The 82,198-nt window shown below is 48.2% G+C and carries 99 protein-coding genes, 3 pseudogenes and 2 riboswitches; of the genes and pseudogenes, 89 read left to right on the top strand and 13 right to left on the bottom strand.

The window, feature by feature from the left end:
* From Pmgp_RS07675 to Pmgp_RS07470, 42 genes are all read left to right on the top strand, one after another.
* On the top strand, window positions 1-126 hold a 126-nt coding region (locus Pmgp_RS07675), incomplete at its 5' end, for an EF-Tu C-terminal domain-related protein (protein ID WP_486644362.1).
* Between the two features lie 205 nt (window positions 127-331).
* A complete protein-coding gene (rpsJ, locus tag Pmgp_RS07670; RefSeq protein ID WP_134213409.1) occupies window positions 332-640 on the top strand; it encodes a 30S ribosomal protein S10 in 309 nt (102 codons plus the stop codon).
* Between the two features lie 193 nt (window positions 641-833).
* Window positions 834-1,469 (top strand): 50S ribosomal protein L3, encoded by a 636-nt coding sequence (gene rplC, locus Pmgp_RS07665; protein WP_134213415.1) that lies wholly within the window; start codon window positions 834-836, stop codon window positions 1,467-1,469.
* 133 nt (window positions 1,470-1,602) lie between these two features.
* Window positions 1,603-2,223: a 50S ribosomal protein L4 gene (gene rplD, locus Pmgp_RS07660; protein WP_134213408.1), complete on the top strand. Its 621-nt coding sequence runs from the start codon at window positions 1,603-1,605 to the stop codon at window positions 2,221-2,223.
* Window positions 2,223-2,510, top strand: coding sequence for a 50S ribosomal protein L23 (gene rplW / locus Pmgp_RS07655; RefSeq protein WP_134213407.1), 288 nt, complete (start codon window positions 2,223-2,225; stop codon window positions 2,508-2,510). Before rplD ends, rplW begins: the two co-directional genes overlap by 1 nt.
* A gap of 27 nt (window positions 2,511-2,537) precedes the next feature.
* Window positions 2,538-3,362, top strand: coding sequence for a 50S ribosomal protein L2 (gene rplB, locus Pmgp_RS07650; protein ID WP_134213406.1), 825 nt, complete (start codon window positions 2,538-2,540; stop codon window positions 3,360-3,362).
* Between the two features lie 121 nt (window positions 3,363-3,483).
* Window positions 3,484-3,768, top strand: coding sequence for a 30S ribosomal protein S19 (rpsS, locus tag Pmgp_RS07645; RefSeq protein ID WP_134213405.1), 285 nt, complete (start codon window positions 3,484-3,486; stop codon window positions 3,766-3,768).
* Between the two features lie 129 nt (window positions 3,769-3,897).
* Window positions 3,898-4,239: a 50S ribosomal protein L22 gene (gene rplV, locus Pmgp_RS07640; RefSeq protein WP_134213404.1), complete on the top strand. Its 342-nt coding sequence runs from the start codon at window positions 3,898-3,900 to the stop codon at window positions 4,237-4,239.
* 6 nt (window positions 4,240-4,245) lie between these two features.
* Window positions 4,246-4,941, top strand: a complete 696-nt coding sequence (gene rpsC, locus Pmgp_RS07635; protein WP_134213403.1) for a 30S ribosomal protein S3 — start codon at window positions 4,246-4,248, stop codon at window positions 4,939-4,941.
* A gap of 5 nt (window positions 4,942-4,946) precedes the next feature.
* The gene (gene rplP / locus Pmgp_RS07630; RefSeq protein ID WP_134213402.1) at window positions 4,947-5,378 is read left to right on the top strand and encodes a 50S ribosomal protein L16; all 432 of its coding nucleotides are present in this window, start codon (window positions 4,947-4,949) and stop codon (window positions 5,376-5,378) included.
* The gene (gene rpmC / locus Pmgp_RS07625; protein ID WP_134213401.1) at window positions 5,368-5,571 is read left to right on the top strand and encodes a 50S ribosomal protein L29; all 204 of its coding nucleotides are present in this window, start codon (window positions 5,368-5,370) and stop codon (window positions 5,569-5,571) included. The genes rplP and rpmC overlap by 11 nt, the downstream gene beginning before the upstream one ends.
* A gap of 29 nt (window positions 5,572-5,600) precedes the next feature.
* Complete coding sequence (gene rpsQ / locus Pmgp_RS07620) at window positions 5,601-5,849, top strand: 30S ribosomal protein S17 (protein WP_134213414.1); 249 nt, start codon at window positions 5,601-5,603, stop codon at window positions 5,847-5,849.
* Window positions 5,850-5,881: 32 nt separating this feature from the next.
* Complete coding sequence (rplN, locus tag Pmgp_RS07615) at window positions 5,882-6,250, top strand: 50S ribosomal protein L14 (protein ID WP_134213400.1); 369 nt, start codon at window positions 5,882-5,884, stop codon at window positions 6,248-6,250.
* A gap of 128 nt (window positions 6,251-6,378) precedes the next feature.
* Window positions 6,379-6,714: a 50S ribosomal protein L24 gene (gene rplX, locus Pmgp_RS07610; RefSeq protein WP_134213399.1), complete on the top strand. Its 336-nt coding sequence runs from the start codon at window positions 6,379-6,381 to the stop codon at window positions 6,712-6,714.
* A 122-nt stretch (window positions 6,715-6,836) separates the two neighbouring features.
* A complete protein-coding gene (gene rplE, locus Pmgp_RS07605) occupies window positions 6,837-7,379 on the top strand; it encodes a 50S ribosomal protein L5 (RefSeq protein ID WP_134213398.1) in 543 nt (180 codons plus the stop codon).
* Window positions 7,380-7,495: 116 nt separating this feature from the next.
* Window positions 7,496-7,681, top strand: coding sequence for a type Z 30S ribosomal protein S14 (locus tag Pmgp_RS07600; protein WP_134213397.1), 186 nt, complete (start codon window positions 7,496-7,498; stop codon window positions 7,679-7,681).
* Window positions 7,682-7,849: 168 nt separating this feature from the next.
* Window positions 7,850-8,248 (top strand): 30S ribosomal protein S8, encoded by a 399-nt coding sequence (gene rpsH, locus Pmgp_RS07595; protein WP_134213396.1) that lies wholly within the window; start codon window positions 7,850-7,852, stop codon window positions 8,246-8,248.
* A 63-nt stretch (window positions 8,249-8,311) separates the two neighbouring features.
* Entirely contained in the window at window positions 8,312-8,860 is a 549-nt protein-coding gene (gene rplF / locus Pmgp_RS07590) for a 50S ribosomal protein L6 (RefSeq protein WP_134213395.1), read from the top strand.
* A gap of 134 nt (window positions 8,861-8,994) precedes the next feature.
* Window positions 8,995-9,363, top strand: a complete 369-nt coding sequence (rplR, locus tag Pmgp_RS07585; protein WP_134213394.1) for a 50S ribosomal protein L18 — start codon at window positions 8,995-8,997, stop codon at window positions 9,361-9,363.
* A 187-nt stretch (window positions 9,364-9,550) separates the two neighbouring features.
* Complete coding sequence (rpsE, locus tag Pmgp_RS07580; RefSeq protein WP_134213393.1) at window positions 9,551-10,051, top strand: 30S ribosomal protein S5; 501 nt, start codon at window positions 9,551-9,553, stop codon at window positions 10,049-10,051.
* Between the two features lie 11 nt (window positions 10,052-10,062).
* Window positions 10,063-10,242, top strand: a complete 180-nt coding sequence (rpmD, locus tag Pmgp_RS07575) for a 50S ribosomal protein L30 (protein WP_134213392.1) — start codon at window positions 10,063-10,065, stop codon at window positions 10,240-10,242.
* 13 nt (window positions 10,243-10,255) lie between these two features.
* A complete protein-coding gene (gene rplO / locus Pmgp_RS07570) occupies window positions 10,256-10,696 on the top strand; it encodes a 50S ribosomal protein L15 (RefSeq protein ID WP_134213391.1) in 441 nt (146 codons plus the stop codon).
* Window positions 10,697-11,956: a preprotein translocase subunit SecY gene (gene secY, locus Pmgp_RS07565; protein WP_134213390.1), complete on the top strand. Its 1,260-nt coding sequence runs from the start codon at window positions 10,697-10,699 to the stop codon at window positions 11,954-11,956. It abuts the gene before it with no gap.
* A gap of 9 nt (window positions 11,957-11,965) precedes the next feature.
* Complete coding sequence (gene map, locus Pmgp_RS07560) at window positions 11,966-12,712, top strand: type I methionyl aminopeptidase (RefSeq protein WP_134213389.1); 747 nt, start codon at window positions 11,966-11,968, stop codon at window positions 12,710-12,712.
* 214 nt (window positions 12,713-12,926) lie between these two features.
* Window positions 12,927-13,214 (top strand): KOW domain-containing RNA-binding protein, encoded by a 288-nt coding sequence (locus tag Pmgp_RS07555; protein ID WP_134213388.1) that lies wholly within the window; start codon window positions 12,927-12,929, stop codon window positions 13,212-13,214.
* Window positions 13,215-13,289: 75 nt separating this feature from the next.
* On the top strand, window positions 13,290-13,508 hold the full coding sequence (infA, locus tag Pmgp_RS07550) for a translation initiation factor IF-1 (protein WP_134213387.1): 219 nt from the start codon (window positions 13,290-13,292) through the stop codon (window positions 13,506-13,508).
* A 122-nt stretch (window positions 13,509-13,630) separates the two neighbouring features.
* The gene (gene rpmJ, locus Pmgp_RS07545; protein ID WP_134213386.1) at window positions 13,631-13,744 is read left to right on the top strand and encodes a 50S ribosomal protein L36; all 114 of its coding nucleotides are present in this window, start codon (window positions 13,631-13,633) and stop codon (window positions 13,742-13,744) included.
* Window positions 13,745-13,766: 22 nt separating this feature from the next.
* Entirely contained in the window at window positions 13,767-14,138 is a 372-nt protein-coding gene (gene rpsM, locus Pmgp_RS07540) for a 30S ribosomal protein S13 (RefSeq protein WP_134213385.1), read from the top strand.
* An 18-nt stretch (window positions 14,139-14,156) separates the two neighbouring features.
* A complete protein-coding gene (gene rpsK / locus Pmgp_RS07535) occupies window positions 14,157-14,546 on the top strand; it encodes a 30S ribosomal protein S11 (protein WP_134213384.1) in 390 nt (129 codons plus the stop codon).
* Window positions 14,547-14,561: 15 nt separating this feature from the next.
* Complete coding sequence (rpsD, locus tag Pmgp_RS07530; RefSeq protein WP_134213383.1) at window positions 14,562-15,188, top strand: 30S ribosomal protein S4; 627 nt, start codon at window positions 14,562-14,564, stop codon at window positions 15,186-15,188.
* 76 nt (window positions 15,189-15,264) lie between these two features.
* The gene (locus tag Pmgp_RS07525; protein WP_134213382.1) at window positions 15,265-16,212 is read left to right on the top strand and encodes a DNA-directed RNA polymerase subunit alpha; all 948 of its coding nucleotides are present in this window, start codon (window positions 15,265-15,267) and stop codon (window positions 16,210-16,212) included.
* Between the two features lie 16 nt (window positions 16,213-16,228).
* Window positions 16,229-16,567: a 50S ribosomal protein L17 gene (gene rplQ, locus Pmgp_RS07520; RefSeq protein ID WP_134213381.1), complete on the top strand. Its 339-nt coding sequence runs from the start codon at window positions 16,229-16,231 to the stop codon at window positions 16,565-16,567.
* 215 nt (window positions 16,568-16,782) lie between these two features.
* Entirely contained in the window at window positions 16,783-17,697 is a 915-nt protein-coding gene (locus tag Pmgp_RS07515) for an energy-coupling factor transporter ATPase (protein ID WP_134213380.1), read from the top strand.
* 5 nt (window positions 17,698-17,702) lie between these two features.
* Complete coding sequence (locus Pmgp_RS07510; protein WP_134213413.1) at window positions 17,703-18,566, top strand: energy-coupling factor transporter ATPase; 864 nt, start codon at window positions 17,703-17,705, stop codon at window positions 18,564-18,566.
* A gap of 91 nt (window positions 18,567-18,657) precedes the next feature.
* On the top strand, window positions 18,658-19,233 hold the full coding sequence (locus Pmgp_RS07505) for a hypothetical protein (protein WP_134213379.1): 576 nt from the start codon (window positions 18,658-18,660) through the stop codon (window positions 19,231-19,233).
* A 22-nt stretch (window positions 19,234-19,255) separates the two neighbouring features.
* Window positions 19,256-20,053 (top strand): energy-coupling factor transporter transmembrane component T family protein, encoded by a 798-nt coding sequence (locus Pmgp_RS07500; RefSeq protein ID WP_134213378.1) that lies wholly within the window; start codon window positions 19,256-19,258, stop codon window positions 20,051-20,053.
* 27 nt (window positions 20,054-20,080) lie between these two features.
* Complete coding sequence (gene truA / locus Pmgp_RS07495; RefSeq protein WP_134213377.1) at window positions 20,081-20,836, top strand: tRNA pseudouridine(38-40) synthase TruA; 756 nt, start codon at window positions 20,081-20,083, stop codon at window positions 20,834-20,836.
* Window positions 20,837-20,935: 99 nt separating this feature from the next.
* Window positions 20,936-21,367 (top strand): 50S ribosomal protein L13, encoded by a 432-nt coding sequence (gene rplM, locus Pmgp_RS07490; protein WP_134213376.1) that lies wholly within the window; start codon window positions 20,936-20,938, stop codon window positions 21,365-21,367.
* Between the two features lie 20 nt (window positions 21,368-21,387).
* On the top strand, window positions 21,388-21,780 hold the full coding sequence (rpsI, locus tag Pmgp_RS07485; RefSeq protein ID WP_134213375.1) for a 30S ribosomal protein S9: 393 nt from the start codon (window positions 21,388-21,390) through the stop codon (window positions 21,778-21,780).
* A gap of 282 nt (window positions 21,781-22,062) precedes the next feature.
* Window positions 22,063-22,935, top strand: coding sequence for a lipid II flippase family protein (locus tag Pmgp_RS07480; RefSeq protein ID WP_192902842.1), 873 nt, complete (start codon window positions 22,063-22,065; stop codon window positions 22,933-22,935).
* 73 nt (window positions 22,936-23,008) lie between these two features.
* The gene (gene cwlD / locus Pmgp_RS07475) at window positions 23,009-23,824 is read left to right on the top strand and encodes an N-acetylmuramoyl-L-alanine amidase CwlD (RefSeq protein WP_134213373.1); all 816 of its coding nucleotides are present in this window, start codon (window positions 23,009-23,011) and stop codon (window positions 23,822-23,824) included.
* Between the two features lie 183 nt (window positions 23,825-24,007).
* Window positions 24,008-25,207: a geranylgeranyl reductase family protein gene (locus Pmgp_RS07470; RefSeq protein ID WP_134213372.1), complete on the top strand. Its 1,200-nt coding sequence runs from the start codon at window positions 24,008-24,010 to the stop codon at window positions 25,205-25,207.
* Window positions 25,208-25,261: 54 nt separating this feature from the next.
* Here Pmgp_RS07470 and Pmgp_RS07465 read toward each other — a convergent pair whose 3' ends face one another.
* Entirely contained in the window at window positions 25,262-25,585 is a 324-nt protein-coding gene (locus tag Pmgp_RS07465; RefSeq protein ID WP_134213371.1) for a hypothetical protein, read from the bottom strand.
* A 300-nt stretch (window positions 25,586-25,885) separates the two neighbouring features.
* Here Pmgp_RS07465 and Pmgp_RS07460 point away from each other — a divergent pair, with 300 nt between their 5' ends.
* The 9 genes from Pmgp_RS07460 (at window position 25,886) to Pmgp_RS07420 (ending at window position 36,840) form a co-directional block, all read left to right on the top strand.
* Window positions 25,886-26,110, top strand: coding sequence for a DUF1659 domain-containing protein (locus Pmgp_RS07460; protein ID WP_134213370.1), 225 nt, complete (start codon window positions 25,886-25,888; stop codon window positions 26,108-26,110).
* 62 nt (window positions 26,111-26,172) lie between these two features.
* Window positions 26,173-26,379 carry a DUF2922 domain-containing protein gene (locus Pmgp_RS07455; protein WP_134213412.1) on the top strand — a complete coding sequence of 69 codons (207 nt, stop codon included), beginning with the start codon at window positions 26,173-26,175 and terminating at the stop codon, window positions 26,377-26,379.
* A gap of 155 nt (window positions 26,380-26,534) precedes the next feature.
* Window positions 26,535-26,669: a YvrJ family protein gene (locus Pmgp_RS07450; protein ID WP_282432888.1), complete on the top strand. Its 135-nt coding sequence runs from the start codon at window positions 26,535-26,537 to the stop codon at window positions 26,667-26,669.
* Window positions 26,670-27,292: 623 nt separating this feature from the next.
* Entirely contained in the window at window positions 27,293-28,219 is a 927-nt protein-coding gene (locus Pmgp_RS07445) for a LysR family transcriptional regulator (protein ID WP_134213368.1), read from the top strand.
* 451 nt (window positions 28,220-28,670) lie between these two features.
* Window positions 28,671-30,128, top strand: a complete 1,458-nt coding sequence (locus Pmgp_RS07440; protein ID WP_134213367.1) for an SLC13 family permease — start codon at window positions 28,671-28,673, stop codon at window positions 30,126-30,128.
* A 61-nt stretch (window positions 30,129-30,189) separates the two neighbouring features.
* On the top strand, window positions 30,190-32,181 hold the full coding sequence (locus Pmgp_RS07435) for an NAD(P)/FAD-dependent oxidoreductase (protein WP_134213366.1): 1,992 nt from the start codon (window positions 30,190-30,192) through the stop codon (window positions 32,179-32,181).
* 31 nt (window positions 32,182-32,212) lie between these two features.
* On the top strand, window positions 32,213-34,201 hold the full coding sequence (locus tag Pmgp_RS07430) for an NAD(P)/FAD-dependent oxidoreductase (RefSeq protein WP_192902840.1): 1,989 nt from the start codon (window positions 32,213-32,215) through the stop codon (window positions 34,199-34,201).
* 669 nt (window positions 34,202-34,870) lie between these two features.
* The gene (locus tag Pmgp_RS07425) at window positions 34,871-36,361 is read left to right on the top strand and encodes an SLC13 family permease (protein WP_134213364.1); all 1,491 of its coding nucleotides are present in this window, start codon (window positions 34,871-34,873) and stop codon (window positions 36,359-36,361) included.
* A 365-nt stretch (window positions 36,362-36,726) separates the two neighbouring features.
* Window positions 36,727-36,840, top strand: coding sequence for a YvrJ family protein (locus tag Pmgp_RS07420; RefSeq protein WP_134213363.1), 114 nt, complete (start codon window positions 36,727-36,729; stop codon window positions 36,838-36,840).
* 68 nt (window positions 36,841-36,908) lie between these two features.
* On the opposite strand, the gene Pmgp_RS07415 is transcribed toward Pmgp_RS07420, so the two are convergent.
* From Pmgp_RS07415 to Pmgp_RS20835, 3 genes are all read right to left on the bottom strand, one after another.
* Window positions 36,909-37,337 (bottom strand): type II toxin-antitoxin system HicB family antitoxin, encoded by a 429-nt coding sequence (locus Pmgp_RS07415; protein ID WP_134213362.1) that lies wholly within the window; start codon window positions 37,335-37,337, stop codon window positions 36,909-36,911.
* A 27-nt stretch (window positions 37,338-37,364) separates the two neighbouring features.
* On the bottom strand, window positions 37,365-37,562 hold the full coding sequence (locus Pmgp_RS07410) for a type II toxin-antitoxin system HicA family toxin (RefSeq protein ID WP_134213361.1): 198 nt from the start codon (window positions 37,560-37,562) through the stop codon (window positions 37,365-37,367).
* A 382-nt stretch (window positions 37,563-37,944) separates the two neighbouring features.
* Window positions 37,945-38,118, bottom strand: coding sequence for a YgaP-like transmembrane domain (locus Pmgp_RS20835; RefSeq protein WP_134213360.1), 174 nt, complete (start codon window positions 38,116-38,118; stop codon window positions 37,945-37,947).
* Between the two features lie 203 nt (window positions 38,119-38,321).
* Here Pmgp_RS20835 and xdhA point away from each other — a divergent pair, with 203 nt between their 5' ends.
* From xdhA to Pmgp_RS07370, 7 genes are all read left to right on the top strand, one after another.
* Entirely contained in the window at window positions 38,322-40,601 is a 2,280-nt protein-coding gene (xdhA, locus tag Pmgp_RS07400) for a xanthine dehydrogenase subunit XdhA (RefSeq protein ID WP_134213359.1), read from the top strand.
* Between the two features lie 13 nt (window positions 40,602-40,614).
* Complete coding sequence (gene xdhB, locus Pmgp_RS07395) at window positions 40,615-41,496, top strand: xanthine dehydrogenase subunit XdhB (RefSeq protein ID WP_134213358.1); 882 nt, start codon at window positions 40,615-40,617, stop codon at window positions 41,494-41,496.
* Window positions 41,493-41,957 carry a xanthine dehydrogenase subunit XdhC gene (xdhC, locus tag Pmgp_RS07390; RefSeq protein ID WP_134213357.1) on the top strand — a complete coding sequence of 155 codons (465 nt, stop codon included), beginning with the start codon at window positions 41,493-41,495 and terminating at the stop codon, window positions 41,955-41,957. Before xdhB ends, xdhC begins: the two co-directional genes overlap by 4 nt.
* 157 nt (window positions 41,958-42,114) lie before the next feature.
* Window positions 42,115-42,309 carry a hypothetical protein gene (locus Pmgp_RS07385; RefSeq protein WP_134213356.1) on the top strand — a complete coding sequence of 65 codons (195 nt, stop codon included), beginning with the start codon at window positions 42,115-42,117 and terminating at the stop codon, window positions 42,307-42,309.
* A gap of 150 nt (window positions 42,310-42,459) precedes the next feature.
* Entirely contained in the window at window positions 42,460-43,458 is a 999-nt protein-coding gene (galE, locus tag Pmgp_RS07380; RefSeq protein ID WP_134213355.1) for a UDP-glucose 4-epimerase GalE, read from the top strand.
* Window positions 43,448-44,233: a coiled-coil domain-containing protein gene (locus tag Pmgp_RS07375; RefSeq protein WP_205077973.1), complete on the top strand. Its 786-nt coding sequence runs from the start codon at window positions 43,448-43,450 to the stop codon at window positions 44,231-44,233. Before galE ends, Pmgp_RS07375 begins: the two co-directional genes overlap by 11 nt.
* Window positions 44,209-44,388 carry a hypothetical protein gene (locus Pmgp_RS07370; RefSeq protein WP_192902839.1) on the top strand — a complete coding sequence of 60 codons (180 nt, stop codon included), beginning with the start codon at window positions 44,209-44,211 and terminating at the stop codon, window positions 44,386-44,388. The genes Pmgp_RS07375 and Pmgp_RS07370 overlap by 25 nt, the downstream gene beginning before the upstream one ends.
* 303 nt (window positions 44,389-44,691) lie before the next feature.
* Here Pmgp_RS07370 and Pmgp_RS07365 read toward each other — a convergent pair whose 3' ends face one another.
* The 3 genes from Pmgp_RS07365 to Pmgp_RS07355 form a co-directional block, all read right to left on the bottom strand.
* Window positions 44,692-45,576 carry a DMT family transporter gene (locus Pmgp_RS07365; RefSeq protein ID WP_134213352.1) on the bottom strand — a complete coding sequence of 295 codons (885 nt, stop codon included), beginning with the start codon at window positions 45,574-45,576 and terminating at the stop codon, window positions 44,692-44,694.
* The gene (gene ytvI / locus Pmgp_RS07360; protein ID WP_134213351.1) at window positions 45,577-46,686 is read right to left on the bottom strand and encodes a sporulation integral membrane protein YtvI; all 1,110 of its coding nucleotides are present in this window, start codon (window positions 46,684-46,686) and stop codon (window positions 45,577-45,579) included. It abuts the gene before it with no gap.
* A 268-nt stretch (window positions 46,687-46,954) separates the two neighbouring features.
* Window positions 46,955-47,905: an NAD(P)H-dependent flavin oxidoreductase gene (locus tag Pmgp_RS07355; protein WP_134213411.1), complete on the bottom strand. Its 951-nt coding sequence runs from the start codon at window positions 47,903-47,905 to the stop codon at window positions 46,955-46,957.
* 607 nt (window positions 47,906-48,512) lie between these two features.
* Window positions 48,513-48,678, top strand: a riboswitch (M-box (ykoK) riboswitch).
* A 128-nt stretch (window positions 48,679-48,806) separates the two neighbouring features.
* Between Pmgp_RS07355 and corA the strand changes: the two genes are divergently transcribed.
* From corA to Pmgp_RS07235, 25 genes and pseudogenes are all read left to right on the top strand, one after another.
* Complete coding sequence (gene corA, locus Pmgp_RS07350; RefSeq protein WP_134213350.1) at window positions 48,807-49,784, top strand: magnesium/cobalt transporter CorA; 978 nt, start codon at window positions 48,807-48,809, stop codon at window positions 49,782-49,784.
* Between the two features lie 95 nt (window positions 49,785-49,879).
* Complete coding sequence (locus Pmgp_RS07345) at window positions 49,880-51,031, top strand: S1C family serine protease (protein WP_134213349.1); 1,152 nt, start codon at window positions 49,880-49,882, stop codon at window positions 51,029-51,031.
* 784 nt (window positions 51,032-51,815) lie between these two features.
* Window positions 51,816-52,271 (top strand): RrF2 family transcriptional regulator, encoded by a 456-nt coding sequence (locus Pmgp_RS07340; RefSeq protein ID WP_134213348.1) that lies wholly within the window; start codon window positions 51,816-51,818, stop codon window positions 52,269-52,271.
* A gap of 21 nt (window positions 52,272-52,292) precedes the next feature.
* On the top strand, window positions 52,293-53,093 hold the full coding sequence (fdhD, locus tag Pmgp_RS07335; RefSeq protein WP_134213347.1) for a formate dehydrogenase accessory sulfurtransferase FdhD: 801 nt from the start codon (window positions 52,293-52,295) through the stop codon (window positions 53,091-53,093).
* Window positions 53,094-53,215: 122 nt separating this feature from the next.
* Complete coding sequence (nifS, locus tag Pmgp_RS07330) at window positions 53,216-54,379, top strand: cysteine desulfurase NifS (RefSeq protein WP_134213346.1); 1,164 nt, start codon at window positions 53,216-53,218, stop codon at window positions 54,377-54,379.
* 6 nt (window positions 54,380-54,385) lie between these two features.
* The gene (gene nadA / locus Pmgp_RS07325; RefSeq protein ID WP_134213345.1) at window positions 54,386-55,306 is read left to right on the top strand and encodes a quinolinate synthase NadA; all 921 of its coding nucleotides are present in this window, start codon (window positions 54,386-54,388) and stop codon (window positions 55,304-55,306) included.
* A gap of 122 nt (window positions 55,307-55,428) precedes the next feature.
* On the top strand, window positions 55,429-56,355 hold the full coding sequence (gene cysK / locus Pmgp_RS07320; protein ID WP_134213344.1) for a cysteine synthase A: 927 nt from the start codon (window positions 55,429-55,431) through the stop codon (window positions 56,353-56,355).
* A gap of 15 nt (window positions 56,356-56,370) precedes the next feature.
* Window positions 56,371-57,111: a serine O-acetyltransferase gene (gene cysE / locus Pmgp_RS07315; RefSeq protein ID WP_134213343.1), complete on the top strand. Its 741-nt coding sequence runs from the start codon at window positions 56,371-56,373 to the stop codon at window positions 57,109-57,111.
* A 190-nt stretch (window positions 57,112-57,301) separates the two neighbouring features.
* Window positions 57,302-57,673, top strand: coding sequence for a hypothetical protein (locus tag Pmgp_RS07310; protein ID WP_134213342.1), 372 nt, complete (start codon window positions 57,302-57,304; stop codon window positions 57,671-57,673).
* Window positions 57,674-58,101: 428 nt separating this feature from the next.
* The gene (locus tag Pmgp_RS07305) at window positions 58,102-58,401 is read left to right on the top strand and encodes a hypothetical protein (RefSeq protein ID WP_134213341.1); all 300 of its coding nucleotides are present in this window, start codon (window positions 58,102-58,104) and stop codon (window positions 58,399-58,401) included.
* Window positions 58,402-58,545: 144 nt separating this feature from the next.
* Window positions 58,546-59,337, top strand: coding sequence for a HesA/MoeB/ThiF family protein (locus Pmgp_RS07300; protein WP_134213340.1), 792 nt, complete (start codon window positions 58,546-58,548; stop codon window positions 59,335-59,337).
* A gap of 182 nt (window positions 59,338-59,519) precedes the next feature.
* Window positions 59,520-59,693, top strand: coding sequence for a hypothetical protein (locus Pmgp_RS19700; protein WP_192902838.1), 174 nt, complete (start codon window positions 59,520-59,522; stop codon window positions 59,691-59,693).
* A gap of 435 nt (window positions 59,694-60,128) precedes the next feature.
* Window positions 60,129-62,429 (top strand): YcdB/YcdC domain-containing protein, encoded by a 2,301-nt coding sequence (locus Pmgp_RS07295; protein WP_134213339.1) that lies wholly within the window; start codon window positions 60,129-60,131, stop codon window positions 62,427-62,429.
* A gap of 181 nt (window positions 62,430-62,610) precedes the next feature.
* A pseudogene (locus Pmgp_RS07290) lies at window positions 62,611-62,813 on the top strand (formate dehydrogenase accessory sulfurtransferase FdhD); the annotation flags it as partial.
* A 131-nt stretch (window positions 62,814-62,944) separates the two neighbouring features.
* Complete coding sequence (gene nifS, locus Pmgp_RS07285) at window positions 62,945-64,105, top strand: cysteine desulfurase NifS (protein WP_134213337.1); 1,161 nt, start codon at window positions 62,945-62,947, stop codon at window positions 64,103-64,105.
* Between the two features lie 6 nt (window positions 64,106-64,111).
* Entirely contained in the window at window positions 64,112-65,032 is a 921-nt protein-coding gene (gene nadA / locus Pmgp_RS07280; RefSeq protein WP_134213336.1) for a quinolinate synthase NadA, read from the top strand.
* Window positions 65,033-65,094: 62 nt separating this feature from the next.
* Entirely contained in the window at window positions 65,095-65,472 is a 378-nt protein-coding gene (gene nifU, locus Pmgp_RS07275; RefSeq protein WP_134213335.1) for a Fe-S cluster assembly scaffold protein NifU, read from the top strand.
* Window positions 65,469-65,573, top strand: a complete 105-nt coding sequence (locus Pmgp_RS07270; RefSeq protein WP_486644361.1) for a hypothetical protein — start codon at window positions 65,469-65,471, stop codon at window positions 65,571-65,573. Before nifU ends, Pmgp_RS07270 begins: the two co-directional genes overlap by 4 nt.
* A 239-nt stretch (window positions 65,574-65,812) precedes the next feature.
* A complete protein-coding gene (gene cysE, locus Pmgp_RS07265) occupies window positions 65,813-66,505 on the top strand; it encodes a serine O-acetyltransferase (RefSeq protein WP_134213410.1) in 693 nt (230 codons plus the stop codon).
* Window positions 66,506-66,682: 177 nt separating this feature from the next.
* Window positions 66,683-66,785: riboswitch (SAM riboswitch) on the top strand.
* Between the two features lie 73 nt (window positions 66,786-66,858).
* Window positions 66,859-68,139 (top strand): homocysteine synthase, encoded by a 1,281-nt coding sequence (locus Pmgp_RS07260; protein ID WP_134213334.1) that lies wholly within the window; start codon window positions 66,859-66,861, stop codon window positions 68,137-68,139.
* 80 nt (window positions 68,140-68,219) lie between these two features.
* Complete coding sequence (gene metX, locus Pmgp_RS07255; protein WP_134213333.1) at window positions 68,220-69,446, top strand: homoserine O-acetyltransferase MetX; 1,227 nt, start codon at window positions 68,220-68,222, stop codon at window positions 69,444-69,446.
* On the top strand, window positions 69,433-70,041 hold the full coding sequence (gene metW / locus Pmgp_RS07250) for a methionine biosynthesis protein MetW (RefSeq protein ID WP_192902837.1): 609 nt from the start codon (window positions 69,433-69,435) through the stop codon (window positions 70,039-70,041). The genes metX and metW overlap by 14 nt, the downstream gene beginning before the upstream one ends.
* Window positions 70,042-70,307: 266 nt before the next feature.
* Window positions 70,308-70,595, top strand: coding sequence for a hypothetical protein (locus Pmgp_RS07245; RefSeq protein ID WP_134213331.1), 288 nt, complete (start codon window positions 70,308-70,310; stop codon window positions 70,593-70,595).
* Window positions 70,596-70,955: 360 nt separating this feature from the next.
* Window positions 70,956-71,765: a HesA/MoeB/ThiF family protein gene (locus tag Pmgp_RS07240; RefSeq protein ID WP_134213330.1), complete on the top strand. Its 810-nt coding sequence runs from the start codon at window positions 70,956-70,958 to the stop codon at window positions 71,763-71,765.
* Window positions 71,766-72,323: 558 nt separating this feature from the next.
* On the top strand, window positions 72,324-72,563 hold the full coding sequence (locus Pmgp_RS07235) for a sulfurtransferase TusA family protein (RefSeq protein ID WP_134213329.1): 240 nt from the start codon (window positions 72,324-72,326) through the stop codon (window positions 72,561-72,563).
* A 700-nt stretch (window positions 72,564-73,263) separates the two neighbouring features.
* Here Pmgp_RS07235 and Pmgp_RS07230 read toward each other — a convergent pair.
* Together Pmgp_RS07230 and Pmgp_RS07225 are read right to left on the bottom strand one after the other, a co-directional pair.
* The gene (locus Pmgp_RS07230; RefSeq protein WP_134213328.1) at window positions 73,264-73,596 is read right to left on the bottom strand and encodes a hypothetical protein; all 333 of its coding nucleotides are present in this window, start codon (window positions 73,594-73,596) and stop codon (window positions 73,264-73,266) included.
* Window positions 73,597-73,866: 270 nt separating this feature from the next.
* Window positions 73,867-74,116: pseudogene (locus Pmgp_RS07225) on the bottom strand (transposase); the annotation flags it as partial.
* 460 nt (window positions 74,117-74,576) lie between these two features.
* Between Pmgp_RS07225 and cysK (Pmgp_RS07220) the strand changes: the two are divergent.
* The 6 genes and pseudogenes from cysK (Pmgp_RS07220) to Pmgp_RS07200 all read left to right on the top strand — a co-directional run bounded on the left by cysK (Pmgp_RS07220) (window position 74,577) and on the right by Pmgp_RS07200 (window position 78,758).
* Window positions 74,577-75,509, top strand: coding sequence for a cysteine synthase A (cysK, locus tag Pmgp_RS07220; protein WP_134213327.1), 933 nt, complete (start codon window positions 74,577-74,579; stop codon window positions 75,507-75,509).
* 41 nt (window positions 75,510-75,550) lie between these two features.
* Window positions 75,551-76,434, top strand: a pseudogene (gene pdxS / locus Pmgp_RS07215) (pyridoxal 5'-phosphate synthase lyase subunit PdxS).
* Window positions 76,435-76,543: 109 nt separating this feature from the next.
* Complete coding sequence (locus Pmgp_RS07210) at window positions 76,544-77,011, top strand: radical SAM protein (protein WP_427910022.1); 468 nt, start codon at window positions 76,544-76,546, stop codon at window positions 77,009-77,011.
* The gene (locus Pmgp_RS20830; protein WP_427910021.1) at window positions 76,989-77,180 is read left to right on the top strand and encodes a hypothetical protein; all 192 of its coding nucleotides are present in this window, start codon (window positions 76,989-76,991) and stop codon (window positions 77,178-77,180) included. The genes Pmgp_RS07210 and Pmgp_RS20830 overlap by 23 nt, the downstream gene beginning before the upstream one ends.
* Window positions 77,181-78,080: 900 nt before the next feature.
* Window positions 78,081-78,356, top strand: coding sequence for a hypothetical protein (locus Pmgp_RS07205; protein WP_134213326.1), 276 nt, complete (start codon window positions 78,081-78,083; stop codon window positions 78,354-78,356).
* Window positions 78,357-78,521: 165 nt separating this feature from the next.
* A complete protein-coding gene (locus Pmgp_RS07200) occupies window positions 78,522-78,758 on the top strand; it encodes a hypothetical protein (protein WP_153189195.1) in 237 nt (78 codons plus the stop codon).
* Window positions 78,759-78,779: 21 nt separating this feature from the next.
* On the opposite strand, the gene Pmgp_RS07195 is transcribed toward Pmgp_RS07200, so the two are convergent.
* The 4 genes from Pmgp_RS07195 to Pmgp_RS07175 all read right to left on the bottom strand — a co-directional run bounded on the left by Pmgp_RS07195 (window position 78,780) and on the right by Pmgp_RS07175 (window position 81,914).
* Complete coding sequence (locus Pmgp_RS07195) at window positions 78,780-79,412, bottom strand: hypothetical protein (protein ID WP_134213324.1); 633 nt, start codon at window positions 79,410-79,412, stop codon at window positions 78,780-78,782.
* A 25-nt stretch (window positions 79,413-79,437) separates the two neighbouring features.
* Window positions 79,438-79,971: a zinc metalloprotease gene (locus tag Pmgp_RS07190; RefSeq protein WP_134213323.1), complete on the bottom strand. Its 534-nt coding sequence runs from the start codon at window positions 79,969-79,971 to the stop codon at window positions 79,438-79,440.
* A gap of 605 nt (window positions 79,972-80,576) precedes the next feature.
* Entirely contained in the window at window positions 80,577-81,074 is a 498-nt protein-coding gene (locus tag Pmgp_RS07180) for a hypothetical protein (RefSeq protein WP_134213321.1), read from the bottom strand.
* Between the two features lie 108 nt (window positions 81,075-81,182).
* The gene (locus Pmgp_RS07175; protein ID WP_134213320.1) at window positions 81,183-81,914 is read right to left on the bottom strand and encodes a hypothetical protein; all 732 of its coding nucleotides are present in this window, start codon (window positions 81,912-81,914) and stop codon (window positions 81,183-81,185) included.
* Window positions 81,915-82,198 lie beyond the last annotated feature (284 nt).

Below are 82,198 nucleotides of genomic sequence, written 5' to 3'. Positions count from 1 at the left end.
GGTGACAACATCCAGATTGACATCGCGCTGATCACCCCGATCGCCATAGAAGAGGGCCTGCGCTTTGCCATTCGCGAAGGCGGCCGCACTGTGGGCGCCGGTGTTGTGACAGGAGTTAAAGAATAAACACTTTTGATTAAATGCGATGAGGTGAAAGGTTGCCAGTTCAGTAGTCAGTAGTCGGTAGTAAGTAGTCAGATTTTAGAAGGAAATCGCCAAAGGCGATTTCCAACAAGCAATCCGACTACCGACTACACACAACCGACTACCAAAATGGGGAATTTTCACCGAGAAAGTCCGGTAATCGGGCGTAAAGGAGGACCTAAAAAGTATGAAAAGCCAGAAGATCAGGATCAGGTTAAAGGCTTTTGACCATCACATGCTTGACCAGTCTGCGCAAAAGATTGTAGATACAGCAAAAAGGACAGGCGCTTCCGTGGCCGGCCCAATACCGCTGCCCACGGAAAAAAACATTTATACTATTCTGCGCAGCCCCCACGTCAACAAGGACTCCCGCGAGCAGTTTGAAATGCGCACACATAAGAGGCTGATTGACATCCTTGAGCCCACGCCCAAGACGGTTGACGCCTTAATGCGCCTCGACCTGCCGGCGGGGGTGGATATCGAGATAAAGCTTTAGAATTCAGAATTCAGAAGAAAAAGGAATCCAGAATCCAGAAGACAGATGAGACAAAAGAAAAAGATTCTATTCTGTATTCTGACTCCTGACTCCTGTATTCTTGAAGAATGACTCTTGACTACTGTATTCTCCTAAGAATAGAGGTAATGTTGAGAAATCAACCTCTTATCACAGAAAATGGAGGTGGCAAGTGTTGCCAAAAGGTATTCTAGGTAAAAAAATTGGCATGACGCAGATCTTTACAGATCAGGGTATAGCTATTCCCGTAACTGTAATTGAAGCGGGCCCGTGCCTGGTTGTCCAGACCAAAACACCTGGTAAAGACGGTTACAGCGCCATTCAGATTGGTTTCGGCGACAAAAGGGAACGCCTTTTTACCAAACCGCTTAAAGGGCAATTTACCAAAGCCGGGGTCCGTCCGCTCCGCTATTTGCGAGAATTGCGCGTTGCAGATCCGGAAGCTTATAAAGTAGGCCAAGAAATCAAAGCCGATATTTTCACCGCTGGTGAAAAGGTAGACGTAGTAGGGACAACCAAAGGAAAAGGATTTGCTGGTGGCATCAAGCGCCACGGCTTTCACCGCGGCCCAATGGCGCATGGTTCAAAGTACCACCGCCGGCCCGGCTCTTTGGGAGCGAAAGGCCCGGCCAGGGTTTTTAAGGGAAGAAAGCTGCCCGGCCACTTGGGAGCCGAGCGTGTCACTGTACAGAACCTTGAAGTAGTAATAGTTGACGCTGACCGCAACATGCTGGCTGTTAAAGGGGCGGTGCCCGGCCCTAAAGGCGGGCTGGTGCTGGTCAAACCATCCACGAAGAGTCGTGAGGATTGAGACGTGAGACCTTGTGTTCCACGAAACATTTGCACATGAGACTGGGGATACAAGACATGGCATCCTACGTCGTGAATATAAAATACCACGACACGTCCCACGTCTCACGTCCCAGTGAAGGAGGATATATCTCATGCCTACAGTAGCGCTGTACAATATCAACGGTGAACAGGTCGGCGAAGTGACGCTGAAAGAAGAAATCTTTGGTGTGGAAGTCCATGAGCCGGTCCTGCATGATGCTGTTATAATGCAGTTGGCCGGCCGGCGCCTGGGGACTCATGATACTAAAACCAGGTCGGAGGTAAGCGGCGGCGGCCGTAAGCCCTGGCGCCAAAAAGGCACCGGCAGGGCTCGCCACGGCACTATCCGTTCACCCATCTGGCGCGGCGGCGGGATTGTTTTTGGCCCGCATCCACGCAAATACGGATACAATCTGCCCAGGAAAGTGAGAAGGCTGGCGCTTAAATCAGCCCTTTCGTCTAAAGTAAATACCGGAGACATCCTTGTTCTGGATGAATTAAAGCTGGAGCAGCCTAAAACCAGCGATATGGCTAAAATATTAAACAACCTCAAGGTTGGTGACGCTCTGCTGGTAACGGCTGATAAGGATGAAACGGTAGAGAAATCAGCCAGGAACATTCCCAATATCAAGCCTTTAACAGCTGAAGGGCTCAATGTTTACGACATACTTTCCTACGATAAGCTGGTTATCACAAAGGACGCCGTGGTCAGGGTTGAGGAGGTGTTTGCATAATGAAGGATCCCCGAGACGTTTTAAAAAGACCGGTGGTTACTGAAAAAAGCACATCCTTACTACAAGATAACAAGTATACCTTTGTGGTGGATCCCAGAGCCAATAAGACTGAAATTAAACAGGCTGTAGAAAAAATTTTCAAAGTTAAAGTAGAAAAAGTCAATACCATGAACGTTAAAGGTAAAATCAAAAGAGTCCGCCGTATTCCAGGCAGGACTCCCGACACCAAAAAAGCCATAGTTACTTTGAAAAAAGGCGATAAAATTGAAATTTTTGAAGGCATGTAATTTTGTGGTTAGGAGGTGTAAACACCTATGGCTGTAAAGAAGTTTAAGCCAACATCACCCGGTCGCCGGTTTGTGACCGTATCTGATTTCAAAGAGATTACCAAGTCGGAGCCTGAAAAGTCACTGGTTAAGCCTTTGAAGAAGAGCGGCGGGCGCAATACTCAGGGGAAACTGACAGTAAGGCACCATGGCGGCGGCCATAAGCGGATGTACCGGATAATTGATTTTAAACGGGATAAAGACGGTATTCCGGCCAAGGTCGTCAGTATTGAGTATGACCCCAACCGTTCGTCACGCATTGCCCTGCTTAATTATGCCGATGGTGAAAAACGTTATATCATTGCCCCGGTTGGCCTTGAAGTCGGGCAAACGCTGGTTTCCGGGCCGGACGCAGACATCAAAGTAGGCAACTGCCTGCCTCTCAGGAATATCCCACTCGGCACCATGGTCCACAATATTGAGCTATATCCCAAAGGCGGCGGCCAACTGGTCCGCTCGGCGGGCGCTTCGGCACAGTTAATGGCCAAGGAGGGCAAATACGCCAACATCAGGATGCCATCCGGCGAAATGCGGCTGCTGCTGCAGGAATGCAGGGCCACTATTGGCCAGGTAGGCAATGTTGAACACGAAAACATTACCATTGGGAAAGCCGGGCGCAAGCGCTGGATGGGCATTCGCCCGACAGTCCGGGGTGTGGTGATGAACCCGGTTGACCACCCCCATGGCGGTGGCGAGGGCCGTTCACCCATAGGACGCAACCCGGTAACTCCCTGGGGCAAGCCTGCTCTGGGCGCGCGCACCAGAAAGAAAAAGCCGAGCGATAAATTGATCGTTAAGAGAAGAACAAAATAGTGGTAGGTGGTTAGTGGTTGGTGGTTAGATTTGAGAAGGAATTTGGCAAAGCCAAATTCCAACATCCAATCCAACGGCCAACGTCCAACCACTCACGACCAAAATGAAGGGAGGTTGCGTTTTGGGTCGTTCATTGAAGAAAGGGCCGTTTTGTGAAGAAAGGCTGTTAAAAAGAATAGAAAAAATGAATGAAACCGGTGATAAAAGGGTTATTAAGACCTGGTCAAGGGCTTCTACAATCTTCCCGCAAATGGTAGGCCATACTATCGCTGTGCATGAAGGCAGAAAGCACGTTCCCGTTTATATCACCGAGGATATGGTAGGCCATAAACTAGGTGAATTCGCACCCACCAGGGTTTTTAGAGGCCACGGACATCACACCGAAAGGTCTACAGCATTGAAATAGAAGTGAGAAATGAGACGTGAGACGTGAGAATACCAGGGATGGTTTTAAGGGTCCAAAAGACCCGGGAGGAATACCTGAATCCCACGTCCAACGGCCCACGACTCACTGCCAAAATGGGAGGTAAGACCGTTGGAAGCTAAGGCCATAACTAAGTACGTTAGGATATCCCCGCGTAAGGTCCGCCAAGTAATCGACCTTATCCGGGGGAAGAAAGTGGATGAGGCCCTGGCGATATTGAAATATACACCCAAACGGGCCTCGGAAGTGGTTACCAAGGTTGTTAAGTCGGCAGCGGCAAACGCTGAAAACAACCTGCAGCTGGACAAAGACGAATTGTTCGTAACAGCGTGCTATGTTGACCAGGGGCCCACCTTGAAACGTTATCAGCCCCGGGCCATGGGCCGCGCAGATGTTCTGCGTAAGCGCACCAGTCACATTACCGTAATGGTGGGCGATAAAAAGGAGGGATAAATTTAAGTGGGGCAAAAAGTCAATCCTATAGGCCTTCGGATCGGTATAATTAAGGATTGGGAAGGCAAGTGGTTTGCTGAAAAAAGGAATTACGCGGGCCTCTTGCACGAGGATATTAAGATACGCAGGTATATTAAGAAAAAACTTTTTGCGGCGGGCATTTCCCGTGTCCAAATAGAACGGGCGGCCAACCGTGTCAAAGTTTCCATCCACACAGCCAAGCCAGGTATAGTTATAGGCAGGGGCGGCGTGGAAGTTGAAAACCTGCGCAGGCAGTTGGAAAACCTTACAGGTAAGCAGGTCAACGTTAATATCGTTGAAATCAAGGTCCCCGAATTGGATGCGCAGCTTGTAGCCGAAAACGTGGCTTCTCAACTTGAAAAGAGGATCGCGTTCAGGCGGGCTATGAAGCAGGTTGTGTCCCGCTCAATGAAAATGGGAGCCAAGGGGATTAAAATTGCGTGCGGCGGCCGTTTGGCGGGTGCTGAAATAGCCCGCTCCGAGTGGTACAGCGAAGGCAAGGTGCCGCTTCACACCCTGCGAGCGGATATAGATTACGGAGTTGCTGAGGCAAATACCACTTACGGCAAAATTGGTATTAAAGTATGGATCTACAAAGGAGAAATTTTACCGGAAGCAAAGGCAGTAAAAAATGCCCCGGCCAGGGGAGGTAAAGCTGCTCCCGGTGAAGGAGGCGAATAGGCGGCATGCTTATACCGAAAAGGGTTAAACACCGCAAACAGCACCGCGGGCGGATGACAGGCAAGGCCAAAGGCGGCAGGGAAATTAATTTTGGTGAATATGGACTTCAGGCATTGGAACCCGCCTGGATCACAAACAGACAAATTGAAGCAGCCCGTATTGCCATGACCCGCCATATTAAACGGGGCGGTAAAGTTTGGATCAGGATCTTCCCGGATAAGCCTGTCACGGCCAAACCGGCGGAAACACGTATGGGTTCAGGTAAAGGCACCCCGGAATACTGGGTGGCAGTTGTCAAGCCAGGCAGAATTATGTTTGAACTGGCAGGCGTATCCGAAGAGGACGCCCGCGAAGCGATGCGTTTGGCGTCTCATAAATTACCGATAAAAACCAAGTTTGTTAAACGCGGGGAAGTAGGTGAGGTCAATGAAGGTTAAAGAGCTCAGGGAATTGACCGATGCCGAGCTGAGCAAAAAGTTGAATGACAATAAAGACGAGCTCTTTAAGTTAAGGTTCCAGATGGCCACCGGGCAGCTGGATAATCCAATGAAATTACAAGAAGTCCGCCGCAAAATCGCGCGGGTTAAGACCATAATTCGTGAGCGCGAGCTGGGTATCCAGAGGGCGTAAAGGGGGATAACGAATTGGAAGAGCGTGGAATGCGCAAGGTGCTTACCGGCAAGGTTGTAAGCGACAAAATGGATAAAACCGTAGTCGTGGCTGTTGAAACCCTGGTCAGGCACCCCCTGTACCAGCGCACCATCCGCCGCACCAAGAAATTCAAGGCGCACGATGAGGAAAATTCCTGCCATACCGGTGACAAGGTAAGAATGATGGAGACTCGGCCCCTCTCTAAAGAAAAGCGGTGGCGGGTAATAGAGATCCTCGAACGGGCGGAACGCATTTAAGACGGGGTTCTAATGTCAAGGAGGTAGTTGCCGTGATTCAAGTCCAGTCTATGCTTACTGTGGCGGACAATACCGGAGCACGCAGACTGATGTGCATACGTGTTTTGGGCGGGGGGCTGCGCCGCTACGCCAGTGTAGGTGATATTATTATTTGTTCCGTCAAGGAGGCCACACCAGGCGGCGTCGTTAAAAAGGGCGATGTTGTTAAGGCTGTTGTTGTACGTACTAAAAAAGAGGTGCGCCGTCCGGACGGTTCATATATCAAGTTTGATGAAAACGCCGCCGTAGTCATCAAGGATGACCAAAGCCCGCGGGGAACCCGTATCTTTGGTCCGGTAGCGCGTGAGTTAAGGGACCGCGATTTTATGAAGATCGTTTCCCTGGCGCCGGAAGTACTTTGAGAATTGGGATTTGGGACGTGAGACGTGAGAATGTAAGCAGGTTTCAAGGGTTAAACCCCTAAAGGAATGCAGGATATACACACTTCCCACGACCCACGACTCACGACTCATATCGGAGGTGATATTACATGGCTGAACAAAAAACCAGGCAGAAGGTCCATGTTCGCAAAGGAGATACAGCACTGGTTATAACCGGCAAAAATGCTGGTAAGAAGGGCAAGGTCCTTTCTGTGATACCTGATAAAAGCCGGGTTGTTATAGAAGGGGTCAACGTGGTCAAACGCCACTCCAGGCCTACCCAAAAGGTGCCGCAGGGGGGCATCATGCAAAAAGAAGCACCCATCCATAGTTCAAATGTTATGCTATACTGTAATAAATGTAACAGCCCCACCAGGGTTGGTAAAAAGATACTGGAAAACGATGAGAAAGTACGCATTTGCAAAAAATGCGGGGAATCAATTTAGTAGTTGGTAGTTAGTGGTTAGTGGTTGGGATAGAAGGAATTCGCTTTAGCGAATTCCGACAAGCAATCCAACGACCAACAGCCCACCACCCACCACCCACCACCAAGGAAGGAGGTTGGCCATTGTCCAGGCTTAAGGATAAGTACAAAAACGATGTTATCCCTGCCCTGATGCAGAAATTTGGCTATAAGAACGTAATGCAGGCGCCCAAACTGGTAAAAGTTGTTGTAAATATGGGCTTGGGTGAAGCCATTCAGAATTCTAAGATCATCGATGCGGCTGTCAATGATATGATGACTATTACCGGTCAAAAACCGGTAACAACCAAAGCTAAAAAATCTATAGCCGCCTTTAAGCTGCGCGCCGGCATGACTGTGGGGGCGAAGGTAACCCTGCGCGGTGAGCGCATGTACGATTTCGTAGATAAGCTGTTTAATATAGCCCTGCCCAGGGTGCGTGACTTCCGCGGCGTTTCACCGAAGTCCTTTGACGGCAGAGGAAATTTCAGCCTGGGTGTCCGGGAACAACTCATGTTCCCTGAAATTGATTACGACAAGATTGATAAGATTCGCGGTATGGATATTATTTTTGTCACTACGGCTAAGACTGACGAAGAAGCCAGGGAACTATTGAGATTAATGGGCATGCCGTTTAAGGCAGCATAATTAGTGGTTAGTGGTTGGTGGTTAGTGGTTAGGATAGAAGGAATTCGCCTTGGCGAATTCCGGCAAAAATCCAACGACCAAAGGCCAACGACCTACCACCAAAAGGAGGGAAGATGTTGGCAAAAAAATCTATGATTCTAAAAGCGATGCGTCCTCCGAAGTTTAAAGTACGGGCATATAATAGGTGCAAGCTTTGTGGAAGGCCTCACGCCTATATGAGAAAATTCGGGATTTGCCGGATCTGTTTCAGAGAACTTTCTTATAAAGGGGAACTCCCCGGCATCCGCAAATCCAGCTGGTAGCTCAGAAGTCAGAAGTAAGAAGTCAGAGGTCTGAATATGGAAGGAAGAAATCAGAAGTTGGAGCCTGAGAAGATTAATTTGAATCCATAAGTAGGTTTCAGAAGAATCAGATCAGACATCCGGCATCGGTTCCTTCAGGCCTCTGAATTAAGGAAGGAGGTTTTTTGCATGGTTATGACCGACCCTATTGCAGATTTTTTAACCCGTATCCGTAATGCCAATACGGTTTATCACGATAAAGTTGAAGCGCCTGCTTCCAGGATGAAGAAGGCTATTGCAGCTATCCTGCGGGATGAGGGCTTTGTCAAGGATTATGAGTTTATTGACGACGGCAAGCAGGGTATTATTAGGGTCTATTTAAAATACGGCACCGGTAAAGAGCGGGTGATTACCGGCTTGAAAAGGATTTCCAAGCCAGGTTTAAGGGTTTACGCCCGCAAAGATGATGTTCCGAAGGTTTTAGGCGGCCTCGGTATTGCTATTATCTCAACGTCAAAAGGAATTATGTCTGATAAAAAGGCTCGCAGGGAAGGCCTGGGCGGCGAGGTAATATGCTACGTTTGGTAGCCACAACAATCAGTCCGAAGTCTGATGTCCTGTGACTGAAGGCTGAATTTGGAGGTGTGTGAGATGTCCAGGATTGGTAAACAGCCTATTCCGGTCCCCCCGGGTGTTGACGTCACGATTGATGGAAGCACTGTCAGGGTTAAGGGGCCGAAAGGTCAGCTGGAAAGAGAATTACACCAGGACATGATTATTAAGTATGAAGAAAACAGGCTGGTTGTAGAACGGCCAACTGACAATAAAACGCACAGGTCGCTGCATGGTCTGACGCGTACACTTATTAACAATATGGTGGTTGGAGTGACAACCGGCTTTCAGAAAAACCTGGAACTGGTCGGCGTAGGTTACCGGGCCTCCAAGCAGGGCGATAAGCTGGTGCTGGCGGTAGGTTATTCGCATCCGGTGGAAATCCAGCCGGAGGCAGGTTTGGAGATTGAAGTGCCTGCCCCTACTAAAATCAGTATCAAGGGTCTTGACAAGGAAAAAGTCGGCGCACTGGCTGCAGCGGTACGCGCAGTACGAGAGCCTGAGCCTTATAAGGGCAAAGGAATTAAGTACGAAGGTGAAAGAATACGGCGTAAAGCCGGTAAAGCCGGAGCTAAAGGGAAGAAGTAACATAAATAAAGAATTCAGAAGACAGAATTCAGAATTCAGAAGAAGAAAGATTTTATTCTGTATTCTGACTCCTGGCTCCTGTATTCTTAAAGAATGGTTCATGCACATGAAGCCTGAAAGGAGTGAATCTCAACGTGCTGAACAAGCCCAGTCGTGAAGCCCTGCGGGGTATTCGGCGGCAGAGGGTCCGCAGAAAAATAAGCGGCACTGCTGAGCGGCCAAGGTTGAACGTGTTCCGCAGCTTACAAAATATTTATGCTCAAATTGTTGATGACGAAAAAGGCAATACGCTTATTGCAGTATCGACCCTGGCCCCTGAGTTAAAGGGGAAATTGCCCAACGGCAGCAATGCCAGCGCGGCGGCGGCTGTGGGTAAGCTGCTGGCTGAAAAGGCGCAGGAAGCCGGTATTAAACAGGTTGTTTTCGACCGCGCCGGTTACGTTTACCATGGAAGGATTAAAGCCCTGGCAGAAGCGGCCCGGGCTGGCGGGCTGGAGTTTTAAATAAGAAGTGAGAAGCGAGAAATGAGAAGTGAGATTAAGAAGGAATTCGCTTTGGCGAATTCCAATGGGGATTGAAATAAGACACCAGGTGTCAGGTGCCGGAATAAAAGGAATTTGCTAAAGGCAAATTCCATCGAGTCTCACCTCTAACCTCTCACATCTCACGTCTCAAAAAGGAGGGAAATAGATGGCAAGAATTGACGCCAGCAAACTGGAAACTTCCGAAAAAGTCGTATTTATAAACCGTGTTGCCAAGGTGGTCAAGGGTGGCCGGAGGTTTAGTTTTTCAGCCCTGATGGTGGTCGGAGACGGCGAAGGACACGTCGGCGCCGGTCTGGGCAAGGCTGGAGAAGTACCGGAGGCTATCCGCAAAGGTATCGAGGACGCGAAAAAGTCCCTGATTAAAGTTCCTCTGTCCGGCACCACCATCCCACACGAGGTTACGGGAGTATTTGGCGCGGGCAAGGTCCTCTTGAAACCTGCCGCCCCCGGTACAGGCGTGATTGCCGGTGGTCCGGTGCGGGCTATCCTGGAGTTGGCCGGAATAAGAGACATTCTCACCAAGTCGCTTGGTTCCAACAACGCCAACAATATGGTTCGCGCAACCATAGAGGCTCTCAGCAGTCTGAAGACCCCTGAAGAAGTGGCCCGCCTGAGAGGAAAAACTGTAGAAGAATTGTTGGGCTAGGAGGGAATAACTTGGCTAAGTTGAAGATTACTCTGGTCAAAAGCCTGATCGGCCGTCCGGAAGACCAGCGAGTCACTGTGCGTACCCTGGGCCTGACCAAAACGAACCGTTCAGTAATCTGTGAAGATACCCCCCAGGTAAGGGGTATGGTCAATAAAGTCGGACATTTGCTTAAGGTTGAGGAAGCCTAAGGGAGGTGGGACAGTGAAACTGCACGAATTAAGACCGGCTCCCGGGGCAAGGACAAAGCCCACCCGCAAGGGTCAGGGAATCGGCTCAGGTTTGGGAAAAACAGCCGGCCGGGGCCATAAGGGACAAAAAGCCCGTTCCGGCGGTGGTGTGCGCCCGGGCTTTGAAGGCGGCCAGATGCCTTTGCAGCGCCGTATGCCCAAGCGCGGGTTCTATAACCCGTTCTCCAAAGAGATTACGGCCATCAATGTCAGCCAGCTGAATTGTTTTGAAGACGGGGACGTTGTGACACCGGAGTCTCTGCTGGCGGCGAGGGTTATCAAAAAGGCGGCCGACGGGGTAAAAATTTTAGGACAAGGAAATCTTGAAAGATCTCTTACTGTTAAAGCCAATGCATTCAGCAAGTCGGCTGAGGAAAAGATTACGGCAGCCGGCGGCAAAGCAGAGGTGATTTAATTGCTGGAAAGTTTTAAGAGCGCCTTTAAGGTTTCAGAATTAAGGACAAAGCTTCTTTATACACTCGCGATGATTTTTATTTTCCGGCTGGGCGCCCACATACCGGTGCCCGGGGTCAACACGGAGAGATTTGCCGAGTTGGTCAACAGCGGCGTGATTTTTGGATTCTTTGACATTATATCTGGCGGCGCCTTAAAGAACTTTTCCGTTTTTGCTATGGGCATCATGCCCTACATAAACGCGTCCATCATTTTGCAGCTGCTCACTGTGGTTATACCTCATCTTGAGCGGCTTCAAAAAGAGGGAGAGGAAGGCCGTAAGAAAATTACCCAGTATACCAGGTATCTTACTGTAGTTCTGGCTTTTATCCAGGGTATCGGTATGGTAATTGGCGTAGGCGGTTCACTGCAGAATCCGGGGCCGCTGACTTATGTCATGACAGCCCTGACCATTACTGCCGGGACAACTTTCCTGATGTGGGTCGGCGAACAAATCACTGAAAAAGGTATCGGCAACGGTATTTCGCTGCTGATATTCGCTGGAATTGTTTCCAGGGTGCCTGCCGGCGCGGCCAGGCTGGGAGAATACCTCAGCGCAGGGACAATAAATGTATTAAGTCTTGCTTTACTGGCTGTAATCGGCGCGGTTGTCATTGCCGGAGTGGTGGCGGTGCAGGAAGGACAGCGGCGCGTACCGGTGCAATATGCCAAGCGCGTGGTAGGCCGCAGGGTATATGGCGGGCAGACCACCCACCTGCCGCTCAGGGTTAACCAGGCGGGAGTTATGCCGATCATCTTCGCTTCATCGCTTTTAATGTTCCCGGAAACTATATTTAAAATGTTTTCGGGCAGTGCTGTATCAATTTTTTACAGCAAGTACCTGGGGTGGGGAACAGTCATGCATACCGTCCTGTACGCCTTGCTGATTATTGGTTTTACATTCTTTTATTCGGCCGTGGTTATGAACCCCACAGACGTTGCCGATAACATCAAGAAGTACGGAGGGTTTATACCGGGGCTCAGACCTGGGCGGCCTACCGCTGAATACATCAGCAGGATTATGAGCAGGGTGACGCTGGCCGGAGCTATTTTCCTGGCTTTAATAGCGATTCTGCCTAACTTTGTTCTATTAACTACAAGAATACCCAACATCTATTTTGGCGGCACTTCTCTCCTGATTGTTGTGGGTGTTGCGCTTGATACCATGAAGCAGGTTGAGTCACACCTTCTTATGCGCAGTTACCAGGGTTTTATAAGGTAGGGGCGGCTTATGATAACCTGCAAGTCCGGGAGAGAGCTTGCCTATATGCGTGATGCGGGGCGGGTAGTAGCCAGGACCCACGCCGAGCTCGCCAGGGCGGTGAAGGTTGGAGTGCCGACTATTGAACTGGACCGGCTGGCTGAGGACTTTATCATTAAAGAAGGCGCAAGACCTGCATTTAAAGGGCTTTACGGTTTTCCGTACACAATCTGTTCTTCGGTAAACGAAGAGGTGGTGCACGGCTTCCCTGGTTTAAGAAAATTGGAAAACGGTGATATTATCAGTATTGATATCGGAGCGGAAATAAATGGATATTTTGGGGATAGTGCTGTTACTTACCCTGTCGGCGATGTCAGCAGAGAGGCCCTTGACCTGTTAAAGGCCACTGAAGAGTCGCTGTACAAGGGGATTGAAAAGGCCAGGGTCGGTAACAGGTTGTCTGACATATCCAACGCTGTTCAAACCTGTGCGGAAGGCTATGGCTATTCTGTGGTGCGTGACTACGTGGGGCATGGTATAGGAAAGCAGCCGCATGAAGAGCCGCAGGTGCCTAATTTCGGGAAACCGGGCAGGGGGCCCAGACTTAAGTCGGGCATGACATTAGCGATTGAACCAATGATTAACTTGGGCACTTATGAGGTGAAGACTCTTTCAAACAACTGGACTGTGGTAACTTTAGACGCAAAGCTTTCAGCCCATTTCGAACATACCATTGCTATCACCGATGACATACCGGAGATACTGACCAGGACGTGAGAAGTGAGAACTGAGACGTGAGAAGTGAGACGTGAGATTAGAAGGATGACCTCAAGAGTCATAAAAGGCTTGAGAGGATACAATGATACTCACGGCCACGACTTTAGTAATCGTAGGTGCGAATTTATTCGCACAAAGGACCTGATAGGAATACTTATTAGTCCCACGTCCCATTTCCCATAACCCACATCTCAATGCGGAGGTTTTAGAGGCCATGTCAGAAAACACGGTGCGGATTGGGCAGCTGGTTTCTTCAATCCAGGGCCGGGACAGCGGCAGGTTTTATCTGATTACAGGAATTGAAAACGAAACCATGGTTTATGTCGCAGATGGAGAAGGACGAAAAGTAGAGAATCCGAAGAGGAAAAACTGTAAGCATCTGATACATTATGATGTGGTAGCCGGATATATACTGGAGAAAGTGCAAATAGGGAAAAAAGTTACTAACACAGACGTCCGGAAGGAGCTAAAGAACCTTGTCAGCCAACTGCCCAACCTGTAGTCTTTTATTCAGAGTCTTACCGGCGGGCAGATAAGGAGTGTCCATTTTAAGAGTAAGGAGGTTTGCTTATTCCTAATGTCAAAACAGGATGTTATCGAGGTTGAAGGAACAGTGATTGAACCGCTGCCGAACGCGATGTTCCGCGTACAGCTGCAAAACGGGCACAAAGTTCTGGCGCACGTTTCGGGGAAGATCAGGATGAATTTCATCCGGATCCTTGCGGGTGACCGGGTGATGGTTGAGCTTTCCCCTTATGACTTGACCCGCGGCCGCATAGTTTACAGGTATAAGTGAGATCTGAGAAATGAGATGTGAGACTAAAGGGATGGGTTCAGGGGTCTAAAAGACCGCACAGGAATACCATTGTTCCCACGTCCCACGGCTAACGGCTCACGACTAAGATTGGAGGGTTGATGGTGAAAGTCAGACCATCTGTAAAGCCAATTTGCGAAAAGTGCAAAATCATCCGCAGAAAAGGCAGGGTTATGATCATCTGTGAAAACCCAAAACATAAACAGGCACAAGGGTAAAACAGGAGGTGTTGAATAGTTTATGGCACGTATTGCAGGCGTTGACTTGCCAAGAGATAAGCGGGTGGAGATAGCTCTTACCTATATATTTGGCATTGGTAAGCCTACGTCCCAAAAAATCTTGACCCAGACCGGTGTTAACCCGGATACCAGGGTGAAGAACCTGACAGAGGAAGAAATAAACAGGCTTAGGGATGTAATTGAGAAGAACCTTAAGGTGGAGGGTGACCTTCGCCGGGAAATCGCCTTAAACATCAAACGGCTGATTGAAATCGGCTGCTACCGGGGCTTGCGGCACCGCCGCGGGATGCCCGTGCGCGGCCAGCGGACCAAAACCAATGCCAGGACACGCAAAGGCCCGCGTAAGACTGTCGGTGTCCGCAGGAAAAAATAGTCTGGAGGAGGTTGTTCAATGGCGCGTCGCGTAGCCAGAACAAAAAAACGTGAACGCAAAAATATAGAGTCAGGCGTTGCGCACATTAAATCTACGTTCAATAATACCGTGGTTACTATAACCGATACTAAAGGCAATACCTTGTCATGGGCCAGCGCGGGCGGCGTAGGCTTTAAGGGTTCGCGCAAAAGCACACCCTTTGCCGCGCAGATGGCCGCCGAAAATGCGGCTAAAGAGGCCATGGAGCACGGCCTGAAAGAAGTGGAAGTTATGGTCAAAGGGCCGGGTGCGGGCCGGGAAGCCGCTATTCGTTCCCTCCAGGCCGCCGGTCTCGAAGTGAACATGATTAAGGATGTTACACCAATCCCACATAACGGGTGCCGGCCGCCAAAGCGCCGGAGAGTTTAAGGAGGTGCGCCTTATTTGGCAAAGTATACAGAATCAGTCTGCCGGCTTTGCCGCCGGGAAGGCTTGAAACTCTACCTAAAAGGAGACAGGTGCTATACTCCCAAATGTGCGGTTGAGCGCAGAGCCTATGCTCCAGGCCAACACGGACAGGGACGTAAAAAGGTTTCCGAGTACGGGCTGCAGCTGAGAGAAAAGCAAAAAGCCCGCAGAATGTACGGTATTTTAGAAGGGCAGTTCAGGCGTTACTTTGAAAAGGCTGAGAGGCAGAAAGGCATTACCGGTGAAAACCTCCTCCGCCTGCTGGAAAGGCGTCTGGACAATGTCATTTACCGCCTTGGCTTCGGGTCTTCCCGCAGCGAATCAAGGCAGCTTGTGCGTCACGGTCATTTCACTGTAAACGGCCGGAAGGTAAACATACCTTCTTACATGATTAGGGTTGGCGATGTAATAGCAGTTCGTGATAAAAGCAAAGATTCACCCAGGATAAAGGAACTGCTTGAGAGAGCAGGCGACCGCACCCCTCCCGCCTGGCTTGAATTAGAGGCTGACCAGGCCAGGGCCCGGGTAGTGGACCTGCCCACACGTGAACAAATTGACGCCCCCGTACAGGAGCACCTGATCGTAGAGCTTTACTCCAGATAGGATTTTGGTTGTGGGCTGTTGGTCGTTGGTCGTCACCAACCACTAGCCACTGACCCCATCTTAGGAGGGAACCTTTATGCTTGAAATAGAGAAACCAAAAATTGAAATTGTTGATATAAGTGACGACAACACTTATGGCAAGTTTGTGGTAGAACCTCTGGAAAGAGGTTACGGCATCACACTGGGCAACTCCTTGCGCCGCATCCTGCTTTCATCACTGCCGGGGGCAGCTGTGACATCAGTTAAGATAGACGGTGTGCTGCATGAGTTTTCCACCATACCGGGTGTTGTCGAAGATGTAACTGATATTATTTTAAACCTCAAGAACCTTTGTTTGAAGCTTTACGGTGAGGATGAAAAGACTCTCAGGATTGAAAAGACAACCGAAGGCGTGGTCACGGCCGGAGACATTATCTATGACGCTGATGTGGAAATACTAAACCCGGATCTCGTAATCGCCACTCTTGCCGACAACGCCAGGCTTGTTATGGAGATTGTAGTTTCTAAGGGACGGGGCTACGTTTCAGCTGAACGCAACAAAAAAGGTGACCATATCATCGGGGTTATTCCCGTGGACTCTGTGTTTACACCGGTGAAAAAGGTGAATTACACTGTGGAAAACACCAGGGTGGGCCAGATTACCGACTTTGACAAGTTGACCTTGGAAGTCTGGACCAACGGCAGTATCAAGCCTGACGAGGCCACCAGCCTGTCCGCGAAAATTTTAAACGACCATCTGCGTCTTTTTATCGGGCTGACTGAAAGTGTAAACGATGTCGAGATTATGGTGGAAAAAGAAGAGGAGCAGAAAGATAAGCTTCTGGAAATGACCATCGAGGAACTCGACTTGTCGGTACGTTCATACAACTGCCTGAAAAGAGCCGGGATTAACACAGTGGAGGAACTGATCCAGCGCAATGAAGAAGATATGATGAAGGTGAGAAACCTGGGTAAAAAATCCCTGGAGGAAGTAATTAACAAGCTGGAAGAACTGGGCCTTTCACTGAGGAAGGACGACGAGTAAGGGAGGACATTCTAAAGTGGGCTACCAGAAATTAGGCCTGAATACGGGCCACCGGAAGGCTGTGCTGCGCAACCTGGTTACATCCCTCTTCCGGGACGAGCGGATCAACACCACAGAAACCAGGGCCAAGGAAGTAAAAAGCATAGCCGAGAGACTGGTCACAACCGCCAAGCAGGGAGACCTGGCAGCCCGGCGCCAGGCGCTGGCTTATATATACGAAGAGGACGTAGTTAAAAAATTGTTTGACACCATCGCGCCAAAATATGCTGACCGTCCCGGCGGCTACACCCGCTTGGTCAAGGTCGGCTATCGCCGCGGTGACGCAGCGGAAATGGTGATCCTGGAACTGGTCTAATGGGATGTGTGAATTGGGACGTGGGCCATGAGAGAATGACGGAATTTTGTTTGCGTAACAGGATCTGCAACTAATACCACAGGATCCATAAGTCACGGCTTGCGACTCATCACTACGAAGTTAAGCAAACTATCGCCATTGTGATGCAACAGCAATAATTGAATTGTAGTACGTCTGAACGGATGTGTGATTGGGGACGTGGGATGTGAGAAGGAATGAGGGAATTTAAGGCAACAGGACCTGTAAGCAATACCCTGGAATCCCATGGCTCACGACTTACTACTCACGACTCAAATGAGATCTTTATACAGGTTAAAGATCTCGTTCACATATACAACCGGGGCAAGCGAGGAGAATTCCGGGCACTGTCGGGAGTGAGCCTTGAAATTAAAAAAGGCGAGTTTCTGGCGGTTGTCGGGCCGAACGGGTCCGGCAAGTCTACTTTGATCATGCACTTTAACGCTCTGCTGACACCAACGGAAGGGGAAGTCATTGTCGGCGGGCTGGACACAAGAGACCCCCGGCATATTTGGGAAATCCGCCGCCAGGTGGGAATAGTGTTTCAGAACCCCGACAACCAGATTGTCAGCTCTCTTCTTGAGGAAGACGTTGCCTTCGGAGTTGAAAACCTGGGTCTCCCGCCGGAAGAGGTGCGGGAGAGGGTGGAAGAGGCCTTGTCATTAACAGGCCTGTCCGGGGTTCGTGACCGTCCGCCGCACCTGCTTTCAGGCGGCCAAAAACAGCGGTTGGCTGTGGCCGGGGTCCTGGCTATGTGTCCTGCCTGCCTGGTTTTGGACGAGCCCAGTTCCATGTTGGACCCGGCCGGCCGGGCTGAATTAATGGAAACTCTGGTCCGGCTGAATCGTTCCGGCAGGGTGACTGTTATTTTGGTTACCCATTTCATGGAAGATGCCGCAAGAGCCGATAAAATCATCGTGATGAATGAAGGCAGGCTGGTTCTTACCGGCCCTCCTGACCGGGTATTTGCCGAACATGCGCTGCTGGACGAAATAAACCTGGCACTGCCGGCTGCCGCTGAGATTTCCAGGGGGTTAAGGAGGCGGGGCTTCCCGGTGCCGGACGGAATCTTGTCTCTTGATGACCTGGTATCTTTCTTGTGCCGGCGGTAGAAGAAGTGAATAATAATCCAATAATAAAAGTGGAAAACCTTACCCATATATATTCTCCGGGCACGCCGTTCCAGGTTGTTTCCCTGGAAGGTATCTCTCTTGAGATTGCCAGGGGCGAATTTTTTGCTGTTATTGGCTCAACCGGCTCAGGTAAGTCTACGCTGGTTCAGCATTTTAACGGTATCCTAGCGCCGGCAAAAGGGAAGATATGGGTCTGCGGGGCTGACATATCCGATAAAAGGCAGCGCCGTGACCTCTGGCGCAGGGTCGGCCTGGTTTTTCAACAGCCGGAGCAGCAGCTTTTTGAGGAAACGGTATTTGATGATGTCGCCTTTGGCCCCAGAAACATGGGGTTTGACCAGGACGAGGTCAAACGGCGGGTGGAAAAGGCGCTTCAGCAAATGGGACTGGACCCGGCCACGGTGAGCGGTGTCCCCCCCTTCAGGCTGAGCGGCGGGATGCGCAGAAAAGTGGCCATAGCCGGGGTGCTGGCGATGACCCCGGAGGTGCTCATACTTGATGAGCCGGCGGCGGGTCTTGACCCGCAAGGCAGAAAGCAGTTAATGGACCTTGTTGAAGACTTCCGGCGTGAAGAGGGGGTTACTATGGTTTTAGTAACCCACAATATGGAAGAAGCGGCTTTGTGGACTGACAGGATGGCTGTACTGGATAAAGGCCGTCTGGTCATGGAAGGTTCAACGCGGGAAGTTTTCAACAAGGCCGGTGAATTGCGCGCGTTAGGCCTGAATGTACCCGCCCCCGCCCAGCTCATGTGCAAATTAAGGGCAGCCGGCAAACAGGTGCGCACCGATGTATTGACCAACGAAGAAGCTGTGGAGGAAATCGCCAGACTGCTGAGCGAGACGTAGCTTGAGAATTGGGTGGGCTGAGATGAGAGTTCTCAAATCACCTTTGACCTGCTATATAGAACACGAACCTGGCCTTTAAGGAGGTAGATGTATGGATAGCGGGAAATTCCAAGAACTCGTACTTAAACAGTTGGAGCTGCTTACTGAAGGACAGCAAAGGCTTAATTTAAAATTTGATCATTTGGAACAAGGACAGCAAAGACTTGATTTAAAATTTGATCATTTGGAACAAGGACAGCAAAGACTTGATTTAAAATTTGATCATTTAGAGCAAGCCCAGCAAAGGCTTGACTTAAAAGTTGACAAACTGGAGCAAACCCAGCAAAGGCTTGACTTAAAAGTTGACAAACTGGAGCAAACCCAGCAAAGGCTTGACTCAAAAGTTGACAAACTGGAGCAAGCACAACAAAGGCTGGAATCAAAAGTTGACAGACTGGAGCAAGGGCAGCAAAAGCTTGACTCCAAAATTGACAAATTAGAATTACGTGTGGAAAATGAAGTGGTTGATAAGATCCGTGCTCTGTTTGACGGCCGTGAATTACAAAATAACAGGATCACATTACAGGATAAAAGGCTGGAGCTTATCCAGGAAAAACTGGACAGGATCTCCGATGATACAGCTTATCTGGTTTCGGAAGTTGCCAGTCTGAAGAGGCTTGTAAAATAATTGAGTCTTTTAGGAGACAGACATGTTTGGCGGAATCACTTTAGGGCAGTATGTACCGGGGGATTCATTGCTGCACCGTCTGGATCCCCGGACCAAAATCATGGTTGTTTTAGCGGCAGCGGCGGCGATTCTGTCTTCCGCCGGCTGGCAAGGCCTGACGCTGGCAACAGGGTTTACCTTGGCGGCACTGGCTTTATCGGGTATGCCCGCCAGGATTTTTTTGAGAGGAATGCGTTCACTCTGGGTGCTCCTGGCAATAGCATTTATCATCCAGCTGCTGTTTACACCCGGGGATGTTATAGCAGCGTTGGGGCCGTTAAAGATATCGCGGCAGGGCCTGGCGGGCGGCAGTATCATATTTCTGCGCCTGGCTTTATTGATTCTGATTGCCTCCCTGCTTACTCTTACCACTCCCCCGGTTAAGCTTACCGCCGGTCTGGAAAGCATGCTTTCACCCTTGCAGAGGCTGGGGGTGCCGGCGCATGAGTTGGCCTTGATGATGACCATTGCCCTGCGCTTTATACCAACCCTGCTGCAGGAGGCTGAGGTGGTGCTCAAAGCGCAGCGGGCCAGAGGCGCCGGTTTTTCCGGCGGGAAACCGGCCCAGTGGGCGAAAGGATTATTGCCACTGTTTATTCCCCTTTTTGCGGGAGCATTGCGCAGGGCGGACGACCTGGCCGTGGCTATGGAGGCCCGGTGCTACCGCGGAGGGGCCAACAGGACCAGGATGAGTTCGCTCAAGTATAGATCCGCTGATTTTATAATTATAGCTGTGACCCTGGCCGTGCTGGCCGGCACTCTCGCTTTCAGATTCATGTAATTAGACAATGCAGAAGAATACACTGGGATGTCTATGGCTAATATTAAGGTAACCATCGCTTACGACGGTACTAATTATCACGGTTTCCAGGAACAGCGCGGCACTGCTTTTCAGACTGTGCAGGGCGTGCTGGAGGAAAGGCTTTCCAGGTTGGCCCAAAGGGAAATCAGGATCATAGGCGCCGGAAGGACCGACGCGGGAGTTCACGCCCGCGGCCAGGTAATCAATTTTGACACCGGCGGCTGGCCTATCCCTACCCCTAAGATTGTTTACGCGCTCAACAGCCTGCTGCCCCGTGACATAGCGGCGCTGGAGGCGGAGGAAGTGCCGGATTCCTTTCACTCGCGTTTTTCGGCCGTCGCCAAGACCTACCGGTATGTTATCAACAATGGGAAAAGGCACTCTCCTTTCCTGCGGCTTTACAGTTACCATATTCCCTGCCTGCTGGACGTGGAGGCGATGCGCGCCGGAGCCCGGCGCCTGCTCGGGACAAATGATTTCAGCGCTTTTCGGGCGCTCGGTACGCCTGTGAAGACTACCGTCCGCACCGTGCGGGAGATTCAGGTCAGCAGGGAGGACGAGTTGATTTACATAGATATACAGGCTGACGGCTTTCTCTACCATATGGCCCGGATGATCAGCGGGACGCTGATCCGGGTGGGACAGGGAAAGCTGAGCCCGGAGGAAGTAGCCGGAATACTGGCCAGCCGGAACAGTTTGAAAGGAGGGCCGACCGCGCCGGCGCGGGGATTGTATTTGGAAAGAATCGAATATCCAGGTTGACGTGGTTATTGTTGACACTGGAAATGCTTTGTATTATAATTTTTGTTGTGGCTTTAAAAAAAGCCTCGTTTGCTATTTCTAAGGAGGGAAAAGCTTTTCATGAAGACCGTTATGGCCAAGCCTGAGGATATAAAAAATCGCAAGTGGTACGTTTTAGACGGTGAAGGCAAGGTTTTGGGGCGTCTGGCTGTGGAAGCCGCCCGGATCCTGCGCGGGAAACACAAGCCTGACTTTACTCCCCATGTCGACACCGGCGACCACGTTATCGTAATCAACGCCGAAAAAATAGTGCTGACAGGGAACAAGCTGAAGAACAAAAAGTACTACAGGCACTCCGGCTATCCCGGCGGCCTCAAAGTTGTCAGCTACGAAACACTTATGAAAACAAAGCCGGAATTAGCGGTGGAAAAAGCAATCACAGGCATGCTGCCCCACAACCGGTTGGGGGCTGACATGGCCAGGAAGCTGAAAGTATATAAAGGTTCGAAACATCCCCACCAGGCGCAAAAACCCGAAGCCTGGCAGTTGTAGCAGGGAAGGAGGAAAAGAAATTGGCACAAGTGATGTTTTACGGCACCGGCCGCAGGAAGAACTCAGTAGCCCGCGTATTCCTGGTACCTGGTGAAGGCAGGGTTATCATCAACAACAAGCCGGTAAGCGAATATTTTGGCAGAAGGACACTGGAAATGGTAGTGCGTCAACCTGTGGAGTTGACGGGAGCATCAGCCAGGTTTGACATTCAGGCTAAAGTTTTGGGAGGCGGCATCAGCGGTCAGGCCGGGGCTATTAAATTAGGTATCGCCCGGGCATTGGTACAGGCCGACCCCAACCTTCGTCCCCTTTTGAAACGGGCTGGCTTTTTAACCAGGGACCCGCGTATGAAAGAGCGCAGAAAGTATGGATTGAAGAAGGCGCGCCGCGCCCCGCAATTCTCCAAAAGATAAATGGCTCCAATTATGCGAGGAAGGTAAACCCTTCCTTTTTTGTTATTATTTTATGTGTTATAATTAGCTTGAAACAAATTGACAGGATTTACAGGATCAAAAGGATTTACAGGATTTTATAATGAAACCCTTTAAGGTCGTCTAAAAACTTTATTAAAATAAAAAATTTTTAAATGAAAATGTGATTTTTTACAATCCTGTTAATCATCTTTTAAAATCTTGTTAATCATGTCAATTTGTTTTATCTTTCACTGAGCTAACAGCATCTGCCTCGGAGGAAACGTGGACCGTTTAGTCTTTGTTTTTTTACTGACTGCCTTTATTAATTTAATCAACACACTGACCCGCTCATCCCGCCTTTCCGGTGTGAGGACCAGGCATCTGGCTACCGCTATCTCCCTTTTTTCGGTGGTCTACCTGGCCGCGAGTTTTGCCAACACGCTGCAGGCGCCCCTGCTGTCGTCCACCGTGGAGCGCATCATCGGCAGCGGCTACGACCAGGCCCTGCTGACTCAGCCGGCCGGCGATGTTACCGGTTCACCGGTTTACCAGGCGGTGCTGGCTGACTTAAACTACAAGCTGCGCTTTGTTATTCTGGGCTCGACGGTAGGAGTGGTGGCGGGCATTCTGGTAATCCCCAGCTTTGTGACATCATTTTCTAACGCCATCAAAGCTTTTGGCCAGACAGGTTCAGTTTTTAGAGTAATACCGCTGATACTGTTTACCGCCCTGAAACCCGGCAGCAGTATCATTAAATTCCGCTTGTCAACAATTGACTCGCTGAAAAAAATCATATTCACCAAGATGGATATACCCAAAGGGTTTCTTTACTGGAACCTGGTCAGCTATAGCTTGTGGACCGCTAACGTGCTGTCCGGCCTGTACGCTGGCGCTCTATATCCGGAATTCCGCTCAACGGCGGTGCTGATGGCTTCAATAGTCGGCAATGCCGCCATAGTCGTAAACGTTATGATGGTGGACCCGCTGCTGGCCGGTGTAACCGATGCGGTGGCCAGGGGTGATAAAGATGAGCTCTTATTAAAGCAGATTATTTTCTACCTGGCCGTTTCGAACCTGCTGGGCACGCTGCTGAGCCAGGTCATTTTTGAACCTGTGGCGCAGGGCCTGCAGCTCCTGACCAGGTGGATTACTTAAAAACTAAACCTGTTATAATTCCCCAACAGGCAGCATACCATTTTAAGGAAGATATTTTAAGGGGGTGTTGTTTTTGTCTCCAATAGTCTTGAGGACTTTTAGAGTTAAAAAGCGGCGCCTTGTATTATTGGTTGCCCTGGTATTTCTGGCTTTTTACCTGTCCAGGTCCAAACACGAACTGGCTGAACAAAAGGCGGTGGAGGTCATGTCCCCGTCGCTGGCCAACAGAATAATTGTGGTCGATCCCGGGCACGGCGGCATTGACCCGGGTGTAGTAGGCCGCAGCGGCACCCTGGAAAAGGATATCGTCCTGGAGGTGGGCAGGCGGCTGGAGGTAAACCTGGAACAGGCGGGCGCCACGGTGCTGATGACCAGAGATACGGACACCGACCTGAGTGACCCCGGTACCATCGGAGCCTCTGCGAAAAAGAGGGAAGACCTGAAAAGGAGGGTGGCCCTGGCCAATGACAATAAGGCTGACCTGTATGTGAGCATACACGTGAACAGCACTTCGGATGCCAGCCGCCGCGGCGCCCAGACCTTTGTCCAGCAGGGGGCGCCTGAAAGCAAGAAGGCCAGCCAGTTCATCCAGTCTGAACTTGCCGGAACACTTAAAAATACTGACCGCCAGCCGTCCGAGATTGACCTCTATATTAGCAGGAGCACCTCCATGCCCACGGTAATAGTGGAAATAGGTTTCATGACCAACGAAGCCGAAGCAAAATTATTGAACGACCCAACCTACCAGGGCAAGGTGGCCTGGGCTATCTACGCGGGAGTGGTCAAATATTTCGCCCAGGGAGGCGTAACTGCCCTGGGGCCGCCTGAAAACGAACAGGTGATTAAGACTTTTAAGGAGCAGTCTCCGGGCAGGATAAGTGAACCATAAAAAGATTTAACTAGGGCCAGATATGCTGGCTCTTTATTTTTTAGCCTTTTCCACAAAGTACTATTAAAAAATATCGGAAAATATACGATAAAAAAAGGGAATCCATAAATTCTTTGTCTAATATTAAAAAGGCCGGTCTTATCTTACCACATACAAATCCTATACAGTGAAAGGGACTGTAGCATGAATTATGATGTTTTAGTAATAGGCGGCGGCCCGGCGGGCTGCAGGACTGCCGGGCTGATTGCAAAGAAAGGCTACAAAGTGCTGGTTGCCGAGGAGCACCGGAATGTAGGAGAGCCGGTGCAGTGCGCGGGGCTGGTCAGCCCAAGGACCTTAAAAACTGCAGAAATATCCTGTGATAACCTGGTGCTCAATAAGATCCATGGCGCATATGTCCACTCGCCGGGCGGCCAGATACTTGCGATCAGGGGTAAGGAAACATACGCGCTGGTTATTGACCGGTCCGCCTTTGACCGCGGCCTTTGTGACGCCGCAAGACAGGCCGGCGCCGAAATCCTGACGGGAGTGAGGGCCGGTGTGAAGGATTATTACCCGGAGGGTGTGCAAATAGTCCTGAAAACTGAGGGCTGGGAAAGAACCGCGGCAGCCTCACTGCTGATTGGGGCTGACGGCCCAAACTCGGGAGTTGCCCGCAGCATTAACGCCGGCAGGTCAAACGACATTGTCAGCATGTACGCGGCTGAAGTGGAGTTAAGGTGTCCGGAAAGAGACATGGTGCATATTTTCCTGGGTGAGGATGTGGCCGCGGGATGGTTCGGCTGGCTTATACCTGTTGATGGAAAACGCGCCAGGGTAGGCACAGGTGTAAGCAAGGGCAGAAACAGCCGCCCCCGGCTCTGCTTTCAGAGAATGGTCCAGGCCTACCCGGATATTTTTAAGGGTATGCAGGTGATCCGGGGCACAGGCGGGATTGTGCCCATAGGTTTTCCAGCCAGAATATATGGCGAGCGGACTATGCTGGTGGGAGACGCGGCCTGTCAAACCAAGCCGCTTTCCGGCGGCGGCCTTTTTCTCGGGCTGACCGGCGCGGGGATCTGCTCCAAAGTAGCTGCAGAGGCCCTTCTGAAAGGAAGATTTAGCGTGGAACAGCTTGCCCGGTACCAGTTTTTGTGGGAAAAAGAAATGGCTGATGAAATCCAAACAGCCTTAAGCCACAGAAAGATCTTTTTAAATATGAAGGACAAGGAAATGGATATGCTGCTCCGGTTTTTCAACCGGCCGCTGTGGAAATATATCATATCCAGGTACGGCGACATTGATTACCCTTCCTGGCTGGCCTGCAAGCTTGCCTTTGCCCGGCCCTGGGCGGAAAAGTTCGTGCTGAGCCGGCTTGAGAAGATGGTCAGGCGCACCTCTTAGATAGCTCGCGGTTTCCAAACAGGCAGCGGCGGCGGGCAAAAAATGCGGCGCCGCTCACAGTTTGTGAAAATGCATGAATGAGTGGATTTTCATTAATAAAGGGCTGATGCCGAGGATCCAGTTGGCGTCAGGTATTACACCCAGAACCCCTGCCGCCAGGTAAAAGAAATCTTGCCTCACTATAGACCATATGGCCAGCAGAAACAGGGCAAAGCCGCTGACGGCGTAGTTTAAAAAAAGGCTGAATTCATAGTGCGGCACGGAGTCAAGGGCAAAATGGGATAGAAACGCCAGCAGTAAAAGGAAGGGTGTTTTTATTTTACCCTTGCCGGCACTGTAGATAGCTGTGGCTGTCACTATGTGGGTTAATCCTGACATAATTTCTCCTTATTTATACCTAATTTTTCTTCTTCTATAAAAGGCGGTTATATCCTTCATTTCAGCTAATTCCTTTATTTAAGCGGGTAAAGATATTGTCGATATTTGTTTGTAATAAATTCCTTAAATGCTATTGACTACTTATTACCAATTTGCTAATATAAGATCAGAACATACGTTTGGGGCGGGCAAATGGAAAACATTTTACCGCCCCAAAATGTTTTTCACCGCCCGCCCCTTATTAGAAAAAAATACTGGAGGTTGTATGTTCTGCCCTTCAGGCTAAAAGGAGGTGAATAAATGGCTGTCAATAAAGTGCCTGCCAGTTCCGTACTCAGGCTTGAGCTCCAGGTTGGCGTGAATGCCGGCGGCAACCCGGTTTACCGGAACAGGAACCTGAACAACGTCAAACCTGCCGCTGCCGACCAGGACCTGTTTGACGTGGCGACCGCGCTGGCCGGTTTGCAGGGCTATACGCTCAACAGTATCTCCCGCGTGGACAACGCTCAGCTGGTCGAGGCTTAATATTAAAAAGAAGATCAAAGAAAGGAGGGATATGATTGGCCGTTACAGCCAGAACGCTGCGCATGGTGTTTCTCAACCAGGCGGGCAAAAACGTCACCATCACCCTGGACAACCCCAGGAGCGATGTGACTACCGCCCAGGTTCAGACAGCCATGGACCTGGTTATCGCCCGCAACATCTTTACCAGCACGGGCGGTGACCTGGTGTCCAAGCAGGATATCAAGATTATCGACAGCACCACAGACGACCTTTACGACCCGCCCGCTTAAACCAGGGCGTTGATCATAGACGGCGGTTACAGTAAACCCGCCTCAAAGCACGGCGTTATCCCGGGATATCTTCTCCGGCAGGTCCGGTTGGGTGGCGCCGTGCTTTATTTTCACTTTGAAAGGAGTGATAACAGCTGGAAAATTTCCTGCAGGCAGTGGGCGATGTAGGTTTTCCCATGGCCGTGGCCGCGTACCTGCTGGTGCGCATCGAGAGTAAGCTGGAGGCGCTGACCTCCAGCATCGCCAGGTTGGCCGAAGCGGTAGCCGGTGAGCGGCGGCAGGAGGAGTAAAGGCAGCACAGGAGAGCCGCCGGTGGTAAAAGACGGCGGCTTAATGTTGGAGACAGTTCGAAACCCCCGGGAGACAATACCAGTTTAGGTATACATGTGCATTATTCTTCGCGCTCTATCCTGCTGTGTGTCAGCTTTTCCTGAATGGTGCTGTGCTTGGATTGTCCTGCTTGGGCTAACCCCTCCTATTCGGGAATTTGAATGATCTGGGTAAATGTTACGGCCCGGAATCTGGTGGAGTATTAGAAAACATCCAGTATGATTGCTGGACATGCACACTCGCTGTGGATCTGTGTCCTTTTGGTCTTTTAAGCCCTATTCTCCTAGCGGGAAAGAGCTACTTATAGCTTGCCCGGTTAATTAAAACTATTTACACGAAACTATTTATACTTCCTCTTGAGATGTAAAAATTCTTCTTGAAGCAACCTTGATGAACAGCCTTTGAGATATTATACTGTTTTCGAAGGTGTTGGTTGTGGCGGTTATGATTGTTATACCCCGCTCAGACAGCTTTGCCGGATTAGTTCCCGTAATCTTAGCGCGATTTCGTCTTTCAGAACTTAGTAGCTGCACCATTTATTAGTGTCCGGTTATTCTAAAACCTTTATGCGAGGGGATAAAAAATGCGGACAGAGTTGCTGAAGTACTTTGTTAAAGTTGTTCAATATGGTTCTATTAATCAGGCTGCAAGAGAATTATTTATGGCCCAATCATCTTTGAGTGAAGCGATTTTATCATTGGAAAAGGAAATAGGCTGTCAGTTATTACAAAGATCCAAAAAAGGTGTTATTCCTACGACGGCGGGAAGTCAAGTATATCAGGATGCTTTGCAGGTTATTTCTCTAATAGATAATTGGAGGGAATTTTCGGTTGCAAATTCGGAATATCAAAGAGATCTTAATTTTTTGGCTACGCCATCTTTTTGTAGTACTATTTTAAAGGATCTTATGCTTGATTTACAGGAAGGTTACCCCCAATTAAAGATATTTTTACATGAAGAAAAACAGCAAAATATTTTAAAGGTTTTTAAGAAAGATCCCCATAATATAGCAATTAACTTTTATCTGCCTCATCAGGCAGAAGCCGTTAAAACAATTATAGATTCGAATCACTGGACGTTTATTTCGCTTTTTGAAGATTATGCCCAAGTGGTTCTTAGCAGCAAGAATCCCCTTGCAGGCAAAGAGTATCTGCTGAAAAATGATTTACAGACACTCTCCTTGGCTCAATATTCCGATAGTCATGACCAGTTATCATCATTATATTTTAGAAAATTTTTTAAAAAAGAGCCAATATTTTTTTTAGGCAGCAAAATGAATATTTTGCAGATGATTATAAATGATCAGGCAGCTGGGATATTTTCACGAATGATGATGAAGGAAGAGCCCTATTATAAAATGGGGCTGTTGAAATTGCTTCCAATAAAAGATTACAGTGTGCTTATTAGATATTACTGTGTTTATAATGCTCAAGAACTTTCACCGCGTTTAGCGGAAACAATCATTGAGAAATTAAAGCAAGCCGTTGTTAAGAGGCAGAAAGAATGTTAGTCATAAAATGAGCTATTAGAGAACTGTTGTTAAGATTTTACATCGCTTATATCAATGCCGCTATGTGATGGAACGAATGTCATATAGCGGCTTATTTTATTATCGGGTTTTCCGATATCTAGTATCCTATATAATGTATTATTCAGAAAGAGAGAAGTTATGTATTATCGAAGTGAAGAACTTTTGGTCTAGCTTTGTTTTATATTGTCTAAAGTTGCGGAGAAGCTGGTAGTGATCCAGATATACCCACTTTTTGATCGATTAGCACAAGTGCTTTTAGGGTTGCCGAGAATCTACAAGACATGTGGGGAGGTGTTAATTGGGTTCAATACAAGACATGTGGGGAGGTGTTAATTGGGTTCAATACAAGACATTTAGGGAAGTGTTAATCAGGGTAAATAATTGAACGCGTTTGAAAAATAATATCTTATAAAAAGTGAGGGCTGTAATTGTGAATATTGCCACAAAACCGGAACGATTAGTTAATATATCTCCTGTCTATTTAATTAATTGTTGCATTGCATTAGCGCTGATGATTGGATTTAAATTTATTCCAGCTTCTGCCCCGCTGACGCCAATGGGTATGAGTGTAATCGGGATCTTTTTGGGCATGTTGTATGGATGGTTGGTAGTCGGCGATTTTTTTTGGCCTAGTATCGCCGCCCTTGTTTTTTTGGGACTGAGTGGGTATATGAAGATTTCCGAAGCCTTTACCGCAGGCTTTGGAAACAGTACAGTGCTGTTGATATTATTCTTCTTTGCGTTTACCAATATTATCGACAATGCTGGCTTGACAGAATATATAGCCGTTTGGATGACCAGTCGCAAATTTATCCAAGGTCGCCCCTATGTATTGACCCTGATGGTTCTTTTAGCAATAGTCGTTTTATCTATGATGATTACCATGAGTGCAGCAGTTTTGGTATTGTTTCCAATTATTAAACGTATCAGCGAAGTTTATGGGATTAAACCGGGGGAATCATGGCCAATTCATATGTTTGTAGGTGTTGCGTTTGTGGGCAGCACGGCCTATATGCTCCTGCCTTTTAAACCACTGCAGGCCGCTGTCTTTGCCAATTATCAGGCAATATCCGGCACGACTATTCCGTATAGCCCTTACTTTTTAATTGTTGTGGCGATGACAATTGGTGCTATAATCGGTACTCTGGCTTTAATGAAATTTGTCTTCAAAACCGACGTATCCAAGATTGTCAATAGTAAAAATGCACTGTTGGAATCACCTCCTTTAACGGGTTATCAGAAATTTATTATCGGCTATTTTATTTTGGTGGTATTTTGTATGCTATTTCCAACTATTGCCCCCAAGACATGGGATATTACTAAAACACTTAACAACATAGGCAACACGGGTATTATGGCAATTAGTGTGGTGCTTTGGGCGGCTATGAAAATTGTAAGCAGGCCGACGATACCGCAGCTGTTTTCGAAAAATGTAACCTGGTCAATTCTTTTCATTTTAGCAGCAGCGCTTACGATTGCCGGAGCAATTTCATCGAAGCAAACGGGTATATCTGCCTGGCTGGTACTGGTCCTCACCCCGATAGTCAGCGGAAAGAGCGCTATTGTGTTTGTTTGTCTGATTGCGCTTATTTCTTGTGTCTTGACCAATTTTGCGAATAATATACCAACAGCGGCATTATTGACTCCGATTATTTACGCTATAGGTACGGCTGTGGGCCTTAACGATCAGGCAATGGTTATATGTATGCTGTTTGCCGCCAATATTGGGCTGATTACACCCCCGGCAAGTACTCCGGCTGCGATTATTCACGGGGACTCTGAATGGGTGCCCGGCATAACCGCATATAAATTGGGACTAACATTCAGTCTTTATAATGTAGTGCTTATATTGTTGATTTGCTATCCACTTGGTGGCCTGTTGTTTTAAAGAATTAATCTGCTAAAAAGAAACCACGTAGAATTAAAAAATGAATTAAGGGAGTATCAAGATGACAAAACAATTTTATAAGGAAAAATATCCTCATTTGTTCGAGCCTATGGTGGTGGGGAAAAAGAAGGATGTCTACAAAAACCGTATTTTACTGGCGCCAATGGCGTCCATCAGCAGTGCCGGAGGGGCCGAAGCCAATGGCCGTATCAACGATTATGGAGTTGATTTTTACACCAATTTTGCCCGGGGCGGTTTCGCATCGATCTGTGTGCCTATTGAAATTCCCAAAAATGGCGGCCATGCCAATGCATTCTCATTGGATGCAGAAGTGATGGGTTTTATGAGTATGCACTTTTTACAGCGTTCTGTACATGCATACGGGACAAAGTCATCTTGCGAAATTTATCATGCCGGCTGCTGTATGCTGCCGGGGCCAGGCCGTACGATCATGAGTGCCAGTGCCTTTGTCTATAATGGCAATCAGGTTAAAGAAATGAATGAAGAGGATATGGAAGATGTAATTAAAATGTATGTAGATGCGGCTATTCTGACCAAACGGGCCAATTTTGATTCTATTTTACTGCACTACGGCCATGGCTGGCTGATGAACAATTTTTTATCTCCGTTAATCAACCACAGAACGGATAAATACGGCGGTTCCGTAGAAAACCGTTGCCGCTTCCCGAGAATGGTTATTGAACGGATTCGTAAGGCAATTGGTGACGATTTGACGATAGAACTGCGCCTTAATGGATCGGATATGATGGAAGGCGGCATTGTGCCTGAAGATGCTGCTCAACAGGCATTGATATTTGAAGATATTGTTGACATGATTCACATTACCTGCGGAACTCGTCTGGATGCTTCCAGCCGTCCCAAAATGCATCCCACTCATTTTATGGAACCAGCTCATAATGCTGCCGCAGCCGAGATTATCAAGAAAGCCGGCGTTAAAATTCCGATTGGCTTGGTTGGCAGTATCCAGGATCCGGAATTGGCGGAAAGGCTGCTGGCAGAAGGCAAAGCTGACTATGTTGTGGTAGCCAGACAAGCGATTGCTGATAATAATTGGGTAAATAAGATTAGAGAAGGACGTTTGGACGATATTCGTCCCTGCCTGCGTTGTGATTATTGTTTGGACGGCGGTAGGCGCGGCGCACTTACCAAAGAGGTTCGTATTCAAGACGACGCTACTTTTGACCGGCGTTGTGCGGTTGATCCGCTAGGTTGTCAAGGTTTGGCCAAACGCAGATTCCCGGCGCCGGAGCGCAGCAAAAAAGTGGCTGTAATCGGCGGGGGTATCGCGGGTATGCAGGCTGCACTAACGGCAGCTGAAAGAGGACACAAAGTTGTACTATATGAGAAAAGTGATAAACTGGGCGGTCAGGCTTTGCTTTCCGATGTAATGTGGTTTAAGAAGGAAATGAAAGCATTTCACGAATATTTGGAAAGACAAGTCAAAAAAGCGGGCGTTATTGTTTTGATGAACACTTCAGCTACGCCGGAGTTGATTGAAGAGGCTGATTTTGATGTGGTTATTGTAGCGGTAGGCGCTGAACAGGTCATACCGCCGATCCCGGGTTTGGATAATGCTATTATGGCTTTTGATGTCTTCGGGCATGAAGATAAACTAGGTAAAAAAGTGGCTATTGTCGGCGGCGGCAGTGTGGGTTGTGAATTATCCATTCATTTGGCCGGGTTGGGCCATGAAGTGGTTGTCGTAGAGATGGGCAGCTTCTTATGTGCCAGTGCTCAGATCAGTGAAAGAATGCATACAATGGAATATATGGAAAAAAATAACGTAAAATCATATATTGAAACTAAATGTGTGGAGATTACTGATAAAGGCATTTTCATCGAAAATGAATCCGGCAAACAATTTATCGAAGCTGATAGCATAGTTATCGCGGCCGGAACCAGGTGTATGGTTGAGGAACGGGATAAATTCCAGAATGCAGCCTTTGATGTCATTAACGTAGGCGATTGTATTAAGGCGTCCGATATTGTCAATGCGGTTGAAACTGGTTGGAACGCCGGGGCAACGATCTAATTTTTTTGGATCAAAGAAGGAGGAATCAAAAGTGAAACCTGTTTATAAAGAAAAGTACCCGCATTTATTCGAACCAATGGTCGTCGGTAAAAATAAAGTAGTTTTTAGAAACCGGGCTTTGGTAGCTCCAATTGGCTCCATCGCCACCGGCGGCGGCGAAGATAGTGATGGGCGAATCAACAATTATGGTATTGATACTTGTATGAATTATATCCGCGGTGGATTTGCTTCTGTATGTCTTCCTATGGAAGTTCCTATTGACGGCGGACATGAACATATGTTTAATGTCAATCCAAAAACATGCAATCAGATGAACTTTCAATTGCTGCAGCGTTCTGTTCATGCGTATAAAGGTCTGACATTTGCAGAATTGCTTCATTGTGGCCCTTTCGTTAACCTGGAGGGATATCCTAGATTAGGAGCTGATAACCGTATTTCAAATGGTCATGAAGTGAAAGCGGCTAATCTTGAGGACATGGAAGAAATCTGCAGGCTTTTTGCTCAGTATGCTAAATGGTGCAAAACCGCCAAATTTGACGGTATATTGTTGCATATGGGCCATGGCTGGTTGTTCAACGATTTCCTGTCTCCGCTCACCAATCATCGAACAGATGAATTTGGCGGCAGCGTGGAAAACCGTTGTCGTTTTCCATTAAAGGTGATTAAAGCTATCCGTGAAGCTATTGGTGATGATTTGCTTATTGAATTACGTTTGAATGGCAACGATGAATTGTCGGGCGGCATTCTGCCGGAAGATTGCGCACAGCAGTGTTTGATTTTTCAGGATTATGTGGATATGATCCATATCACCTGTGGCAACCGTTTGGACGCAATGGCAAGACCAAAACAGCATCCTAGTAATTTCTTCCCTATGGCGCATAATGCCTATGCAAGTGAAATAGTGAAAAAGGCCGGTGTAAAGATTCCTATTGGGGTTGTAGGCGCGGTATATAATCCGGAAATCGCAGAAGAAATACTGGCCAAAGGACAGGCCGACTATATATTGATGGCTCGCGCTGCTATGGCTGATCCGGAAATCATCAAAAAAGCCAAGGAAGGTCGCGAAGACGACATTCGTCCATGTTTGCGCTGCAACTATTGCATGGACCACGGGAGAAGAGAAGCGTTGACTACAGAACTGCATCTGCTCGGCGCCCCAAGTTACGATCGTCATTGTGCAACGAACCCGCTGGCATTCCAAAGCGCATCCAAGAAACGGTTCCCACCTGCTGAACGCGTAAAAAAAGTCGCTATAATTGGCGGCGGTGTTGCAGGTATGCAAGCAGCCATTAGTTGTGCGGATAGAGGTCATAATGTAGTGCTGTACGAAAAAACTGACAAACTGGGTGGTCAGGCATTGTTATCTGACGTGATGTCATTTAAGAAAGAAATGAAACTCTTCCATGAGTACCTGGAACGTCAAGTTAAAAAACGTCAAAATATTATTGTGATGATGAATACTCTCGCTACACCGGAAATGATTGATGACTTGGATCCTGATGCGGTTATCGTAGCGGTGGGAGCGGAGCAAATTGTACCTAATATTCCGGGTGTGGAAAAAGCCACCATGTCTTTTGATGTATTTGGCAATGAGGACAAAGTAGGTAAAAAAGTTCTGATCATCGGTGGCGGCGATATCGGTGTTGAATTGTCCATCCACTTGAGCAGCCTGGATCATGAATGCACTATTGTTGAAATGGGTCATTTCATCGCACCAAAGGCTCAGCTGACAGAAAGAATTTCTTATATCGAGGTAATGCAGGAAAAAAATGTCGTTACAAAGGTTGACACGACTTGCGTGGAAATCACTGACAAGGGTGCTTATGTGGAAAACGCAGATGGCAAGCAGTTTATTGAGGCAGATACTGTTATTATTTGTGTTGGTACGAAATCTTTGGCAGAAGAACGGGATAAATTTATTGACATTGCATTTGATGTTATTAATGTTGGTGACTGTGTAAAGGCTTCCAGTATTGTACATGCCGTTCATACAGGTTTTGATGCGGGTTTAACTTTGTAATATCGATGAATTGTGTAAAGCGGAAAAGGTTTTTACGTAATTTATGATTCACCCTGTTTGGTAAATTATGAAACTAGTTAGACCAGATATCGAAACCATTTTTTAAAGATTGCTCCACCCAAGCGTCCAAATGTTGATTTTTGGCATCGAAATGGGCTCGCCAATACCAGGCCTTAGGGCCTTTGACCGGCAATGCTCCAACTTATAAACCTTTTTCTTCGGCTGTTGGAACGTTCCGAGCCGGATCGCAGCTTGTAAACGTTTCTCCAGGCCTTGGAATTACGGGGATTAGGGGCAAACAGCGCAAATCATCATGGGGCTTTGTGTATACCGTACCGCCGCAGGTGGACGGTGAGCACGGCGAATCACAGAGCCCCCGTGATTTAGAGCGCTTGCTGCCGGCGATATTGGGGAAGCGCCACTTCAATCGATTACAGGCCTTTTGGTAGCCACAAAAAACAGTTATTTTCACTTGTTAAGCAGAAATGCTGTTAGTTATCAGTTAAGTTTAAGTATTATCAAAAATTCTTACCCTACATCAAAATGGGGGTGAAAAAACAATAGCCCTCCTTGGATGGCCTGGTAACAGTTGTTTAGGGCTTTCCTTAATTGGAATTGTGGCTGTCCGGTGGTTCTAAATCTATTATACGAGGGAGGCGTAAAGATAGAATGACTGCTTCAGATACCCCTCTAACGAATCAAGAATCGTCAGCATCCCTACGGGAAACGCTTATTTATTGGTGTAAAGTAATTGTTTTCTTTCTAATAGTATTTGGCTTCGGTTATTTGCCCCCTATTGGGCCCCTAACTCCAACGGCAATGAAGATCTTAGGAATTTTTATTGGCTTGCTCTACGGATGGGTAGTCTTGAGCTTTGTTTGGACCAGCCTGGTTGCAATCATCGCTTTAAGCATGTCAGGTTATTGTAGCCTTGCTGATGTTATCGCCAAGGGATTCGGTAATAATATTACGGTATTTGTTACCCTAATGTTTATTTACGCAGCCTACTTGACGGACACAGGATTGTGCAACAAGGCTGCCTACTGGTTTCTCAGCAGGAAATTTGTTGTCAATCACCCCTGGAGATTAGTCCTGATGTTAATGCTGGCTGCATATTGCATTACAGTCATGACCTATATATATCCAGCCTTGATTCTTATGTGGAATATCACCTATCAGATTTGTAATGAAGTTGGTTATAAAAAGGGCAATAAATTTCCTGCATTAATGGTTATAGCTGTCGGTATCGCTGCAACGGGCGGCTATCTCGCGCTGCCGATCAAATCCGCTCAGGCATTGGCCATGGGGCTTCTCGCCAGTGCTTCCCAGGGCGCTGTTTCAATAGACTTCTTCCGCTACATGGCCTATATGCTGCCGGTAACTCTTCTTACTTCTGTCTTTTTGGTTGTCTTAATAATGAAGTATGTATTTAAAGCCGACGTCAGCAAATTAATGAACGTTACCGAAGAGCAGTATGCAGAACATCGGGAAGCTGAATTATCCTTACAGGAAAAGATAGGAGTCTATTCACTTGCCGTATTCATATTGCTGATGTGTCTGCCCAGTGTTATGCCGAAGGCATGGTATATTACCAAGTTATTAACCAATTATGGTATGAGCGGTTCCATAATTGTTCTTATTATAGCCCTGACAATCAGCAGGTTAAATAAGAAGCCGCTGTTTGATTTAGATAAATTGGCGAATTCTGGTGGTATAAGCTGGAATGCAATTGTTATGCTCGCAGCTTGTTTGCCGGTAGCAGATGCAATGGGTGCGGATAAGATAGGTATTATGAAATATATTATGGATTATATGACTCCTTATCTGGCAGGTATGAGTCCCTTTGTTTTTTGTGCCTTTACGCTTATAACAATAAATTGCCTGACCCAGGTTGCACACAATACAGTCCTGGTAGTCATGTTTACCCCGTTATTCTATAAGTTTTCCGTAATATTGGGGGTTGACCCGGCAATAATAGTCATATTGCTGGTTTACGCCTGTAATATGGCACTCGGATCACCGGCAGCTTCTGCAGGAACCGCTCTGATATACCTTAATGAATGGGCGTCTAATAAGCTTACTTATAGTTTCACCTGGGTAACTCTTGCAGTCGGTTGGATTATACTGTTGCTCTCAATCCCATTAGCCTTGCTGGTCTAAGAAAATAGCAGTAAATCCCAAATAATACGATTAATATCTTAAATTGAACATTATATTTTATTGCACTATTTCTTTAGCCTGCTTTGGAGACTAGTTAAATTGTCCAAAGCAGGCTAACTTCCATCTTGTTTTACTTAAAAAAAAGGATGATAAACTATGCTAACCGATGCCGCCCCTTGTACGGGAGCATGGATTAGAGACCCGATGGCCTCATCCTCCAGGGGGCTTGGGTGAGAATTCATTTGCCGTAATGGGTGAATTTCCATTTAACGATGACACCAGCACAAGCTGGGTCTCTTTTATTTTATTCAAAGCAAGTATCATGCCAGTAAAAATTTGTCTCTGATGAGGCTGTAGGTTTTCCCATGGCCGTGGCCGCGTACCTGCTGGTGCGCATCGAGAGTAAGCTGGAGGCGCTGACCTCCAGCATCGCCAGGTTGGCCGAAGCGGTAGCCGGTGAGCGGCGGCAGGAGGAGTAAAGGCAGCACAGGAGAGCCGCCGGCCATAAAAACCAGCGGCTCGAATAACCAGAAAAAAGCAGCCCTTTTTAAGGCTGCTTTTTTGTTTGGCTATAGTCCCTAACACCGAGATAATCTTTAAGGGCATCTTGAAGGAGGCGTGAGCAGCTTACCTTTCTCTTTTCTGCAAGGTCGTTAAGCCACTTGGGAAGGGTGAGGGTTTTGTTCACAGCCTTATTAGCCATCTTATCTCGGATAGGCGGCATTATTGCTTCAATAAGACTGGTAAAACCTCCTTCTGTTACCGGAACCTTGTTGGGTGGAGTAGGCCATGGAATGGGATCGTTATCCTCCTCCATACCCCAGAGGTGGAGCTCAAGGGCCTCCCTGGCCATAGTAAAAGCTTCTTCTAATGTGTCACCTTCGGTGATACAGCCGGGAAGGTCCGGGAAAGTGACACTGAAACCTCCTTCTTCACATGGGTCAAATACAGCTGGGAAAATGTATTTGTCACTCATTTATATAAACCCCCTTTGGGAGCGGGTCTACTTTGTTTTTAGTCCCGCCTGTTTGAAGATTGACATTACTGTTTTTTGTTTGTAGTCCTGTACCGGGTGTTTTACTGTTACTTTTCCGGGCTTGGTTGGGTGTTTAAGCTGTATGTGTGAGCCTTCTTGGCCTACCGTATACCAACCGTCTGCTTTTAGTATTTGTAGTATCTCCCGGGATGAGTAACTTTTCATTTCCACCACCTTCCTTATGTTTAAAGAATAACACGTGTAATAACATGTGTCAATAAAAATTACAAATATTTTTACACGTGTAAAATACAGTAACAGCCATAGTAATCTACAGTACCGGCAGGGGTAAAATAAAAACGCCATTCCGCTGCAGAAAATTGTAGCTGCGATCACCGAAGCGGTGGCGGGTGAGCGGCGGCAGGAGGAAAAAGGTAGCGCGAGAGAGTTGCCGGCCATAAGAGCCGGCGGCTCTATATTGGTTGGATGATTTCTGATTCTTTTCAAAGGAGCCTGTAACGTGGGTTTTAGAGAGTTTGTAGGATTAGTTGATTTTATTTTTTTCTCTTTTATTGCGGGTTGACCAACCGATAGCATCATAGACGATTCAGTACGCTGAAGCTGCCTCAATTAAGAGAAACAAAGCAAAAACTATCGCGGCAGTTGTTGCCCATATACCTGTAATTAATCGTACGTAAACCATATATAGCAGAAGTAAACCCGTAACTGTCCTGATTGCCCTGTCAGCGTTGCTTAAATTTCTTCTTAAATCTAGTACCAACTTTGTAACCTCCTATCTATAGATTCTCTTAAAATTAAATGATTATACTGTAAATGTTGATCAGGTCATATTAAGCCAGTTTGCGGGGGGCATGTAAAACTCATCCTCCCCGGTTATTCTTGACCCTTACCATTTTCCTTGCTATCCTAAAAATGTATTTACCAGCCCCAAAATTGCCTTTTCAGGCTGAAAGGAGCCGCAAAATGCAGAGTGTAGGGAAAAGTGTCAGGCGGGTGGACGCTGTGGCCAAAGTGCGCGGCATGGCGGACTACGTTGATGATATTTTTGTCAAGGACATGCTGCAGGTCAAGGTTTTCCGCAGCACTATCGCCAACGGCCGGGTCAAAAAGCTTGACGTGAGCAGGGCCAGGGCGCTGCCCGGGGTAGTCGTAGTGGTAACTTATGAGGATGTCCCCAAGCATACCTTTCCGACGGCGGGACACCCTTATAACAAGGACCCAAAACATCAGGACGTGGCAGACCGGCGCCTGCTGACAGACAGGGTGCGCTTTTTCGGTGATGAGATTGCCGCGGTTGTTGCCGTGGACGAACTGACGGCGGTGAAAGCCCTGCGCCTGATCGATGTGGAATATGAGCAATACGAGCCCATCTTAACGGCAGAGGCAGCCTTAATAGATGGCGCTGTTGAGATACACGAGGGAACGAAAAACATAATCGCCCGGAGTGAATATCAGCTGGGTGACTGGGAAGAAGCGCTGGCGCAGGCGGATGAGATCTTTGAAGACGAGTTCAGCACCAGCACGGTGCAGCCGTGCGCTCTGGAAAACCACGGCGCCTATGCCTATATGGACGCCAGCGGCAGGGTCGTGGTCTGCACTTCCACCCAGATTCCCCATATCTGCCGCCGGGTGGTGGGGCAGGCTCTGGGCATCCCCTGGGGGCGCGTCAGGGTGATTAAGCCCTGCGTGGGCGGCGGTTTCGGCAGCAAACAGGACGTGGTTGTGGAGCCGCTGGTTGCCTTTTTAACAACTGTTGTGGGCGGCAGGCCGGTTAAGCTGGTGCTGACCAGGGAGGAAACATTTATTGCTTCCCGCGTCAGGCACGCCATTCAGTTTAAATTAAAGACGGGCGTCAAGAAAGACGGCGCCATCGTAGCCAGGCAGATGACGGCGGTGTCGCTGAACGGGGGGTACGCTTCGCACGGGCACGCCATTGTCGACAACAGCGGTGAGAAGTACAGGCACCTCTATGACCAGCTGGCGATCAAATTCGCGGCCACGACTGTTTACACCAACATGCCGGCGGCGGGGGCGATGCGGGGTTACGGTATTCCCCAGGTGATGTTCGCGTTGGACTGCCATATGGAGGACATCGCCAGGGCACTGCGCCTGGACCCGCTGGATTTCCGCCTGAAAAACCTGAACAAGACAGGCTATACTGACCCCATCCTCGGGATCACTGTGCGAAGCAACGGGCTGCCTGAGTGTATCGCCAAAGGCAGGCGGCTGATCCGCTGGGATGAAAAGAAAGCGGCCCGGCGGCAGCAAAGCGGGCCGAAACGGCGGGGTTTAGGCATGGCCTGTTTTTGTTATACCGCCGGGACCTACCCGCTTAATCTGGAAATCGCCGGCGCCAGGATTGTAATGAACCAGGACGGCTCGGTGCAGCTTCAGGTCGGGGCTGTGGAGATGGGGCAGGGCAGCGACACAGTTTTCTCCCAGATGGCGGCTGAAACGCTGGGCATCCCTGTTGATATGGTCCACCTTATCTCTGAGCAGGACACGGAAATCACGCCTTTTGACACAGGCGCCTACGCTTCCCGCCAGACATATATCTCAGGTATGGCAGTGAAAAAAGCGGCGGCGGAAATCAAGGACAAGGTGCTGCGGCACTGCGGGCTCATGACGGGCATTTCTCCCCAGTCTCTCGATATCGCTGACGCCTGGGTAGTTGATCATAAAGGCGCAAGGGTCATGCCGCTGGCTGAGGTGGCGCTCGACGGCTACTACAATCTTGCCTGCGCCGCCCCGTTTACAGCTGATGTCACCAATAGCGCCACAACCAACCCGCTGTCTTACGGGTGCACATTTGCCGAGGTTGAGGTGGACCTTGCCACCGGTAAAGTGAAAGTGCTGGAAATCTACAATGTGCATGATTCAGGTAAAATTATCAACCCCCAGCTGGCTGAGGGCCAGGTGCACGGCGGGGTCAGCATGGGGCTGGGGTATGCCCTGTACGAGCAAATGATTTTTGACCCTGCGACCGGAGAGCCCTTGAACAACAACCTGCTGGACTATAAATTGATGACCGCCGCGGATACGCCTGAAATCGGACCGGCGTTCGTGGAAACGGATGAGCCGACCGCGCCCTATGGCAATAAATCCATGGGTGAACCGCCGGTGATGTCTCCGGCTCCGGCTGTCAGAAATGCCATTCTCGATGCGACAGGAGTAAAGTTTAACCAGCTGCCGATGAACCCGCACCGCCTGTTTGAGCGTTTCAAGGCAGAAGGTTTAATATAGGGGGGCTGGGCTAATGTACGATATTGTCAATTATGAGGAAGCAGGCACCGTGCAGGAAGCGATCAGGCTGCTGCAGGCCAACCCCAGGGCCCGCCTGATCGCCGGCGGCAGTGATTTGCTGGTTAAGATATATAAGGGGAAGATTACGGATGCGGAGCTGGTCAGCCTGCGCGGGATAATCGCGCTAAAAGATATTAGTATTGAAGGCGACGGGACTGTCAGGATCGGCGCCTGCGCCACTTTCAGCCGGATTGCCGGACACCCTTTAATCAGGAAACACGTGCCTGTCCTGGCTGAGGCGGTAAGCAGGGTTGGCGGGCCGCAGATCCGCAACATCGGTACCATTGGCGGCAATATCTGCAATGGTGTTACCTCGTCCGACAGCGCCCCCACGCTGTTCGCCCTGAATGCGTTACTGCGCCTGGAGGGAGCTGGCGGGACGCGGGTGGCGCCCATTCAGGATTTTTACCTGGGGCCGGGCAAAGTTGACCTGCGGCAGGCGGAAGTGTTGACGGAAATCCTGCTGACAAAGGAAAATTACCAGGGATTCGGCGGCCACTACATCAAGTTTGCCATGCGCGAGGCGATGGATATCGCCTCGCTTAGCTGTGCGGCAGTATGCAAAATAGTTGGCCAGAATGTGATTGCCGACTTCAGGCTGGCCCTGGGAGTGGCGGCTCCCACCCCTATGCGCTGCCTGCGGGCGGAAGAAATCGCCAGGGGCAGGGTTTTCAGCGAAGAGCTGCTGCTGGAAACAGGCAGGACGGCAGTCACCGAAGTCAACCCGAGGACTTCCTGGCGCGCCACGCGGGAATACAGGCTGCAATTAGTGGAGGAACTGAGCAAAAGGGCGTTCAAACAGGCCTTTGTCAAGGCCGGAGGGGTGTTGTTATGATTACGAAAAAAATCAACTGCACGGTAAACGGCCGTCAAGTCTCAATCGAAGTTGACATCCGGGCCTCACTGCTGGATGTGCTGCGCGACAGCCTGCACCTGACCGGGGTGAAAAAAGGATGTGCCGTAGGCGAATGCGGTGCCTGCACGGTGCTTATCAATGGCGAACCGTATGATTCCTGCATTTACCTGGCTGTCTGGGCGGATGGACAGGTCATCAACACCATTGAGGGTGAGTGCAAAGAAGGCAGGCTGTCGAAAGTACAGCAAGCATTCGTGGATGAGGGCGCGGTCCAGTGCGGCTTCTGCACCCCGGGCTTGATCATGTCGACTACCGCCATGCTACAGAGCGGGAAAAAATTTACCAGGGAAGAGATTAAAGCAGAATTGTCAGGCCATATGTGCAGGTGCACCGGGTACCAGAATATAATAAAAGCAGCCCAAAAAGCCTTGGAGGACTGACTTCTGCAGCTGCATCATACAAATACTGGTTTTTTATTCAACCGGCCTCAAGTTGCCGGAACACTTGCCGATATTCTAAGTGCATGTTTTTTTATATTACATTGGAATAATGTCTTGCGCTCCAGGCTACCATAAGTCAAAGGAGGTATGCTGGAGCATGTCAAACGGCAAACTGGAAAGAAAGAATCTTAAAGAAACAAAAGACAGTAAAATTCACGAACCTCTGAGTTCTTATTACCCGGCGCCTTTTGAGGTTGAAAACCCGACACTGCAGAATGAGGCGCCGGAATATTCCCCCCACAGCGCGGTTTATGTCAGAAAGGATGAGCTGGAGAAATCCGGGGGTAAGTAAGTAGAATTAAATTAAAGTGGCTTTAGGGAGAGGCAAAAGGGGACGGTTCATGACTAGCCAAGGGCAAATCGGGACCGTATTCTTTTGCCCATTCGCAGTTCAAAATAATATGGTATAATTGGAATACTTAAAACCGGGAAGGTGAGTGTAATGAATATACTGGTCACCGGGGGCGCCGGCTACATCGGCAGCCATACCGTCCGGGCCTTGATTGCCGGAGAGCACAGGGTGATAGTGCTGGACAACCTTTCCAGGGGCCATACGGCGGCAGCCCGGGGAGCTTTGCTGGTGCGCGGGGATACCAGTGATACAGGCTTGCTGGCAGAGCTTTTTAAAAAGCATAAAATCGAAGCTGTAATGCACTTTGCGGCCAGCAGCCAGGTTGGGGAGTCGGTGCGTGAGCCGTCCGGCTACTACCACAATAACGTGGTGAAAGGCCTAGCCCTCCTGGACGCCATGGTGCAGGCGGGTGTGCCGTACCTGGTGTTTTCTTCAACCGCGGCTGTTTACGGCGAGCCGGAGGAAGTCCCTATATCCGAGGAGCACCCTACCCTTCCCACCAACCCCTACGGGGCCACAAAGCTGGCTCTGGAGAGCGCTATGCGCTGGTACGGCGACGCCTACGGCCTGCGGTTCACCTCCCTGCGCTATTTTAACGCCGCCGGGGCCGACCCGGCGGGAGACATCGGCGAAGACCACACTCCGGAAACTCACCTGATCCCGCTGGTATTGCAGGTGGCTCTCGGCAACCGGCCGCACCTGGAGGTGTTCGGCAGCGATTACCCAACGCCGGACGGCACTTGTGTCAGGGATTATATTCACGTCAACGACCTGGCCGCGGCCCATGTGCTGGCCCTTGACAAAATGGCATCGGGAGCTCGGTCAAATATTTACAACCTGGGCAACGGCAGCGGTTATTCGGTTTTGGAGGTTATCAAAGCTGCGGAAGAGGTTACGGCCAAGCCGGTTAAAGTGAAATACGGGGCGCGCCGGCCTGGCGATCCCGCTGTACTGGTGGCGGGTTCTCAAAAGATCAGGGATGAGCTTGGCTGGGAGCCTTGTTTTGCCGGCCTGCACACTATAGTTGATACAGCCTGGCGCTGGCACCTCGGCCATCCCGCGGGTTATGAAGAAAGAAATGAGCGCTGAGAGGTTAAAAAATTTTGCAGCTAAATATCCAGTTTTCTTAATTCTGATTTTACTCATGCTCTTGCTGGGTTTGGTCAGCCAGGCGGGCGGCGAGGGAAACACAGCGCCCTCTTCACTGGAGGAGCGGGGAAAAGACCTGGCCAGGCAGGCTGAACTGAGCGAGCGTGAAAAGGAACTGGTTAACGAACTGCTGAACTGGGATCTTAAAATCGAATCTGCCCGGCAGGAACAGGAAAAATTACAGAGGGAAATCCCGGCACTGGAAGCCGCCCTCACTGCCGCTGAAACCGAACTGTCAGGCAGCCGCGTACACCTGGCAGAAGGCTACGACTGGCTGGGCCACTGGGTAAACAGCCTTTACCGGCACGGGCCTGTGGCTTATCTAGAGGTCCTGGTGGGCGTCTCTGACTTTAACCAGTTCGTTGAAAGGGCTGAGATGGTTAGAATGATTATCGCAGCCCAGGTGAAAACACTGGAAGAAGTCCGTATGCTGGCTGACCGGGTTCAGGCTCAGGTAAACTCAATCAAGCAGACACGCGATCAATTGGCCGCCAAAAATGAGGCACTGTCAATCCAGATCGGGGAAATGGCCGCGGCCAAAACCGGCCGGGAGCAATTCCTTACTGAACTGAGGCGGCACTCTCGGTGCGCTGCTCCCAGGGGCGGTTTGCAATTTCCGGTCCGGCAGCCGCTTCAGGCGGGTTGGATTTTGAACTGGGCGGTAATTTCCTGCTGGCGGGGCAGGGCAAGGTGCGCTTTCAGCCGGTCAGCCTAATCCTGGCCGGGGCCCCTGTGAGCGGGAAAGTGCTTGGTTTTGTGTCTTCGGAAAGCGGAATGAACCTTGATTTCGGGGGGGGCCTGCCAGGCTTCACTTTAACTGAAGTCCTGCCTGAAGAGGGCCGGTTGGTTGTCTGGCTGTCCCCGCAGTAACGCGGCTTCCAGCGGCAAAGGTTCAAGGTTTTCCTGGCCAGACTGTCCTGGAAATAAACATTCTGGGGGCCTACAAATTGTAGGTGCGAATTTATTCTTCAGAGGAATGGGGACACATCGACTAATGAACGGGGACACATCTCTATTTGGGGTACTACTTAATGACCGAGGTATGTCCCCGATTGGAATGGGTATTCCTTTGTTGATGAGGTATGTCCCCAGTGTCTCAAGCTAGTTCGGCGCTAGCGCGCCTGTTCGATTGAAATCGAACCTACACTGCTAATTTCCTCTGATAATACCATATCAGCGGTGGGGGGCAGTTTGTACCAGGATCACGGCGGCGCATACCATAGCGCAGCCTAAAACCTGCAGTGGGAAAAGTGTTTCATGAAGGATTACCCAGGCTACAAAAGCGGCTATCACTGGTTCGAGGGTGCTGATGATACCGGCTATTACCGGGTGCAGGAAGTTCAGTCCTTTAAAGAAGAGCCCGAAAGGAATGACAGTCGCAAATATGGTTATATATAAAAAGAACAGCCAGTTCATGGCGGAGTGCCCTGCCGCCGCCTGCCAGGGCGGCATGTACAGGCTCCAGGCCAGCGCGCCCACACCGAAGCCATAAACCAGCAGAGTCCATGAGTTAAAGCGGGCCAGCCCCTTTTTGCCGTAAATCATGTAGAAGGCAAAAGCTAAAGCCGAGGCCAGCCCGCCGGCAAGACCTGCCGGGTTTACGGCCAGACCTCCGCCGGGATTTCCCCTGACAATGAAAAACCCCCCGCCAACTGCCAGTAACAATGAAAGAACTCTGAATATGTCCGGCCGTTCCCTTAAAAACACCATGCCGTAGAGAGCTGCCAGGATTGGCGCCAGGTACTGGAGGAAAACCGCAGTGGCCACATTGGTCTGGCTTATGGTAAAAAGATAGGTAAACTGGACCATACCCACACCAAAACAACCAAAAACAAGGAAATAGGGGATATCAGCAAAAGAGATCTTCAGAAGAGGACGGTTTACAGCTGCCAGGTAAAGGAAAAGGAAAACAAAGGAGAGGACCAGTCTTATTTCCACAAGTTCAAACGGGCTGACCCGCTGGTTAAAGAGATATTTGGCCGCAGTGCCGGCCACGCCCCACATGGTCGCCGCCAGGGCGATCAATAAAAAGCCCTGCCATTTGTTATTTACAGCCATCTATTCGTCACTGTCCGGATCCTGGTATGCCGCAGGACGGACTCCTTCCTGAAAGATCCAGGCGAAAGCTTTAGCCTTCAACAGGGCGTTGTAGGTGATCAAGGTGAACGGGCCCAGAATGAATCCGTACACACCTAACAGCTCATAGCCGGCATAGAGGGAGATCAGCACGCTCAAGGGGTCGATACCCATATTTTCCCCCAGAATCTTTGGCTCCAGAGAGTGCTTGATAACCACCACTATGGCAAAAAGGACCAGCAGCCATAAAGCCAGGAAGTTGTTTCCCGTCATCAGGTTAAAAACAATCAGCGGGATGAAAACCGCGCCCACACCCAGGACCGGTACTGGGCTGAAAAGACCGCCCAGGAGGGAAATAGTGACAATATAGTCGGTGTGCAGAAAAAGCAGGCCCACCATTATAACCAGGGCTGAAATAATGGAGAGAATGATCTGTGCTTTGATAAAACCGATGCTGGCCCAGTAAAGGTGGTCGGTCATAATCCGCAGTTTGCTGTGAAATTCACGGGGGATCAGCGATGCTACCCGGTTTTTTATTTTAACCAGGTCCTTGCTCAGGAAGAAGGTTGCGATAAGCATGATCACCACGATCAGAAACAGTGTCGGCAGGGTTGTGATATATTCCAGGGTATCCTTGATCAGCATGGACAGCTTGTCGGAAAGGGCGGCGGTAAGGTTTTCAATATTTTTATTAAAATGGCCGGCGAACTCAGGCGGGAGTCCTTCGGTAACCGATTGAAGCTTTTCAGCAAACAAAATTGACTGGGTCTCGATAACACGTGTGAAATGGGGCAGGTTGGCCAAAAACCTGGCCAGTTCCACAATCAGTGTTGAGATGGCGAGCCAGATGATAATGCCTAAAATGCTCAGGGTGACAAGCATAGCCATGGCTGTGGCTGCTGTACGTGATATTTTAAATCTCAAAAAAAGATTGACTACTGGATCTATTGCAACGGCCAGAATTAAGCCCAGGACAAAGGGAAGCAAATATGGTATTACCAGTTTAAAAGCAATAGCGGCAATGATCAGTGTCGCCACCAGAATAGCCACGTTGATGATCATGTTCCAGTGCCTCATATAAAAATCCCGCATTTTCTATTAACCCCTTAAAATATAATTTCAGCCCATATGGATATTATGATGCGGATTAAAAAAATCCTTTAAATAAAGTCAAATAATCTATATTATTGTCATATTTTGAAATTAAGAGTATTATCTTACAAATTTTTCTTAACAATCTTTAAAATAATCTTAACCAAGGTTGATTTATAAAAGGGAAGCAACAGCATTAGGGTGTGGTGGATTGTGGAAAGCTATAAAATTAATGGGGCTTTCCTCTTCGGGTCAGCCCCATAGCTTTTTAATCGGGTGTTTCTTCAACTTCTGTAACCAGCTTGTCAAAGATTTTTTGGACCGGCAGGATTTCCTTGATCTTGTGTACGTTTTTACCGGCAAAAACGACTCCGTCGTCTACCCGGCCGGAGCGTGAATACTCCAGCGCCTTGATGATGCAGTACTGACGGGAGCAGTCTTTCAGGCAGCCGTCGCATTCTACGGGCTTTTCCGCCGTTCCACCCAGGACTTTGGACACAAAGGGATTGCGCAGCGCCCGCCCGGGCATGCCCACAGGGCTGGGGATAATCACCACGTCATCAGCGGCAGCCTTTAAATACATCTGTTTAAAAGCGTCAGCCACAGCGCACTCCACGCTCAGGACGAAACGGGTGGCCATCTGAACCCCGCTGGCGCCCAGTTTAAGCATCTTGGCGATACCGCTTCCGTCAACTATGCCGCCTGCGGCGATAACCGGGATTTTTACACTGGAAACTATTTCGGGCAAGATTTCCTCGATAGAGCGGTTTGTACCCAGGTGCCCGCCTGCCTCCATACCTTCGGCAACAACAGCGGACGCTCCTTGTTTTTCAGCGATGCGGGCCAGTTTCGCGGAAGATACAATGGAGACAATAGGCACTCCGGCATCCCTGCCCCATTTGAAAATATCACGGGAAAAACCGGCGCCGGTAAAGATAACGTCTATTTTTTCTTCTATGGCAGTGTGGACCATAGTGGCGAACTGGCGCACGGCAAACATGATGTTGATGCCGATGATGCCTTTAGTGAAACGGCGGGCTGCCCGGATTTCATCTTTTAGTTCCTGAATGGTCATGCCTGTGGCGGCGATGACACCAATTCCGCCGGCGTTGGCCACGGCAGAGGCCAGCGGTGCTGTGGAAACCCGCAGGGCCATTCCCCCCTGGATAATAGGATAGCGGGGTACCAGGCGGCCAATCTTTAGTGAAGGAAATTTCATCATGTCTTTACTCCTATCCCGGCAAGTTAGTTAATATTATTTTTCTGTAGCACACACTATATTATTATCCCGACAGAAAAGGTAAATATAAGTAATACTTGAAAATATTATTTGAAAAGCGCTGACAGTTTGCACATAGCAGTTTTTTCTTGCAATCTTTAACTATTCTATGAAAAATAATATAATCCTGTAAAAAATTTAAGAAATCCAGTGAATATTTAATTTATTGTTGTATGTAAAACTTTAGTCTATATTGTAAATAGTTGTAACACTTTGTATATAATAGTTAGAAATATATGTAACACAGGGCAATGAGGTCACAAAATTATGGTATCTTCAAGGGAGGAAAACCTGAGTTAAATATAGGCGGTAACAAGTTACGGTCACAGCTATTATCTTAGCAAGCTGTGTGCCCTGCCCGCCAGGTAATTTACGCTGCTGGCCAAGCGCTTCGGCCTGCACCCGAACCACCTGGCCATCTTTTCTTTTCTTCTGGGTTTATGCTTGTTTCAACACTATGGACTTTGTATTATCTAAATTTATAGACAGCCTGGCAGGTTGATTGACAAGCGGATTTTTTTTCTATATATTGAATGTATAAAATTAATAATTTCTTCGTTAGGTGAGGCTTCTACACAGACACATGCCACTGCCCGGAAATGTCGAGAGACGCCTACGGGTTAACAGGTACTGCCGGCTTAAGGTTTTACTTAATGTGGCTGGGAATTTCCCTAGCTGTGTACGTGTCAAAACTTTTACGAGTGGAGAAGGTTTGTTGTAGTTATTATTGGGTGAAAAACCTTCTTTTTGGAAGGTTTTTTATTTTTTGTTGTGGCAAGCTAAAAGATGGGTGTTTGAATTTAATTTCTATTATCTTGTTTGACAGTCTGGGGTGTTTAGAATGATTAAGACTTACTTTTACAGCCACCTGGAAAGGAAAATGTATCACGATGTCAACCTGCAGGAAAAGGACAGTTTTCTGAAACACGAAGAAGACGTGTTGTGGGTGGATTTATTTAACTTCACCGATCAGGAGATAAAAAGGGTAGCACAGATTTTTGATTTCCACCCGCTGGCTGTCGAGGACTGCCTCAGCTTCAGCCCTCGTGCCAAGCTTGATAATTATGAGGACTACTACTTTTTTGCCATGCACGCCATAAGGTACAATGAAGATTCCGAAGAAGAGATAGCGCTGGAACAATTGAACGTTTTTCTGGGGCAGAACTTTGTGGTCACAGTTCACAGGCAAACGCTGCCGGTGCTGGGACGACTGGCGAAAATCAGCCTTAAAAGCCCTCAGTTTTTAAATAAAGGAATGGAGTTTTTCCTTTATGCGATCATCGACGGCAACACGGACGATATTTTCCCCATCATGGACCGCCTTGGCATACGTATCGACGAGCTGGAGGATGAAATATACGGTCAGCCCAGCAAAGAGATTACCGAGGAATTCTTATCATTAAAAAGAACCATTTTAACTGTCCGCCGGGCCGTGATACCTCAGCGCAGGATCTTTACCAGTATCAACGCCGGGGGGCACCCTTACTTTGACATCAGGGAAGATATCAAGCCATACTTTTTAGACCTGGTCGACCACCTGGAGAGGATTACCGACTCTCTGGACGGGTACAGGGACCTGGTAGACGCTTCCCTTACCACTTACCACTCTTTAATCAGCACCCGTACCAACGAAGCGATCCGTGTGCTGACCGTGATATCCACAATTTTCATGCCCCTTACCTTTTTGACCGGCTTTTTTGGAATGAACGTGCCGCTGCCCTACCAGGAAATGAGTTTTTCAACTTTAGCAATCTCGGTTATCCTTGCCGGTGTAACCGGGCTTATGCTCTTGTTGTTCAAGAGACTGAAATGGATTTAAAAATTAAACAAAGCATTTTTCATGTAATTTTCAGTTTTCTAAGTGAAAATCTAAGTACAATTAGTTGTAGGGAAATCTTTAAAGGAGGTTCTGTGATGAGGCTCTTCAAGTTACCAGCGGTAAAGATATTCGGCGCTTTCCTGGCGGGAGTGCTGGTTGTGATTGCTGTTGCCTTTGCCGGGAACTGGCCTGGTCTGCCCCACCTCAGCTGGGCGGAGGATAACGGTGTTGTGCAGGCAGCGCCGCTGCCGGGACTCGGTCCCGATGTGATTCCGAATATGGTGGCAGGAGCCGGCCCTGCCGTGGTCAGAATCAACACTACCACCATAAGCAATGTCAGCCAGAGCAACCCGTTCTTAAACGACCCGTTTTTCAGGCAGTTTTTTGGCAACCAGTACAGCATCCCCACGCAGCCGCAGGAGAGCCACGGTTTAGGTTCCGGTTTTATAGTATCGCCTGACGGCTATATCTTAACCAACGAGCATGTTATCAGCGGTGTCAGTGAGATTGAAGTGACCCTTTCCAGCAGGGAGAAACCGTACCCGGCCAGAAAGGTGGGGGCGGACAGCGAATTGGATTTGGCGGTGCTTAAGATTGACGCCGAGGAGGAGTTGCCCTACGTGACCCTGGGTGATTCCGACAGTGTAAGGGTGGGAGACTGGGTCGTGGCCATCGGTAATCCTTACGGGCTCGACCACACCGTCACAGTTGGAGTGATCAGCGCCAAGGGGCGCCCCATGACCATAGAAGATAAGCAGTACAGAAACCTGCTCCAGACCGACGCGTCCATTAACCCCGGCAACAGCGGCGGGCCGCTGCTTAACCTGAAGGGCGAGGTCGTAGGGATAAACACCGCTATCAACGCAGAAGCCCAGGGTATAGGCTTTGCCATACCAAGCAGCACTGTTAAAGCTGTTTTTGAAGACCTGGTCAACAAAGGAAGTGTTGATCATCCCTATATTGGTGTTTACCTCCAGGCTGTGACCAAGGAGGCGGCAAAGTATTTTGGGCTAAGTGACCTTAACGGGGCGATAGTAGCCTCGGTGGTAAGAGGCGGCCCAGCCTACACCGCAGGTTTGCGGCAGGGTGATGTGATCATCGGTTATAACGGCAACGGTGTTACCAACCCCAATCAACTGATCGAGCTGGTGCAGGGGACAGCTATCGGCAGTCAGGTTGAAATAAAGTTTATCAGGGGCGGTGTGGAAAATTCGGTAGTTGTCACAATCGAGGCTAAAAAAAGCTAAGTTTTTTAATTTACTACAGGTGTTACAGCGGGACGAAGGGTTTTCTTCAGAAAGGAATAAAGAATGGAGCGTAATCATGGTTGAGTTATAAACTTTTTCCTGTCGGGAAACTGATTAAAAGAGAACAGTTTACTATTGCACATATAATGCCGGACTACAGTCCGGCATTAAAGTATTTGGAGCTGTTCAGCCATGCGATAATATTTTTGGAATGGAATGAAGGAAATGACTTTTTAAGCCGTATATCCCATGTGAGGACCGGGCAAAGGCTTACAGCGTGCCGGGCTTTATGAAGGAATGGCCTGAGTGGCGGGTGGATGAAGTCAGAGCTGCCGCCGGCACTGGCAACACTGCAGGGCTTTAATCAGATGGATGAGTTTTTGTTTCAGACGAGAAAAATATCCCTGCCCATACCTGTCAAGGGTTAGATATGAAACGCCGGCTTCAACCAAATTCCCCAGTCTTTTATTTAGTTCGTTTAGTTGAAGAACATTGATGCGGCATTTCCATTAGGCGTGCTTACTTGCATTACAGGGGTAAGCGGAGCGGGAAAAAGCAGTTTGGTTTTAAAGACATTGTATCCGGCATTAGCTGAATTTCTAAACAACACTGATGATACTCCTTGACAAATGCAAATTTGATACGATAGACTATGTTTAAATAATATTAAGTTAGTAGGAATTGTAAACATAATAAGCGGTGGGTTTAAAAGGATAATTGGTCTTTCCATGGTAGCGGAAGGACCTGCGGGATAAAATATTGGGGGAAAGAGGGGATTGCAGGTTTGAAGTTTTCTACAAGAGCAAGGTACGGACTCAGAGCTATGTTAGAGTTGGCGCAGAATTACAACCCGAGTGAACCTACACCTCTGTTCCAGATAGCCGAAAAACAGGGCATATCGGAAGGTTATCTGGAACAAATGATGACCGTCTTGCGCAAAGGGGGGTTGGTGCGCAGTGTGAGGGGAGCCCAGGGGGGGTACCTGCTGAGCAGGGCGCCGGAGAAAATTAGCACTGGTGAAATTATCAGGTGCCTGGAGGGGCCGCTTGGCCCGACGGGCTGTGTCAGTGAAGAAGACCCCGAGATGTGCGGACGGTCCGATATCTGTGTCACCAGGGCACTCTGGGAGAAGGTCAGGAGTTCAGTGGCTGATGTGCTTGACGGGACCACACTGGAGGACCTTTGCCAGGAAGCGGAGAAGATGCGGCGGTCCAGGGAAGCGAACATGTATTATATTTAACAGATAAAGGTGGCATCGGGTATGACAGAAGAAAATGATAAAATCGTTAATCTGCCAGTAATCTTTTACAGGAAAAATGGCTTTACAGCGGGTGAGGACGTCCTGGTCAGGGAAACGCCGGTAACTCTTTACCTGAATGATGTGGAGTTTGTAACCCTGGTCTGTTCGCCAGGTGAGCTTAAAGAGCTGGCTGTGGGCTTTTTGTGTTCCGAGGGTGTTCTGCTAAGACGTGACAATTTAAAGAATATTACCATCAACGAGGATGACGGGCTGATCTGGGTCGAGACGGCAGGGGCGTCCCAGTCGCAGGAGATGTTTCTGAAACGCTTTGTTACCTCCTGCTGCGGCCGTGGCCGCGCTTCTTTTTACTTCATTAACGACACCAGGGGAATTTCCCCCATCCAATCTGATCTCAGAATCACACCTAAGGAAATTTTTCACCTGTCCAACCAGCTTGAAAACCTTTCCGGGGTGTTCAGAACAACCGGCGGCGCCCACAGCGCGTCACTCTGCACCCGCACTGAAGTAGTCTGTTTTTATGAGGACATCGGCCGCCATAACGCAGTGGATAAGATATTCGGCAGGTGTTTTCTTGATGGTATTGCTTTAAATGATAAAATACTTGTTTTCAGTGGGCGTATTTCTTCGGAAATACTAATCAAAGTAGCCAAGATGGGCATACCTATGATTGTGTCCCGTTCGGCCCCGACTGAACTCGCGGTAAAGCTGGCGGAGCAGCTGGGGATCAGCGTGGTGGGCTTTGCCCGCGAGGGCAGGCTCAGCGTGTACGCCCACCATGAGCGGGTTGAGGGCGCGGGCTAAAATGCTTATTGACAAATCCCGAGTGTTTTAATATGCTATAGAAAAGCAATTCCGATTAAAACACTATGTTTAAGAGAGAAGAAAGAAAATCTATTAGTTTGGTGTGTCAGGGGGGCATTTTAGTGCGCAGAGTATATTTTGACCACAGCGGGACAACACCGGTGCACCCTGCTGTAGCTGAGGAAATGTACCGCTATCTTACCGGTGAAAATTTCGGCAATCCATCCAGCGTGCATTATTACGGGCTGCAGATTAAAAAAAAGATTGCGGAGGCCAGGGATAAGCTGGCACAGGCTCTGGGCGCCGGCAGCGGGGAAATAGTTTTCACCAGCGGCGGTACGGAGTCGGACAATATGGCTATTCACGGCGCCGCATATACTAACAGGAACAAGGGTAATCATATTATTACCAGCGCCGTGGAACACCACGCGGTGCTCAACACGGTAAAGGCCCTGGGTAAGCAGGGTTTTGACATCACCATTCTGCCTGTGGACCGTTACGGTATGGTCAGTGTGGCTGACGTGGCTGCGGCGATTACCGACAAAACCATTGTGATCAGCATCATGCACGCCAATAACGAAGTCGGCACGATCATGCCGGTGGCGGAAATAGGCAAGCTGGCCAGGGAGCGCAAGATTATCTTCCACGTCGACGCGGTCCAGAGTTTTGGAAAAATCCCGGTGCTGGTAGATGAAATCGGCTGTGACCTGCTGTCAATATCTGGACACAAGATATACGGTCCCAAGGGAGTCGGCGCGCTGTACATCCGCAAGGGAACCCGCTGGAAGCAGAGCCTTTTCCACGGCGGCGCTCAGGAGCGCCTGCGCCGGGCAGGGACGGAAAACATCCCGGGGATAATGGGATTGGCCAAAGCGGTAGAGCTGGTTACAGCTAATTTGGTGCAGGAGAGCGCCAGGCTGAAATCTTTGCGTGACAAGCTGATCAAGGGGTTAACCAGCCGCATCGAGCATGTTAGCCTGACAGGCCACCCTACCATGCGGCTGCCGAACCACGCCAGTTTCCTTTTCAAATATATTGAAGGGGAGTCAATGCTGCTCAGCCTTGATCTGAAAGGTATTGCCGCCTCTACCGGCTCCGCCTGCACCTCTGGCTCTCTGGAGCCTTCCCATGTGCTGCTGGCCATGGGGGTTCCCCCTGAAGATGCCCATGGCTCCCTGCGCCTGACCCTGGGCAAGGACAACACCGAAGAGGACGTGGACTATTTCCTCGACGTTATGGGACCGATTGTGGAAAAACTGCGGGACATGTCCCCGCTAAAGGACTGAGATAATATGGACCAAGAAAAGATAAAACAGCTGTCAGATGAGATTAAAAGGTTAAAAAAGGAGCGCAACGCGGTTATCCTGGCTCATTTCTACCAGAGGCCGGAAGTTCAGGAGGTGGCCGACTTTATCGGTGACTCTCTTGGGCTTTCCCAACAGGCTGCGGAGACTGACGCCGATGTGATTATCTTTTGCGGAGTCCACTTCATGGCGGAGAGCGCTTCCATCCTTTCACCCGGCAAGATTGTGGTACTGCCGGATGAGCACGCCGGCTGCCCGATGGCCGACATGGTCGACGCGGTGCAGCTGGAGCAAAAGAAAAAGGAGTACCCGGACGCTACTGTGGTCTGCTATGTAAACACTTCCGCTGAAGTTAAAGCTGAATGTGATGTAGCCTGTACTTCCGCCAACGCTGTTAAGGTTGTGGCGTCACTGCCGAAGGATAAGCCGATTATATTTGTGCCTGATAAGAATTTGGGGCATTACATATTTACCCGGACCGGCAGGGAAATGATTTTATGGGAAGGATACTGCAACACCCACCACGGGCTGACTGCCGCAGATATCCTCAAAGCAAAAGCCGAACATCCTGATGCTCTGGTCATGGTGCACCCGGAATGTCACCCGGATGTAGTAGCCATGGCTGATAAAGTAGCTAGCACAGCGGGCATGATCAATTTTGCTGTGGAAAACGATGCCCGTGAATTTATCGTCGGCACGGAGATGGGCATTCTTCATATGCTTAAGAAACGCTGTCCTGATAAACAGTTTTATATGGCGTCCAAAAAACTGGCCTGTCCCAACATGAAAAAAACAACACTGGAAAAAGTGCACCAGGCTCTGATCAATCTGGAGCCGCGGGTTTCAGTTCCGGAAAAAGTGAGAAAGCAGGCTATCCGCTGTTTGGAGAGGATGCTGGAAATTACTTAAAATTTCATAGATTACATTTAAATAATAGGCGCCTGATACAGCCCCTGTCTATTGGGGCTTATCTTATTATGGTTAAAGAATATAATCTTCGGTTAAAACAATATAAAGAAGGGGAGGTAGTTATGACCAAGATCGCCGACAATCTTACTGATTTGATCGGCAACACCCCCCTGCTCCGGCTACGGCGCATAACAGGGGGAACAAAAGCGGACCTGGTGGTTAAACTGGAGTCTTTCAATCCCGGGGGGAGCATCAAGGACCGCATCGGCTGGAATATGATCCTGCGCGCGGAGGAACAGGGAGTGCTTAAGCCGGACTCTGTGATTATCGAGCCCACCAGCGGCAACACCGGTATTGCCCTGAGCTTTATTGCGGCCTCGCGCGGCTACCGCTTGATCCTGACCATGCCTGAAACCATGAGTGTTGAACGGCGGAGTTTGCTCAAGGCTTACGGTGCGGAGCTGGTACTCACGCCGGGGTCCCAGGGGATGAACGGCGCGGTGCAGAAGGCCGCGGAGTTGGCCCGGGAAATACCAGGTTCATTCATGCCGCAGCAGTTTGAAAACCCGGCCAACCCGGAGATTCACCGGCTCACTACAGCGGAGGAGATCTGGAGAGATACTGGCGGGAAGGTGGATATTGTCGTGAGCGGCGTGGGTACCGGCGGCACTATTACCGGGATCGCCCAGGTGCTAAAAGAACGCAAGCCAGGACTGAGAGTAGTCGCGGTGGAGCCTGCCGATTCACCTGTTTTGTCGGGAGGAAAACCTGGCCCGCATAAAATTCAGGGTATTGGCGCCGGGTTCATTCCCAAAGTACTTGATCCCGGGCTTGTTGATGAGATTATCAGGGTGAGCAACCAGGATGCCTTTGACACAGGCCGGCGCCTGGCCAGGGAGGAAGGCCTGCTGGTTGGTATTTCTTCGGGGGCTGCAGTTTTTGCGGCACTGGAGCTGGCACTGCGCGAGGAAAATCACGGCAAACTCATTGTGGCCATCCTGCCGGATACCGGGGAGAGATACCTGAGCACGCCCATGTTCCAGGATTAAATGAGGGGGATAGCTATGTTTAACAGGTTGCGCCAGGATATCCGGGTGGTTATGGAACGGGATCCGGCCGCCAAGTCGGCCTGGGAGGTTGTCCTCTGCTACCCCGGGTTTCACGCCATTCTGATGTACAGGTTGGCCCACAGGTTTTACCGCTGGGGCTGGTTTGTCACTGCCAGGTTTATCTCGCATGTTGCCCGCTTTTTGACTGGTATCGAAATACACCCGGGCGCCAAAATAGGGGAAGGACTTTTTATCGACCACGGTTCCGGGGTGGTTATCGGCGAGACAGCAGAGATAGGCAACAACGTCACTATTTACCAGGGAGTTACTCTTGGCGGCACGGGCAAAGAAAAGGGCAAGCGGCACCCGACCATAGGCGATAACGTGGTGGTAAGCGTCGGCGCTAAAGTGCTGGGTTCCTTTCCCGTAGGGGACAACACCAAAATCGGCGCGGGGTCGGTAGTGCTGAAAGCTATCCCGCCCAACAGCACAGTGGTGGGAGTGCCCGGTAAGGTGGTGGCCCGGAACGGGCAGAAACTTTCCCGCTCGGAAGATGAAGGAATCGACCTGCGCCATGACCTGCTGCCTGACCCGGTGGCGGAAATGATCCTCTGCCTGCAGAAGAAGATTGACATGCTGGAAAAAAGGATCATGCAGATGGAGGAAAACAACAGCCTGCCGGTGGAAACTGTTTGTGAGGATGGAACGATTAAGTGCGGCGAAGGATGTTTTTTTGTCAAGCAGGGTGAAGGCTGAGCCGGTATTAGAATGCTTGCCTGCTTGAACATATTATTGCCATCGGGCAAAAATTTAATTATAATATTACTATATCTATATGATATATAACTTTAATATAATATTGATCTGGTCCGCTGTCAAATTTGCTGTTTTGTTTCCAAGACTGTTTTAGCAGATTGTGGTCAGGATGTTTTTTGGAGGTAATTTTATGCAACATGAAGATGAAGATAACTGCGTGTACGAGAGTAAGAGCCATCCCATGGACATGGAAGCACTCAGGCACATGTTCCTTGAAAGCCCGGTCAAACATGGTTTAGAGTATTATCTTGCTAAAATTAAGGAATGGGAGTACTGTTATTGCGAAGATTGCAGGGAAATAAGATTCAGTAAAGACCTGCAGGCAACTGAGGAAGGGGTCCGTTGCTCCAAATGCAAAGGATATAACCTGGAAGCCCCTGGATGGGTTAAATGTCCTCACCACAAAGATTCTGTGGTAAAATGCCCCCGGTCGGGCAAGGGAATAAGAAAGTTAAAATATGAATATGTATGTAATGACCATTGCAGTTTTCGGGTGTTATAGAGTCCTAAAATTATGATTAAATGTAAAACAATTGACAAAAAACAGTAATCTAAAACATAATGGAACTAGACAGCAAAAGCAGATTGAAGGCCTGCGGCAATTATCAATAAATGGCGCAGGCCTTCTTATAATGAGCCCGGTACGGGAAGCAGCAAGGCTAAATTTTTATTGACAAAAGGAATTTGCCGCAAATATAATTATACTAAACATATTAAATTAATAAGAACTATGTAATTACTAATATTAACCAGGAAAGGGGGCAGGAAGCTATGAAACCTGGGTAATTTGATAGTCATTGAAAAAACTCAGGTTTTTTAGTAAGCTGTCAAATTTACTGTATTGTTTTCAACAAAATAAAAAAGCCCCCAGGCAGACAAATAATTTTTATTTCACGTTTGTGCCGCGCGAAGGGCGGAATGGAGGTTGTCATGAATCAAAAAGAAATTATCGAAATTAACGGAATGGAGGATCTAATAACTCAAAAAGAAATTGACGAAATCAACGAAGGTATACCTTTCGTAGATACAAAAATTTATTGGAAAGAAAATTATGGCTGGACATCTCAATATTGGGACAAATTATATAAAATGGGCTGGAGAATGGTTCAATCAAAAAAAGATCCAAAAATAGTTATCGCTCAAGATGAAAACGGTAATTTTTGTTTTTCGGCTCAAGACAGGATCGATTTGTTGAAAACATTAGTTCACTATTTTATTGGAGGGGGATAGGATTAAGCTTTTTAGACCGGCGATTAGTAAGGCGTAGTATTGAATAATGGAAGTTAAACAGGCAGCAAAAAAGTATAGGTTATTGATTTTAAAGAGGAGAACAGGTTCCTGTCTCAGACGGAACTTAAAGGGGTGTTAGCGGGCTTGAGTTTCACAGACGACCAGATAGTACGCTATACCAGGCATATTATCTTACCCGGGGTGGGTTCCAGCGGTCAGAAAAAAATCAATGCCGGCAGGGCACTGCTTATCGGAGCGGGGGGGTTGGGCTCCCCCGTGGCCTATTACCTGGCTGCAGCAGGTGTAGGAACCCTCGGCATTATTGACGATGATGTTGTGGATTTGAGTAATTTACAGAGGCAAATCCTGTATTTCACAGCCGACGTCGGCAAGTCCAAGGCTGTTTCCGCCAGGGAAAAGTTAACAGCATTAAACCCCGATTGCACGGTGGTTGCTTACCAGGAAAGATTAACGGCATCCAATGTAATGGAAATTATTAAAGAATATGATGTTGTTGTTGATTGTACCGATAACTTTAGTACCAGATTTTTAGCTAACGATGCCTGTGTCATGGCTAAGAAGCCGCTTTTCCATGGAGCGGTGCTGCAATTTCTCGGCCATGTTCTGACTGTCTTACCAGGGGAGGGGCCTTGCTACCGGTGTGTTTTTCAGGTACCGCCGCCCGGCTTTACACAAACCTGTTCGCAGGTGGGTTTATTGGGAGTTCTCCCGGGGACGATCGGTCTAATCCAGGCCACCGAGGTTTTAAAGTATTTCTTGGGGATCGGAGACTTACTGGTGGGTAAGATGCTGACCTACAATGCCCTGTCTATGGAATTTAGCAAGTTTGATGTCCGGAAAAAGCCGGACTGCCCTGTCTGTGGGATTAACCAGACGCATATTAAGATGGAAGACTGTGAACAGAAGGTTTTGTGATTTGAAAACCAAGTAAATATTTTGTGGAATCTTTCCGGGGATATCAGCAAATAAGAAGGGGATTATATTCACAAAAGCGCACCGTTTCTGGCGGTGTGCTTTTTTCCTACAGTAAGAAAAATTACATGTTCAGGTTTATAAAAGGAAATTATGCAGATACTAACATGCGAGGAGGTGAGAACATGCTCAACAAGCAACAGCTGCAAACCTGTATTCAAAAGTGCCAGTCTACTGCCAGTGAGCTCAGGACCATGGCTGCGGATGCCGCGGCGCCGGCAAAACATTCTCTGGATCAAGCCTACATGTCCATTGACGCCTGCATCAAACAATGCCAGGACGCTCTAACCAAAATATAGGGTCATACGGTTGCAGCAAGGAGCCTGTTAACAGGCTCCTTTTTATGTCGCGGGATAGCCAAAGTGTTTCCGGCCTGTTTGTCGAATTAAGATATCAATGCGTTTAATTACCGGGCTATATCCATCGATAAGGGCAAAAACCACAAAGTATGGCTGCGACAAGTGTCAGGTAGGCGTTCCCTGTGAAAGCGGCATCCCTAAAAAGTAAAATATTTAGTGAACCGGTAATTAACGCCATACGTCAGATTAATATAAGTAAAGATCGACAGATGACCATGCCGCTGGAAATGGTTCGATCCACTGGGGACATTCCTCTTTAGCAGGTGTGTCCCCTTTCCTCTGGGGAATTTCCGGGGATAGCAAAATTTTTTGGGAAAGGAGGCAAGGCGCTGCCCAAATACATAGACGGTTAGTTTTATGTAAGGAGGAATAGCAATGTTTTTCCGTTTTACTGGCATCAAAACTTTTGGGGTCTGTCTGGCTGTGGTTTTACTATTTTTACTGCCTGGATCGTCACGGGCTGAAATTACCCCGGCTGATACCCAGAGTGGCAGGGATGTTGCGACAGTTCAAGCCTCAGACGCCAGCCCTTCTGAGGCGGGGGAACAGTCAGCCGCTGTCAGCCTGGAACAGGCGATCAGGATCGCCAAGGAAGCATTTGCGGTACCCGAAGGTCTCAGCCAGTTTACAACAGGGTTCGACCAGTCGGGTGACCAGTCTTTTTGGAACCTGCGCTGGTATCGTTCCGGTGACTACGGCGGTGAAATGAATGTACGGGTAAATACCCAAACAGGTGAAATCTGGAGCATGAGTCAATATGTCCCTCCTGCTCCAGGCCAGGAGTACCAGGGACTGCCGAAGTATAGCAGGGAGCAGGCTGAGAGCGTGGCAGCCGCGCTGGCTGAAAAGCTGCAGCCGGAGCGTTTTAAATTCACCAGCCTGCAGCTGCAGCAATATTATTACCAGCCGCTTACCTTCCAGAAGCGGGGGCAGATAGAGTACCAGTATAACTACGCCAGGATTGTCGACGGTGTGCCTTACGCGGAAAACGGGATCAGTGTCTCGGTAAGCGGTGATACCGGGCAGGTGATTCGCTTCGACCTGAGCTGGGATGAAATAAAGGGCTTTCCGCCCGCCGCCGGCCGGATCAGCCAGGAACAGGCCGAGCAGATATTCAGGACGGAGGCCGGGCCGGAGCTGACTTACTTCCGGGAGCGCACGCCGGGAGGCAGGGAGGTGTCTCTTAAACTGGTGTACCGCCTGCCGGGATCTCAGGACCGGGCGGTAATTGACGCCCTTACCGGGAAGGTGCTGAACAGGGAAGACGATTTCTACAGTTATTATAATCTGGACGCGGGCGGCGGTATGGAGAAGAGGGCCAACAGCCAGGCAGCCGTCCCTCTCTCTCCGGTAGAAGAGAGCGCTGTTGAAGAGGCCAAGAACCTGCTTTCCAGAGAGAGAGCCCTGGATATGGCCAGGTCCGCCGTAAAGGTGCCGGAGGAGTATGTGCTGAACAACAGCAGGCTGGAACAGGACTACCTGTTCCAGGACAAAAAAATCTGGCACTTTAACTGGGAGGCCGGCAGCGGCGCCGAACGCAAAGCTATGGACATCGCCGTGGACGCTGCTACCGGAGAACTGGTGTCCTTCAGCACCAATGCTTACCGCACCATGTATGACTATCTTCGAGTGAAGGAAGTTAAATTCAGTAAAGAAGCAGCTCTGAAGATTGCCGGTGATTATATTAAGAAAGTACAGCCGGCCAAATGGGAGCAGATTGAGTACAAGAACAGCCGCCCGGAATATGGACCTGTAACCGACCAGGAAGGGAAGCCGCAGGCCCGTGCCTACAGCTTTAACTGGGTGAGGCTGGAACAGGGCGTTCCCTTCCCGGACAACGGTTTCAACCTGGTAGTAGACAGTGTCACCGGCGAAATAACCAGTTACCGTATGACCTGGTGGGATGTTGAGTTTCCTGACCCGCAGGGTGTGCTCAGCCGGGAGGCCGCCGCTGACAAGTACCTGAAGGGCGCTCCGCTGACAGCGGCATACATGCGTATCTGGACAGGGGATATGTATTCGAAAACACGCCAGGAAGGACAGGTATACCTGGTCTATTATACCGCCAGGCAGAATTTCACCATGCTGGACGCCTTTACCGGTGAACTGCTGGACTACCAGGGAAATGTCGTAATACCGAATAACCAAAAACAGAAGTTTGAAGACCTGGAAGGCCACCCCGCCCGTGCCGCGGTGGAACTGCTGGCCCAAACAGGTATTGTCACAGCCGGCGGGAAATTCCGCCCGGATGACGCAGTGACCCAGGCTGAACTGATCACCATGCTGGTTAAGAGCAGCGGGCAGTATCCCGCGTGGGAATTAAAAACAACTGCCGCGGCCAAGGAGCCCTGGTATCAGAAGTACTACGAAACAGCCGCCCGTTTGGGGATTATCCAGGTAGGGGAAAGCCCCGATCCGGATCTGCCGGTCACCCGTGAGGTGCTGGCCCGGCTGACCATTCACGCCATGGGTTTTTATAAGGTGGCCAGCCTGAGCGACCTTTACGTGCTTAATTTCCAGGACGCCGGTGATATCACTGACTACCTCAGGGGGCATGCGGCCCTGGCCGTTGGGCTCGGCCTGATTGAGCCGGTGGATGGTAAATTCCAGCCCAAAGCGTTGGTAACCAGGGGTGAAGCCGCAGAGACGCTGGTCAGGATGCTGAAGAACAATTAATCGGAGAGCCGGGGTCTTAACGGGTCCCGGCTCTTTGCTTTTTAATCATTAGAATAGCGCCTTCCCCATAGGCACTCAGTTTTTGCACCGTTAATTCTCTGCATTTCCGCGTCCAACAGCTTTTCACGCAAATCCAACATTTCTTCTCTGTAAGTATAAGCTTCGATACTCATGGTTTTCTGATAAAATCCTCGTTTTCAGCGGCCGTATTTCTTCAGAGATACTAATTAAGGTTGCAAAAATGGGAATACCTGTGATTGTTTCCCGCTTGGCCCCGACCGAGCTTGTGGTAAAACTGGCGTACCAGCTGGGGATAACCGTGGTTGGTTTTGCCGGGAGGACAGGCTCAGTATATATACCCACCATAAACGAGTCGCAGATTAAACATCTAAAGCTTTATAATTAAAAACTATTGACATATTCCGAGCGTTTTCATATGATATATTTATAATTCCAATTGGATTACTATGTTTATATTAGAAAAAACTACAGAGCAGGTTAAGGAGGTTCGTGTAGTGCGCAGTGTTTATTTTGACCACAGTGGGACCACGCCTGTTCACCCCGCAGTGGCTGAAGAAATGTACAGATACCTTATCGGGGATAGTTTCGGCAATCCTTCCAGTGTCAACCATCTTGGGCTCCAGGTCCGCAAAAAGGTGACGGAGGCCAGGGATATTGCAGCCCAGGCCATTGGTGCCGCCCCCGGTGAGATAGTGTTTACCAGCGGCGGGACTGAATCAGACAACATGGCCATCCATGGCGCGGCCTACACCAACAAAAGCAGAGGCAACCACATTATCACCAGCGCTGTGGAACATCATGCTGTACTTAACACGGTAAAAGCTCTGGGCAAGCAAGGATTTAATATCACTATCCTGCCGGTAGACCAGTACGGTATGGTAAGCGTGGATGACGTGGCCGCCGCAATTACCGACAGAACTATTTTGATTACAATTATGCATGCGAATAACGAGGTCGGCACTATTATGCCGATAGCGGAGATCGGGAAACTTGCCAGGGAGCGTAAAATAGTTTTTCATGTAGACGCGGTGCAGAGTTTTGGTAAAATTCCGGTAAATGTTGATGAGCTGGGGGCTAACCTGTTGTCCCTGTCAGGGCACAAGATTTACGGGCCCAAAGGAATCGGAGTTCTATATATCCGTAAAGGGACACGCTGGCGGCAGACCCTCTTCCACGGCGGCGCGCAAGAGCGCCTGCGCAGGGCCGGCACTGAGAATATTCCAGGCATCATGGGACTGGCCAAGGCAATCGAACTGGCCATGGAGAACAGGGAAGCCGAAAGCGCCAGGTTAATGGTACTGCGGGATAAATTAATCAAGGGACTTACCAGCATAGAGAATGTCAGGCTGACCGGACACCCCGTGAAGCGCCTGCCAAACCATGCCAGTTTCCTGTTTAAGTGCATCGAAGGTGAATCGATGCTGATCAGCCTTGATATGAAACGTATCGCGGCTTCCACCGGTTCAGCCTGTACATCCGGCTCACTAGAGCCGTCTCATGTGCTGCTGGCGATGGGGATTCCGCATGCGGACGCCCATGGTTCACTGCGCTTAACTCTGGGTAAAGATAATACCGATGATGACGTTGACTATTTACTCGAAGTCATTAAACCGATTGTGGAAAAACTTAGGAACATGTCTCCACTAGAGGATTGATGCACAATGGATCAAAAAACTATACAGGAACTATCGGATAAAATACTTAATCTAAAAAAAGAACGCAATGCAGTGATTCTGGCGCATTTCTACCAGCGTCCGGAAGTACAGGAAGTGGCGGATTTCATAGGCGACTCTCTCGGTCTCTCCCAACAGGCCGCGAACACCGAAGCCGAGGTGATTGTATTCTGCGGAGTTCACTTCATGGCCGAGAGCGCATCCATCCTGTCTCCCGACAAGATCGTGGTCCTGCCTGATGAAAACGCCTGTTGTCCCATGGCCGACATGGTTGACGCGGTGCAGTTGGATCGGAAAAAGCGGGAGATGCCTGAGGCCACAGTCGTATGTTATGTGAATACTTCCGCAGAAGTGAAGGCGGAATGCGATATTGCCTGCACTTCCGCAAATGCGGTTAAAGTCATAGCGTCTTTACCGTCAGGTAAGCCGATTCTATTTGTTCCCGACAAAAACCTGGGACACTATATTATGTCCAAAACAGGGCGGGAAATGACGCTGTGGGACGGCTATTGTTACACCCATGATCGCCTCACTCCTGAAGACATTATTAAATCGAAGGAGGAGCATCCGGAAGCCTTGCTCATGGTTCACCCCGAGTGCCGCCCCGAAGTAATTGCCCTGGCCGACACAGTCTCAAGCACTGCTGGAATGCTCCGTTTTGCCAGGGAAAGCAATGCCCGTGAATTTATTATAGGCACCGAGACGGGCATTCTTCATCCTCTGTGCAAGCAGTGCCCGGATAAAAAGTTTCACATTGTTTCAAATAAACTTGTCTGCCCCAACATGAAAAAGACGACTTTGGATAAGGTCTACAGGTCACTCATAAACCTTGAGCCCAGGGTAACAGTGCCCGAGAAGATTAGGGAGCGGGCAATTTCCTGCTTGAAGAGGATGCTGGAAATTACTTAAGATGGATTTTAGCCAGGATATGAATGTCAACTATTATTATTTTTTAAAAGGAGACTGTAGAGATGTATTCGGAAAAAGTGATGGATCATTTTACAAATCCCCGTAATGTTGGGGAGATACCTAACGCTGACGGGGTAGGCGAGGTCGGCAACCCCGTTTGCGGGGATATCATGAAAATTTATATTAAAGTTAAGGATAATGTTATTAAAGACATAAAGTTTAAAACTTTCGGGTGCGGCGCGGCCATAGCCACCAGCAGCATGGTAACGGAAATGGCAAAGTATAAATCCCTTGAAGAAGCTTTAAAGCTAAGCAACAGCCAGGTAGCAGAAGCTTTGGGCGGTCTCCCCCCCATAAAAATGCACTGCTCCAATCTGGCTGCTGACGCCCTGCATGCAGCTGTTAATAATTTTCGAAAAAATGAACAGGTGATTAAGTGAAAGTTTTCGTTGCGATGAGCGATGGTGTGGACAGTTCAGTTGCTGCCGCCCTGCTGGTTGAACAGGGCTGCGAGGTAATCGGAGCGGCCATGCAGATCTGAGATCAACGGTTACGAAAATAGAAGGAGAGCGGTCAGGCGGTAGATTTACTACCGGGATGATTTCATGATTGGCGGAGGTGTTATTAGCAAGCGTATTCAGGGTTGAGAGAGATATGATGCTGGAAGAGATCTTTACTAACCGTTCATGACATGAGGAGAAATCATGACAAGGTGTTTCCTAACAAATTATGTTTCATGTTTCAAGATCGAAAGAAATAGAGCTGAGATGGGAGAAAAAAATGTTCAGAGGGCTGCGTAAAAATATCCGGGTGGTAATGGAGCGGGATCCAGCCGCCAAATCAGTATTGGAGGTGATTCTCTGCTATCCCGGGTTCCATGCCGTTATTATGCACAGGATAGCCCACTGTTTCTACAGGTGCCGCTGGTTTGTCACTGCGCGACTTATCTCCCACCTGGCCCGCTTTCTGACCGGTATTGAGATCCACCCTGGTGCTAAAATCGGGGAGGGACTGTTTATTGACCACGGTTCCGGTGTCGTTATCGGTGAGACTGCCGAGATAGGTGATAACGTTACCATTTATCAGGGTGTTACCTTGGGCGGCACAGGCAAGGAGAAAGGAAAGAGGCACCCGACCATCGGCAACAATGTGGTGGTCAGCGTGGGCTCCAAGGTGCTGGGGTCCTTTACCGTCGGGGACAACTCCAGGATTGGAGCGGGTTCGGTGGTTTTGAAAGAAGTTCCGCCCGACAGCACAGTGGTGGGGGTACCCGGTAAAGTGGTGGCCAGGAACGGTCGGAAGGTCGAGCCGCGGGAGGACTATGAAATAGACCTGCGCCACGATCTGTTGCCGGACCCCGTGGCGGAAATGATCCTTTGCCTGCAGAAAAAAATTGACAAGCTTGAAAAACGGCTCATGCAGATAGAGAAGGACAGCTCGTCGGTGGAAACAGTCTGCCAGGACGGGGGATAAAGTGCGGGGAAGGCTGCCTGTTTGTTTCGGAGAAGGATGATAAATCACAGGCACGAACAATGTGATCATTTGTTCAGAAGACTAAAGCGGGTGGTTTAAAATTTTAGTTGACGAGGGGGTTACCTTTAAATATAATCATACTAAACCAATAAGATAAATATAATATATAATACTATTTTCTTATCCAGAGAGGGGGAGGGACGGACCCGATGAACCTTCGGCAACCTCAAGCACTACTTGAAAGGTGCCAATTTCCTCCGGAATGCCGGAAAGATAAGAAGAGAGTTTTAAACCTCTTCTTAGTGAAGGGGTTTTTAATTTAAATGACTTATTAGACAGGGAGAGATGCAATCATGACAATTGGGGCAAAAGGATTTGAGACTCTGGCAGTTCACGCCGGGCAGAAAGCGGATCCGACAACCGGCTCACGTGCGGTTCCAATCTACCAGACAACATCTTATGTATTCAGAGATTCCGATCACGCGGCAAACCTTTTTGCGTTGCAGGAGGGTGGAAATATTTATACCAGGATCATGAACCCCACCAATGATGTCCTGGAACAGCGGGTGGCCGCGCTGGAAAACGGGGTTGGTGCCCTGGCTACTGCTTCGGGGCAAGCGGCGGAGTTTCTGGCGATAGCCAATCTGGCTGGCGCGGGGGACAACATCGTGTCTGCCAATAGCCTGTACGGCGGCACATACAACCTCTTTAAAACCACACTGTGCCGTTTTGGGATTGGCGTTTCGTTTGTGGATCCGGAAGATCCGGAGAATTTCCGCCAGGCGATCACACCGCGCACGAAAGCGATATACGCAGAAGCCAGCGGCAACCCGAAGCTCGATGTTATCGATTTTCAGGCGGTTGCGGACATAGCCCATGCTGCCGGCATTCCGTTTATCGTTGATAACACCGTAACCACGCCCTGCATCTGCCGTCCGTTAGAGCACGGCGCTGATATAGTAGTCCACTCTGCCACCAAGTTCATCGGCGGGCACGGTACCTCCATCGGTGGGGTCGTTGTAGACGGGGGGAAGTTTGACTGGGCTAATGGCAAATTTCCGCAGTTTACCGAACCCGACCACACCTATCACGGTGTGGTTTACACCGAGGCCTTTGGCCCGGCGGCATTTATTGGTAAGGCGAGAGTGCACCTGCTGCGCGACCTGGGACCGTGCCTGAGCCCGTTTAATGCCTTCCTGCTGCTGCAGGGGCTGGAAACCCTGCCGCTCCGGATGGAGCGGCACAGCCGGAACGCGCTGGCAGTGGCAAAATTTTTAGAGCAGCACCCGCAGGTAACCTGGGTAAACTATCCCGGCCTGCCCAGTCACCCGTCGCACGAACTGGCCAAAAAATACTACCGCGGCGGCTTCGGCGCGCTGTTAACTTTCGGAATCAAGGGAGGCCAGAGGCCAGCCAAGCGCTTTATAGACTCGCTGGAGATCTTCTCGCTTCTGGCGAATATCGGAGATGCCAAGTCCCTGGTCATTCACCCGGCCTCAACCACCCACCAGCAGCTCTCAGCAGAAGAGCAGCTTGAAACCGGTGTAACTGAGGATTTGATCCGCCTGTCCGTCGGAATAGAGACTGTCGACGACCTGCTGGAAGATTTGGATCATGCCCTGAACAAAGTCTGATTGGCAGAAATGCTATAGTACGACAGGTGAGTGTTCTCAACAGTCGCAGAGTTTATATTGTTAGGTTGGAGGTAATAAAAATGAGTGATGTGTTGAACGTGCTTACAGATAAAACTCCTAAGAAGTTCGACGGACCCGAGGCGCCATGTTCCGTAGGCTATGTGTCCCCCCGGAATGTCAGGCTTGCTGATGAGGCAAACCCACTTCCCCTTGAATGCGGGAAAGCGATCTGGCCGATAGACGTTGAATATGAGATTTACGGGGGACTTAATGAGAAAAAGGACAACGCCATCCTTGTCCTCCATGCACTTTCCGGCGACGCTCACGCGGCTGGTTGGTATCATGACGCCGAAGAATTAGGGAGGCCCTGGCTGGCGAAACGACCCGGGTGGTGGGACAGTATGATCGGTCCGGGAAAGGCGTTTGACACAAAAAAATACTGCGTCATCTGTTCAAATATACTGGGCAGCTGTTACGGCACTACCGGTCCCTCCTCTATTAACCCAGAAACAGGAAGGCCGTACGGCCTTCGTTTCCCGGTTGTGACCGTGGGGGACTGGGTCAGGCTGCAGGAGCGGCTGATCAGCTGCCTGGGCATTGAGCGCCTGGTCTCTGTGGTCGGCGGTTCTCTTGGCGGGCAACAGGCGCTGGAATGGGCCTTGGCCTACCCTGACCGTGTGGCTTCGGCTATAATGATCGCCTCAACAGCATGGCTGACCGACCAGGGGCTTGCTTTCAATGCCGTATCCCGCAAGGCGATTACTGCAGACCCGGGTTTTAAAGACGGAGATTATTATAACACTATAGGACCCGATCAGGGATTGTCAGTTGCCCGGATGCTGGCCCATATCACATATCTTTCCGAGATCTCTATGCACCGCAAGTTTGGGCGCAGGTTTTGCAACGGCGACAGGCCAGGGTTCCAGTTGGAAGCTGACTTTGAAGTTGAGGGCTACCTGCGGCACCAGGCGGAGTCCTTTGTGGAGAGATTTGACGCAAATAGTTATTTATATATTACAAAGGCTGCCGACTACTATGACGCGTCGGCGTGGGGCGGCGGCGACCTGGATAAAGCATGTGAAAAGATCAGCAGTAAAATCTTACTGGTATCGTTCTCCTCAGATTGGCTATACCTGCCGGGACACATGAAGAAACTGGCGCTGACCCTAGGCCGGAACAGGAAACAGGTAAGCTACGCCAATATTCAATCTTTGTACGGGCACGACGCTTTTCTGCTCGAGGTGGATAAGCTGACGCTGCTGGTGCGGAATTTCCTGGAGGGTGGTGGGCAAATTGACAGTAAATAAACAATACCGTTTTGACCATAAGGTTATATATGACCTTATTCCGACAGGGAACTCCGTGCTTGACCTCGGCTGCGGCAACGGCGAACTCTTGTCGAAGCTGATCAGGCAAAAAGGCGTTAAGGGTCTGGGCATTGAGAAGGAATTCGACCTGGTAGCTGAAACAATTGCCAGGGGTGTGCCCGTCATCCACTCCGACCTTGACGAGGGGCTGGCTGGGCTGCCCGACCGTTTTTTCGATTACGTTATCCTGGAGAAAACCCTTCAGGCGGTTAAGAGGCCGCTTTTCGTGTTGGGGGAGATGATGCGCGTTGGGACCGCCGGTATTGTCAGCTTTCCCAACTTCGGGCACAGGCAAGTTGTTTTATCGCTTTTATCGACAGGGAAAATGCCAGTGACACCAAACCTGCCCTATCAGTGGCATGACACGCCAAATATTCACCTTTTTACGGCGAAAGACTTCCTTGACTGGGCCGGGGCTAATAATGTCAGGATTGAAAAGGGATTTTCCTGGACCGGCAGCGAGATTGTTCCGTTTAAAGAGGAGGAATCGGCTCTCGCAGAAGAAATTCTGTTTGTAGTCTCAAGGGAAGGCTGATTGCAGAGTTATGGTTTTGTTGAAAATTTTGTGACTGTTTTGTTAAGCCATCGCCCTATACAGGGTTACAGGATTTAGTACTTAATAGCCAGAACTTATTATAGTAATCGTAAATACATATTAAACTTATATGTTTAAAAATGATACTATAGACGTAGGACAATTTTATACTCTGACTTATACTCAAATTTTGAATTAAATTAGAGTGAAGGGGGTTCTAAAACTGACATGGAATCAAGGAAAAATCTGGGCGGGGAGGTTATAAAATGAGCCAACAAGAAGTTAATCGAGAAGGTTATGAACAAAAAGATATCGATGAAATGAACCAATATATACCTTTCGTAGATACAAAAATTTTTTGGAAAGAAGATTATGGTTGGACATCTCGCTATTGGGAAAGTTTAAGAAAAATGGGATGGACATTAGTTAAGTCAAAAAATGATCCAGAAACGGTTATTGCTCTGGATGAAGCAGGGCATGAGTGCCTTTCGGCGTCTCCAGACAGGATAGCTTTGTTAAAATTATTAACTAACTATTTCCTTGGTGGTGGTTAGGATTTTTGGAGCAGTGTTCAGTAAGTGCGGTTTGACTGGCTATAACATAACGAAGCAAAAGCGGGCCTGCCACAGCAAAAGAAAAGCCGAACGGTCAATTTACATCGTTATACCATTTGTAGAATACCCTATTACTTTTGCCAAAATACACCTTGAACCGAAGGATATGCAGGCAGGTCAAATACCTGAAGTTTTCCTTAAATGAAGGAAAACCGATTCAAAGCGTATCCAGGAGTGTTGAAAACGTGGGACATAAAATGATAAAAAATTGAACAGGTAGGAAAAGAGTACCGGTTATTGATTGAAAGAGAAAAATAGGTTTCTGATTCAGATTTGGAATTTAAAGGAGTGTTATCGGGATTGAGTCTTAATGACGATCAGATAGTGCGCTATAGTAGGCATATTATCTTACCCGAGGTGGGTCCTGGAGGTCAGAAAAAAATCAACAACGGCAGGGCGCTGCTTATTGGAGGGGGGGGGTTAGGTTCCCCCGTGGCCTATTACCTAGCTGCTGCAGGGGTGGGAACTATCGGTATTATTGATGACGATGTTGTGGATTTAAGCAATCTGCAGAGGCAAATACTGTATTTTACAGCTGACGTTGGCAAGTCCAAGGCGGTTTCCGCCAAGGAAAGGTTGACAGCTTTAAACCCCGACTGCCAGGTAGTTGCATACCAGGAAAGATTGACGGCATCAAATATAATGAGAATTATTGGAGACTATGATGTTGTTGTTGATGGTACCGACAACTTTGCTACCAGATTTTTAGCTAACGATGCCTGTGTCATTACTAAGAAGCCGTTTTTCCATGGCGCGGTGCTAAGATTTTTCGGTCAGGCTTTGACTGTTTTGCCAGGGAAAGGGCCGTGCTACCGCTGTGCTTTTCAAATACCGCCGCCACCCTCAATAGTTCAGACTTGTGCGCAGACGGGTATTTTAGGGGTTCTCCCGGGGACAATCGGTTTGATCCAGGCTACAGAAGTTTTAAAGTATTTTCTGGAGATAGGAGACTTACTGGTGGGTAAGCTGCTGACCTACAATGCCCTGGCTATGGAATTCAGCAAGACTGAGATTCGGAAGAATCCGGACTGTCCTGCCTGTGGAATTAACCCGGCGCTTCTTAAACTGGTCGACTATGAACAGCAGGTGTGCGATTTGAAAACCAGGTAAATATTTAGAGGATCACTTTGGAGCATATGGGCAGCCTGGGTCGTCAAATACTCATAAAAGAAATACTTGACGGCTACGGGACTGTTCTGGCTGCTTTTTTACAGGGGTGTGAACAGCACTTTCTATTCCAAGTCCGTATTCATAAAGGTAACAAGCAAATCGTTTCCTTAATAGTTTAACTTTGCCTGGCTGCAGACTCTAATCCAAAATTCCAACGAAACAGAACTGGTTTATCGCTTATTTCCTAAATGCATAGTTTGGTTTGCTCTTCTATCTCATCCTTCGACTTTATGCGAATCTGCCAGGTAAACTCTTTGCCATTTTTGAAAAAAGGATTCAATGATAATAAGCCATGACCCGTGCTTAGAGGTAAAAAAATTAAAACCGGTTTGTAATTATAGTAAGTTGCTTTATGGAGTTTAACCTGCTGGGTACTTAATGGTTTGGAGATGGACCGCCAGCGATTCTCGCTACCTTGTGTTACAGCATGTTGGAACAGTCCAGAGTTCGTTTAAAGAAATCCAAGTCTTTGGGTATCAAAGAAGAGGGGGTTAATTTATGAGTAACAATAAAGTCGATGCAACATTGGATATTACTGATGTCGTATGCCCTGTAACCTTTGCCAGGACACTGCTTAAACTTGAGGACATGATGGTGGGTGAGGTTTTGGAGGTTTTTTTGAATGACGGGGAGCCTCTCCAGAAAGTTCCTAAAAGCATTACCGATGAAGGCCACAAAGTTATTTTAATTGAAAAAGTCGATAGTAAATACAGGATGCTGGTTGAAAGAGGGGAGTAAGTCTTTTGGCCATCATGTAGAGAAGGTGTCTTTGTTGAGTTAAGAAACCTTTTTTCTATGGTGATATCCTCAGATTTTCCGGACGGTTCCTTGCCATGATACCGGCGCGGGGGCTGTGTTACAGGTGTATTTTTTGGCGGGCCGCCGCTACCATGTTCCGCACCCACCTCTGCCGAGGCAGGTGTGCTGTCGGGAACCATAGATGTTATTCATGCGACGTAAGTTTTGAAATACTAAACCCCGCCATAACCGGGCTTGTGGACTACGAACCACCGGTGTGTTCAGCTAAAGGAGTAGCGTGAAAAATAACTTGTATTGAGCATAAAAGGGCGCACTAAACTAAAGCCTTTAAAGACCTAAAAAAATCAAGTTTTATTTTAAGCCACAGAAATGTGGGGGGTAATCCCCTGTGAAGTAATGATTGTGGCAACGAGAAAAGTTTTATGCACATCGACACCACAACAGAGTAGTTTGTATCTTCTCCTTAAACTAATAATAACAAAGTGGTGAAAACTGCGCACCATTTTTCATTACTATTTGTGCCGCCAACGGTAGCGGCGGAATGGAGGTTTATATGGGAAAATCTAGCCCGGATGTCAAAGTGCACTGCACCCGGTATAGACAATGAGACGGTCGGTGGAGCGCTGAAAGATTTTAACCTATGGATTGAGAAACTTATGAATTCAATTCATCGTAAGAGCTATAAGCCTCCGGCGGTTAGAAGAGTCTGGATACCAAAACCAGGCAAATCAGAAAAACGCCCGATTGGAGTTCCTTTTTCTATATTGACAATCAGGCCGGCGGCTCCCCGCAGGAGAGTGTTGAAACCCAATCTCAAACTGATAATCACGACAGGGTAACCGTCGAGCCTGGGCCCGGCGGTGAAAACAGTGCGGTGACCCAGCCAGACGTCGCTCAAAAAAACACTTTGACAGATGATGACAGTCAGGAAAGTCAGCCAGCTAAAAATAGCGGCGGTGCCGCAAACACTCCCGCGGAGGGCACAAATCCGGATATCCTGCCGGACGGCCAAAACCCTGATACTATGGCAGGTAATACCACTCCCGAAGTAAAACCGGATAACGGTTCAACAACTAAACCACCGGACCCACTCAAACCGGCCAATCCGCCCAAGCCGAAACCTGGCTGAGGGAAACCCTGTCCGTAAGCTTCCGTTGGGAGCTAGTGATAAAATTTTAATCAATAGTGAGATAAACCTTCCCAAATGGGCTGTTGACAAATTAATTTTGGGTCAAACGTAATTAGGGCTTGCTGTATAAATTCTCTAATTTAAAAACTGCTCTTAGACAATTGCATAACCATTGTAACTTTTGGCTTTCAAAAGCCTCCAAGATAGCCCTTAGAAAATGGTAATAAAGAAGCCGGAGTCTGTGCTCCAAGTTCATTACCAGGAACTGCAGCGAAATGATGCTTTCTGCTGTCTCTTTAAGGCGTGCCATGATTCTGGCCAGGCCGTATCTACGCTTGCATATGCCAAAGCCGCCTTCAACAGCGTTACGCTCCCTCATGTCTTGGCGTGCAATTTGCTTCTCTTGTCTGCTGTCAAGTCAATCATGTTATATTACCTCGTATTTCAAATTCAATCCTTCAGTGTAGTTCAAAGCTCCTTTAACGCTGGCTTCAGCACCTGAAAGATCCAGTGCCAGATCCCCAAATATCTCTTTTTGCTACTTCAAGATTAACATCTTCCAAAGCTGTAACTTCATATGTTCCGGTAGTATATGTTTTCTTAATTCCATAAATCTTTATCCTCTATGGCAATAAAATATCTGCAACAGATTTTTATTGACAAAATATTTACTAGAATATAATATTTAATAAACAAATAGATTTAGTGTATATTAAAAGTATACTAATAAACTGTGATATACTCGGGGGGGATTTAAAATCATCCATTTTATATGCCATGCTTATTAAAATAGTAAGATAATTAAAAGTATTTATTGGCGAAAGACAAACTTTAAATTAACTAAAACCAGGGAGGTAAAAACAATGGCCAAAATCGCGAACAACCTGACTGATTTAATCGGGAAAACACCCCTGCTGAAACTGAACCGGGTAACAGAGGGATTGGAGGCGGAGGTTGTTGCCAAGCTTGAATCCTTCAATCCCGCCGGCAGCGTTAAAGACCGGATTGGTTACAGCATGATCAAGGATGCGGAAGAGAAGGGACTGCTTAACAAGGACAGTGTCATAATAGAACCCACCAGCGGCAATACCGGCATCGCCCTGGCATTCGTGGCCGCGGCCAGGGGTTACAAGCTGATCCTGACCATGCCTGATACCATGAGTGTTGAACGCCGCAATCTTTTAAAAGCTTACGGAGCTGAGCTTGTTCTAACGCCCGGTGCGGACGGAATGAAAGGCGCCATCCGCAAAGCCGAGGAACTGGCAGCCCAAGTACCAAATTCTTTCTTGCCCCAGCAGTTCAAGAACCCGGCCAATCCGGAGATCCACCGGGCTACCACTGCGGAGGAGATATGGGAAGACACCGACGGCAGAGTGGATATTGTTATTGGTGGTGTCGGTACCGGCGGTACTATCACCGGGGTTGGCGAAGTAATAAAAAAACGCAAGCCTGATTTGAAAGTAATTGCCGTGGAGCCGCTGGATTCACCGGTTCTGTCGGGAGGAAAGCCCGGCCCCCACAAGATCCAGGGAATTGGCGCCGGTTTTGTGCCGGATGTTTTGAACCTGGACATAGTTGATGAGATTTATAAGGTAAAAAACGAAGAAGCTTTTGAAACCGGCCAGAGACTGGCCCGGGAGGAAGGCTTGCTGGTGGGCATTTCATCCGGCGCGGCGGCTTTCGCTGCCCTGCAGATTGCCAGGCGGCCCGAGAACAAGGGCAAACTGATCGTGGCGGTACTGCCGGATACCGGTGAAAGATACCTGAGTACAGCGCTGTTCCAGGAATTGAAATAAAATTTGATCCGATCAATGCGCTTTAGAAGGAGGAGAAGAAAATGACCGAACACGGGACTTGGATCTTGAAAAAAGGACTGGCAGAGATGCTTAAGGGTGGGGTGATCATGGATGTCACCACGCCGGAGCAGGCCAGAATAGCTGAAGAGGCCGGAGCATGCGCCGTTATGGCTTTAGAAAGGGTGCCGGCTGACATCCGGGCGGCCGGCGGAGTGGCCAGGATGGCCGACCCTTCAATAATTTTACGCATCATGGAAGCGGTGACTATTCCAGTGATGGCCAAAGCCCGTATCGGTCATTTTGTTGAAGCACAGATCCTGCAGGCTCTCGGTATAGATTATGTTGACGAGAGCGAGGTGCTGACACCAGCGGATAATCTTTTTCACATTAATAAGCATGCTTTTAAAGTTCCTTTTGTCTGCGGCGCCCGCAACCTGGGTGAAGCCCTGCGCCGGATTGGTGAGGGTGCGGCTATGATCAGGACCAAGGGGGAGCCCGGGACCGGTAATATTGTCGAGGCTGTTACCCACATGCGCGCCGTCACGGGAGAGATTCGCCGCCTGCAATCTCTCCCCGCGGAGGAGCTTATGACAGCGGCCAAGGAATTAGGGCGCCCTATGAACTGGTGGTTGAAGTAGCCCGGTCGGGGCGGCTGCCGGTTGTAAATTTTGCGGCCGGCGGTGTGGCGACTCCCGCTGACGCGGCCTTAATGATGCAGCTGGGCGCCGATGGTGTTTTTGTAGGTTCCGGGATTTTCAAGTCTGCTGACCCGCCGGCCAGGGCCAGGGCTATTGTTGCTGCTACCACCCATTATAATGATCCGGAGATCCTGGCCAAGTATTCCGGCGGGCTGGGTACGGCCATGAAGGGACTGGAAATTGCCAATATACCGGCAGCCGAGCGGATGCAGGAGAGAGGCTGGTAAAAATCACGCTTTTTAACCAGTTATTCATTTAGAAAAAGCTCTCGGGTATGTTTATGTGGCGTTATTTACTTTTTATCATAAAGTACCTATTTAAAATGGAGGTATTGCCGTGTTGGAGAGGGTCTTTAATAAAATAGAGAGGGAGCAGGAGCTGAATAAGGATGACATAATAAGTCTTCTTGCTTTGGAAGATGAAGAGAAACTTAAGATACTTTACAGACTGGCAGATCGTTACAGGCAGAAATACGTCGGCGAGGAGGTCCACCTGAGGGGCTTGATTGAGTTCTCAAATTACTGCCGTAAAAACTGTTTTTACTGCGGCATCCGCTGGGGAAACCAAAAAGCTAACCGCTATCGCATGAGCTTGGATGAAATACTTGATAATGTCAACGATGCTGAAAAACTGGGATATAAAACGGTGGTCCTGCAATCCGGGGAGGATCTATATTATACTTCTGATAAACTTGTTGACCTGGTCAAAAAGATCAAGCAGCGTTCTGATGTTGCGGTAACCTTAAGTATCGGGGAGCGTCCAATTGGGGGCGAACGTGCTTATGCCCAATGTTACGCCGGTTAAATACCGGGCTCTATATGAACTTTATCCCGCCAAGGTCTGCATCACTGAGAACGCCGAGCAGTGCCATGGTTGTATCCACGGGCGGATATTCTCAATCGGGCGCCCGGTCAGCCAGGGTTACGGCCACTCTTTTTATCCGTCCCGGAACAAGGCTGAGGCCATAGGGTGATACTGAACTCGTAAGGGTCAAGTTTAGAAAAACGAGACATAATTAGTTTTAAAGGATAACAAAGCACACATATTTGAAAGTTGACAAGAGTCTGTGGCAAAAGCTATTTAATCAACTTCCAAATAGGGTCTCAGACATACAGTCTAAAAAATACTATATAAAACCTTATTATTGCAACAAGAAGCATTATTAATAAATTGAATTGGATGAATACATACTATATTGGTATACGCTAAAATGTGGATACAGGATTACCTTTATAGTGTCGCTGCTGTTTTGAACTATTTAGAAATTAACCTTGGTCAGAATATTCTGTTAAGTATCATATTGGAACATATGTTTCCCCGGTTTTGGGTCTTGACTTTTTAAATCTAGTTTTATGCAACACTACTGTCAATAAATAGTAAAGATCAATAGGTTTTTCGCCATTTCGTGTGAGTTCTAAAATCCTAAAGCAGCCGCCTTTGACATGAAGCCTCGCACTAGTGTTTCCAATGGCCAAAGAACCACAGCTTTGCCTGTGGCCCTTCCCAATCAAGGCTAACACAGGAATTCTCCATGTCAAGACTCTCCGCCTCGTTCCGATGAACAGCCGTAAACTATATGTTTACCCACACAAAAGGACGAGAGACGGTCAATACGAACATATTTCTTAGAGTTTTTTTTAAACACCTTTTTCTTAGCATTATTTTAAAATGATAGGGGTATGAGTAACAAATGAAAAAAATTAAATTGTTATTATTTGTTATGATGATGATGATAATAGTGATATACTGCACTGGTTGCACTCTTGAAGAATCAAATACTAGCTACGAACCTTTGTGAGTACCCAATCAGTCGCATGGACTAAAGATAAATAGTTCAAAAATAAACCTGGTAAAACAGGAACAAAAACAAATTGTGCAATTGCAATTAATTATTGAAAATATAACAAGTGAAGATTTTAATGAGATAAGTATTACAACAAATTTTCCGAATATCCAACACGAAGAAAAACATCTACAGGAAAATGCTGGTGTATCATTAAAAGCTGGAGAGCAAAAACTATTTAATATTGAAGCTATCTATGATGTATCTGATAAGCAGATTAAAAGAAGAGATTTAAAGCGTATGACAGTTGGTTATTCTTACAGTATTAGTAACAGTTTTTACACTGGACTATTTGTACAAAAATAAGTTGGTGCTTTCGACAGATGCCCGCCGCAGGAAAGCAAACTGCTCTTCATAAGGGTCAAAGGTGCCCATATATAACCAGAGACGTGATGAGCATCGACTTTTCGACTGGCATACAAACTATTCTCCTGCCAGTCCGCGGAGGACAGCCTGACGCTGGCTATGGCTATGTGCGAGCGGGCTCTCTCACCTATAGACGGCAAACTTATTGTAACTGAAGGGGATGAAGCTTACGGCGGGTCTTCGCTGCATTCGGCTTCACCTGATGGGGAGATCCTTTCTCCCTTAATAACAGGATATATCCCTGCAGATGGATGTGCCTTAAACCCCGACGGCAGCGGGATACCCAAAGCCGAAAAGAACTACTTTCTAATAAAAGTAGTTCTTCGTTATACCGACTTATGATGTTAATCAATAATATATAAATTATTGGGTTAATAGACCTAATAACTCTCCTTCTGTCATTTTTTTCAAATCACGTATTTTAACATATTCAGTTTTAGATACAATTTGTACATTTCCAGACGTAATCTTAAATTGCCAAGGCTCAGCGGCACCATAATAAGTTCCTTCTACACCATTCTTCAAAAATAATACATACTTTTGGCCTGGTTCCAATGATATGCCCCCGTATTCGTCTATTTTAGACCCATCATTTAGCTCGCTGTATTCCGGGTAAACGATACTTATATTATTATCACCATTTCCCTTTAGCCACTGAGATACTTTAAATTCATATTCCTGGCTCATACATTTCCAGTCTTTTGCGTATTCTTTAGGGTTTTTGGGATCTTTAGCGAGATTTCTTGAATTCTGACTTCTATTAACAACTTCCCCGACAACAATGCAATCTGATTCTTTAGATAAATCTTTTATAGTATCACGAGTATCATAATCACTAACAACAACATTTTCTGAATTGTCACTTAACGTTGTATAGCTTAAAAAGTCTGGTTCCTCTGACTTTTTTGTGTTATGATTTACAATAGTAAAAGTTGTTATAGTTGCTACTAAAATCAACACAAGAAAAACAACCGGTATTTTTTTAGAGATTAACAATTAAATTACCTCCTCGTGAATAGTTTTAATAAACTTGACAAACAGCACTTATATCAAGTGATTGTGGTACGAAAATGAAATTTTTGTCTCTATTAGGATTCATAATAACATTGCCAGAATTATGAGCCAAACTCATTGCATGACCAACCTCATGGTTCGCGACACTTCTTCTATAAGTATCTGTTTTACTTTCACATACAAACTGATTAATTTCGCACCATGCACGTACATAACTACTAGTAGTATATGCCATCTGACACCTTCCAGCCTCATTTGCATTTTCAAGGTAGTATACTCCACCCATCCTATTGTCTGAACAACCAGAAGGTGTTGAATCTGAATAACCCCACTGAAAATCACTTTGTGCCCCATTCCAATCACTTAAAGCTGTTTCAAATGCACTTTGATATGGCTCCCATGTTCCACCCCATTTATAAGCAACAACATTGCCATAATAAAAATTTTGTTTGAAAGAATATACATTATAAGCGTAAGCATTAACAATACCTATTAATAATATTAATATCGAAATAAAAACAATTGATATTTTTTTTAACATTAATAATCCTCCTTTGTGGTAAAAATGGTATGTCTCACGAAAAATTCGCAAGTAAATGGTATCTCCTTCTGTTACTGGAGCAGAATATCTATAGGTTTAATGAATTACATTGCCCATTGGATTCACCCCCCTTCATTTATTTTGTAACCCAGCAGGTGCAGGTTTAAAAAATAATCACATTGCTCCAACTGTATTTACTACTCCATCTGTTTCGAAAAATGCATTCACATTAAGACGAATGAAAACGGTTTTTGGTTCCCAAAATTATGAAAAAAAAATTAAAAAATTCTTCCGAAAAAATGGATCCAAATCTCATTCTCAATCGTCTTAATGTAGTACTTTATTTTTGGAAAGGGGAATGTGGTATGAAGGGGTTTCGGAAAAGTGTGTTGTCTTTGATGTTGGTGGTTGTTTTTCTTGGAGTAGCTTGTGCCGCTTATGCGGCGCCGGCAGGTTGAAAGCGCCGCCGGAACCAGGTAAGGCGTATAAGGAAGCGTGTATTGAAATGGCCCCGTGCTTGTAGGGGGCCATATAACCACAATTATCTACATCAAAATATCGGCGTTATTTATAATGATCTTCTAACCGCCCCCCCTCGTTCTCAATCAGCGAATCCATCGGTACTTTTTTACTACCCATATGCCCCCAGGACCTTTTCGATTTGGTTGTTGCAGGTACGTCTCTATGATGCCTTTTGAAGTTGATAAGATTACACTTGCATTTCCGTCATCACTCTTTTCAACTTTTTCAATGCTTAGTACATGAAGTCCCAAGGAAATATGTATAAAATCCAATGCCGTACCATCCGGGGAAAGGCGACCGACCTTATGTCCTTGATCAGTTTCACTTTGCATTTTTTCTATTTCTTTATAGTCCAGGCTAATATCTATCCATTCTTCGCCCTCTGAGTCAAAGTGATCGACATTCTGCCCCCGGTCAGATTCATTTTGTTTTTTTTCTATTTCTTTATAGCCTGTGCCAATATCTGTCCGTTCTTTATTATTGTTTTCTGAAGTTATGTTATAATTAGTAACGAAAATTATCACCAGGCCTGCAAATATTAAACCTATTATGCCTAACCTAAAGCTGTTCCTAATTGTCAAAATATCAACTCCTCGAATAAAATAAGCAGGTATTACGGGGAGAAGGGAAAAAGTAGTAATCACTCAGCTCCAACATTGAGGAGCTGAGTGATTATATATAATTAGGTCTTAGGGTAAATCTGTATAAAACACCTCAACCCAGCGACTTACTAGAGGTCCTCCAAATCCGAGTTCAGTAGCAACATCATGTGAAAGATCAACACCTGCAGGGTTTAGTACTGTCCTATCAAACTCATCTAACCCGTTATTGTAGTTATCGAAATATGCTGCTTCGGCTTCTGGTTTTCCTAGGGGAAGATCAGTAAATGTTCTCCTTGGATTGCTTCCAGTAGCGGAGTCCCAGTAATTATCGTTTTCATTCCATGGGCCTGCCTCTTTTATAAAAACATAATATGCCCAATACTCGGGCTGTCCAACTACTTGAGAGCGTATATTTACAGTATACGGTGGGTTTGGGTATGTGTAGTCCGTGCCATAGTTAGCGAATTTAAGGTACTTATCGGGCAGTGCAGCTTCTCTGTCAGTATAGGCGTCATATTGAGTAGCATATACATATTGAGAAGAGATATCGGATTTAATTGAAATATCCCCCTGCTTTTTAAATCTTTGATTTCTGTATTCTGTCTCGGAGGACCACCATTGACGAATCCACTTACGGAATTCAGGATATCGCTTTCCGAGAAGCGTTTTCAATTTACTGTCGGAACCTTGAAGTGAAACTTTTAACTCTTGTTCATAGCTTATATTTTTGTCATTTTCTATCTGTTTTTTAAAATCCCTGCATTTTAAAAATTCTTCCGCTGCTATTGATCGTAATTGTTCAAGTTCCTCATTTGTCAAACTAATGTCTGATTTCAATTGCTGGACGTCGGATTCTAATTTCGTATCCTGGGTATAAAGCAGATAGTGCAACACTGGTTTGACCAACCAAGGGTCATTGTCATTACCACTTGTTTGTGCACTTACATTATTGGTAAACAAAACGGAAAAAGCGCATTGTGTTTGTCAATCAAAAAGTTTACCACTGTGATCACGTAAAAGTTTACCACCCATAAGAAGGGGATCAGCTCATTTGGAATGGTAATTATGGAATATTATTACTGGCGGTCTTTTAGCAATATTAT

This window comes from Pelotomaculum propionicicum, from assembly GCF_004369225.1.
Classification (GTDB): domain Bacteria; phylum Bacillota; class Desulfotomaculia; order Desulfotomaculales; family Pelotomaculaceae; genus Pelotomaculum_B; species Pelotomaculum_B propionicicum.
Note: the sequence above shows the minus strand (reverse complement) of the source record. Positions and strands in the feature narration are given on the sequence as shown.

What these genes read in the sequence shown, in the direction of transcription:
- truA (WP_134213377.1), top strand. Translation starts at nt 20,081, where the DNA reads ATGTCTATGGCTAATATTAAGGTAACCATCGCTTACGACGGTACTAAT.
- metX (WP_134213333.1), top strand. Translation starts at nt 68,220, where the DNA reads ATGAGTGATGTGTTGAACGTGCTTACAGATAAAACTCCTAAGAAGTTC.
- Pmgp_RS07235 (WP_134213329.1), top strand. Translation starts at nt 72,324, where the DNA reads ATGAGTAACAATAAAGTCGATGCAACATTGGATATTACTGATGTCGTA.
- cysE (WP_134213410.1), top strand. Translation starts at nt 65,813, where the DNA reads ATGTTCAGAGGGCTGCGTAAAAATATCCGGGTGGTAATGGAGCGGGAT.
- rpsJ (WP_134213409.1), top strand. Translation starts at nt 332, where the DNA reads ATGAAAAGCCAGAAGATCAGGATCAGGTTAAAGGCTTTTGACCATCAC.
- Pmgp_RS07190 (WP_134213323.1), bottom strand. Translation starts at nt 79,971, where the DNA reads ATGTTAAAAAAAATATCAATTGTTTTTATTTCGATATTAATATTATTA.
- rpmC (WP_134213401.1), top strand. Translation starts at nt 5,368, where the DNA reads ATGAAGGTTAAAGAGCTCAGGGAATTGACCGATGCCGAGCTGAGCAAA.
- rpsH (WP_134213396.1), top strand. Translation starts at nt 7,850, where the DNA reads ATGGTTATGACCGACCCTATTGCAGATTTTTTAACCCGTATCCGTAAT.
- Pmgp_RS07375 (WP_205077973.1), top strand. Translation starts at nt 43,448, where the DNA reads ATGAGCGCTGAGAGGTTAAAAAATTTTGCAGCTAAATATCCAGTTTTC.
- map (WP_134213389.1), top strand. Translation starts at nt 11,966, where the DNA reads ATGATAACCTGCAAGTCCGGGAGAGAGCTTGCCTATATGCGTGATGCG.
- Pmgp_RS07295 (WP_134213339.1), top strand. Translation starts at nt 60,129, where the DNA reads ATGTTTTTCCGTTTTACTGGCATCAAAACTTTTGGGGTCTGTCTGGCT.
- Pmgp_RS07515 (WP_134213380.1), top strand. Translation starts at nt 16,783, where the DNA reads ATGAGGGAATTTAAGGCAACAGGACCTGTAAGCAATACCCTGGAATCC.
- rplM (WP_134213376.1), top strand. Translation starts at nt 20,936, where the DNA reads ATGAAGACCGTTATGGCCAAGCCTGAGGATATAAAAAATCGCAAGTGG.
- rplF (WP_134213395.1), top strand. Translation starts at nt 8,312, where the DNA reads ATGTCCAGGATTGGTAAACAGCCTATTCCGGTCCCCCCGGGTGTTGAC.
- ytvI (WP_134213351.1), bottom strand. Translation starts at nt 46,686, where the DNA reads ATGCGGGATTTTTATATGAGGCACTGGAACATGATCATCAACGTGGCT.
- galE (WP_134213355.1), top strand. Translation starts at nt 42,460, where the DNA reads ATGAATATACTGGTCACCGGGGGCGCCGGCTACATCGGCAGCCATACC.
- Pmgp_RS07470 (WP_134213372.1), top strand. Translation starts at nt 24,008, where the DNA reads ATGAATTATGATGTTTTAGTAATAGGCGGCGGCCCGGCGGGCTGCAGG.
- Pmgp_RS07355 (WP_134213411.1), bottom strand. Translation starts at nt 47,905, where the DNA reads ATGAAATTTCCTTCACTAAAGATTGGCCGCCTGGTACCCCGCTATCCT.
- Pmgp_RS07345 (WP_134213349.1), top strand. Translation starts at nt 49,880, where the DNA reads ATGAGGCTCTTCAAGTTACCAGCGGTAAAGATATTCGGCGCTTTCCTG.
- Pmgp_RS07425 (WP_134213364.1), top strand. Translation starts at nt 34,871, where the DNA reads ATGACTGCTTCAGATACCCCTCTAACGAATCAAGAATCGTCAGCATCC.
- rplP (WP_134213402.1), top strand. Translation starts at nt 4,947, where the DNA reads ATGCTTATACCGAAAAGGGTTAAACACCGCAAACAGCACCGCGGGCGG.
- Pmgp_RS07525 (WP_134213382.1), top strand. Translation starts at nt 15,265, where the DNA reads ATGCTTGAAATAGAGAAACCAAAAATTGAAATTGTTGATATAAGTGAC.
- Pmgp_RS07385 (WP_134213356.1), top strand. Translation starts at nt 42,115, where the DNA reads ATGTCAAACGGCAAACTGGAAAGAAAGAATCTTAAAGAAACAAAAGAC.
- rplD (WP_134213408.1), top strand. Translation starts at nt 1,603, where the DNA reads ATGCCTACAGTAGCGCTGTACAATATCAACGGTGAACAGGTCGGCGAA.
- Pmgp_RS07465 (WP_134213371.1), bottom strand. Translation starts at nt 25,585, where the DNA reads ATGTCAGGATTAACCCACATAGTGACAGCCACAGCTATCTACAGTGCC.
- infA (WP_134213387.1), top strand. Translation starts at nt 13,290, where the DNA reads ATGTCAAAACAGGATGTTATCGAGGTTGAAGGAACAGTGATTGAACCG.
- rpsM (WP_134213385.1), top strand. Translation starts at nt 13,767, where the DNA reads ATGGCACGTATTGCAGGCGTTGACTTGCCAAGAGATAAGCGGGTGGAG.
- Pmgp_RS07365 (WP_134213352.1), bottom strand. Translation starts at nt 45,576, where the DNA reads ATGGCTGTAAATAACAAATGGCAGGGCTTTTTATTGATCGCCCTGGCG.
- Pmgp_RS07305 (WP_134213341.1), top strand. Translation starts at nt 58,102, where the DNA reads ATGAATCAAAAAGAAATTATCGAAATTAACGGAATGGAGGATCTAATA.
- rplX (WP_134213399.1), top strand. Translation starts at nt 6,379, where the DNA reads ATGGCTGAACAAAAAACCAGGCAGAAGGTCCATGTTCGCAAAGGAGAT.
- xdhC (WP_134213357.1), top strand. Translation starts at nt 41,493, where the DNA reads ATGATTACGAAAAAAATCAACTGCACGGTAAACGGCCGTCAAGTCTCA.
- xdhA (WP_134213359.1), top strand. Translation starts at nt 38,322, where the DNA reads ATGCAGAGTGTAGGGAAAAGTGTCAGGCGGGTGGACGCTGTGGCCAAA.
- Pmgp_RS07445 (WP_134213368.1), top strand. Translation starts at nt 27,293, where the DNA reads ATGCGGACAGAGTTGCTGAAGTACTTTGTTAAAGTTGTTCAATATGGT.
- Pmgp_RS07435 (WP_134213366.1), top strand. Translation starts at nt 30,190, where the DNA reads ATGACAAAACAATTTTATAAGGAAAAATATCCTCATTTGTTCGAGCCT.
- Pmgp_RS07410 (WP_134213361.1), bottom strand. Translation starts at nt 37,562, where the DNA reads ATGAAAAGTTACTCATCCCGGGAGATACTACAAATACTAAAAGCAGAC.
- Pmgp_RS07415 (WP_134213362.1), bottom strand. Translation starts at nt 37,337, where the DNA reads ATGAGTGACAAATACATTTTCCCAGCTGTATTTGACCCATGTGAAGAA.
- Pmgp_RS07460 (WP_134213370.1), top strand. Translation starts at nt 25,886, where the DNA reads ATGGCTGTCAATAAAGTGCCTGCCAGTTCCGTACTCAGGCTTGAGCTC.
- Pmgp_RS19700 (WP_192902838.1), top strand. Translation starts at nt 59,520, where the DNA reads ATGCTCAACAAGCAACAGCTGCAAACCTGTATTCAAAAGTGCCAGTCT.
- rpsQ (WP_134213414.1), top strand. Translation starts at nt 5,601, where the DNA reads ATGCGCAAGGTGCTTACCGGCAAGGTTGTAAGCGACAAAATGGATAAA.
- corA (WP_134213350.1), top strand. Translation starts at nt 48,807, where the DNA reads ATGATTAAGACTTACTTTTACAGCCACCTGGAAAGGAAAATGTATCAC.
- Pmgp_RS07500 (WP_134213378.1), top strand. Translation starts at nt 19,256, where the DNA reads ATGTTTGGCGGAATCACTTTAGGGCAGTATGTACCGGGGGATTCATTG.
- cysK (WP_134213344.1), top strand. Translation starts at nt 55,429, where the DNA reads ATGACCAAGATCGCCGACAATCTTACTGATTTGATCGGCAACACCCCC.
- fdhD (WP_134213347.1), top strand. Translation starts at nt 52,293, where the DNA reads ATGACAGAAGAAAATGATAAAATCGTTAATCTGCCAGTAATCTTTTAC.
- rplB (WP_134213406.1), top strand. Translation starts at nt 2,538, where the DNA reads ATGGCTGTAAAGAAGTTTAAGCCAACATCACCCGGTCGCCGGTTTGTG.
- cysK (WP_134213327.1), top strand. Translation starts at nt 74,577, where the DNA reads ATGGCCAAAATCGCGAACAACCTGACTGATTTAATCGGGAAAACACCC.
- Pmgp_RS07245 (WP_134213331.1), top strand. Translation starts at nt 70,308, where the DNA reads ATGAGCCAACAAGAAGTTAATCGAGAAGGTTATGAACAAAAAGATATC.
- nadA (WP_134213336.1), top strand. Translation starts at nt 64,112, where the DNA reads ATGGATCAAAAAACTATACAGGAACTATCGGATAAAATACTTAATCTA.
- Pmgp_RS07505 (WP_134213379.1), top strand. Translation starts at nt 18,658, where the DNA reads ATGGATAGCGGGAAATTCCAAGAACTCGTACTTAAACAGTTGGAGCTG.
- Pmgp_RS07310 (WP_134213342.1), top strand. Translation starts at nt 57,302, where the DNA reads ATGCAACATGAAGATGAAGATAACTGCGTGTACGAGAGTAAGAGCCAT.
- cysE (WP_134213343.1), top strand. Translation starts at nt 56,371, where the DNA reads ATGTTTAACAGGTTGCGCCAGGATATCCGGGTGGTTATGGAACGGGAT.
- Pmgp_RS07420 (WP_134213363.1), top strand. Translation starts at nt 36,727, where the DNA reads ATGGCCGTGGCCGCGTACCTGCTGGTGCGCATCGAGAGTAAGCTGGAG.
- rpsE (WP_134213393.1), top strand. Translation starts at nt 9,551, where the DNA reads ATGGCAAGAATTGACGCCAGCAAACTGGAAACTTCCGAAAAAGTCGTA.
- Pmgp_RS07200 (WP_153189195.1), top strand. Translation starts at nt 78,522, where the DNA reads ATGTGCGAGCGGGCTCTCTCACCTATAGACGGCAAACTTATTGTAACT.
- Pmgp_RS07260 (WP_134213334.1), top strand. Translation starts at nt 66,859, where the DNA reads ATGACAATTGGGGCAAAAGGATTTGAGACTCTGGCAGTTCACGCCGGG.
- Pmgp_RS20830 (WP_427910021.1), top strand. Translation starts at nt 76,989, where the DNA reads ATGCCCAATGTTACGCCGGTTAAATACCGGGCTCTATATGAACTTTAT.
- nifU (WP_134213335.1), top strand. Translation starts at nt 65,095, where the DNA reads ATGTATTCGGAAAAAGTGATGGATCATTTTACAAATCCCCGTAATGTT.
- rplW (WP_134213407.1), top strand. Translation starts at nt 2,223, where the DNA reads ATGAAGGATCCCCGAGACGTTTTAAAAAGACCGGTGGTTACTGAAAAA.
- Pmgp_RS07455 (WP_134213412.1), top strand. Translation starts at nt 26,173, where the DNA reads ATGGTGTTTCTCAACCAGGCGGGCAAAAACGTCACCATCACCCTGGAC.
- xdhB (WP_134213358.1), top strand. Translation starts at nt 40,615, where the DNA reads ATGTACGATATTGTCAATTATGAGGAAGCAGGCACCGTGCAGGAAGCG.
- nadA (WP_134213345.1), top strand. Translation starts at nt 54,386, where the DNA reads ATGGACCAAGAAAAGATAAAACAGCTGTCAGATGAGATTAAAAGGTTA.
- Pmgp_RS07555 (WP_134213388.1), top strand. Translation starts at nt 12,927, where the DNA reads ATGTCAGAAAACACGGTGCGGATTGGGCAGCTGGTTTCTTCAATCCAG.
- rpsK (WP_134213384.1), top strand. Translation starts at nt 14,157, where the DNA reads ATGGCGCGTCGCGTAGCCAGAACAAAAAAACGTGAACGCAAAAATATA.